Source organism: Staphylococcus sp. SB1-57, assembly GCF_017086425.1.
In the GTDB taxonomy this organism is placed as follows: domain Bacteria; phylum Bacillota; class Bacilli; order Staphylococcales; family Staphylococcaceae; genus Staphylococcus; species Staphylococcus warneri_A.
Genome location: NZ_CP070964.1, coordinates 1,153,427 through 1,268,769, shown reverse-complemented (window position 1 = coordinate 1,268,769; position 115,343 = coordinate 1,153,427). Strand labels below are relative to the sequence as shown.

Genomic DNA, 115,343 nt, shown 5'->3' with positions numbered 1-115,343 from the left:
AATCATCATCCTCTCTGTTTAATTTTATAATGATACATAAACTATACCCATAAATTAAATGATTATGTATAGTAATCAAGAATTTTTAGGTATTAAGATTTTTGTTCATAAGTTAATTATAGCTTGAATAAAGAGTTAAGCAAAATAAAATCTATAGTTCAAATAAATTTTGAAGTTTTTCACTATATGATAGCTTACGTTTAACTTTCTTACGATTAATGACTTTCATACTTGGTAATTCAGTATCATTGTCACAACAGACATCTGGCAGTTTAGGATGTTCATTGAAAAATTCCAACAAATATTTACGGCGACATTGGTCAAGTTGTGTGTAGCCTAACATACGACTATAACCTAACTTTTTGCGTCGAAATGATTGATCAAATATACGTTGCATTTGATTAATTGTATATTGATTATAAAGTATTGTTAAAATGGATTCTTTTTCAGGAGGAATAAATTGTCCTAATTCAAATGAATGAATATCTTCAGATGTAATTCTATCGGCAAATAATATGGTTTCTAAAATATAAGCGTCGTCGGGTTGGAATAAACTAATAGCTTGGCTAGCTTCTCCGTCTCTCCCCGCTCTACCAATCTCTTGTAGATAATTAGAAGGACTTGATGACAAATGAAAATGAATCACTGTGCGTATGTCTTTTTTATTTATGCCCATACCAAATGCACTTGTTGCAACTATGATTGGAATATCATTGTTTAAAAATTGTTGTTGTACTGTCTGTCTTTCTTGATAACTCAAATCACCATGATATATCCCTGTTAAAAAACCTGAGTCATAAATAAGTTGCGCTAATGTTAAACATAATTTTTTTGAAGATACATATATAATAGTGGGCCCAGTTTCATTAAGTTGTGGTAACAACCAATCTATTTTTTCTTCGTCAGAGCCAAAGTTAAGATGTTTCAATGAAATATTTATACGATTCATACTTGTTTTAATGGTATTGAAAGTAACATTAAGCATTTCATTTAAATCGCTTTCTAAATGTGGTGGTGCCGTAGCTGTTAATGCTAGAATTGTAGCTGATTTAAAGGATGTAGTTATTTTTCCAATTAAAGCATAATGTGGTCTGAAATCATAGCCCCATTCAGACAAACAATGTGCTTCATCAAGAACTATTAAACCAAAATCTATATTGGCAATAAGTTTAAAGTTTTGAGGTTGTAATATAAATTCCGGACTTAAATAGATAAATTTACTCTGACGAATGTTACTTAGGTTTTGTCGTTTTTCCGTATTGTCCATACCTGAATGAATACAACAAACTGCGTGTTCACCATTTAATTTCATTTGCATGACCTGATCGTCCATGAGAGAAATTAATGGTGAAATAACAAGTGTTGGCTTTTCTAATATATAAGTAGGTAATTGATAACAAAGGCTTTTGCCACTACCCGTTGGTAAAATACCTAGCGTATGCTTTTGGTCTAATACACTGGAAATGATGTCCTCTTGGCCAGGTTTGAAGGAATCAAATCCAAACCAATCTTTAAGTTTCTGTTGAAGCAACTAAGTCTCCCCTTTCAATACCAACAATCATCAATTTAATTTGAAAATAAGTTAATGTATCAAATTGCTGCTTATACTCACGTAATTTTATTCCAATATGACCTTTATAATAATCGATAAAGGGTTGAATGCTTTTGATGTCTAAATATGTATCATAATCATTGATATAACCTTTGATAAATAACTCTAAAAGATGATCTTCAATCGTATTTAATTTAACATTTTGAATTGTTGAGATATCGTGTATCGAGTGTCCTTGTTCTAATTGATGTAAGGTTAATTTCGTTTTATTGAGCAATGTTGGTCGTATAATCGTTTGATTTAATATAGGGTGCTTTTGTATATCTTCAATTTCAAACATGACATCGACCAATTGGTTCATTTCTATTTCAAATAATTCTTGTTGAGACTTCGATTCTATTAAACTGACTTGTTGTCTAGTATACATCGCCTCATCATAACCTTGTAAATAATAGTGTAAATACACATGTTCATGTTTGCTAGCGATGTCTTCAAATAATTGTTCTATTTCTGTGATGAATTTTGATTCTAAATCATTAACTTTAATGTGTTGATAAATATGTTTAACACGTTGTTGAATATATGTTTGTTGCGTTATAGGAACGAATCTAAAATCGTTGTGTATGCTTTGTGATACCGTTTGAATGAGCAATTGGATACAGTTGAATGTATTAATAAGACTATCATATGTACATCTTGGATGCGTTTTGATATTTACTTTTGGTTCCTCATCATTCAATTCATTTAAATATCGCTCAAAAGACGGATATTTTAATCTCGGTAAACTATGATATAATGACAAAAGTTGTTGACTACTTGCGTCAAAAAAAGTTTGATGGGATTTTTTTCCTGTTAAAATATTATAAATACTTTTATTTGTTTTGTAGTTGAATGCGTGTTGATACGCATGATTGATAATTTGATACAAGATAAACCCTCACTCTATAAAACGAATATATTGAAAATGATACTATCAATGTCTACAATAGTAGTATTGTTATTACTAGTGTAGCATTTTTTTCAAAGGAGGCGAATGAAATTGGCTAAATATACAATCGTTGATATGGATACTTGTATAGCATGCGGTGCATGTGGTGCAGCAGCTCCAGATATCTATGATTATGACGACGAAGGTATTGCTTTCGTAATCCTTGATGATAACCAAGGTACTGCAGAGGTGCCAGAAGAGTTATATGAAGATATGGAAGATGCACTAGAAGGTTGTCCAACAGATTCAATCAAAATTGAAGACGAACCATTTGATGGTGACGCACTTAAATTTGAATAATATATTATATTAAAAGCGCCCTTGCACATCATGTGTAAGGGCGCTAGTTATTTATATGTGAATGTTATTTTTAATTCTATTGAATATAAAGTAAAAGATGATTGAAATGATAATACCTTTAATAATATTAAAAGGTATGATACCTGAAACAATAATTACTTTAAGATTATGAACAATGTCACCTAAGTTAAATATCATACCGTAGAGTGGTAACAGTACAAAATAATTTAAAATACTTAATACGACGGTCATGACAACTGTACCTAAAACAAGACCGGTTAATAATGACTTTTTATTGCGTTTGTTTCTATAAATATAATATGCAGTTAATAAGAAACTGGCAATTGCTAAAAAGTTCGCTAATGGTCCTACAGGATCACCCATATTGAAAAAGAAATTGAGTAAATTCTTAATAAAAGCTACTATTAGCCCTGCAATTGGTCCTAATAAAAATGTGGCAAGTAATGTAGGTACATCACTAAAGTCCAACGTTAAGTATGGTGGTAAAAATGGCAATGGGAATTTAATAAAGGTAAGTACGAAAGCCACTGCACTTAGCATACTTATAAAGATTAGACGTCTATTTTGATTGTGTTGCATATATTATTTTCTCCTTCCATTCATCTTGCTAGAAAAGGAGGAAATTTGCACAACAAAAAAACCTCCATCTTCTCCCATCCAGACTATACTGTCGGCTTCAGAGTTTCACTGAATCAGGTAAAATGAGACATTTTACGTCGCAGGCTTAATTTACTGCCGGTTGGGAATTACACCCGACCCCGAAGATGAATTAACTATATTTTTAATTTAAATATATCATACATGATAACTCTGTTATGTACAATGAGTTTGCTCCGATATATTTATATAGATATAAGTTGTCATAAAAATAATCAAATTGTTTAACAATCTATAGATTTCATAATAAATAAAAAACCTGTTAGAGACATTATTTGACTCTAACAGGTTTTAAATGTTTATTTTGGTAATTTAATAATAAAGGTTGTTCCTTTACCCACTTGACTTTCTACTTCAATCGTACCGCCATGTTCTTCTATAATCATTTTACAGATGAATAAGCCTAATCCAGTACCTTGTTTACCCCTTTTTCTTGACGCATCTACTTTATAGAAACGATCGAAGACTTGTTGTAAATGTTCAGGAGCAATTCCAGTACCAGTATCAGCGATGCTTAAAATATGAGATCTATCATCTTCATCAGTTTTTACCGAAATGGTATCTCCAGGTTGTGTATATCTTGATGCGTTATCGATTAAATTGGTTAATACTTGATCCATTCTATCCATATCGTAGTCCCATAGTTGTTGATTGCTTACTTCAAACTGCATATTAAGTTCTAAATCAGTCGCTTGTTGACGATATTTTATTCGCATTTTGTTGAGCAGATCAGCGATTGGTTGTGACTCTTTCTCAACAGATAATCCTTCAGCATCCATACGTGCTACGTTTAATAATTCATTAACTAAGCGGTTCAGACGTTTAGATTCATCTAAGACAATTGCTAGTGATTCATGTATCTCATCTGGTTCAGTTACAACACCATCTACAATAGATTCTGTATAGCCTTGTAATAATGCAATCGGTGTTCGTAATTCATGAGATACATTTGCGATGAAGTCTTTTTTCATTTGATCAAGGTTATGTTCATTTGTCATATCACGTATAATAGCAACAATACCGCTTCTGCCATCGTTTTGAATACGGTCAATATAACTCATGATAATCACATAATACCTTGTGTTTGCTTCAATTTCTTGGAATTGCGTTTCTTTAGTATTGAAAGTTTGTTCAATTTGTTTTTCTATTAATTCAACAGCATTGTCATCTAATGTATGGAATACTTGGTCTGCCATTTTATTTGATAAAATAATATCCTTTTGTTCATTAATACCAATAACACCTTCAACCATCGAATTAATTAAGCTATCACGTATATTTTTGGATGTGGATAGTGCTTCTACATGTTCTTGAATTTCAAAGCTCATATTATTAAATGCACGTGATAATTCTCCAATTTCATCTTTTGTTGATACTGACGTGATATGTGAATAATCACCTTGTGATACCTTTTGTGCTTGATTTCTTAACTCTCTTAAAGGTTTAGTAATTCTAGATGATAAGAAAAATGCAAAGATGGTACTCACTGCTAAAAATATAATTGCGGTAATTAAGATAATAATTGTTATCGCATTATTGGTATCTTCAATAGATTTTAAATCTTTAAAAATAAAGACGCCGCTATATTCTGTATGACTTCCTGGCTCGGCTTTCATTGGATAACCCACTAATATATACGGATGTGAATTCCCCTGTTCTTTAATCATGACATTACGTGTCATTGACTCACCATGTTTGAAAACACGGTTAAAATCTTTATTATTTTTAATTTCTTTGAGCATAGCTTGTTTATCTGTTGAAATGGTTTGTTGATATGCGGTAGATGTATTTTTCATGATAATTAATCCACCGGGATTATCAATCAATGTTTGGCTATTTTTGATGGCTAAGTTTTGATTTGTAGAGTTTTCTACCAATTTACTTATGCGTTTGGCGTCTTCTTTAATGGAATCTTCCGCTTCTTGTGTATAGTAATATTGAATAAAGGTAATTAAGGCAGCACTTAATAAAATTAAAACTGTCGTTACTATAAAAATTATAGTTAACCACAGTTTTATTACTACACTATTTAGCCGGTTCATCGTTTGTATTAACCTCAAATTTATAACCGACGCCCCAAACAGTTTGTATCATGTGAGCTGCATCACTCGATACTTTGTTGAGTTTCTCTCTTAATCTTTTTACGTGCGTATCCACCGTACGTAAATCGCCATAAAATTCATAATGCCAAACTTCTTTTAATAATTGTTCACGATCAAATACTTTATTAGGAGTTTTAGCTAAATAAATTAATAGTTCATATTCTTTTGGTGTTAAATTAACCTGTTCATTATCAGCTAATACTCTATGCGCATCATTATCTATCACTAAGTGATTGAACTCAATTACGTCTCTTGCATGAGGTTCACTTTGTTCAGGTGTTGTTGTTTGCGTTCTTCTTAATAATGCTTTGACTCTTAAAACGACTTCTCTTGGAGAGAATGGTTTAACGATATAGTCATCGGCACCTGATTCAAACCCTTCGACACGATTCGTCTCTTCGCCTTTTGCAGTGAGCATAATAATAGGTGTATCTTTATGCTCTCTTAATTGAGTGGCTACTTCGATACCGTCCATTTCTGGCAACATTAAGTCTAAAAGAATGCACGCATAGTCATTTTCCATAGCAAGTTGATAAGCTTCTTTACCATCTCTTGCTTCATGTGTTTCAAAAGATTCTCTTTCTAGGTATAGTTTAAGTAATCTTCTGATTCTGTCTTCGTCATCAACGATAAGTATTTCATTCGTCATAATACTAAATTACCTCCTACACATGCTGTTCATTTCATTAGTTATTATAGCATATGAAATAGTCATTAAGTTAGTGTTAAAGAAATCTTTGTGAAAAAAATCTCAAAGATTAAAAATATGAGTGTTTTATTTTAATCATTACCATTTTCTGCTAAATGGCGAATCGTTTTTACTTCATGAGGTGTGAGTACACGACCTTCACCTGCATTCAAGCCTTTTAAATCAAGTGGACCAAATTGGATACGCGTTAATTTACTAACTTGGTGACCAAAATGTTCGAACATACGACGTACTTGTCTATTTCTACCTTCACTAATCGTAATTTCAACGAGCGTCGTATTTTTATCTTTGTCTTGGTTTTTCACTTTTACTTGAGCAGGTTGCGTGAAACCATCTTCTAGTTCGATTCCTTTTTCTAAAGCTTTAACTTCTTCTCTCATTAAATATCCTTTAAGCTTAGCAACATATTTCTTTTTAATATGGTATCTAGGGTGCGTCATTAAATTAGTGAATTCACCATCATTCGTTAATAATAATAATCCAGATGTATCGTAATCTAATCGACCTACAGGATAAATACGTGTTTCGATATCTTTAAAGTAATCAGTCACAACTTTACGGCCACGATCATCCGATACACTTGTAATTACTTGTGCAGGTTTATTAAATAAAATATAAATTTTATCTTCTTGCTCTAATTTGATACCTTCAACTTCTACAGTATCTGAATTTGAAACTTTTGTACCCAGTTCAGTGACGACATGTCCGTTAACTTTTACTTTGCCATCAGTAATTAATGTTTCTGCTTTACGACGTGATGTATAACCACTACTTGCAATTCTTTTTTGTAATCTTTCTAATTCTTTACTCATTTGTATCTCCCTTTTGATTTACCAAGTTACTAAAGAATGCGTCCATTTCTTCTTCATCTTCTTGAGTGGTTGGTAAATCTTCTAATTTTTCTATACCAAATACATTTAAAAATAAGTCTGTCGTGATTAATTGTTGACTACGTGAATGATGGACTTCTTTAGCTTCTACCAAGCCTCTTGCAATGAGGGTTTTAACTGCACCATCAGAATTAATGCCTCTAATAAGTTCGATATCACTTCGAGTTAAGGGTTGATTATACGCAATAATAGATAATGTTTCCATTGCAGCCTGTGATAATTTCATTTTAGATTTTTGTTCGATTAATGCCTCGATGTATTGTGAGGCATCTTTTTTTGTTGTAAGAACACATGTCGTTCCGAATCGTTGAATCATAAGACCATTTGATTCATAAGTGTCAATTAACTCTGCTAATTCATCTTCATTTACTTCTAATATTTCGATTAATTGTTTGACTTCGAGACCTTCGTCTCCTGATGTGTAGAGCAATGCTTCTAATATGCCGTGCTTATTCAACGCCGTAGTTCACTCCTCTTAATATATTAATGTCATCAAAGTTTTGATGTTGTTCAATATTAATAATCCCTGATTTGGACATTTCTAAAATAGCTAGAAAGTGTGTCACCACTTGTTCTATAGGTTCTGTAAATGTAAACAGACTAAAGAAATTAAAGGATGCTTTTGTTTTTAATCTGTCCGTAACTTGTGCCGTAGCTTGTTGTATGGTAAATGTTTCTTTCTTAATTTCTACGGAATGAGGTTTATTGATTTCTACTCGGTTTTTAACACGTTGATAAGCAACTATTAATTCGGTTAAATCGATCGTGTTCGATGGATCCCACGATTCATGTGTTTCCATATGTGATAAATCAGTTGGATGTTTAGTGTAATAGTGATCACGTTCTACTTTCATTTCATTTAAGATTTCAGTGTACTCTTTGTAGTTTTGATATTCTATTAATCTACCGACTAAATCTTCACGTGGATCTTCTTCTAAATCGACATCTTCCTCTGATTGTGGTAACAATAATTTACTTTTAATCATCAGTAATTCTGAAGCCATAACCAAGTATTCACTAGCTACGTTGATTTCTAATTGGTTCATTGCGTGAACATATTGCATATACTGTTCTGTTAATGACTTCATAGGAATATCATAAATGTCTATTTCAAATTTTTGAATTAAATGTAATAACAAATCGAGTGGACCGTTAAATGCATCCAGTTTTACTTCATACATAGTATCTACCTCATGTTGCAACTTATGTGCATATTTCACTAAAATATTATAGCATGAATTTATATAACTTTTAAAATTAAGGTGAAATTCAGATGGAACAAGCATTAATTCAATTTTATTACTACTTTCATACTAGGCAACACTATTTTTTATGTCATGACATACTAGAAGAAGCTTGGAAGGAAAATGACAACTTTAGTAAACAAGATGCTATCGTGAGTTTGATTTTATGTGCGACAGCTTGCTATCACTTTCGTCGTAGCAATTTTAAAGGAGCTTATAAATCTTTCTCCAAAGCAAAACAAGTGATTAAAAATGCTAATAAACAAGATCAATCGCAATTACATTTGAATATTCAACGATATTTAGAGATACTTGACGAACAAATGACATGCGTAGCACAACAACAACCCTTTGAACCTATTCAATTGCCTATTAATGCTGACATGTTGAATCGAATTCAATTACATTATTCAGATTATCATTTTGTTTCATCACCTATTTTAAATGATGATATTGTTCATCACCATTTATTAAGAGACCAAAGTGATGTTGTTTTAGCACGCCAAATGGCATTAAAGGATAAACGGTATCAAAGAATTCAATTAGATAATAATAAAAACCAATGATACGATATGCATTAAAGGTATCATTGGTTTTTAACTGTTTATTAAGCTCTAGGGTGGTATTGATTATACATTTTTCTAATTTGTGATTTTGAAACGTGTGTATATAATTGTGTAGTTGAAATATCAGAGTGTCCTAACATTTCTTGTACTGCACGTAAATCGGCACCATTTTCAAGTAAATGTGTTGCAAATGAATGTCTCAATGTATGTGGCGTGAGGGTTTTATTAATATTAGCTTTCAGACCATTTTGTTTAATCATCTTCCATATACCTTGTCTAGATAAAGGTTTACCATGCATATTTAAGAATAAGACATTGGTCACAGTTTGCTTAAGTAATTGTGGCCTTACGGTTTCGATATAGGTAGTTAAATAGTCTATAACCGTATCTCCTAATGGCACAATACGTTCTTTGTCCCCTTTACCAAATACGCGAACAAATCCCATCATTAAATTGACGTCTTCAACTTCAATTTGTATCACTTCTGATACACGCATACCTGTAGCATATAATAACTCAAGCATTGTACGATCTCGATACCCGTTGTTTTTATTTAAATCCGGTGCATTGAGTAAGTCAATGACTTCGTCGACTTCTAAAACATCTGGGAGTTTCTTTTCATATTTTGGCGTTTCTATCAATACTGTTGGATCTTTAGCAGCGTATTTTTCACGTAACGCAAATTGATGAAAACTACGTATTGTTGAAATAAATCTAGCGATAGATTTAGATGATTGACCTTGATCGATTAAATAACCTAAACATTCTTGAATCGTTTGACGATCTACAAAATCGATATTAGAAATCTTTTGTAAAGCTAAGTATTCTTTATATTTATTCAAATCTCGACGATAAGCACCAATTGTATTAACACTTAACCCCTTCTCAATTTGAATGAATTTTAAATATTCTTCTATTATTGTTTCCATTATAAAGCACCTCTTTTGAAGCGGTGGCTTCTTAATATCATATGTGTGTGGCGTACCTACTATGTCCAAACTTTTATAGATTTAATTAGATAAAGCAAAATTATTTTGTCACTTCACTTTTTTTTAGCTTGGCAATTTGAACATACACCATGGAACGTTAATCGATGGTCTAAAATTTTAAAGTTAAATTCTTTTTCAACTCGATTTTCTACTTCTGGTAATAAGTCTTCTTCGATTTCTTCGACTTTACCGCATTCCATACATACTAAATGGTGATGGAAATGTTTAGCGCCTTCTTTTCTTAAATCGAAACGAGCAACACCATCACCAAAATTAATTTTATCTAATACTTTTAATTCTGCTAATAATTCTAAGGTACGATAAACGGTAGCAAGTCCAATCTCTGGTGATTTGTCTTTAACTTTTAAATATACATCCTCTGCACTTAAATGGTCTTTTTCGTTTTCTATTAGAACTCTTACAGTAGCCTCACGTTGTGGAGTTAATTTATATGAAGACTGTTGTAATTGTTGCTTCACGCGATTTAATCGTTCTTCCACGGAAGCCTCACTCCTCTACTAAGAATTATAATCATTTTAATCTAAAGTATGATTCAATATATAAATTACCAGTTTTCTCAATGAAACGCAAGGATATTCGTTCATTATTTAGAATGATTATAATTTAATAATAGATGCTGAAGCGCAATAATTGTCTTCGCGTCTTCAATTTCTGCATTTTGAAGTGCTTGTTTGATTTCCTCAATTGAGAATTTATGGACTTCTACAAATTCATCGTCATCAAGATTCATTTGCCCTACTTCTAATTGATCAGCAAAATAAATTGTCAGTTTCTCATTTGAAAAGCCTGGAGAACCGTACATATGTGTCACAAATTGTAAGTTTTTCGCAATATATCCAGTTTCTTCTTCTAATTCTCTTTTAGCAGCTTCTTCTCGTTCCTCATTTTTCTCTAATTTACCAGCAGGAATTTCTAATAATGGTTTTTCAGCGGGCTTTCTAAATTGCTTAACTAAAAGGACTTCATTCTCAGGTGTTACGGCACATACTGCCACTGCGCCATTGTGATATATAAGTTCACGTTTAGATGTGCGTCCATCGGGTAGTTCTACATCATGGATTTCTAAATCAACTATTTTTCCATTATAAATTACTGTTCTATCTATCGTTTTTTCGTTAAATTCCATTTATAATCACGTTCCTTTTAAATGTTTTAATAAATTGATAAACTGAATGCGTTAGTTAAAGTGTATCGAAAGGAGAAAATACATGCAAAAAAATATCTTAAAAAGTGGTATAGAAATTTCTGAGTTAGGTTTAGGTTGTATGAGTTTAGGTACTGATTATAAAACTGCACAACCAATCATAGAAAGTGCTATTGAAAATGGTATTACTTATTTTGATACAGCTGATATGTATGATCAAGGTATTAATGAAGAAATCGTTGGTAAAGCATTAAAACAATATCAAAATCGTGATGACATTGTTATAGGTACTAAAGTTGGTAATCGTTTGACTGAAGATGGCAATATTACTTGGGACCCTTCAAAGAAACACATTAAAGAAGGTGTGAAAGGATCATTACAACGTTTAGGGTTAGATTATATTGATTTATATCAATTACATGGTGGTACAATTGATGATCCTTTAGATGAAACAATTAGTGCGTTTGATGAATTAAAACAAGAAGGACTTATTCGTGCATATGGTATTTCATCTATTCGCCCCAACGTGATTGATTATTATTTAAAACATAGTCAAATTGAAACATTAATGTCTCAATTTAACTTAATTGATAATCGACCTGAAAGCTTATTGGACGACATTCATGAAAAACAAATTAAAGTATTAGCACGTGGTCCAGTATTTAAAGGTTTATTAACGTCTAATAGTAACGAAGCATTAGATAAAAAGTTCGCTGATGGTATATTCGACTATACACAAGATGAATTAGGTGAAACCATTGCTTCTGTTAAAGAAATCGAAAGTAATCTAACTGCCCTTTCATTTAATTATCTCAAATCACATGACGCGTTAGGTTCTATCATCGTAGGTGCAAGTAGCGTAGAACAACTAGAAGAAAATGTTAAAAATTATTATAAAGATGTAAGCTTAGATCAAATTAAAGCCTCTAGAGAACGCGTTAAAGATTTACAATATACGCAACATTTAAAATAATAGATATAGTAAAAGCCATTAAATGACTGATCATTCATTTAGTGGCTTTTTTTAATATTTTATTTTCTTATTCAAATATACATAAGTAAAAGTTTAATGATTGCTTTTGTTATTAAACAAGTGAGAGAAGTGTTTTTCTAAAAATCTAGGTGCTAACTGATATAACTTTAACATTTGGTGCATCCATGTTGGGGCATTGATTTCTTGCTTTTCTTTAATAATACCTTCTACGATACGTTGTGCGAGTTGGTTGGATTGAATCATTATCGAACGATACTGGTTAAAATATGATAAGGAAGGATCTGCTTTCTGGTGAAATGGTGTATCAATTGGGCCTGTATTCACTGACATAACGTGTAAATTGGGTTCTTCTAATCGAAGTGCGTTGAGAACTTGATTAAAAGCAGCTTTAGATGCACCATAGTGAGCAGCGTGAGACTGTGTTACAAATGCAGCTTGACTTGATATGCCCACAATATGCGCATGTTTTATTAAATATGGCTTTATCGTATTGTATAGTAAATTGAAACTAATTAAGTTAACATCGTATGTTTCGATCATTTCTTCTGCTGTATGCGATGCAATAGATTTAAAATAACCTAATCCAGAACTATATATCAATCCGTGTATAGGTGTTTTAATTTGAGATGAAATATTGACTATGTCTTGTCTATTTTGCAAATCGCATTCTATGACATCGACTAAATATGATTGGTTACCGAAATGAATTTGTCGAAATTTCTGCATGTCACGTGCAAGTATGGTTACATGAGTCCCTCTTTTAATCAGTTCATGTACAATATCTAATCCTAAGCCACTTGTACCACCTGTAATAATATAGTGTTGCCCTATCATGGTATTCACTCTCTTTCTTATATAGAGATATCTTATTTTAATATAAAAATGAAGATAAATTGTATACTTAATATTGAATATAACTAATATATGTTACTATGTAGTTATATTCGTAAGATATCATTATTTTATAACTAAAATGAAGGTGATGTGAAGTATATGAAACTTGTATTTTATGGTGCAGGCAATATGGCACAAGCAATCTTTACAGGCATTATTAATTCTAATAATTTAGATCCTAATGATATTTATTTAACAAACAAATCGAATGAAGCGGCACTCAAAGATTTTGCGGAACAATTAGGTGTGAATTATAGCTATGATGATGAAGCATTACTTAAGGATGCTGACTACGTATTCTTAGGTACGAAACCACATGATTTCGAAGCATTAGCTGATAGAATTAAAGATTCAATCACTGATAGTAATCGTTTCATTTCAATTATGGCTGGTTTATCCATTGATTATATAAGAGAGCAATTAAATACCAATAATCCATTAGCTCGCATTATGCCTAATACTAATGCGCAAGTCGGTCATTCTGTAACAGGCATTAGCTTTTCAAATAATTTTGGTCCTAAAGCTAAAGATGAAGTAAATGAATTGATTAATGCGTTTGGTTCAGTTATAGAGGTCTCAGAAGATCACTTACATCAAGTAACGGCGATAACAGGAAGCGGACCTGCATTTTTATATCATGTATTTGAACAATATGTTAAAGCTGGTACACAATTAGGTCTAGAAAAAGATCAAGTTGAAGAATCTATTCGTAATTTAATTATTGGTACAAGTAAAATGATTGAACGCTCTGATTTAAGCATGGAACAATTAAGGAAAAATATTACATCTAAAGGCGGTACAACACAAGCTGGTTTAGATGCCCTATCTCAATATGATTTAGTTGCTGTATTTGAAGATTGTTTAAGTGCTGCAGTTAACCGTAGTGTTGAATTATCCAATACAGATGATTAAATAGTTAAAAAACGCCACTGATTTTGGTCAGTGGCGTTTTTTAAATTTTAAAAGAATCAAAGTCATTAACGAAAGTAAAATCTGGTGTATCTGGTAATGCTTTAAGTTCTTGGTATATATTTTCGATTTCTTCTTTAGTATATCGATTACTCATATGCGTGATTAAGCTATGTTTGACATTTGATTGACGAATTAAATCGAACACATCATCGATATGACTATGATGATAACTATTGGCTAGCGTTTTTTCACCTTCTATATAAGTGGCTTCATGAACCATAATATCGGCATCATTTGCTATAATATGTTCATTAGGACATGGCTTTGTGTCACCAAATATAGCAACAACTGGGCCGGACTTCGCTTCTCCTTTGAATTCATCAGACTGATAAATTTTCCCATTAAATTCAAAGGTATTATTTGTTTTTACTTCCTGATATTTAGGTCCAGGTTCAAGTCCAATTGCTTTTAGTGCATCTACATCAATAGTACCTGGTGTTGTTGGTGTCTCTATACGATAACCATAAGATATAATACCATGATTTAACATTTCAGCTTGTACTGTAAAGCCATCATGATGATAATTTAAGGATTCGTCTATCTCTATGTATGTAATTGGATAATTGAGATGTGATTCTGATAAAGTTAATGTGGTTTCAATATATTTTTGAATACCCTTAGGTCCGATGAGTGTGAGAGGTTTGTTTTCTCCACCTTGAAAGGATCTGCTAGTTAGTAATCCTGGAAGTCCAAAAATATGATCACCATGCATATGTGTAATAAATATATGATCGACTTTACCTAATTTAATCGAATGATGAAGAATTTGATGTTGTGTTCCTTCACCTACATCAAAAAGCCATATTGAATTAGAATAAGGTTCAAGATTTAATGCAATTGCTTGTGTGTTTCTCTCTTTAGTTGGTAGTCCAGCGCTAGTACCGAAAAATGTGACTTCCATGCTCACACCTCCTTCTCTTCGATTTATTTTATCATATATAATGACAATTTTTATAATAAGAAATAAAATGTATATATAACATGAATGATTATGAGAAAGAATAAAAACGCATATGAGTCATTCTTGATGTAAATACAATGTTTAGTATTACTATACGTAAGTCGAATAATTTGGTAATTATAGTCATTATCGATTATCATTTAAATAAATCATAGATACGTTATGACTTTTTACAAAGCATATTATATGACCATAAGTTTTCTTTATCATATAATATAACAATCATATATCTTTTTATAGAATTGAGGTTTTAATCTTGAGTACAAAACAAAAACATATACCTTGTTTAATTACAATTTTCGGAGCAACTGGTGATTTAAGTCATCGAAAATTGTTCCCGTCCATTTTCCACCTTTTTCAACAAGATAACTTAGATGAACATATTGCTATTATTGGAATTGGTCGCCGTGATATTAGTAACGATATGTTCCGTGAGCAAGTTAAAGCGTCAATCCAATCACATGTTAATGAAACACATAAAATTGATGAATTCATGGAACATGTGTTTTATCACAAGCATGATGTAAGTGACGAAGAAAGTTATCAATTATTATTAGAGTTTAGTAATCAGTTAGATACTCAATTCGGTTTAAAAGGTAATCGTCTGTTCTATCTTGCTATGGCACCACAATTCTTTGGTGTTATCTCAGATTATTTAAAATCTTCTGGCTTAACTAATACCTCAGGCTTTAAACGCCTAGTTATAGAAAAACCATTTGGCAGTGACTTGAAATCAGCTGAATCATTAAATAATCAAATAAGACGTTCATTTAAAGAAGAAGAAATTTATCGTATCGATCATTATTTAGGAAAAGATATGGTTCAAAATATTGAAGTGCTACGTTTTGCTAATGCCATGTTCGAACCGCTATGGAATAATAAATACATTTCTAATATCCAAGTTACATCCTCTGAAGTTTTAGGTGTGGAAGATCGTGGTGGTTATTATGAATCTAGCGGTGCATTAAAAGATATGGTTCAAAACCATATGTTACAAATGGTTGCTTTATTAGCAATGGAAGCCCCTATTAGCTTAAATAGTGAAGATATTAGAGCTGAAAAGGTTAAAGTATTAAAATCTTTACGTCAATTACGTCCGCAAGATGTGAGAAAGAACTTTGTTCGTGGACAATATGATCGAGGTGTCATTGAAGGACAAGAAGTGAAATCATATCGTGAAGAAGATCGAGTTGCTGAAGATTCAATAACACCTACGTTTGTGTCTGGTAAATTAACAATTGATAATTTTAGATGGGCAGGTGTACCATTCTATATTCGAACTGGTAAACGAATGAAGTCTAAAACGATTCAAGTGGTAGTTGAATTTAAAGAAGTACCTATGAACTTATATTATCAAACAGATAAATTACTAGATTCTAATTTATTAGTCATTAATATTCAACCAAATGAAGGTGTATCACTTCACTTAAATGCTAAGAAAAATATTCAAGGTATTGATACTGAACCAGTACAATTATCATATGCAATGGGAGCACAAGATAAAATGAATACTGTCGACGCATATGAAAATCTATTATTTGATTGTCTTAAAGGTGATGCTACTAACTTTACACATTGGGAAGAATTAAAATCAACTTGGAAATTTGTTGATGCGATTCAAGAACAATGGAATATGGTAGAACCAGACTTCCCTAACTATACATCTGGCACAAACGGTCCGTTAGAAAGCGACTTGTTATTAAGTAGAGATGGTAATCACTGGTGGGACGATATTCAATAATATGTTGTAACTCAATGGATGATTAAATAAATCAAATAGTGAATGATTATATGGTATTTGAAATGATAATGATATTGAAACGCATAGGTGTGTTCAATATCATTACATTTAGTACCTGTAGTCGTTCACTTTTTTTAATTAATTCATTTATTGCTATGCTTTCAGGTGTATATTTAGACAAAATAATGTAGAATAAAAGTTAATGATTGAAAATAATTGGAGTGAATATTTTGGACGTTATCAAGCAAATACAACAGGCAATTGTTTATATCGAAGACCGTCTACTTGAGCCGTTTAATTTGCAAGAATTAAGTGATTACGTTGGTCTCTCTCCCTTTCACCTTGAACAATCATTTAAAATGATTGTAGGTCTTTCACCAGAGGCGTATGCAAGAGCTAGAAAGCTGACACTAGCTGCTATAGACGTCAAACATAGTGCGAGTCGTTTGGTAGACGTTGCTAAGAAGTATAGATATGCAAATTCGAATGATTTTGCAAATGATTTTAGTGACTTTCATGGCGTTTCACCAATACAAGCATCAACTAAAAAAGATGAACTTAAAATGCAAGAACGCATTTATATAAAATTGACAACAACAGAGAGAGCGCCTTATCCCTATCGACTAGAAGAAACGGATGACATCTCTTTAGTTGGTTATGCAAGATATATCGATGCAAAGGATTTGTCAAACCCTTTTAATGTGCCTGACTTTTTAGAAGATTTGCTATTAGATGGTCATTTAAAAGAGTTACGACGTTATAATGATATAAGTCCATTTGAATTATTTGTTATAAGTTGTCCTTTAGATTCTGGGTTAGAAATTTTCGTAGGTGTACCGAGTGAGCGTTATCCAGCTCATTTAGAAAGTAGATTTCTACCTGGTAGACACTATGCTAAGTTTAATTTACAAGGGGAAATTGATTATACGGTAAATGAGGCTTGGTATTATATCGAAACAAGTTTACAGTTGACGTTACCTTATGAAAGAAATAGTTTATATGTAGAAGTATATCCTTTAGAAATTTCATTTGATGATCCTTTTACAAAAATTCAATTATGGTTACCTGTTGAGCAAGAGCATTATAATAATGAAAATTAGACATAAAAAAATCATGCCTACAAAAATGACATTTAGTCATATTTGTAGGCATGATTTTTTTTGAATTATAACTTTAGTACAAAAGCTTCATAAGGCTCGATTTGTTTTATATTAATTTCTTTCTTATAGTTGTGAAGTAATGTTTCTAAACGATCTACATCAAGATCTATATTTAATTGGCTCACTTTATCAGTTAAATTACCCACGATTAATACCTTCTCATTGTTAAGCGTTCTTGAATAAGCAAAGATATTAGGGTTATCAGCATCCACTAAATCAAATTGACCATAAGTATAAATATCAGCAGATTTTTTTAATTGAATTAGAGATTTGTAAAAATTTAGTACAGAATTCGCATCCTCTTGTTGGTCAGCCACGTTAATCTCTTTATAGTTAGTATTTACTGGGAACCATGGTTGACCATCTGTAAAGCCTGCGTTTTTTTCGTTATTCCATTGCATAGGCGTACGAGCATTGTCTCTGTTTTCCATTTTATATTTATCCAATAATTGATTGACGTCACCACCTTGTTCTTTAACGATTTGATATTCATTTTTAACTGCCACATCGTTAAATGTTTCAATACTATCAAATGGATAATTTGTCATACCAATTTCTTGTCCTTGATATATAAATGGTGTACCTTGTTGTAAGAAATACACGACTGCGTGACTTGTAGCTGATTCATACCAATAATCTGTGTCATTCCCCCATGTTGACACACGTCTTGGTTGGTCATGATTTTCAATAAATAGTGCGTTCCAGCCTACGCCTTCTAGGCGTTTTTGCCATCGATTTAGTACATTTTTATATGCGCTGACATCAAATTGAGAATCTCCAGTACTCCAAAGTCCTAAATGTTCAAATTGGAAAATCATATTAAATTTACCATTTTTTTCTCCGACCCATTCATCAGCATCGTCAGGTGTCACACCATTAGCTTCACCAACAGTCATAATATCATAGTTAGACAATGATTGATCTTTCATTTCTTGTAACCAATCTTGGATACCGGGTTGATTCATATCGACGTCAAATGCAGGTGCGTATGTTTTACCATTTGGTACAGGTAAATCACCTGCTTCAAACGTTTTCTTAATATGTGTAATTGCATCCACTCTGAACCCATCAATACCCTTATCAAACCACCAATTCATCATATCGAATACAGCTTTTCTAACGTCTTTATTATTCCAATTTAAATCTGGTTGTTTTTTACTAAACAAATGGAAATAATATTGACCTGTTTTGGCATCATATTCCCATGTTGAACCATTAAAAATACTTTCCCAGTTATTAGGTTCCGAGCCATCAGGTTTTGGATCTTCCCAAATATACCAGTCACGTTTAGGATTATCTTTACTTGATCTTGATTCGATAAACCATGGATGTTCATCAGAAGTATGATTTACAACTAAATCTAGTATTAATTTCATTCCACGTTGATGAACACCTTCTAACAATTGATCAAAGTCATTCATTGTACCAAATTCGGCCATAATCGCTTGATAGTCACTTATATCATAGCCATTGTCATCATTTGGAGATTTGTACATTGGACTCAACCAAATTACATCTATACCTAAATCTTTTAAGTAATCTAATTTTTCAATCACACCGGGTAAATCCCCTATACCATCGTTGTTACTATCATTAAAACTTCTCGGATAAACTTGATATGCAACGGCTTCTTTCCACCAATTTTTAGTCATCTTAAGTACACCTCTAATATATATTGTTAATTAACGAAACCGGTTTCTTTATCAATTATTTTATCGATAAAATGAGCAAGGGTCAAAATTTTTGATGTGAAAATAAAATAAAATAACTTAAAAAAACGCCTTACACTTTCGTGTAAGACGTTTTAAATCAAATATGAGTATTACTCTTCAACCCATTGTGTATGGAACACACCTTCACGGTCTTTACGTTCATAAGTATGTGCACCGAAATAGTCACGTTGAGCTTGAATAAGATTTGCTGGTAAATCTTCAGAACGATAACTATCATAATAGTTCACACTGGCAGAGAATCCTGGTGTTGGTACACCGTTTTTAACGCCTGTTGCTACAACATCTCTTAACGCATCTTGGTAATCTGTAACAATATTTTTGAAATATGGATCTAATAATAAGTTTTCAAGTTCAGGATTATTATCATAAGCATCTTTAATTTTTTGTAAGAATTGTGCACGAATGATACAACCTTCACGCCATATCATTGCAAGCTCACCTAATTTTAAGTTCCATTCGTGGTCTTCGCTTGCTTTTCTCATTTGAGCAAAGCCTTGAGCGTATGAACAAATCTTACTCATATATAATGCTTTTCTGATTTTTTCTAAGAATTCTTCTTTATTACCATCAAATGATGCTTGCGGTCCATTTAATGATTTAGAGGCATTAACACGTTCTGCTTTAATTGATGAAATGAAACGTGCAAATACTGATTCAGTGATAATTGTTAATGGAATTCCTAATTCTAAAGCATTAATAGAAGTCCATTTACCTGTACCTTTTTGACCAGCAGTATCTAATATTTTTTCTACTAATGGTTCGTTGTTTTCATCTAGTTTAGTGAAAATATCGCCAGTAATTTCTATTAAGTAACTTTCAAGTTCTCCAGCATTCCAGTCTTTGAAAGTTTGAGAAATTTCAGTATGACTCATACCTAATAAGTCTTTCATCATTGCATAACTTTCTGCAATTAATTGCATATCTGCGTATTCAATACCGTTATGAACCATTTTTACATAATGGCCTGCACCATTTGGTCCAATGTAAGTTACGCAAGATGCACCATCTTGAGATTTTGCTGCAATGGCATCTAAGATATCACTGACTTTATTATAAGCAGCTTCTTGACCACCAGGCATTAAAGAAGGACCAGTTAAAGCACCTACTTCACCACCTGAAACGCCCATACCGATGAAATTAACGCCACTTTCAGCTAATGCTTTATTTCGACGAATTGTATCTTGATAGTTTGTATTACCACCATCAATTAAAATATCATCATCATCTAATAAAGGTAATAAACCATCTATTGTTGCATCAGTAGCAGGACCAGCTTTAACCATTAATAAAATTTTACGGGGTTTTTCTAATGAATTAACAAATTCTTCTAAAGAATATGTTGGGTGGATACTTTTACCTTTTGATTCTTCCACCATTTCATCCGTTTTTTGTCTAGAACGATTATAAACAGATACACTATAACCACGTGATTCAATATTCCATGCAAGGTTTTTACCCATTACGGCTAAACCTACTACACCTATTTGTTGTGTCATATTACTTACCTCTCTTATTCGAATATTTCATTCATATTGTATCACAAAATGTGTACGTACTTCACTAAATTGGCCATGCTATTCTGCAACGAGCTCAATAATTTTTAAGACTTGACTAGTTAACATATTAAGATCTTTGACGGCAATTCTTTCACTTGTTGTATGGATATTTTCATAACCAACGCCTAAAATAACAGAAGGAATGCCATACGTATTAATGATACTACCATCTGAACCACCACCAGAGATTACTGTATCTCCTTTAAGACCTAGAGCAACTGCACTTTCTTTAGCTATTTTAGTCACTAATGCATCGTCCTCAATCTTAAATCCAGGATAGCTTTTTTCTATATCTACACGCGCTTGACCACCTAAATCTTTAGCGGTTTGTTCAAAGGTTTCTTTCATGTGTTGAACTTGTTTTTCAATACTTTGATCATTATGTGAGCGTGCCTCTGCTTCAATAACTACTTCGTCAGCTACAATGTTTGTTGCTGAGCCACCATGAAATTTCCCTATATTCGCAGTAGTTAATTCATCAATTTGACCTAGATGCATTTTGCTAATTGCTTTAGCAGCTATATTGATTGCACTAATACCTTCATTTGGTGTACTAGCATGTGCAGTTTTCCCATTAATTGTAGTATTAATCTTCATCTGAGTTGGTGCTCCGACAACAGTCGTACCAACCTCAACACTTGCATCAATAGCATATCCAAAGTCAGCATCTAATAAAGAGGTATCCAGAACTTGAGCGCCTAATAGACCTGATTCCTCCCCTACAGTAATCACAAATTGAATTTGTCCATGAGTTAAGTGTTGTTCATTAATAGTAGTAATTGCTTCAATAATAGCTGCTAGACCTGCTTTATCATCAGAACCCAAAATGGTCGAACCATCTGAATATATGTAACCATCTTCTGCCACATGAGGTTTGATATCAAGGCCTGGAACTACAGTATCCATATGACTTGTAAAATATAATTTAGGTACATCTTTATTTGAAATATTACTTGGCATCGTACAAATGAGATTGTTTGCCCCCAGACCATCTGTTTGACTTGCTTGGTCTTCTTCAACTTTTAAACCCAGTGATTCAAATTTTTCTTTTAAAATTGGTTGAATTTTCTCTTCATTACCTGTTTCTGAATTTATTTTTACTAAATCTAAAAATGTATTTAAGAGACGTTCTTTATTCATCGTCGTCATTCCCCCTTATTCATATAACTCCAGTTTAACTGAATTCTGAATATATCAAAAATAAATTGATTGCAATTCGGAATTAAATCATATAATGTTAATCTATACCTAGATTTTGTATTATGAATGACGTCTTAAATACGTTTTTATGTAATTGGAGGAACATCATATGACGAATAAAGTATTACGTGTAATTATAGTAGTGATGTTAGTAGCGGTAGTATTAGCCCTACTACTTACAAGTTTAGTCCCAATGTTGAACTAATCTTTGATATACTTAAAAAGCCAGAGGCATCTCTAATCGATGTCTCTGGCTTTTTTTACTTAAATTTTTTAAGCATAATTTTTAATTTCACTATGCAATTTTAAAGATCCAAATTGAGATTTAATATTTAAATACTCTTCTAATTCATTTAATAATTGAATAATATTTGCGCGCGAATTTAAAGCTTGGTGTGAAGTAGGCAACGGTAATTCATCTAAAGATAATCTTATTTCATACAGTGAATGTAATCGTAAAGCAGTATAATCATTACTATTAACATTACTACCTATTTCAGAAAGTAATTGTGAAATACGATCTAATATTGGATCTTTAGTTTGTATATTTTCTATTAAAAATTTCATTCTTTTTAATAAATCTACTTGCTCTTCGCGCATATCAAAATAATGATAATATGAATTTTCATTTCTTACAAAGTGATTCTTAACATCTCTAAATGCTAGTGATTTAGCTTTTCTAAGGTTTAATGCAAGAGGCTCAAAAGTGATATTGAGTTTATGGTTATCCTGTTTACATGCATTTTCAAAAGCTATAAAAACGTCAGTAATTTGATGTTCTATATCATTTTTAAAGTGTTTTAAAGTTTTGTCTAAACTTGGCATAATCAAATTCATTATAAAGGCAATGCCGAGTCCAACAATTAACAACATCATTTCATTAAGAATCAGATGTCCATTGATTGCTTTAGCATTAAAAACGTGGAGTAATATTACACAACTTGTAATTACACCTTCTTGAGCATTTAATACAACTGTTAATGGAATAAATAATAATACAATTAATCCTAGCACGACGGCATGTTGTCCTAGTATAGAAAATATTGCTGATCCTAAAAATAGGATTAACAAACATGATACTAAGCGAGAGACAATCGCCGTTAGTGAATGCATTTTAGTATGTTTGATACAAAGTACAACAAGTATTGCACTTGAAGCATAGTTATCAAGGCCCAAAAGCTTACAAATTATAACACCTAATGTCATTCCTACTGCTGTCTTGAGTGTTCTAAATCCAATCTTATAAGGATTTAACTTGAGCATCTGACTATGACCTCTTATCTTTCTTCACAATATTGATCGAATAGGTTTTGTAATTGATTAATCACATTCATTACATCATGACCTTCAATTTGATGACGTTCAATCATCTCAGTAATCTTACCATCTTTAATCAGTGCGAATGAAGGACTTGATGGTGCATAACCTTCAAAATAATCTCTAGCTTGTTGCGTTGCTTCTTTGTCTTGTCCTGCAAATACAGTTACTAATCGATCTGGTAATTTATCATAATGTAGAGCATGTGCAGCTGCTGGACGTGCAATGCCACCTGCACAACCACAAACAGAGTTAACCATAACAAGTGTTGTACCATCTTGTTTTAATACTTTATCAACGTCTTCAGCTGACGTTAGTTGTTCATAACCAGCATCTTCAATTTCGTTTCTTGCTTGGTCTACGACACCGTTCATATATAAATCAAAATTTAAATCCATAAGTTAGAATCACCTTTCGTTATTAATTTAACTGTCTTTATTTTACTAATTAAACGTTGATACTTCAACATGCATGATTATTGAAAATAAAATAGACATAAATACTTTCATCAATATAAAAGTATTTATGTCTATGAATAAAAAGTGTAATTAATATATATTAGTGTTCTCTACTGTGTATTGTTCTACGCGTTGTTTTATATGATTCATGAATTGGCCAGTTTGTAACCCATCTAAGATACGGTGGTCGATGGATATACAGAGATTAACCATACTTCGTATCGCTATCATATCATCGATAACTACAGGTTTTTTAACAACTGATTCAACTTGTAAAATAGCTGCTTGTGGATGGTTAATGATACCCATTGAAGATACAGAACCAAATGAACCTGTATTATTTACAGTAAATGTGCCACCTTGCATATCCTCTTGAGTTAATTGATTGTTTCTTGCTTTTTGAGCAAGTTCATTAATCTCACGAGCGATACCTTTAATTGATTTTTCATCAGCATGCTTAATGACTGGCACATACAATTTATTTTCATGTGCAACTGCAATGGAAATATTGATATCTTTATGAATGATAATTTCACTGCCATTCCAACTACTATTTAACATTGGGTAAGCTTTTAAAGCTTCTGCGACTGTTTTAACAAAGAAAGCAAAGAATGTAAGGTTATAGCCTTCATTATTTTTAAAGCTATTTTTATGATAGTTTCTAGTTTTAACTAAATTAGTAGCGTCAGCTTCAATCATCATCCAACCGTGTGGTATTTCAGTAGCGCTTGTTACCATGTTATTTGCAATCGCTTTTCGCACACCATTAACAGGTATCGTACTTTGGTCACCGGTCCATTGATGTTGTGCATCGTTTGACTCAGTTGTTACTTGTGGTTGAGCATTAGCAGATGATTGTGACGTGTTAGTCTGTGTTGGATGTGAATCTGCTGCATTGATAAATGCTAAGATATCTTTTTTAGTTACCCTGCCTTCGAATCCAGTTCCTGGAACTTGTGATAAATCAATTTGATTTTCAGAAGCTAATTTAAATACTACAGGTGAAAAACGACCATTATTTTTAGGTTGAGTCTCATTTTGAAGTTGAGTAGTATGATGATCTTTTTTTGATGTCTCTTCTTTTACATTCTGCTTTTGAGCGTTTGACGCATTTTGTTTATCGTCATTTGAATTTATTTCTGAAGAGTTTTCTTCAGGTGAATCAATTTTACAAATAACTGTATCGATTTCTACAGTTTCGCCTTCACTTACAGTTAATTCTGTAATCGTACCTGAAACGGTAGATGGTACTTCAGCCGTTACTTTATCTGTAATTACTTCACATAGTGGATCATATTCATCGACATGGTCACCTACAGATACTAGCCATTGCTCAATTGTACCTTCATGAACACTCTCGCCTAATTTTGGCATTTTAATATCCAATGTAAAGCCTCCTTAAAATTCTGCGAGTTCACGCATTTTTGCCTGTATTTTCTCAGGGTTCATCATTAATTCATTTTCTAAAACTGGTGAGAATGGCATTGAAGGAACATCAGCACCAGCTAAGCGCATAATCGGTGCATCTAATTCGAATAAGCAGTTTTCAGCGATAATAGCGGATACTTCTGACATAATGCTACCTTCTAAATTATCTTCAGTAACTAATAATACTTTTCCTGTCTTTTTAGCACGTTCGATAATAGTATCTTTATCTAACGGATAAACAGTTCTTAAGTCAACTACTTCAACGTTGATACCATCTTCTGCAAGAATATCAGCAACTTGTAGACAATAATTAACCATCAATCCATAACAAAATACTGTTATGTCATCGCCTTGACGCTTCACATCAGCTTTACCTAATGGAACTGTGTAGTAATCTTCTGGTACTTCTTCTTTTAAGAAGCGATATGCTTTTTTATGTTCAAAGTAAAGCACTGGATCGTTAGATTCTATTGAAGATAAAAGTAATCCTTTAGCGTCATATGGTGATGATGGAATAACAATCGTTAATCCCGGTGTTGAAGCAAAGATACTTTCAATACTTTGTGAATGATATAAGCCACCATGCACGCCACCACCAAATGGTGCTCTAATTGTAATTGGACATTGCCAATCGTTATTAGAACGATAACGCATTTTGGCTGCTTCACTAATAATCTGATTTGTCGCTGGTAAAATAAAATCTGCGAATTGTATTTCGGCAATAGGACGTTTGCCTAACATAGCTGCACCTATTGCAGTACCGACTATATTTGATTCAGCTAACGGTGTATCAATGACGCGTTCTTTACCATATTTACTTTGTAAACCTAAAGTAGCACCAAATACGCCACCTTTTTTACCAACGTCTTCACCAAGAATAAAAGTATTTTGGTCTTTTTCCATTGCTAAGTCTTGTGCTTGGCGAATGGCATCTAAGTAAGATAGCTTAGTCATGATTGATACTCCCTTCTTCTTCATAAACATAGGCATAAGCTTCTTCGACTGAAGGATATGGTGCTTCTTCTGCAGCTTTTGTAGCATGATTAATGATATCTTTATGTTCTTGTTCTATTTCAGTTAACCAAGCATCGTCAATGATACCTAAATCCAACAAATGATTTTTAAAGCGGATATTACAATCAGCTTCTTTTAAGCCGTCACGTTCTTCTTGCGTTCTATATTTATCATCATCGTCTGATGAATGTGCTGTCATACGAGTTGTGATTGCTTCAATTAACGTAGCACCTTCTCCATTAAGTGCTCTCTTTCTTGATTCTTTCATAGCTTTATACATTGCGATTGGATCATTACCATCAACTTGTACACCTTCCATGCCATAACCAATGGCACGATCTGATAAATTTTTAGCTGCATATTGTAATGAATCTGGTACTGAAATCGCATATTTATTATTAATAATGACACACACAAAAGGTAATTGATGTACGCCAGCAAAGTTCAAACCTTCATGAAAGTCTCCTTGGTTAGAACTACCTTCACCAACTGTTGCAGTAGCGATATTGGGCTTTTTATCCATTTTTAATGCTAATGCTGCACCAACTGAATGTGGAATTTGAGTTGCTACTGGAGAACTTTGGGATAAAATACCCTTTTCTCTATGACTATAATGAGATGGCATTTGTTTACCACCTGAGTTAATATCGTCCCTTTTACCAAAAGAAGCTAACATAGTATCGAGAGGCGTCATACCCATGTATGTTACAAAAGCTAAATCTCTATAATATGGAGATGAAATATCACCTTGTTCCATAGCATAGGCCATACCTATTTGAGTTGCTTCTTGACCTTGACCACTGACAACAAAAGGAATTTTACCGGCTCTATTGAGCAACCAAAGTCTTTCGTCTAATTTACGTCCAAGATCCATCCATTTATACATATTTTTTAGGTCTTCTTCTGTAAGGCCTGCTGACTTATAGTCAATCATGTTATTTCCTCCTATTTAAACGTGAATTGCTCGATTTTCAATTTTTAGGCCAAGTTCCATCAATACTTCAGAAAGAGATGGATGAGCATGAGTAGTTAAACCTAATTCTAATGATGAGCCATTCATAAATTGTAATAATGATACTTCATTGATTAATTCAGTTACGTGTGGGCCAATCATATTGATTCCAATGATTTCATCTTGATCTTGATCAACAATCACTTCACAAAAGCCATTTTGAGGGCCAGTAGATTCTATCATTGCTTTACCAATTGCTTTAAATGAAACTTTATAATTTTTAGCATTGATATTGTCCTGCTTAGCTTGTTCTAAGTTTTTACCTATTGAAGCTATTTCAGGATAAGTATAAATACATTTGGGCATTAAATTATAATTGATAGGTATTGGTGATTCGTCAAACATATGTTCAACTGCTGTGATACCTTCTTTTGAACCTACATGTGCTAACTGCAATTTACCAATACAATCACCTGCGGCATATATATGCTTATCTTCTGTTTGTTGGTATTGATTAGTGATAATATGACCTGATTGAGTCGTTTTCACTTTTGTATTTTGTAATCCTATATCAGACGTATTTGGTTTACGGCCGACTGATAACAAAATTTTATCTACAACGATTTGTTGATCATTGATATGAAGCGTTGCACCATTATTATCTTTGTTAACCTTTACACTTTGATCATCTAAGACAACATTTTCGAAGAATTTTGTTCCGCGATTTTCTAATTCTCGTTTAATTGTTTTGGCAATTTGAGTACTTTCATTTGGTAGAATGCGTTCATTAGCTTCAATAACAGTCACAGCAACACCTAAATCCGTTAAATATGAAGCGAATTCTAAACCAATGACACCACCGCCAATAATTGCGATACTATCTGGTAATATATCCATATTTAAAATATCATCACTAGATAAAATGACGTTATGATCAAATTTTAAGAATGGTAAAGATTGTGGCACAGAACCAGTAGCTATAAGTACGAATTGATTTGGAATCATTTCGTTTTCTCCATCTTCAAATTCTACCGATATCGTACCACTTTGTGGAGAAAATATAGATTCTCCTAGTATGCGCCCAGTACCGTTAAATACATCAATGTGATTCTGTTTCATTAAATGCTGAACACCTTGATACATTTGATTAACGATTTCATCTTTTCTTTCTAAAATGCGCTCATAATTCAAATTATACTCTGGAACATCAATACCAAATTGTTTCGCATTCTTTATAGTATGGACTACTTCTGCAGATTTTAATAATGATTTGGTAGGAATACATCCTTTATGTAAACACGTACCTCCTAATAGCGATCTTTCGACAATAGCAACTGTTTTGCCTAATTGTGAAGCACGTATTGCCGCTACATATCCTGCAGTACCTCCACCTAATACAACTAAATCATATTGCTTTTCAGACATATGCTTACTCCTAACTATATGTATAGAGAACATTAATAAAACTATGTTTATTAAAAATTCTCTGATAATTAAAGGTTATCTTTCTTTTCATCTTCAAAATTAATCAATACTATAATATTTTACATCAGTTAAAACATTTTCGAAATTCTAAATACTTCATTTTTTTGTATAAAAAGTGACTATTCAATACAACTGGAAAATTTACAGACTAACGAAACATCATTACTTAAGTATTAATTATTAATGATGTTTTACTTAATTTAAATTAATACATTATTTCCTTTGATTCTGAGCTATCATTTCTTTTGCATTCTCTCTCGTTAAATCTGTAACACTAGCGCCAGAAATCATACGAGCTACTTCATCAATTCGATCATCATTTTCAAGTTCTTTAACTTGTGTTGTTGTTCGGTCTTCTGTTGTATGTTTAGAAATAAGTAAATGATGATCACTCATTGTAGCAACTTGAGGTAAATGTGAGATACATATTACTTGAATATATTCAGCTATATCACGCATTTTCTCAGCCATTTTTTGAGCTGCTTGACCTGAAACGCCTGAATCAACTTCATCGAATAATATAGCTGTTTGTCCTCTAGATTGAACAAATATACTTTTTAATGCGAGCATGATTCTAGATAGTTCCCCGCCTGAAGCTATTTTATTTAAGCTTTTTAGAGGTTCACCTTTATTTGGGCTAATTAAAAATTCTACAAATTCAATACCTTCAATATTCGGTTCATCAAGTGGTTTAAATGAAATTTCTAAATTGGCATCTTTCATTTGTAAATTTTGTATTTCTGATACAATATGGTCTCTTAATTCTCTAGCAACTTTCCGTCTTTTTTCTGATAATGATTTACCTACTTTAATTACTTGTTGGTATAAATCGTTAATCTCTTCACGTAGTTGTGATGTACTTTGTTCATAGTTTTCAATTTTATTGATTTCATTTTCAAGTTTGCCTTGATATGCAATCAACTCGGAAACATCCTTACCATATTTACGTTTTAAGTTATTAAGCAAGTTCATACGTGATTCAAGTTCATTAAGGACTTGTTCATCAAATTCAGTATTAGTCATTTCATCATAAAGTTCGTGTTTGGCATCTTCTAACGTATAGTAAAACTGATCTACTTCTTCTTTTAATGTTACATATTTATCAGGAACAATATCATTAATTTCATTTAAGAAATTGCTTAGTTCATAGAGTCGATCAGTAATTGCATTTTCATCTGTTAAAGTCAAATGTGCATTATTTAAAGCTAAACTTAGTTTTTCTGAGTTTTGAATTCTTTTAATATCTGATTCTAGTTGGTCGACTTCTCCCTCTTTTAAAGATGCTTCTGTCAATTCTTCTAATTGAAACTTCATTAAATCTAGTCTTTGTAGCAATGCTTGGTCAGCAGATTCTAATTCTTCGAGTTCTTTGCGTTTAGATTTATATTGATTAAAGACCTCGTGATATTGTGATAAAAGATCACTATATTGCTCACCAGCGTAATCATCGAGTAATTGTAAATGATATTTTTGTTTAAGTAATGATTGTGTTTCATGTTGCCCGTGGATATCTAAAAGTTCCTGCATTACTTTTCTTAAATCTTGTAATGTAATAGTTTGATTATTAATTCGACAGATACTTTTGCCAGAACTAAAAATTTCTCTTTTAACTAATAAAAAGTCTTCATCGATATCAATATTTAAATCTTGCAACACATGTATTGCATCTTTGCTATTATCAATATCGAATATACCTTCAATAATTGCTTTTTTCTCACCATGTCTAACATAATCTGATGACGCTCGCATACCGATAAGTTGTCCAATAGCATCGATAATGATTGATTTACCTGAACCTGTTTCACCACTTAAAACAGTTAAACCATCTGAAAATTGAATTTCTAATTCATCGATGATTGCAAATTGTTTTATTGATAAGGTTTGTAACATAAATTCATCGCATCCTTATAATAAATTGAAAATTCTTGTTTTGATTTCTTCACTCGCTTCATCATTTCGACAAATAATAAGGCAAGTATCATCACCACAAATTGTTCCTAACACTTCTTCCCAATCAATTTGGTCTAATATTGCACCTATGGATTGTGCATTACCTGGTAATGTTTTTAATACTAGTAGATTACCTGTACCTTCAATATTTACAAATGAATCCATCAAATATCTACCGAGTTTTTCAAGAGGATGATATTTACGATCATTAGGTAAACTATAAACATATTGGCCTGATGCGGCTGGTACTTTTATTAGTTGTAATTCTTTAATATCACGAGAGACAGTCGCCTGTGTCACATTTAATTCATATTCATTCAAACGTTTAACTAATTCATCTTGTGTTTCAATTTGTTCATTCGATATAATTTCTCTAATTTTTATATGTCTTACCGATTTTTTTGGCAAAATTAACACCTCTAGTTACGAATATTTATACAGTTATTTTAACATATGCATTTAGTTACTACTACTCATCACCCTTTTGAATAAGGATATAAAGTACGTTGAATAACTGCTAATATAGTTTTCTATGAATAATATATTACAAATAAATTAATCGTACTTTATATGCATTTTAATGATATTGATGAATATTTATTGTATAACAGCTTAGAATTTAATTTTGAACATAAAACGAGGTTAACAAAAATTGAATGTAATTTCTGTTAACCTCTATCATATGAGTAATATTGTAAAATAAATAAAATTAATGATCACGATGATAGAATAAATCTACAATGTCTCTTAAATTTGTAGTTTCATATTGATCACCTATGTTATCTAAACATTTGAGTGCTTCATTACGATGATAATTTAATTTATTCTCCGCACCGTCTTTATTCAATATAGAGACATAAGTACTTTTATCATTCTCTAAATCACTACCCACTTTTTTACCAAGCTTTTGTTCGTCGCCATATATATCTAATAAATCGTCTTTGATTTGGAACATTAATCCAAGATGGTCACTAAATTCATTTAACATTGCAGATGTATGTTCATCAGTGTCGGCAATGTCAACTGCACTCATAATTGCAAAAGTAAGTAATGCACCTGTTTTTGTTCTATGAATAGATTCTAACGTTGAAATATCTATCTTTTTATCTTCACTCTGCATATCTAGTGTTTGTCCACCAACCATACCCAGATGTCCGCTAGCATATGCTAATCTTTGTAAGACTTTAACCTTTTTAGCATCACATAAAGCTGAATCGTAAGACACGAGTTCAAAGGCTTTAGTTAAAAGCGCATCACCAGCTAAAATGGCTTTCCATTCACCATATACTTTGTGGTTAGTTAGCTTGCCTCTGCGATAATCATCGTTATCCATGGCTGGAAGATCATCATGTATAAGTGAATATGTATGAATCATTTCTAAGGCCAAGGCGCTTTGCATGCCTTGACGATAATCTTCATTTAACATATCTAAAGTAAGTAGCAATAATACAGGTCTAATTCTTTTTCCACCTGCATTAAGAGAATAAAGCATACTTTCTTCTAAATTTGTATTTAGCGTAGACTCTGGTATTGATTTCTTAAGAGCGTCATTAATTTCATTAATTAAATCATTCATTTGTAGTTTCATCATTATCCTGTTCCTCAGCTTCTTCTTGCATTAATTTATTTACCTTTTTCTCGGCATCTTTTAATGTTGAATCGCATGCTGTAGATAATTTCATTCCTCGTTGATATAAATCTAGAGATTCTTCTAATGATACGGTTTCATTATCTAATTTTTGTACAATGCTCTCAAGCTCTTGCATCATTTCTTCAAAGCTTTGTTTTTCTTTACTCATCATTACACCTTACTTTCTTAACAATGGCATCGATTTGACCATCTTTCATAGTTAAAACAATTTCATCATTTTCCGACATGTCTTTTGTACTTGTGACAACGTTATCTTCTTTGTTTACAATTGCGTATCCACGTAACATTGTATTGGTTGGGCTTAATTGATTCAGTTGTTCAATTTTTGATTTTAGTGCATTTTTGTATTGTGATAAATCGTTATTTATCTTTTGAGTTAGGCGTGATTTAAGTTGGCCATTCTGTTGTTGATTTCTAATAATAGAAGATTCGAGATGCTTTGGATTAAATCTTTGTTTCAAAATACTTATTTGATGTTGTTGCTGTTCTAACTTACTAGTCAACTTTTGATTTAATTGCTTTTCAAGATCATCTCTTTTTTGAATTTGCTGATCATATAATAGAGATGGTTGCTTAAATTTGTAATACGAAGATAGATGTTCAAGATGCTTTTTATGTTGTTCCACATATTGCTTGATATGTCTAGTTAATGTGAATTGATATTGCTTAATTTGCTGTAATAATTCATACTGATCTGGCGTTGCCATCACTGCTGCTTGCGTTGGTGTAGCTGCTCTTACGTCAGCCACAAAATCACTTAATGTAAAATCGGTTTCGTGACCAACTGCTGATATAATTGGCGTTTGACATTCGAAAATGGCTTTAACAACTTCTTCTTCATTAAAATTCCATAAATCTTCAATTGATCCTCCACCGCGTCCAACAATAATGGTATCTACATCTAATTGATCTGCATATTTAATCTTTTCTATAATGTCAGCTTTGGCTTGTTGTCCTTGCACCAATGTACTAATTTGTATTTGTTCAACAAGGGGATAGCGACTATTAATTGTTGAATGTATATCTCTGATTGCTGCACCTGTACTAGCAGTAAGGACTGCAATTTTTTTTGGAAAACGAGGTATAGTTTTTTTATTACTATTATCAAAATAACCTTCTTTTGAAAGCTTTTTCTTTAATTCTTCCAATTTTTGATAGAGATTACCTATACCATCGAGTTGCATCTTATTTACATATATTTGATAGTTTCCTCTGCGCTCATATACAGATACACGTGCCTCTAATAGTACTTCATCCCCCTCTTTAGGTTCGAAGTTGAGTTTAGAAGCACTACCTTTAAACATCATTGCACTAATTACACTTTCTTTATCTTTTACATTAAAGTATAAATGACCACTTGAATGTTTTTTAAAGTTAGATAATTCTCCTTTTATAAGAACGGACTGTAAATGTGGATCTTGATCAAATTTATATTTAATATATTTAGTTAATGTGGAAACTGTTAAGTAATCAGTCATATATATCACTCAATTTTATTAGTTTATGTTACTCAGTACGCCATTGATGAATTTATAATGATCATCATCGCTAAATTGTTTAGCTAACTCAACGGCTTCGTTTATGACTACTTTAGATGGTGTATCACTGTGCAATATTTCAAAAGTTGCCATGCGTAAGATGATACGGTCTGTTTTTAATAATCTTTCGAGTGACCAATCTTTGAGATATGGTTTGATTTTTTCATCTAATACAGGTTCGTGATCTTTAACACCAGTCACTAACCAATTAATGAAATCAAAGTCTAAATCTGGATAGTCATCTTTAATAAAGTTAATTGCTTCTTTGATAGTTAAATCAGTGTCTTTAATTTCTAATTGAAATAAAGTTTGAAAAGCTTGGACTCTTGATTCTTTACGACTCATAAATAACTCCTTCAAACGTTTTTATAAAAGATTAGGTACTATTGAGATGTGTTTTTAATGATGATATCTCTAAACTAGTACCTAACTTAATTTATTATTTATTTTTCTACTACAATTTGGGTAATGTGAACATTAATTTGCTTTGGTTCAATTGCTGCCATTGTAGAAATTTGATTGAAAATAGCAGATTGAATTTGATTCGCTGTTTTAGAAATATTAATGCCGTGTTTTAAAGCACAATAAACATCGATATAAATACCATCTTCTCGAGCTTCAATTTTTAAATCTCTATTTAAATTTTTACGACTAATTTTTTCTAAGTTAGTATTTTTTAATTCTGCAAAATGTCCTGTAATGCCATCTACTTCTGAGGTAGCAATACTAGCAATAACAGATAAAACTTCTGGAGCAATTTCGATTTTGCCTAAATTTGTGTGAGAATAATCCGCAACATTGACCATTGTTTTAACCTCCTATTGGTTGTCATCAGCCATAATATTATATTTTTCTAAGAATTTAGTATTAAATTCACCACTTCTGAAGATATCATTTGTTAATAATTTTAAATGGAATGGAATCGTAGTATCTATTCCTAAAACTAAATATTCACTTAACGCTCTGATACCTGTCATGATTGCTTCATCTCTTGTCGACTCATGCACGATAAGTTTAGCAACCATCGAATCATAATATGGTGGAATTGTATAATTAGTATAACATGCAGATTCAATTCTGACTCCGAATCCACCTGGTGCTAAATATTGAGTGATTTTACCAGGAGATGGCATGAAATCTTTGTATGGATTCTCGGCGTTAATTCTAAATTCAATCGCATGTCCGTTAATTTTGATATCTTTTTGTTTAAATGGTAATGCCTCACCCATTGCGACTTTTAATTGTAATTTGACTAAGTCTACACCTGTAACCATTTCAGTAACAGGATGCTCAACTTGAATGCGGGTATTCATTTCCATGAAGTAGAACTGATCATCATTTAAATCATAAATAAATTCTATTGTTCCAGCATTTTCATAGTTTACAGCTTTAGCAGCTCTAATTGCTGCATTACCCATTTCTTGACGTGTTTCTTCAGATAAAATTGGTGAAGGTGCTTCTTCTACTAATTTTTGCATACGTCTTTGAATTGTACAGTCACGTTCACCTAAATGAATCACATTGCCATAACTGTCACCGATGATTTGAATTTCGATATGACGGAAATTTTCAATGAATTTTTCTAAATATAATCCACCATTACCAAATGCAGTTTCCGCTTCTTGTTGTGTCATTCGGTACCCCGTTTCAAGTTCTTTCTCATCTCGAGCTACACGTATACCCTTACCCCCACCACCAGCAGTGGCTTTAATAATGACAGGGTAACCAATTTTTTTAGCGACCTTTTTCGCATCGTCAATATTATGAACTAAACCTTCACTACCTGGAACAACAGGAACATTGGCTTTGATCATTTCCGCTTTAGCGACATCTTTAATACCCATTTTTTGAATAGATTCATGGCTAGGTCCGATAAATTTTAATTGGCATGCTTCACATAATTCAGCAAAGTCACCATTTTCAGCTAAGAAACCGTAACCTGGGTGGACACCATCGCATCCTGTTGATGTAGCAATTGATAAGATATTAGGGATATTTAAATATGAATCTTTAGACAGAGTTGGACCAACGCAATATGCTTCATCAGCAATTTGAGTATGTAAGGCGTCTTTGTCTCCTTCTGAATAAATAGCAACTGTTTGAATACCTAGCTCGTGGCAAGCTCTTATGATTCTAACTGCGATTTCACCACGATTTGCGATAAGTACTTTTTTCATTATTTCACCTTAAATAACGGTTGGCCATACTCTACCATTTGTCCGTCTTCTACTAATATTTCAACAATTTCACCTGAGATTTCTGCTTGGATTTCATTAAATAGTTTCATTGCTTCTAAAATACAAACAGTTGTGTCATTTGAGACTTTATCTCCAACTTGTACGTAAGCACCTTCTTCTGGTGATGGTGATTTGTAAAATGTACCAACCATTGGTGCATTAATTGTTTCATAATTGTCTGCCACTTCTTCTTGTGCTTGCGCATTATCACTGACTTGTGGTGTAGATTGAGCAACTTGAGGTTGAGCAATAGATGGTGCCGGTTGTTGTGCCACTTGTGGTGTAATAATTTCAGTTTCTTTTTCTTTTTTTAAGTTAACAACGCTACCTTTATTATCTTCAATGTTAATTTCTGTTAAGTTTGATTGATCAAGAATCTCTATTAATTCTTTTATTTCTTTAAAGTTCATAATTATTACTGACTCCTTCAGTTTGTTTTCATCTACCCGTCTATTTTACTTGAGACAACCTTTCAATTCAAGCATGATAAGATATCCTATATTTTGAAATGGACTTGTTGGCTTAAAATCATAGTATCAGGAGATAAACTAAGTCATGGCGTAATAGTCTAAATAACTAATTTAAAATAATAAACGTGATGACATGATAGTACATCATATCATCACGTTAGAGTTAAATTATGATTCGTTAAATATGTCTCTCAATACCCTTACAGCACGATTAATTTCTTGTGAACTAATGGTTAGTGGTGGCAATAATCGGATGACATTTTGACCGGCAGTTAAAATAATTAAACCACGTTCACGTGCTTTGACTACAAGTTGCGATAAGTCTAAATCAGTTTCAATACCGATCATTAATCCTTTACCACGTATGTCAATGATATGAGGATTGTCTACTAATGCATTATTTAATTTGAAGAATAATTCTTCTGATTTTTTTGAAACATGATTTAAAAAATGAGCTTTATTGATAATTTCTAATGTGGCTTTTGCAGCTGTCATTGCAAGTTTGTTTCCGCCAAATGTAGACCCATGACTACCATAATCAAAGACATGCGATAGACGTCTCTTACCTAACATAGCGCCTACAGGAACGCCATTAGCAAGACCTTTTGCAGAAGTGACAATATCCGGCTCAATATCATAATGTTCGAAAGCGAAACATTTACCTGTTCGTCCAATGCCAGTTTGAACTTCATCAACGATTAATAAAATGTCATGTGCATGACACAGTTGACTTAATTGTTTGATAAAGGATGATTTAGCGACGTGAATGCCAGATTCTCCTTGAATAAGTTCAAGCATGATAGCTGCTGTATCTTTAGTAATTAGTGATTTCACACTATTGATGTCATTAAATTTTGCATAACTAAAGTGAGGAACTACATCTCCAAAGCCTGCTTTTATTTTTCCTTGACCTGTAGCAGACATTGCACCATATGTTCTGCCATGAAATGATTGATCAAAACATATAATTGATTGTTTGCCTGTATATTTACGTGCTAATTTAATAGCCGCCTCATTTGCTTCAGCACCGCTATTACAGAAATATACACAATAGTCATATTGACGTACTAATAATTGGGCCACATTTTCTGTAGCGTATTTAAATATAAATTGGGAGTATGCCAAATTTGAGCAACCTGTTTCTCTAATTGTTCTTTAACGTATGGATGAAAACCTAAATTTGTTACACCGATGCCCGAAGAAAAATCGAGATATTTATTACCGTTTGTATCCAATAACTCATTTAATTCTGCTTTAACGAATTCGACATTTGCTCTTTTGTAATTTTGAAATAAGTAACTCATTTGATGTTCCCTTCTATGATTGTTCCTGTTAATAAATTATCTCCAATAATAACTTCTTGAACGCCGGACTTAACTGTTGATACGGCACTATTAATTTTAGGTATCATACCACCAGTAATAATATGGTTGTCGATTTTAGATTGCACGTGGTTAATATTTAATCTTTTTATCAAAGTTCCATGTTCTATCACACCTTTAACATCAGTCATTAATATTAATTTACGTGCTTTCATTGCGATAGCAATTGCTGTTGCTAAATGGTCGGCATTGATATTAATTAATTCACCATCTTGATGTGTACCGATAGAACTTATAACAGGAATCATATTTTGAATTAAATAATTTTGAATTGCATTTACGTTTACTTGTATATTTTTACCTACAGAGCCATAGTGTTGATAGTTCAAATAATCCGCTTGAATGATTGATAATTGATCTTCTCTTAATTGCTTCACATTTAAATTCGCTGCTTTTAAATCACTTGTTAATTTTTGACCGACATGATTAAACAAGGCATCTTTAATAATTGGTAAATCTTCCTTAGCAGTTACTCTCAATCCATCTTTTTTAACTGTAGGGTGATTTGCTTTCATCAATAGTGATTCAATAACATTACCGCCACCATGAACGATAATAATTTGATCATTTTGTTTAATCCAATTCTTTATCTGCATTATAGTGTTTTTACTTAAATGCTTTATGGCTATACCGCCCATTTTAATTACAATAATTTGATTCATTTTGTTACCTCTATGTTGTATATAATGCATTAATTTTTACGTAAACATAAGTTAAATCACAACCCCATGCAGTACCTGATTTATTACCTTGATGCATATTAATGTTGATATGAATGTCTTTATTTTTTAATTTATTGCGCATAGTTTCAGCATCAAAAGTGATTGGTGTTGAGCCAATCATGACGGGGACGTCTTCTATTAAGATATCAACGTTATTAATATCAAAGTTAGATTGGGTATAACCAATAGCTGCGAATATACGTCCCCAATTAGGATCTTCTCCATATATGGCTGATTTTACTAAATTTGAACCAACAACTGTCTTGGCTATCATTCTTGCAGATTTTTCATTTGGCATTTTATCTACTGTCACTTCAATTAATTTTGTAGCGCCTTCTCCATCTTTGGCAATTTGTATCGCTAGTGAACGCATAACATGTTCTAACATATTGCAAAATGTTTTGAATTCTTTAGTGTTTGGTAAAATTTCTTTATTATTAGCTACACCATTTGATAAAACTAGTACTAAATCATTAGTAGATGTATCCCCATCGATAGTAATTTGATTAAATGTTTTATCAATGTTAGTTTTTAGTGCTTCTTGTAAAGTTTCCGTAGAAATATTAGCATCACATGTAATAAAAGCTAGCATTGTAGCCGTATTAGGATGTATCATACCTGAACCTTTGGCAACACCTGCCATGGTTACAGTTGTCTGGCCAAATTTTTCAGTTACGACACATGTTTTTGTATTTAAATCAGTAGTTAAGATTGCTTTTGCAAAATAATTCGCATTACCATCTTTGTTTAACTGTTGAATACCTTTTTTAATTTTAGACATTGGTAAACGTTGACCAATAATTCCTGTAGAAGCAACACAAATGAAATCTTGATTGATACCTAGCGTTTCTGATACTTGTTGTTGCATTGAAATGGCATCTTCCATACCCTTCTGTCCTGTACAAGCATTGGCTATGCCTGAGTTGGCAATCACGGCTTGAATTTTTCCAGTAGTTTGTATTGTTCTTTTATTTAAAATTAAAGGTGCTGCTTTGACTTTATTAGTAGTTTGAACATAAGCAACGCTTGATGGGCATTCTGACACAATCCATCCTAGATCTAATTTTTTTTTTAATTCCTACATGTATTCCATCTGCAGTGAAACCTTTTGGGCTTGCAATATTTCCTGTAATTTCTTTCATTTTATACTCCTCACTACACTAATGGAGGTACACTGCAAAGTCCTTCGGTTTCATCAAAACCAAACATAAGATTGATATTTTGTAGTGCTTGTCCAGAAGCGCCCTTGATTAAATTATCTAGTACTACCATAACCGTTAAAATATTTGTTTTATCATTATATTTAAATCCAATATTCACATAATTTGTTCCAACAACTTCATTTAATTGTGGCATGGTTCTTAGTATACGTATAAAAGGTTTATTCTTATAAATCAACTCATATGTTTCGGTAATCTGTTGAGCAAAAGTTGAACTTTTCAGTTTACAGTAAATTGTTGCTACAATGCCTCTATTTACAGGTATTAAAGAAGTAGAAAATTGAATATTCTGTAAATTGTGATCGTAGTGTTTTAACATTTGTATAATTTCAGGAATATGTTGATGTTCGTTTAATTTATAAGTTAAATAATTGTTATTTATATTTACAAAGTGACTAGCTGTTGTAGGATTTTTTCCAGCACCTGACAAGCCACTTTTAGCATCAATGATAATTGAGTCTAGTTGGATTAATTTGTTTTGTAACAAAGGAATAAGTGCCAGTTCAACTGCAGTTGCATAACATCCTGGGTTTGAAATAAATCGATGGTTCGAAGATGTAGTAAATTCTGGCAAACAATAGGTGAACTGTTTTTGAATATCGTTATTAACAGGTTCTTTTTTGTACCATAATTTATATTCATCTGAAGGTAATCTATGATCACCTGAAATATCGACAACTGGAAAATTTGAATTAACAAATTTTGATGATAATTGACTAGCAATGCCGCTTGGCGTTGCGAATACAACTAGGTCGCTATGTTTCATAATTTCATCTGCATCAAATGGTTGTACAATCAAATCGCATATACCTTTTAAATGTGGATATAATTCTGAAATTGATTTACCAATTGATTGAGTGGCATGTATAGATGATACCTCAATATGAGGATGATGATGTATAAGGCGTAGTAGCTCTAGCCCGGAATATCCAGTGATTCCTACAATACTTATGCGCATACTTAAACCTATTTTCGTATTTTTATACAATTTTATGTTATAAAATACGAAAAATCAAGTGCACAATATAATGATTGACTAGATACTCCTCAAATTCTTTGCATAAAAAAATACATAACTTACGTTGTCGTAAGTTATGTATTTATTGTTAAATTATTTTTTCTAAATTAACCTCTAGAAATGTAACTTCCATCACTAGTGTTGATAACAAGAATGTCACCTTCGTTTACAAATAAAGGTACATTAAGTGTGTAACCTGTTTCAACAGTAGCTGATTTAGTAGCGCCTGTTGCAGTATCACCTTTGATACCTGGCTCAGTTTCAGTTACTTGTAATTCTACTGTTTTTGGTAATTCTAATCCAATTACTTCTCCATCATATGATTGAATTTGTACTTCCATGTTGGCTTTTAAGTAATTTAATTCATCTTTTAAGTAGTCGCCTGGTAATTCTGTTTGGTCAAATGTTTCATTATCCATGAATACATGATTATCACCATCAGCGTATAAGTATTGCATGCGACGATTTTCAATCATTGCTTGTTCTACTTTTTCACCAGCTCTAAATGTTTTTTCTTGGATAGCACCCGTTCTTAAGTTACGTAGTTTTGAACGTACGAAAGCAGATCCTTTACCTGGTTTTACATGTTGGAAATCAATTACTTTCCAAATGCCATTATCTACAGAAATTGTTAAACCTGTTTTAAAATCATTTACTGAAATCATTCAGTTTCCTCCTCAATATACACGCTTATTTTAAAATAATAAGGTCTTTTGTGCATTTAGTAAAGACTTCACAACCATTTTCTGTCATCAAGATATCATCTTCAATTCGAACGCCACCTAAACCATCAACATATATACCTGGTTCAATAGTGACGCAATTATTTACTCGAAGTTGACCAGATGCATTTTTAGATAGTAATGGACCTTCGTGTATGTCTAAACCAATACCATGACCTAATGAATGGCCAAATTCCTCACCATATCCATGTGCTTCAATAAAATCTCGGGAAAGTGCATCAGCTTCTTTTACTGTCATACCCGGTTTGATTTCATTGAGCGCTTTTTGTTGTGCTTTTAATACTATATCATAAATTTCTTTCATTTTAGGATTTGGTTCACCTATTGCAAAAGTTCTTGTGATATCTGAACAATAACCTTTATAGTATGCACCAAAATCTAATGTAACCATATCACCTTGCTCAATAATTTTATCACTTGCAACACCGTGTGGTAAAGCGCCTCGATGACCAGATGCTACTATTGTATCAAAAGATGGTCCATCTGCACCTAAATGTAACATTTTACTTTCTAGTTCGGCTTTTACTTCGCGTTCAGTCATACCTGCTTTCACAATTGATAAAATATAATCATAGGTTTCATCAACAATTTGAGCTGCTTTTTTGATTATTTCAATTTCTGTATTTGATTTTACTTCTCTGATTTTTTCAATAGCATCAGAAATACTGATTAATGTGATCATGCCTTTACTTAATTCTATATAAGTATCATAACTTACTTTATGACCTTCAAATCCTACGTTACTTAAGCCCTCTTCTTTTAATATTGATTTTATTTCAGATATTAAATCAGATTTTCTATTTATAATCTCAAACTCTGAAGCTTGTTCTTTTGCTTGTTCGATGTATCTAAAGTCTGTGATTAAATATTGATGGTTTGGAGTAATAATTAAAGCACCACTTGTACCTGTGAATTCAGATAAATATCTTCTATTAAAATCTGAAAGAATAACAACTGCGTCTAGCTTTTTTTGTTGTAAAAGTTGGTGTACTTGTTCTAATTTGTTCATAGAATCCCCTCCGAATCTTGTTTAACGTTTGTACATTTTATATGAATACATTAAAATGATAGCATAATCAATAAATAATATAATAGTTTTTAGTTTAGGGAGATAATCATGAAGAGATATATAATCGTGATTGGCGCATCTTGTTTATTAGCTGGTTGTGGTAGTCAAAATCTTGCACCACTCGAAGATAAAACTACAAAACTAAGAGATGACAATCATCAATTAAAATTAGACATTCAACAATTAAATCAAGACATTAGTAATCAAAAGTCGACGATTGCAGGATTACAAAAAGATAAAGAGAATGGCAAACAAACAGCAGATAATAAGAAAAAAGAGAAAAATTTAAAGGCGAGTTCTACGTATTATGACAAAGTAGCAAGTGCAGTTGATAAGTATAATGACATTAAACCTGATGTAACTAAAAATAAAGGTAGTCAATCTATCCAAAAGAAATTATCGACGATAACTTCTGATTTAGATGATGCATATAATACGTATAATTCTGATATCGATGAAGATTCGATGACTAGTGAAGATAAACAAACTAAAAAAAATATTAGCAGTTTAAATAAAGATATTACTGCTGCCTTTAATAAGATTGAGACAGGATATCAAGAAAAAGATAAAAAGAAAATTGATAAAGGACAGCAAAAATTATCTACTATACAAACAGATGCAAATTAGAATTAGGTGAATTTCAATGAAAAATATTTGGTTTTATATTGTGTTAGCTATTGCAGCATTTGGTTTAATTATGAATTTAGATGTGTTTCTATTTTCAATCGTTAGAATGTTGATTAGCTTTGCAATTTTAGTATTAATCATATATCTTATATATTATTTCTTCTTCCTAACAGAAGAACAGCGTAAATATAAAAGAGCACAACGTAAGTATCGTAAACGTAAATAATAATCAAATTAAAATAAAGCAGTAGTCATCTTTATCAAATTGATATGAATGACTACTGCTTTTTGTTTTAATTAAATATCATTTTCTATAAGTCCAGTCATCTGAACGGAATTTTTCTTCCAATGCTTTGACTTCTTCTAACTGTGCATCAGTTAAAGTTAATGGTTTAAATTCAATCTGTAATCCCTTTTTGAATCCATCTTCGAAAGCTTTTTCCATCTCATTCAAAGTAATATGTTGTTCTGAAATGTCATTGATAGCTACTGCTTTGTCTACAAATGCTTCTTTCATTTTAGCTTTTAAGCGATCATGCTTGAAAATGAACAAATCAAATAGTTCATCGATATCTATATCTTGTAAAATAGAACCATGTTGAAGAATGACCCCTTTTTGACGTGTTTGAGCACTACCTGCTATTTTACGGCCTTCGACAACAAGTTCATACCAACTTGGTGCATCAAAACATACAGAACTACGTGGTTGCTTTAACTTCTCTCTTTCTTCTTTCGAACGAGGAACAGCAAAATAAGTATCGAAACCTAAGTTTTTGAATCCTTCCAATAACCCTTGTGAAATAACTCTATAAGCTTCTGTAATCGTCGATGGCATTTTAGGATGTGATTCAGGTACTATAACACTATAAGTCAACTCTTTATCATGTAATACGCCTCTACCACCAGTTTGACGTCTTACTAGTCCATAGCCCTTTTCCTTCACTTTTTCGATATCAATTTCTTTAGTTAATCGTTGAAAGTAGCCAATTGATAATGTCGCTGGGTCCCAAGTGTAGAAACGAATGACAGGATCAATTTCACCTCTAGATACGAAATTAAGTAATGCTTCATCCATTGCCATATTATAATATGGATCGTGACTACCAGTATTAATAAAGTTCCATGTTTCTGTCATGATTAAAATCCCCCATTAATGTATGCTTAGTAACAAAATTTGCTATTTTGCTTATTAATTTTGAATAAATTATTAAAACATCTGTGATATCATAAAAATATTTTGATAATTTGTTCTAACAGTCTTATAATTATAATATCGGTAAATTAGGGAGGATGCAACATGAGTATCTCTTTGTATATTGCAATTATTATATTAGTTATAATAATTGGTTATATGGTCGTTCAACAAATTCTTAATAAACGAGCTGTCACAGAATTAGACCAAAATGATTTTCACAAAGGCTTACGTAAAGCACAAGTGGTTGATGTTAGAGAAAAAGTTGACTATGATTATGGTCACATCAATGGCGCACGAAATATTCCAATTACTATGTTTAAACAAAGATTCCAAGGTCTAAGAAAAGACCAACCCATTTATCTTTGTGATGCAAATGGTATTGCAAGTTATCGTGCTGCTCGTATGTTAAGAAAAAATGGCTATACAGATCTTTATATGCTTAAAGGCGGCTATAAAAAATGGACTGGTAAAATCAAGTCCAAAAAATAGTTAGGTTAGCCTAGATTAATGTTTATGTATTATGAGTGAAATGTTTAAGACAAATAAATGTCTTATTCTTTTCACTCATTTTTTATGAAAAAAACATTCCTCTACAGTTAAATGAGTAGAGGAATGTTTAGATTGTGTATTATTTTTCAGCATGTAAGTTTTCAAATTTAAGAATTGGTTTTCTTGCTGCTGTCGTTTCATCTAATCTGTCGATAATAGTAGTATGAGGTGCTTCGAGTACTTTATCTGGATCATCTTTCGCCTCATTAGCAATTTGAATTAACGTATCAGCAAAATGATCTAAAGTTTCTTTAGATTCTGTTTCAGTAGGTTCAATCATCATACCTTCTTCAACATTTAATGGGAAGTAAATTGTAGGTGGATGTACACCAAAATCTAATAAACGTTTAGCCATATCTAAAGTTCTTACCCCATATTGCTTTTGTTTAATTCCACTTAAGACAAATTCATGTTTACAGTATTGTTTATATGGAATTTCAAAATGATCTGTTAATCGTGCTTTAAGATAATTAGCATTTAATACTGCCGCTTCAGAAACTTCTTTTAATCCTTGAGCACCCATTGTTCTAATATAAGTATATGCTCTTAGATAGATGCCAAAGTTACCGTAAAATGGTTTTACTCGTCCAATTGAGTTTTTAATATCATTATCATATTTAAAATAATCATTTTCTTTTATAACCATTGGTTTAGGTAAGTAACTAGCTAATTCTTTAACAACACCGACAGGACCTGAACCTGGGCCGCCTCCACCATGTGGGCCAGTAAATGTTTTATGAAGATTTAAATGGACAGCATCGAAGCCCATATCACCAGGACGAACTTTATCCATGATAGCATTTAGGTTTGCACCATCGTAGTATAATAGTCCTCCTGCTTCATGAACAATTTCTCTGATTTCCATAATATTCTTTTCAAAAATACCTAAAGTATTTGGGTTTGTTAACATGATAGCAGCAGTATTTTCATTAACAACACGTTTTAAGTCATCAATATCTACTTCGCCACGTTCATTTGATTTAACGGTTACAGATTTAAAGCCAGCAAATGATGCTGAAGCAGGGTTTGTACCATGTGCTGAGTCAGGAACAATAACTTCATCACGATGTCCCTCTCCATTATTTTGATGATACGCTTTGAAAATCATTAATGCAGTCCATTCACCGTGTGCACCAGCAGCTGGTTGAAGCGTCACTTCATCCATACCTGTAATTTCTTTAAGTTCTTCTTGTAAATTATATATAATTTCAAGAGAACCTTGGATTTGATTTTCATCTTGTAATGGGTGTGCTTCACTAAAGCCAGGAATTCTTGCAACTTTTTCATTAATTTTAGGATTGTATTTCATAGTACATGATCCTAATGGATAGAATCCTGAGTCTACACCAAAGTTTTTATTAGATAATTCTGTATAGTGACGAACTAAATCTAATTCTGCTACTTCAGGAAATTCAGCTTTTTCTTTTCTAATAAATTTATCATCTAAAATTGATTCAAATGATTTATTGTTAATATCGCTTTGCGGTAAAGAATAGGCATATCTTCCTTCTTTAGATCTTTCAAAAATAAGTGGGCTTGATTTACTTACCATTAATTTCACCAGCTTTCTTAACAAATGTATCAATCTCATCTTTTGTTCTTAATTCAGTAACAGCTATTAGCATATGATTTTCAAACTCATTAGAAACAGCACTTAAATCGAAGCCACCAATAATATCTTCTTGAGCTAATGCTTTATTAACTTCACTGATTGATTGATTAAATTCAACAACGAATTCATTAAATGATGTACCTTCTAAGACATTGAATCCAGCTTCTTTAAATGCTTGTTTAGCATAATTTGCATGTTCAAAGTTTTGCACAGCAATATCATAAACACCTTGTTTACCTAAAGCAGACATTGCGATTGATGAAGCTAATGCATTTAGAGCTTGGTTAGAGCAAATATTTGAAGTCGCTTTATCGCGGCGAATATGTTGTTCACGTGCTTGTAACGTGAGAACGAATCCTCTGTTTCCTTCATTATCTTGTGTTTGACCAACTAGTCTGCCTGGTACTTTACGCATTAATTTTTTAGTCGTTGCAAAATAACCGCAGTGCGGTCCACCGAATTGTGCTGGGATACCGAATGGTTGTGTGTCACCTACTACAATATCAGCTCCAAATGAACCAGGAGGTGTTAATAAACCTAATGCTAATGGATTTGCATACACGATAAATAATGCTTTTTTACCTTCAATAAAGCTTTGAATTTTTTCTAGGTCTTCAATTGAACCAAAGAAGTTAGGATATTGCACGGCAACTGCTGCAGTATCATCATCTACAGCTTGTTCTAATTTTTCTAAATCAGTAATCGTACCGTCTAAATCAATTTCTACAACTTCGAATTCTTCACGCGTTTTAGCGTATGTGTTTAATACTTGTAATGCTTGATAATGTAATCCTTTTGATACAACAATTTTATTTTTCTTAGTATGACTGTATGCTAAAATACAAGCTTCTGCAAAACTAGTCATACCATCATACATTGATGAATTTGCTACATCCATATTAGTTAGTTCGCAAATTAATGTTTGGAACTCAAAAATGGCTTGCAATTCCCCTTGAGAAATCTCAGGTTGATATGGTGTATAAGCAGTGTAAAATTCAGATCTAGAGATCATTGCATCTACAACTGATGGTGCATAATGATCATAAACACCTGCACCTAGGAAAGAAGTATGTGTTTCTTTAGTAATATTTTTACTTGCTACTTTGTTTAGTCGTTTTAGTAAAGTAGTTTCTGCTTCTCCACTAGCTATTCCTAAATCTCTATTTAATAAAATATCAGAAGGTACATCTCCAAATAATTCATTAATGGATTTAGCACCAATAGTGTCTAACATGTCTTGCTTATCTTGATCAGTTAACGGAATATAACGATGACTCAACTTGTCCACCCCTTTGTTCTATTTTTCGATTTGATTTTTCTTAACGATTTTAGCTTTTACCTGTCTTTTACGAACTTGTACTAATAACTCTCTACCCATTTCAAATGCGTCTCTATTGATAATAGCTAATGCAATTGATTTATCAGATGAAGGAGATTTTGTTCCTGAAGTTACTTCTCCAATTTGATTACCATCTAAGTCTAGTACTTCATAGCCAGTTCTAGCGATACCTTTATCTAAAAGTTCTAAACCAACCGTTCTTCTAGATGATCCATTTTCCTTTTGGTCTTTTAAAACAGATTTACCAATAAAGTCTTCTTCAATTAATGGTTTTGCAGCAAATGCGATACCACCTTCATATGGTGTAATTGATTCTGTTAAATCTTGACCATGTAAAGGAAGACCTGCTTCTAATCTTAGAGTATCTCTAGCTCCTAGACCACATGGTGTTACGTCATATTCTAGTAATCCTTCCCAGATAGCTACTGTATCATTGGCATCACAATAAATTTCAAAGCCATCTTCGCCAGTGTAACCAGATTGAGAAAGAATAACATTTTTATTGAATAATTGAACATCTTTTTTAAATTCAAACATTCCCATTTCAGAAATATCAATATCTACTAATTTTTGCATTAAGTCTCTAGCTTTAGGACCTTGAAGTGCTAATTGGCCATATTGTTCAGATACATTTTTAACTTCAACATCAAAAGATTTAGCATGTTTTTCAATCCATTTAAAGTCTTTATCAGTATTGGCAGCATTAACCACTAATAAATAGTTATCATCTGCTAGTTTATATGTAACCAAGTCGTCAATAATGCCACCTTCTTCATTACATAATGCAGTATATAGTGCTTTAGAATCTGTTAAATTATTAGTGTCATTGGATAAAATATATTGTACGAAAGATTTCGCATCATTACCTTGAATTTGAATTTCTCCCATATGACTTACATCGAACAATCCAATTTCATATCTAACTGCGTTGTGTTCTTCCTTGATACTTGAGAATTGAACAGGCATTGCCCATCCACCAAATTCTACAATTTTAGCACCACTGTCTACGTAATTTTGATATAATGGCGTCTTTTTTAACTCACTTGTCATTTGAAAACCCCCTATATTTATTTAAAAACAGGATAGCAAAAGCTTGCTACCCTGTTTAAATATTTTTTCCAGGAACGCGTTACAGTATTATCCTTTTGCCTGAGAGTTTCGTAATAAAATTACTTGCACCTTCGGCGATAAAAAGTTATCTTTTTATGCTCTCTAATACTGATCAATCGCTACTTAATAAAGTTGTTATTTCTTGATAAATTTCAGATACATTTTGGTTACTATTCACTTTCATGAATGCGATTTCATTATATCTTGAAATCCTTGATAAATACAAGTTTTTTAGTTGTTCTAGGGACTTATTATTCGCATTAGGGCGATGAGGATCATTCACTATTCTATTAAAGACAATCTCTATATCACAATCTAACCATATGACTTGTTTCTGATTTTTTAATAGATCCAATGAAGCAGAATTTTCAATTATTCCACCGCCAGTAGATATGATATCAAATTGATTGATACATTCACTTAAATATTTAAATTCTAATTTTCTAAAGTAAGATTCTCCTCTTTCCTTAAATATTTGAGGAATAGTTATATTTTCTCTTTTTTCAATATAGTCATCTAAATCTACATAGCTTAGATGTAATTGATTCATCAAATATTGACCTACTGTTGTTTTACCGGTTCCCATGAACCCTATTAGAATGATTGGTATTTCTAGATTTTTCAACAACATCAACCTCTATAAGCTTATTAACGATAACTTCTTTATATATTTTTTCTAAGTTATGTGTTGTCTTTAATTTTAAACTATATTGAGTTATATAAAAAGATATAATTGTTAAATATATAGAAAAAATAATCATCAAGAATGGACTGATAAATGCTTTTTGTTTATAAATATAATGTTTTGAATTGAGAATAATTCGTATTTCCTACCTTCAGAATGATTTTGGTGATATTATTGTTCGTCTTTATAATTTTAACCATACTTACTTGGTTCAGCAATGTAATGTTGCCTTTACCATTTATTTGTTTATATATTTTATTGTTTTTGAAAATATATTCTATATTCTTCTCTTTATTGATTAAGTGTAAGGTATGTCTTTCTTTAATGATGGGGTTAATTGCACCTTCTTTTTGTTCTTTTAAAAAGTCACTATGAAAAAATTCATATTCTATTGAACTATTTTCTAAAGCTATTTGTTTATATTGACCAATCATTTTGATAGTTAATGGTACGGAAGTTAGTAGAATTGTAGTTATCATTAATGAAAAAATCATTTCAATAAATGTAAAACTTGGTAGTTTATTTTTTAATACAATAGCGCTTTTTATTTTGGTTGTTTGTGGTACAAATTTCCTCATTAGATAATTTAATTGTAAAATCATCTATATTAACCCCTTGCTTCAAATGATTTAAATCAAATTTATTTAAGCTTACAATGATTATTTTTTGCATCTCGATATTATCTATCTGATTTTGATAATTAATCAGTAAATGATTAATCATTTCAATAAATGTTAAGGTGATTAAGCTCATGATAAAAAATGCAAATAAGCTATCCTGCATTAAACTGCCCTTTAATTTATAATTTGGTATACCTTATTCGTCCTTTCTCAATATGAAATATAACTTTATATATTGAATGTTTCATTTTAATGTCTAGCGAACCAAAATGATTAATATTACCATTTTTATCAAAGGTAATTAGGTTTATTTTTGTTATTTTTACGATCTTTCCATCTCTTATTTTTATGTGATATTTATTACCGTGTTCTTCTATAACTTTAATGTTAGAAGACTGATTATAAAATATTAAAGTGATTGATTGTTTTTCGCCAATTGCTTTTGATTTTAAATAATTTATTTGAGTGATGAGTTGATTGATATTCATGTCATCATTGCTCTTTGATATCGTTAATAGATTTTTACTACTTATAGTACATACCAATAAAATCGACAAAATAAATAACACCATTAACATTTCTATAAAATTGTATGCTTTAATTTGCAATTGCTTCGCCATTACTTATTGAAATTGTTTCACCTGTTTTACAACTTCTTTGATTCTCTTTAATATATCCTTCTGTAATTAAATCCTGTATAGTATTAGGATTTCTATTATGTTTTAGTGTATAAGCTTCAATTTGGCTATTTATCATTTTAACTTGTGCATCGCAACCGGTTGATTGTATATGAGCCGTTTGTTTGGCAATGTTAGGAATAATTAAAATAAGTAATAAACTTATTATTAATAATACTAATAGCATCTCGATTAAGGTGAAAGCTTTAGTTTTAAGTGAGTAGTCGTTTTTTTTCATTATTTCACACCTCTAATTTATTGATTGCAACATATCGAACATTGGTAGCATGATAGATAAATATAAAGAAACAATAAATATACCTAACATTAGAAATATTATGGGTTGGATGAATTTGATATGTCGCTTTGCCAATATTTCAAATTGATGTACTAGTATTTGACTATACAGTGTTAATTCAATATCAAGTTTTCCACTCTTTTCACCTTGTTCTATGAACTTGATCAAATCATTTTCGTAGCATCTTAATTGCTTTAAAATATTAGGAAGTTTTTCACCTTGATTGGACTGCTTTAAAATTATTTCGCCTAAATATTTGTGGAATTGATTACTATTCGGTTGTTGAAAGATTTCTACGATGAGCTGTAGATTAATTCCATTACGATAAAAATGAGCAAGTTCAGTAGATAATTGATATGTCTTTAAAATTTTATAGTAGCTTTTTATTATAGGTAGATTGCTCATTAAATGAATTTGTTTTATTATTGGCATTTTTCTATAACTAATATGAAAGATGATAAAAATAACTAAAATAAAACAACTGAGAAATAAAATGAAATAAGGAAGTCCTGAAATAAATGAGGAAAGTACTAATTGGAGTGATGATAATTCAATATTCATTGTTTGATAAAGATCTTTGAATTGAGGTATTACTGTAATATTTAAGATTAGTAAGATAAGAAAAAATATAAATATTAATACGACGGGGTACTGAATTGTTTTAATGACACTTTGTTTAACTTGAATTTGCTTTTTTAAAAAAAGGATTGATTCATTTAGTGTTGCCTCTAAATTTCCAAATTTTTCAGCAAGATATATTTGAGTAATGATATCATTAGCATAATCTAAATATTGAAATATTTCATAGCAGTGCGCACCATTTTCTATTTTAGCCATAAGTTCCATTTGAGTTTTAGTGCCTTTATATTTAAAATGCAAGTTCAAAAATTTAAAAGATTCGTATAATGTGAATCCATTTGTTAATAATTGATATAATCGTTGCATTAAATCTAACTGTTCGCCTTTAGTTAAACATTTACGCCTTGATTGATTAAATATATTTATCAGCAATTGTTTCACATATAATACCCTCTTTAGTCATATCATCGAGTTTTGAAGATAAACGTTTAAATGATCTAGGCATTGTTTGATTATGTTCAAAAAAGTAATTGATTTGATTTTTAAACATAAGTTCACATACTAATTGGCGTTGTTGACTAGATGTGGTTATTAATCGTTGGTTAGATATTAAATTGATAGCTTGTGATAGTTCTTGAATCGTAATACCCATTTCTAATAATCTCAATAACGCCCCCTTACAATCATTAGCATGTAATGTACTTAATACTAAATGGCCACTCAAGCTAGCTTGAAATACATACTTTGCTATTTCTGCATCTCTGATTTCTCCAATTAAAATGACATCTGGGTCACATCGAAGTATTGCTTTAAATGAACTTGCATAAGTGATACCAGCCTTAGTATTTACTGAGATTTGAGTAATGCCTTTTAAAATTTGTTCTACAGGATCTTCTATAGATATCACATTAAGATTCAGTTCTTTTTGAGCATACATAACCATTTGATACATGAGTGTGCTTTTACCAGAACCAGTAGGTCCTGTAAAAAGTAGTAATCCTTGTTTCTTATTCATTAAATGTTTAAAATCATTAAATTCATATGTTTCCTTTTTATTTTGAAAATATTGAGGAACGATTCTAATTACACAACTTTCACTGCCGATTGATAATGGGAGAGTTGAAATACGTAAGTAATAAACTGACCTTAATTTATAGGTGTAACGCCCACTTTGAGCAATTTGCTGTGTCGACACATCCAATCCTGCTTGAAATTTCATAAAAACGAGTAGTTTACGGTAACCCCCTATATCAAGTGTTTCGTAGGGTGTTAAAGTATCATTCACTCTGAATTTTATATGAACATAATGTTCCATTGGAATAAAATGTACGTCACTTGCTTTATATACTATGGCTTTATTAATTATCTCTTGAAATAATATTTTCAAAAAAACACCTCCTACATTTATTAACGTAAGAGGTGTTAAATTTACTTTAGCCATTTAAAAATGGATTCAATTGTTCATCGTCGACTGTAGTATAAGGTCCATGACCTGGGAATAATGGTAAATCACCTTCTAATTCAAATAATTTATCTTTGATAGAATCAACAAGTGTTTCATAATCACCTTTATATAAATCAGTTCTACCAATACCATTATTAAATAAAGTATCACCTACAACTGCAAATTCATCAAATACAAATGATAAACTTCCTGGTGAATGTCCCGGAGTATGCAATACATTAAATGTAAAATCCCCAATTTGTGCTGGGCCTTCATTAAGGGCTTCAGGTTTAGCTTGACTAATTACTTGTGGCATACCATATTGTTTAAATTTTGATGCACCATTTTTTTCAGGATCATTTAAGAAGTCAAACTCTTCTTTATGCATATATACTGGTACGTTGTATTTGTTTATAATATCGTCTAAAGCACCAATATGATCATAATGTGCATGAGTAAGTATGATTGCTTCTAAAGGTTTATTGATTTGATTTAATTTTTTAACAATTTTATCTGTTTCACTAGATGGATCCACAAGTAATACCTTTTTGTCATTTTCTATAAAGTACGTATTAGTATCTACTAACCCCAAAGTTAAACTAGAGATTCTCATAATTTACTCCCCACCATTATCTAAATGTTTTTGTACAGATTTTAACTTATCATTCATTTTTCTTGATTTATCTCTGCGATCGTCAATTCTGATATTCGTACAAACTCTATCTAAACCTTTATCAAATGGTAATTCATGAATCGCTTGTACTACTTCAAATAAATCTTTTAAATCGCCTTCGATAAGTGTGTTCATAGGTGTTAATTGGTAATCTATTTTGCCTTGTTCTTTATATTCTTTTAATTTTGTTTGAATCTCAGCAATGTACTTACTAACACTTGGTCCCTCAGTACCTACTGGAATGACTACAACGTCAACAATTGCCATTATTTCACATCCTCTTTATCTAAAATGTATGTTTTAATTAAGCCAGCTGCGCCAGTGATACCTGCATTATTTCCTAACTCTGCTTGAACAATTTCAGTATCTTGTTGTGCAGGTGTAAATGTTAAGTTTCTATATTCAGTTTTGATATTTTCTACTAAGATTAAGCCTGCTGTAGACATGCCGCCACCTAAAACAATGTATTTCGGATTACTAGTAACACTTAAAATACTACATAAGTATGCAATATAATTAGCTACTTTTTCAGTAATGAAAATACAGAATTGGTCTCCTTCTTTAGCTGCGTCAAATACTGCTTTAGCTGTTACTTTATTATCCTTAATGAGTTGTAGGATTGATGATTTAAAAGTTAATTTTGGATAATAGAAATTAACTAGATTAACAACGCCTGTAGCTGAGGCAACTGTTTCTATACAACCGGATTTACCACAATTACATTTGAATCGTTGATCAAAGTCAGCTCTGAAGTGTCCTATTTCAGCACCAGAACCATTATGACCATGTACCAACTCTCCATTAGAAATAATTCCTCCACCAAGGCCTGTACCTAATGTGATTGTAACAACATCATCAGCACCTTTACCTGCACCTTTATGCTTTTCACCTAATGCTGCAACGTTAGCGTCGTTATCTACGTAAACTGGACAATCTATGAAACTTTGATAAATTTCAGTTACGTTTACGCTATCTTCCCAGTGTAAATTTACCGCACCATTGACAACACCAGTTTCAAAGTCAACTGGGCCAGGGACACCGATTCCCACACCAATCACATTTGACATTTCATAACCTAGTTCAGCTACCTTTTCTTTAAAAGATTCATGTATATTTTTTAAAAGTAATTTTCCTGTATGATCAGTTGTATCTGTATGGATTGACCATTTTTCAATACGGTCGAGATTAGTATTAAATATACCTAATTTACAAGTAGTCCCACCAATATCTGCAGCTAAAATAATTTTCGTCATTTATGTTCATTCCTTCTTTGGTTTATTATCATTATACATTTAAGATATTCATCTTTTGTTAATAACTCAAAATGGTATAAAGATTTGATTTCTTGTAACATCATTTCATACATATCTTGTGGATCTTTGAAATAGATGATATATCCATATTTTTTTAATAACTGTAAAACATCATAGAAATTATTAAGTTTACGAGTCACTTTTTTTACTCAACTCTTTTTCTAAATTTTTATATTGAGAATTATTAGGATTAGCTTTTACTGCTTTCTTAATATATTTTATAGCCTTATCATTATCTTTTAATGAACGATTGGCAATTGCCATTTCATAATTTAATATACCGGAATTAGGAAAGTATCTTAATCCGCGTTCCCAGTCTGCCATAGCCTCAGCTTTAGAACTTTTAGTAGCAGTGATTAATCCACTTAAGTAATATGTTTGATCATCTGCATAATCTTTTTTAATAGATTGGTTAACAATTTTTTTGGCTTCATCATAATGCCCCGATAACATTTGATCACGTATTAATTTGTCATAGATATTATCTTCTTTAATACTAAATATTCTAATTTGCATTGCCACAAAAAGAACTAGTAAAGTAATCAATAATATCCAAAATATATTACGGTTTACGTTGAAATAATAGCCAATTAAAGTGATTAGTAGTCCACCAACAAATCCACCTAAGTGAGCCATGACATTAATATTTGACATGAATAATGATAGACCAATCAAAATGACTAAAGCAATTAATAATTGACCAATTACTTTTTTATCAAATGTTTTACTTAAATATAAAATGGCAAAAATCGAACCTATTAGTCCGAAAATTGCGCCACTAGCACCAACAGAAATCATTGTTGTATTAAAAGACAATGATACGAAATTACCGAAAATGCCAGCAAATAAATAAATAGCTAACATCTTCCAGGATCCTAACACTGATTCTACTATTTTACCAAAAATGTAAAGTGATAACATATTCATCAAAATATGTTCAAAATTATAGTGTAGAAACATTGATGTGACTAATCGATACCATTCACCATGAACTACATTAAAATGTACTAAGCCACCTACATCTAGTAATTTTATATCAGAAAAGCGGTTGAAATAAAGTATCATACATAACCATAAGGCAACATTCGATATAATTAATATATATGTAATGGGTGAAAAACGTTGCATATGTTTATCTAAAATATTGTTTGAGAGTACTTTATTTCTATATGAGACTGACGTTTTTTTAGAATCATTACGCTTAAATAATTTAGTTAAAATAACATTTGGCAATACACGTTCTAAATCTCTATCCTCTTTAATAATCTTAAATTTTAACTTTAAAGGATATGTTTCGTCTAATGAATCTGTTGTTAACGTTTTGTCTGTAAAATAATAAAATTGAAATGATGTAGGTTTATATCCAACAAGCACCTCAATCTGTTCTTGATTTTCAATAATTTTACTTTTATCAAAACGTATTTCTTGTGTTGAGGTAACATAATTTGAAAATATGACTATACTCTTCTTTTTTTTATTACTTAACCATATTTCTTGATCATCTTTTTCTCTACTTATAACATCATAATTTAAATATCTAATCCAGTAATAAATGGTTTTCCAAAATTGCTTTTTTATGTTCATTTTTGCCTCCACTTGTGGCCATTATAAATAATTAACTCATCTACAGGTTGATCGTGTTCATCTGGTTTAAAATCAATTAATTGAAAATCATATAATAAGCTAATTGTATTCGGTTTAAATTTAGAAAGAAAACGATCATAGAAACCGCCCCCGTATCCTATTCTGTATCCATCGCTTTTAAATCCGACACCAGGGACGACAACTAAATCTAATTGATTTGATGTATTAGTATTTGATATAGAATGATAGATACCTTTTTCATCACGTTCTATTTCATTCAAATCTAGTAGTTGTTTAAAAGTCATGATTTTGGATTTGTAGTCTACTTCAGGAACAAATATTTTTTTATGATCTTTCAGTGATTGTTGAATGATTTTATATGTATTCACTTCATGTGGTAAGGATAGTACTATACCAATCGATGTTGCCTCTTGATATGATTGAGATTTAAAAAACTGATTAGCTAACCAATCATCAGCAATATCTTTTTCAGTATTAGAATGTTTTTTCATTGTGGTTAAAATAGACGATCTTATCTCTTTTTTATTCATTTTTTCACCTACTTTTACTATCCCATATTATAACGTTTATGTAATTTTATGTCATTAAGTTGAATCGTATAATAGTAATTACAATTATTATATTGAAACTATTGTTCAAAATTCTGTAGAATGATTGTCAAAATTAAAATCATGTTTAAGAATCGATTTAAAAAATAAAAGACGGAATCTAAATTTAGATTTCCGTCTTTTTGTATTGAATATTTGTTTAGTTAAATAATTTAATTATTTAGTTTCACGGTGTAAAGTTTGTTTATTATCACGTGCACAGTATTTTTTCATTTCAATACGTTCTGGGTTTGTTCTTTTGTTTTTTGTAGAGATGTAGTTTCTTTCACCACATTCTGTACAAGCTAATGTAACGTTAACGCGCATGATTATTCCTCCTTACCTTTTCTAAATACGACCTTTACATTATACCAATTAGTTGATTAAATGCAAAGTAAATTTTAAGAATCAATAGTAATACTTTTGAAATTATTACTAAATAGAATTAAATGTAACGACTATTTTTCTGTACTATCACCATTTTTATCTTTATCTTTAAAGTAATAATTAATGACATCTCTTCCTAAATCTCCACCATTTAACCAAGGTGGCGGTACAGGTTGATTCGTATATACGATTGAGAAAGCCAGTTTTGGATCTTTAATTGGTGCATAACCAACATACGTTGAATTTACTCTTGGTTCTCCATCTTGGAAGACCTCTGCCGTTCCTGTCTTACCTGCTGATGGTACTACGGTATCTTTGAAACTAGCATATCCTGTTCCATCTTTTTCATTAAAGGCCATTTTAAAGCCATCTTGAACTTCATCAATTTCTTTTTGAGAATTATTGACTTTATTTAATACATTTCCTTTAACTTTTCGTTTTACTGGACCTAATTCATCTTTATTTGTTGCATCATGTATAGATAGTCCAATATGAGGCTGAATTCTATAGCCATTATTAGCAATAGTTGAAACATATTGTGATAGTTGTAAAGGTGTATACGTATCATATTGACCAATTGATAGGTCTAGGTAATTCCCTGGATTATTTGTTAATGGTTCAATTTGACCATTTGTTTCATTTGGTAAATCGATACCTGTTTTAACACCTAGTCCAACTTGATTTAACCCTTTACGAAGTTTTTGACCTGCCATTGAGATATCACTTGGTAATGGCATACCTGAATAATATGGATCTCCTGCTAATTTCAACGCTGTTTTAAACATATAAACGTTAGATGAATGCATTAACGCTTCTTTATCGTTAATAGTTACACGTCCGTCTTTGTTAAAGTAAGAACGTTTTGTTAATCCACCTTGGAATTTTAATGGTTCATCGACCATTTGTGCTCCAACTTTAATAGCATTATTTTGATAACCAGCAAGTAACGTTCCGCCTTTAACAGAGGAACCTACAGCAAATTGTGCTGTGAAGTTTCCGATATCATAATCCGTTAATTTACCATTTTTACTAATTTGTTTGCCTGCCATAGCTAATATATCCCCATTTTTAGGGTCTTGAACAACAATCATTGCATTGTCCATGTCTTTAGCACCTTGACTACGCAATTTTGCAATTTGTTTATCTAAAAGAGACTCAACTTTTTTCTGTAAGTCAATATCAATTGTTAATTGTAAATCATGACCTCTTGAACCTGGATTAATGACTTCAGAATTGATGACTTTACCAGATTTATCTGTTGTATACTTCATTTGTTTCTTTTTACCACGAAGTACATCTTCATATTGATATTCTAGGTATGATTTACCTACTCGGTCATTTCGTGAATAACCTTTAGATAAATATTGCTCAGTTAGTTCTTTTGGTAAACCTTCTGTTGACGTAGAAACATCACCAAATATACCTCTAAGTGTGTCTTTATAAGGATATTTTCTATCCCAATCCATAGATGTATTAACACCTGGTAGTTTAGATAATTGTTGTGACACTGCTGCATATTCTTTTTCTGTAACATCTTCATTTTTAATTATTTGAGGGTCTAATGTACTACCCGCATTCATTTCACGGTAAATAGCTAATATTTGTAAATCTTTTTTTGATAATTCACTTAATTGCTTTTTACCAATTTTTTTTCGTTGTTGTTCATCATATTGTTCCTGAGAAATGCTGCCATCTTCTAACATAGACTGCTCTTTTTTCATTAAGTCTTTCGCTTTTTGGGGATGTAAAGTAACCCAAAAATCTTTTTTATCTCTATCAGTAATTTTGTCTGTATCCATATTAATTAATGAAGATAACTTTTTAGCGGTTTCGAGCATCTCTTTTTGTGATGTTTTACGCCCTCTTGTATATGTAATAGCCATCTTAGATGCATTGTCTACTAAGACCTTACCATTACGGTCTACAATGCGTCCTCTAGGTACAGATTCATTCACGGTAATATTTTCATCATTTTTAATTAATTGTTTATAATGTGAACCTTGTGCAATCTGTAGATAACCAAGTCTTAATACCATAATTGCAAAAATAAACACAACTAATCCAAAGATAAAATTAATTCTTCGATTCATGGTGTTTCTTACTTTTTCATCATTTGATTTTTCCTTTAATCTTTTAAGCAAAACAACCTACCTCTATTCAAAGTATCTCTTTAAAATGATATATGAAAATCAAAAATTTTTCTATCATTTTGATAAAAAAAGAGTCTGGAAAACTATTAAAGTTCCAGACTCGATAAAATACTGTTAAATTATTTAGCAGCGTTGTATAATTCGTCAACTTTTTCCCAGTTAACAACATTCCAGAAAGCACTGATATAATCTGGACGTTTGTTTTGATATTTAAGGTAATAAGCATGTTCCCAAACATCTAAGCCAAGGATAGGTGTTTTACCTTCAGTTAATGGGTTATCTTGGTTTGGAGTTGTAACGATTTCTAATTGACCATTATTAACAACTAACCAAGCCCAACCTGAGCCAAAGCGAGCTGCAGCTTTGTCAGCGAATTCTTTTTTGAATTCATCTAAAGAACCCCATTGTTCTTTAATTTTATCTACTACTTCACCTTTTTCTTCTGAATTAGGTGTTAATAATTCCCAGAATAATGAGTGGTTTAAGTGACCGCCACCGTTATTTCTAACTGCAGTTTGAATATCTGAAGGTACACTATCTAAGTTAGCTACAATTTCTTCAATTGATTTAGCTTCTAAGTCAGTACCTTCTACTGCTGCGTTTAATTTTGTTACATAAGTGTTGTGGTGTTTATCATGGTGAATCTCCATAGTTTCTTTATCGATGTGTGGTTCTAATGCGTCAAATGCATATGGTAATTTTGGTAATTCAAATGCCATAAATAATCATCCTCCTAAAATGTCTGTAATTTCATCATAACAAGCAGTCACATTTTCGACAATAAATGTGCTTACTTATGTGCTACTAATTATCTTTACAATTATTATATATCTCAAAATAGCTTTATTTAAACATTAAACCGGAATAAAACAGACATATTAATCTATTTCATACTAATGGAGTATACTTTTTGAGAAAATTTGTGTACTTTCACATTAAATAAAAAGGTGGAATCACTTAGACTTAACTCTTAAGCCCATTTGTCATTCCATCTTAAAATTAAGATATCATTTATTTAGCTATCTTTTGACATTTTTCACAAATACCATAAACTTCAAGTTTATGTGTATGAATATCGACATTCGGTAAATATTGTTTTACTTGATCAATTGGACAAAAGTCGATGACTTTTGTATCACCACATTTTTCACAGATAAAGTGATGATGGTGATGATTAGTACAAGCAATTCTAAACTTCATTTCGCCATCTAATTCAGTACTTTCAATAATGGCTAAATCTTTAAATAAATGAAGATTTCGATAAATAGTATCAAATGAAATACCTGGATAATCTTTATCCATTACTTGTTGTATATATTTAGCGTTAATGTATTTATCTTCTTTAACAAAAATATTGAGCATATCGTTACGTTTATCTGTATATTTCAAACCGTTTTCTTTTAAAATTTTAATTGCATCACTAGTATTCATATTTACGATCTCCCTTTTGTGACTTTGATTTTAATTTTTGATAAGTCATCGTTATCATTAGCATAATGACTAATAGTACTACAATCACGCCACCAGGCGAAATATTGATATAAAAAGCTACAACAAGTCCTAATATGACTGAAAGTTCACCAATAATAATACTTAGTACAATTAATTGTTTAAATCCTTTAGTCCAACGCATTGCAATTGCTACAGGTAATGTGATTAAAGCACTGACTAATAATATTCCAACTACTCTCATAGACGCAGAAATAACCATTGCAACTACGACAATAAATAAAAACTGGATCCATTTTGGAATACCTATCACTTTACTATATTCTTCATCGAAAGATAAAATAAATAATTCTTTGTAAAATAATGAAATAAATAATAATACTAAAATAGTAATGAAAATGATAGTTGTTAAATCACTTAAGTTTACTGCACTGATAGAGCCAAATAATAAGCCTACAATTTCTTGGTTAAATCCATCAGCCAATGAGATAAAAATAGCACTTAATGCGATACCTGCACTCATAATAATTGGAATTGCGATTTCCTGATAATTTGTATAAGATGTGCGCAATTTTTCAATTAATAATGCACCTATAATAGCAAATAATATACCAAACCACATTGGGTTAATTAAAGTTAATGCAGGTATTACTGTAATCACAAACATGCCAAATGATATTCCACCTAATGTAACATGGCTCAAAGCATCAGCAATTAGTGAAAGCCTTCGTACTACTATAAAAGCACCAATTAAAGGTGCAATAAAACCTATTAAGATACCACTAATTAAGGAGTATCTCATAAAATCAAAATTTAATAATGCATCTATCATGAGTTACACTCCTCAAAATTATTTCTGATTAGATATATAGATAGTAAAACTAATATTAATTACAACATTCTCTATTGTGTTGATGATCAACAAATTGAATAGGATGACCATATATTTTAGAAATTTCAACTTCGTCCAGAGATTTAAAATCTTCTGTTGTACCATGAAAATGCAAATGTTTATTTAAACATGCCACTTCAGTAGCTGTATCAGCAACTACACCAATATCATGAGTGACTAAAATTATAGTGATGCCTTCTTTTTTTAAGCGATCTAGTGTTTCATAAAACTCATTTACGTGTTTAGCATCAATTCCATTAGTAGGTTCATCCAAAACCAACACACTCGGATTAGAAATTAAAGCACGTGCAATGAGAACACGCTGTTGTTGACCACCTGATAGCTCTGCAATATTTTTATGAAGTAAATGTGAAATATTCAATCGTTCTAATACATGTTCAACTTGTTTTACATCATTTTGGTTAAAACGTTGGAAGAGTTTTTTTGTTTTAGTTAGCCCACTAAGAACCACTTCTTTAACGCTTGCTGGAAAACCGGCAGTAAATGAAGAAGCCTTTTGTGAAACATAACTAATTTTCAACGAAGATTTATTATTTTTTATTGGATGTCCATCAATAAAGATTTCTCCAGATTGTAAAGGTAATAAACCTAAAATGATTTTTAAAAGAGTGGATTTTCCGGCACCATTTGGGCCTACTATTGCTAAAAACTCGCCTTTATTAATTTTAATATTTATATTTTCAAGTACTTGTTTATGATCAAAATAATAATCAATGTTTTTGAGTTCAAATACTGGTGTTGTCATTTTTTCACCTCATTTTATACTATACATCTTGATATACCTAATGTAAATAGTAATGTTTACGACTAAACTGGCGCTACAGAATAATCTGTAACGCCAGTTTAGATATTTATTGATTTAAAATTTTATCTTTTAAATTTGGATCAAATGTTTGTGATTTTAACATTTCAATTTCATGTTTATATGGAGGCTTTTTATTTTTTTTATCTTCACCAACATATGGTGTTTCTAAAATTTTAGGTATATCTTTAAATGTATCATGATGTACTACATAATTGAGTGCATCAAAGCCGATGTGACCAAATCCGATATTCTCATGTCTATCTTTATGAGCACCCTGTTCGTTTTTACTATCATTGACGTGAACAACTTTTATTCTATCTACACCAATAATTTTGTCAAATTCATTTAATACCCCATCAAAATCTTCTTTAATGTTATAGCCAGCGTCATGAGTATGACAAGTATCAAAGCAAATTGATAAACGTTCATTATGTGTTACGCCATCAATAATTTGTGCAATTTCTTCGAATGTACGACCTACTTCTGACCCTTTCCCAGCCATTGTTTCTAATGCAATTCTCACATTATTGTCATTTGTTAATACTTCATTTAATCCATCTATAATTTTTTTAATACCTACATCTGCACCAGCACCCACGTGTGACCCTGGGTGTAAGACGATATCTTTAGCTCCTATAGCTTGGGTACGTTCGATTTCATTTTGTAAAAAGTTAACGCCTAATTCGAAAACTTCTGGTTTAGTGGTATTTGCAATGTTAATAATATAAGGCGCATGAACAACGATATTAGATAATCCATATTTTTCCATTGCTTCATGACCTTTAGTGATATTTAAATCTTCAATGCTTTTTCGTCGTGTATTTTGAGGTGCACCTGTGTAAATCATAAATGTAGATTCACCGAATTTGTGTGCTTCTTCTGCAGATCCTTCTAACATTTTTTTACCACTCATTGATACATGTGATCCAAGTAACATTTACTTCACCTATCCTTTTCTACTCTTTCTATTTTGACGGTTTTGACGTTTACTAAATTGTTTACGTTCTTGTCGCTTCATTCTTTCAACTTCTTGTTTAAATTTCTTTTTATAACCTGGTTTAACTTTGCGTTTTGTTTTACTACGTACTTTATTTTTAACCTCATTTGTTAGATGGTCGTCTTTATGTTGTCTAGTACGTCTAGTATTGTGTGCTTTGATAGGCGTAAGCTCATCGTTCTTAATATCCACATTTTCAAAGACATAACCTCTATCTTCAATTGCAGAAATATTATCCTCTTCATCTGGACTATATAATGTGATTGCAACACCACGATAGTTTCCTCGACCAGTTCGACCTACTCTATGAGTAAAGAAATCGATATCATTTGGTACATCGAAATTGATGACATGACTTACACCCTCAATATCGATACCTCTTGATGCTAAATCACTTGCAATCACAAATTGGAAGTCAAGATTTCTAATACGTTTCATTTGTTGCTTACGTTCACGAGGTGTTAATCCACCATGAATCATACCTACTTTGATACCGGCCTCATTGAGTGTACGTGCTAATTCATCGGCGCTATCTCTACTATTACAGAAAATGATACATAAATAAGGGTTTAATATATCAATTAATTTAAGTGTTTTTTCAACTTTTGCAGTTCCTTTAGTAGGAATTAAATAAAATTCGATATTCTTTTTATTTTGTGATTGGTTATCTACTTCTACAAAATCAGGTTGTTCTAAATATTTATTTAAAAATGGCTGTAAAGATTTAGGAATTGTTGCACTGAATACAGCTATATTTGAATGTTCTTCTAATCGTGATGCGATATAGTCTACATCTTCTATTAATCCTAAATCTATCATTAAATCAGCTTCATCTATGATTAAATATGAGGCTAAATGTGTGTGTAAATGCCCACTTTTAGATAAATCATTGATTCTTGTTGGTGTACCAATGACTAATTGTGGTTGATGATTGCAACGTTGTCTGTCTTTTTCAATATCTGTACCACCGATAAATAATTTGGCATTGACACCTTCTTTAAAACTACTTAAATGGTTAGCTGCTTGATAAAGTTGTTGCGCTAGTTCTCTTGTAGGTGCAACAACGATTGCTTGAGGTTCATGAATTTCAGTATCAATTTCATTAACTAATGGTAATAAAAATGAATGGGATTTACCTGTACCTGTTTGTGATTGTCCAATGATGTTAGTTCCTTTTAATATTCTAGGAATAATTCTATTTTGAATTTCAGTTGGTTTCTCAAATCTTAAATCTTTTACAGCTTCGATCATACTAGAGTTTAAACCGAAGTGTTCAAATGGATGTTTTGCCATTGTATGGCCTCCTTATAAGTTCATCTTTACTATTATAAAGTAATTGATAGTGTTTTTAAATATAATTCACCTTTGATATCGGATATATTCGTTTAAATTAATGTTTATCAAAAATATAACGATATATTAAATATATGTGAATGGATCTGTGTTAATATCTGACGCTAGTATTTTGATATTACTTTCATTTTCTTCTACTAACCACTCTTCTAGTAATTGTTTTAATCCTTCCTTCATCACATATTCACTATAATGATTGATATCTAATAAGTTGACGCCCGCAATTTTGGCATCAAGTGCATCATGATGTTTAATATCGCCAGTAATAAATATGTCTGCACCTAATTGTGAAGCTTCATATTCAAATCCAATACCAGAACCACCAATCATTGCTACTTTATTAATCGTAGTATTTGAACAACCAACGTATCGGACACTAGGAATTTGTAATTGAGATTTAACATAAGAAACAAAATCATCTATATTCATTGGTTCGTTTAATTCTCCAATAATACCCAAACCAAATGAACCTTCTTTTGATAGTTCAATAAAATCATAAACTGGGGTTTCATAAGGATGATATTGGTGAATCGCTTTCTCAGTTAATTGTCGTTGTGAATATGAAATCATAAACTCTAATTTCACTTCATCTACGTATTCAACTTCACCGATTTCACCTAAATAAGGATTGGCATCATCTACAGGTTTAAATTGTCCTTGACCTTTACTTTCAAAGAAGCAGTATTCATAATTACCTTCTTTAGCTAATCCAATATCATTAAGTTGTTGTTTAAATGTTTCGACATGGCTTTCGGGGATAAAGGTTTGAACTTTGAAATATTTTTCAGGTTCTTTATTAATCAAGTTAGTATTTTTTAGGCCAATTTTAGTGGCTAACATAGCATTGACACCTCTAGGATTAACGTCTAGATTCGTATGCATTGCTATTAAATTGATATTATTTTGAATTAGTAATCTGATTATTTCACCATAGCCTTGATTAGTAATTGATTGAACACCTTTAAAAATTAATGGGTGGTGACTAATAATAGTATTGATATTTTTATCTATTGCTTGTTCTACGATTTCTAACGTACAATCCAAGGCTGTTAAAATCCCAGTAACTTCTTGTGATTCATCACCTATAAGTAGCCCAACGTTATCCCATGATTCTGCAGTGTTAAAAGGCACATGTTCATCTAACATTGCCATTAATTCGTTAATTTTCATTTTTTAAGCACCTCTTTAATCATTACTATTTCTGCTTCAATCTCTTGATATCGATGTTGATGAATGTCTGGATTAAGTTGTTGTTTTATCTTTTCTAACGCATGTAATTCTCTTTCCCATTTATTATAAAAACATTCATTTTTGTTTTCTAGTAATACTGGGCCAAATTTAAGTTCAAATTCAGTATAATGGCAGCTCTTTGATTGATATTCAGCTACAACTATTTCATAAATATGTCCTTTTTCTTCCATAATGCGTTCATCAATAATTTGATAGTTGATGTCTTGTAATAATGTTCTTAAACTTTGTGTTTGTATATTACTTTGGAGGATAAGTCTAGGTTTTGATTGAAGTTTTTGTTGTCCTTCTTTTAATATTTTAGCTATCAAAGGACCTCCCATGCCACAAATAGTAATATTGTCTAAATGTTCATGGCGATTTATTACCTCTAAACCATCTCCAAGTCGCACATCAATTTGGTTACTTAGTTCATATTCTTGGACATTATTTCTTGCAGCTTCATAAGGACCTTTAATAACTTCACCAGCGATTGCTTGCGATATTAAATTGGTTTGAATAGCGTAGATAGGTAAATAAGCATGATCTGAACCAATATCAGCAAGTGTCCCAGGTTTAATAAATTCTGATACAGTTCGTAATCTATGATTTATCGTAATCATTAAAATGGTCTCCCTTTTTTACAAGTATTTAAAATAATTGATTGTATGTATGATATCACTTATAAATGAAATAAAGGCTGGGACAACCATTATGCCCCAGCCTAAATATATTAATCCATAAAGTCTTTTAGACGTTTACTTCTACTTGGATGTCTTAATTTTCTTAATGCTTTTGCTTCGATTTGACGAATACGTTCTCTAGTTACACCAAATACTTTACCAACTTCTTCTAATGTTCTAGTTCTTCCATCATCAAGTCCAAATCTTAAACGAAGAACGTTTTCTTCACGGTCAGTTAAAGTATCTAAAACATCTTCAAGTTGTTCTTTTAGCAGTTCATAGGCAGCATGATCTGAAGGACTTTGTGCTTCTTGGTCTTCAATGAAGTCACCTAAGTGACTGTCATCTTCTTCGCCTATTGGCGTTTCTAATGAAACAGGTTCTTGTGCAATTTTAAGAATTTCTCTTACCTTTTCAGGAGGTAAATCCATTTCTTCACCAATCTCTTCAGGTGCTGGATCACGTCCTAAATCCTGTAATAACTGACGTTGAACACGGATTAATTTGTTGATTGTTTCAACCATGTGAACTGGTATACGAATTGTACGTGCTTGGTCAGCGATTGCACGTGTGATTGCTTGACGTATCCACCATGTTGCATAAGTAGAAAATTTAAATCCTTTATTGAAATCGAATTTTTCTACGGCTTTAATAAGACCCATGTTACCTTCTTGAATTAAATCAAGGAATAACATTCCTCTTCCGACATATCTTTTAGCGATACTTACAACCAAACGTAAATTGGCCTCTGCTAGTCTTGATTTGGCGATCTCATCACCTTGCTCAATTCTTTTAGCAAGTTCAATTTCTTCTTGGGCACTTAATAAATCCACACGACCAATTTCTTTTAGATACATACGCACAGGGTCGTTAATTTTAACGCCTGGAGGTGCACTTAAATCATTAGGATTTAATTTAGCATCTGTATCTGAATGGTCTTTTTCATTTACTAATGTGATATCATTATCATTTAATTGATCGAAGAAATCATCCATCATGTCAGAATCCATTTCGAAATTCTGTAATTTTTCAGCTATTTCTTCGTGACTTAAGTGACCTTCCTTTTTACCTTTTTCAATTAATTGTTTTTTAACATCTTCCAATGTTAAAGTCGGATCAATTGTTTGCTTTTTAATTTTAACTTTATCAGACATGAAAAGGCCTCCTGGTATTAATATAAACTTTCAATTTATTCATTTTTATTATGTGTGATTATTTCGTTTCAATTGATGACACGTATTATGATTAAAAATTCAATATATCATTTGTTATAAAAATAACGCGTTCATCATAACTTATTGTATAAGATGTGGCCTAATTATTTTTAATTTGAAACCAATCAAATAAGTTTGTATTCTAAACTCCCTGATATTTTAATGGTTAAGTCATATTATGACAATATTCGATATTACATATTTACCCATTGTATGAGTGTAATAACCATTATTGAATGCCTAAAGTATAACAATACCATAAATTTTTATAATATTACATTCTACTTTTGTTTTTATTTACTATTAATTGCAAGTAATACTTTTGAAGTTCAATATCCCCTATTCTCGTTGCTTCACGCAGTTTATGGTTTAGGGCTTCTAGTGAATCTTCATTTTTATTCTCATTCAATATGTTGATGTAATCTTCTAATTCATGTTCAAATGGTTCTTCATTTAAAACATATGAGTCTAAAGATATTAACGCTTCTCTCAAATCATCAGAATCAATGTATTGAATCATAGAACTGAGCTGATACATATCGTTATTCGAATAATAATCATGCAAAATATTAAATATACGCTTGAAATAGGCATTTGTAAAGTCATCTACTTCTATCTGTTGATGATAGTTTAGGAATGTATCTTTATCTTGCATGAAATGTTTTAAGAGTGCTCGTTCAGCTTTTTCGTGACGAGTCAACTGGTTAAATTGAATGACTTGTTGAGGTTGTCTTTCATATGCGTATGCATCATCTGGATACGAAGGGATATTGCCTAGAGATTGCTGACGTAATCCCACTTCATAGTCTAAAGTCTCAAAACTTACTTTAAACAATTCTGCAACGTCTTGCAATACTTTTTTCTGAAGTATGGGCGAAGTCATTGCAGCAATATCTTGAGTCACTTCTTTGAGATATTTTTCATATGCTAGATCATTATTTTGAATTTCATCTTTATGTGTATTGACTTTAAACATTACAAATGATTTTTTGTCTTTTTGTACAAAGTCTAGAAACGCATCATTACCATACTTTCTAACATATTCATCAGGGTCCATATCTGAAGGTAATTGCACAACGAATACATTTAACCCTTGTTCTAATAGCGTTTGACCAGTTTTTAAGGTTGCTTCTCTACCAGCAAAGTCGCCATCAAACATTAGTGTAATATTAGACGTTAATTTTTTAATAAAAGTAATATGTTCGCTTGAAAGTTGAGTACCCATACTAGCAACTACTGTTTTTAAACCAGCATGATCTGATTTTATAACATCCATAAAACCTTCAAGTAATATGATTTCGTCATTTTTTCTAATGCTTTTACGTGCTTTGTCGAGATTATATAACAATTTTCTTTTTTGGAATATAGGTGTTTCCGGGCTATTTAAATACTTAGGTTCTTGGTTGGTATACGTCCTTGCAGAATATCCAACAATTCGCCCTTGAGCATTTTTTAATGGGAACATAATTCTATCTCTAAAGCGATCATAATAACTAAAATTCTCTTCATTTCTAGATAAAAGTCCAGCTTCATATGCTAATTCAATATCATATCCTTTTTTCTCTAAGAAATCATGACAGAAATGTGATGAATTAGGTGCGTAACCTATCCCTCTTTCTTTGATCAGCTGTTCTGGGAAATCTCTTTCTTTTAAATAAGTAAGTGCCTTCTCACCTTCTACTGTTTTCATAAGTGCATAGTGATAATATTCTTGCATTAGCTCATGCATTTCAATCATTTGCAAATCTTCTGAAGCAATTTGAGTATTCGTATTCTGATATTGGCTATTTCCAACATCAACCGTAATATTAACACGTTCCCCTAGTTCTTTAACTGCTTCTGTAAATGAAACGTCCTTTATTTCTTGAGTAAATTGAAATACATTACCACCCTTTTTACATCCGAAGCAATGACATATTTGTTTATCTTCAGAAACTGTGAACGAAGGTGTTTTTTCATCATGAAAAGGACACAAACCTATATAATTGCGTCCTCTCTTTTCTAGCTTTACATATTCACTTACCAAGTCGAGTATATCTGTCTTATCTTTTATTTCATTTATAACTGATTGTTCTATACGCAAATTAGATCACCTATGACATATTAGTCTTAATATTATACCTTTTTTATGCATTAATTGAAATTATTTTGTTTGATTATTTTCGATAAAATAAATGATATCATTTGCTGTTTCTTCTATTGCTTTATCAGTTACATCTATAACTGGACAACCTACTTTTTCTACTAATGATTCAAAGTATTCTAATTCCTCTTTAATTCTAGTTTCTGTAGCATATCTCGCAGAGTCGCCTAATCCTAATTGTTTAAGTCTTTCCTTACGAATACGATTTAATTTTTCTTCGCTAATTTTTAAAGCGATACATTTTGAAGGATCAATATCAAACAATGCATCTGGTGGCGTCACTTCTGGAACAATCGGTATATTCATCACTTTATAACTTTTATGTGCTAAGTACTGTGATAAAGGTGTTTTAGATGTTCTTGAAATACCTAATAAAACAATATCGGCTTTTGGTAAACCTTTTGGGTCCTTACCATCATCATATTTAACAGCAAACTCTATAGCGTCTATTTTCTTAAAATAAGCATCATCTAGTCTATGTACAATACCTGGTTCATAGTATGGTGTTTCTTCTATTGAACCTGATAATAAGTCCATAAGCGGCCCCATAATATCAACTGACTTAAGTTGATGTTCTTTAACTTTAGCCACCATGTATTTTTTGATTTCTGGTTTAACTAAAGTATATACAATTATTGCGTCTGTATCTTCAGCAACTTGAATCACTTCATCCACATTTTCAAAGGATTCTATGTATGGGTAACGTAAAAATTCATGTTTACATTGCTTAGGATTAAATTGAGAAACACCGGCTCTAGCTACTAATTCTGCTGTTTCTCCGATTGAATCAGAAGCAACAATAATATTTATATTATCCATCTATTAACCACCTATTCTTTAAATAATGATACAAATAATTTTGTGATTGTCGTTTTAGATATTCTACCAACCACTTCGAATTTTTGATTATCTTTCAATCTAACTATGGGTATTGCATCTATTTCTTTATCTATCATTTGATTCGCAGCATAGATTATTAGTTCACTTTCTTCAAGATAAGTTAAATTTGGCATTCGAGTCATATTGACGCTTATGGGCATCGTATGAATATCATTTCCAATCATTGATGCTCTTAATAGGTCTTTACGAGAACAAACACCGATAAAGTCATTATCTTTATTTGTAATAAATAATGTTCCAGCGTCTTCTAAAAATATAGTACAAATTGCGTCGTAGACTGACATATCTTCTTTAACCACAACAGGTTGAGACATATAATCTTTAACAACATATTGTCTTAATTGTTCATGTATAATTTTATTTTTTGATTTACCTGAATAATAATATCCAACTCGTGGACGCGCTTCTAAAAAGCCAGACATTGTTAAAATAGCTAAGTCAGGTCGTAATGTAGCCCGTGTTAAATTTAATTGATCAGCAATATGCTCACCAGTTATAGGTCCATGTTGCTTAACGATTTCTATAATTTGTTCTTGTCTTTGATTTAATTCTATAGGTCCTCACCCCTCTTATATACATTACATATTATAACTGTTATTTTTATTTGCCACAAACACATATAAACGCTTGCTATTAAATATTTAATCAATTAGAATAATTATAAAGCGAGCTAAGGACGGTGTGAGCTTAGCAGACAAATTTTGGCATAAAAATTTAATTAATTTAAAAGTGAGTGGCTACACTAATTTGGGTGGAACCGCGGGTTAAATGATATTTTAATGTATATGATTTATACTAAATAAAAATGACTAACTCGTCCCAAGATAATAAAGTATATTTATGATGCTTTGTTGTCTTGGGGCGTTTTTATGTGTAAGGAGAGAAAAATTATGGCAAATGATATGGAACAAATTGTACAATTAGCAAAACACAGAGGTTTTGTATTCCCAGGTAGTGACATTTATGGTGGATTATCTAATACATGGGATTATGGTCCGCTTGGTGTTGAATTAAAAAATAATGTAAAAAAAGCATGGTGGCAAAAATTTATTACTCAATCACCTTATAACGTAGGTCTAGATGCTGCGATTTTAATGAACCCAAAAACTTGGGAAGCATCAGGACACTTAGGTAACTTTAATGATCCAATGATTGATAACAAAGACAGTAAAATTCGTTATCGTGCTGATAAATTAATTGAAGATTACATGCAGCAAGAAAAAGGCGATGAAAACTTTATTGCTGATGGTTTAAGCTTCGATGAAATGAAAAAAATTATTGATGATGAAGGCATTGTTTGTCCAGTAAGTGGTACTGCAAATTGGACTGATATTCGTCAATTTAATTTAATGTTCAAAACATTCCAAGGTGTAACTGAAGATTCAACAAATGAACTTTTCTTACGTCCAGAAACAGCGCAAGGTATTTTCGTTAACTACAAAAACGTTCAAAGATCAATGCGTAAAAAATTACCATTCGGTATTGGTCAGGTTGGTAAATCTTTCCGTAACGAGATTACGCCTGGTAACTTCATTTTTAGAACACGTGAATTCGAACAAATGGAACTTGAATTCTTCTGTAAACCTGGTGAAGAAATTGAATGGCAAAACTACTGGAAGACATTTGCTAGCCAATGGTTAAAAGACTTAAATATTAGCGAAGAAAACATGCGTTTACGTGACCATGATGCAGATGAATTATCTCACTATTCAAATGCTACAACTGATATCGAATATAAATTCCCATTTGGTTGGGGTGAACTATGGGGAATCGCAAGTCGTACTGACTTTGACTTGAAAAAACATAGTGAACATTCTGGTGAAGACTTTAAATATCATGACCCAGAAACAAATGAAAAGTATATTCCATATTGTATCGAACCGTCATTAGGTGCTGACCGTGTAACACTAGCGTTCTTATGTGATGCATATTCACAAGAAGGTGTTGAAGGAAGTAAGGACGAACGTACTGTACTTAAATTCCACCCTGCTTTAGCACCATACAAAGCGGCTATCTTACCATTAAGTAAGAAATTATCAAGTGAAGCAATTAAAATCTTTGAACAATTAAGTCAAAGTTTCTCAATAGATTTTGATGAATCACAATCTATTGGTAAACGTTACCGTCGACAAGATGAAATTGGTACGCCTTATTGTATTACATTCGACTTTGATTCTTTAGAGGATAATCAAGTTACTGTACGTGACAGAGATTCTATGGAACAAGTTCGTATGCCAATCTCAGAATTAGAAGCATTCTTAGCCGAAAAAGTTAAATTCTAATTCATCTATTATAAATAATCTATAAAAATACCGAATCACATAATAATGTGGTTCGGTATTTTGTGTTTGTTAAAGACTAGTCTTTCATTTCTAACCTCTTTAACTGGTTGATTAACTTTTGACTTTTAAAGAACATACCTGCATATTCTCTATATAGCATGATCATCAATTCTGACATTTCGTCTAAAATATCTTGATGGATATTTAATTCATTCATTTTTTCAATGGGGAGTTTGTACAAGACATCTAATAAATATAATGTTTTATTGGATAATTGTAATGCATGTGGATCTTGGTATGCTACAGCTTGAGAAATAGCACCATCAAATTTGAAACTATATCCAACTAATTTTGATTGATCGGTATTACCGCTTATTGCGCATTGATTAAATAAAGCAGAAAAACCAAACTTATTCATACACTTAAGTAGTACAATGATTGACATTAATTGAGCTGACTGACCAGATGATATCTTGGTTAGAACAAAGTTTAGTAAATCATAATTATATTTTGAAATTTCATCTTCTTCCATTGAACGATCAATGGTTTCGGCACATAAAGTTGCGAAACTACTTTCATACAAATCGAGTTGTAATTCATAATGTTGGTTAATGACATCTACAGAATTAAGCGTACCCATACCTCGCCATTTATTATAAATAAATAAGCCATACACAAACATTTGTGTATGCGCTTGTAAACCTGATTTAATTTTCTTGGCCCTTCTAGCCATCAATGGAACTTTGCTACCATATTCATTTAAAATTGTAATTATTTTATCTGATTCGCCGTACTCCACTGATTTAATTATGATGCCTTTTTGTTTCATTAGCATACTAACTCACCATCTCTCTGAGTTAATCTTGATCTTCAATATAACCAATTTGACGAATAAAGTTAACTTTATTTCTCCAATCTTTTTGCACCTTAACCCACAGTTCAAGATATACTTTAGAACCTAGAAGCATTTCTATATCGTGTCTTGCCCTCTTTCCGACTTCTTTTAGTTTCTTGCCGCCTTTACCAATGACGATTCCTTTTTGAGAATCACGTTCAACATATATCGTAGCTTCGATTCGAACTCTATCTTCATCTTCTTTAATCATACGATCAACATTAACGCCAATAGCATGTGGAATTTCTTCACTTGTTAAGTGTAATATTTTTTCACGAATAATTTCACCGACCACAAACTGTTCAGGATGGTCCGAAATTTGATCATCTGGATAATATTTTGGTCCTTCAGGTAAGTATGACTTTAATACATCTATAAAATGATCGACATTCAAACCTTCTAGTGCAGAAATAGGTACGATTTCAGTGAAGTCCATATATTCTTGATACTTTTCTATTTTAGGCATTAATGCATCAGGATGTACTAAATCTATTTTATTTAATACTAAAAATACGGGTGTTTTTAAATCCTTTAGCATATCCATAATATATTCATCGCCACGACCAATGTCTTCGTTTACATTAACCATAAACATAATCGCATCTATTTCAGAAAGTGTATTTGTGGCAACTTTCATCATGTAATCTCCAAGCTTATGTTTAGGTTTATGGATACCAGGTGTGTCAATAAATATAATTTGGGCATCGTCTCTTGTCATAACACCTTGAATTTTGTTACGTGTTGTTTGTGCTTTATCAGACATAATCGCAATTTTATGTCCGATAACTCTATTTACAAATGTAGATTTACCTACATTGGGTCTTCCTATAATTGAAACAAATCCTGATTTATGTTCTGTCATTTATTTAAATCCTTTCCAGAAAATCCGTATGGTAGTAATTCTTTAACTGTTGATTCGATCATATCGCCTTTATGATTAGTCATATAAACTGGCATATCATCGTCACATAACTCTTTTAATACTTGTCGACATTCACCACAAGGTGATGATGGTACTTCAGCATCTACAGTGACAGTGATAGATTCAAAATCTCCAGGCTGATATCCAGCAGATATCGCAGCAACTAAACTTGCGCGTTCTGCACAAATACACATTGAATATGATGCGTTTTCTACATTAGTTCCATAAAATGTTCGTCCATCTTTAGCTTTCAAATAGGCACCAACTTTAAAGTTACTATATGGTGAATAAGATCTTCGTTGTGCTTCTCTAACTTCTTTAAAATAATGAGATTGATAACTCATTGATTCCGCCTCCTATATTAAATTAATTAAATGTGGAATAAAGACAATGAGGCCAATGATTAATGCTAAGACGGAAACAATCATCACACTAAAAGCAGCAATATCTTTCGCATATTTAGCGTAATCATGATACTCAGTAGTAACTAAGTCAACCACATATTCAACGGCTGTATTAATAGCTTCAAATGCTAAAACTAAACTAATTGCTAATAATATAAATATCCACTCAGAACGATTAATATGAAGTAAAAATCCAAAAACAATTGCTATGATACTCGCATATATATGAAGTGAGAATTTTTGATCTTTGATTAAAAGTGTTATCAAACCATTTAGTGCATATTTAAAACGACTCATTATTAGTCTCTCGTCAATCCATAGGCGTTTAAAATAGCATCTTGATGACCAAACATTTCTTTCTCATCTTCTTCATTCATATGATCATAGCCTAGTAAGTGAAGAAAGCCATGTAATGCTAAAAAGCCTAATTCTCTTTCAAAGGAATGTCCGTAAGATTCTGATTGTTCTTGAGCAACATCTGTACAAATAATGATGTCACCTAATACTCTAGGTATATCAAATTCACTCATATCAATGTCGGGTTCATCTTCTTCAAGTGCAAATGATATGACATCCGTAACTTTGTCTTTGTCTCTATACATCTTATTAATCTCTTGAATTTCAGATTTATCTACGAAGGTAATAGATAATTCAGCATCTTCACTAATTTCTTCTTGCTGCTTAGCAAAATTAAGTAGCTTTTCAATTTGTTCATACCATTCATCTTTAACTAACTCAGTATGATCACTAAAATCTATTGTAAACATTTAGTCCTCTCCCTCGTATCTATCTATAATTTTACTTACAAGTGGATGTCTCACTACATCACTTTGATCAAGTTTCATAATATTAATCCCTTTAACACCATGTAACTTTTTAACCGCTTCTTTCAACCCGCTTTTAACACCTTTTGGTAAGTCGACTTGTGTTTGGTCACCTGTGACTACCATTTTAGAACCAAATCCTAAACGAGTTAAAAACATTTTCATTTGAGCATGAGTTGTATTTTGTGCTTCATCTAAAATCACAAATGCATCGTCTAATGTTCGACCACGCATGTATGCTAATGGAGCAATTTCTATAATACCACGTTCTATAAATCGTGCAGTTTGTTCTCTACCTAGCACGGTATTTAATCCATCATATAATGGTCTCAAATACGGATCAACTTTCTCTTTTAAATCACCAGGTAAAAATCCTAATGATTCACCCGCTTCAACTGCCGGACGTGTTAATACGATTCGTTTAACGTTTCCTTTACGTAATTGTTTAGCAGCATAGACAACTGCTAAAAATGTTTTACCAGTTCCTGCAGGACCTATACCAAAGACTAAGTCATTTCGATACATAGCATTTATATACATTCGCTGACCCATAGTTTTAGCGCGGATGGTTTTGCCAAAAGCATCTTTAGTAATTTCTTCATCATATAAGTCTAAAAGTTGTTGGATTGTGCCATTTTCTGCCATTTTAATAGCAGCTTCAACATCTTTTAACGTTATATTATTTCCCAATTCAATCACTTTTAATAAATTGGTTAACACTAATTCGGCTTTTTCTACATGCTCAATTTTTTCACCTTTAACCGCAATTTCTTGACCACGAGCATGTATTACGACATCAAAACTATCTTCTATAGCTTTTAAATGTTCATCATTGTTACCTATTAAAGCTTGGGATTGATTAATGTCGTCGATTTGAATTATACCAGGCATAAACGCGCTCCTTTTCAAAATACATTTTTATAATTCACTATACCCATATTTGGGTTAATATACTTATATTATACCATTGTTATGGCTATATTGATTCTATTTCGTTTTAATTTAAATAATTCAATCAAGTCTTTTATATGTTGATTTTGAACGTATAATCATTCTTATCTAAATATTACTAAATTCTGTAAAGTGACTCAAATCATCCTTTAATTATCTTTGACTTCAATCATTCGCAATAAAAAAACCTATTGGAAATAATCCAATAGGCTGAATATTATAATTGTTTAGGTTTGGCCAAAATTTCAGACGAGATGATACCATTAACGACTTCATCATTGTCAAATTGAAATGCTGATTTAGACATATTACGTTCTATATTTTGAGAATTAAGTAATTGCTTTAATCTTAATTGTTTAGTACGTTCAGATAAATATTTGTCATTAATAATATCCTGCGCTTTCTTCTCAATAAGAGCAAGTTGCTTTTCTTTCTCCCTATCGATTTCACTTCTAACATTTTTAAGATCTTGTTGAAGTTTTTTCTCTAATGCTTTACGTAAATTCTCAGAATTTTCATCCCTTGATGAAGTTGGTTTAACTGGTTCGCGTATATCTTTTTCATTATGATAAGGCGTCAGGTCTGGTTTAGGTATTGAATCATCATAATCTGTTGGTCTTCTATGCATTTCTTCTGTTGTCTGTTCAGTTTTCTCTAAATTTTGATTAATGGGTGGTAATGTATCTTCATATTTCTTTTTCTTGTCAGTTGTTGTTTCTCCATTAATCTCATCATTAATTTCTCTAAATGTTTTTTCAATTTCTTCTAAGAAACCACCTGTTTTAGGTTGTTGATTATCTTTAGGTGATTGAGTTGGCTTTTGATTCTGTCTTTCTTTATGACTATTATCACGTATGGTACTAATGATTGTCGCTATCACAGATATGACAAAAATAATTACCCCAATACTCATTTAATCACCCCACAGTTATTGTTCTGGTGATTCGTCATCATTTTGATCAGTACGTTTATTAATAGCATTTCTCATACCAGTATCGGCTTCTATATTTTTAAGATTGTAGTAATCTTTGACGCCAATATTTCCTGATCGTAAAGCTTCTGCCATTGCTAAAGGTACCTCTGACTCAGCTTCTACAACTTTAGCACGCATTTCTTGTACTCGAGCTTTCATTTCTTGTTCAGAAGCTACAGCCATTGCACGACGTTCCTCAGCTTTAGCTTGTGCAATATTTTTATCAGCAAGTGCTTGTTCAGTTTGTAAATCTGCACCAATATTCTTACTAATATCAACATCGGCTATATCAATAGAAAGTATTTCAAAAGCTGTTCCTGAGTCTAATCCTTTACTTAATACTGTTTTAGAAATGCTGTCAGGATTTTCAAGAACTTCTGTATGATGTTTACTTGAACCTATTGTTGAAACAATACCTTCACCTACACGGGCAATAATTGTTTCTTCACCAGCACCACCGACTAAACGAGCAATATTGGCACGAACAGTAATACGGGCTTTCGCTTTAACTTCTATACCGTTCATAGCTACACCGGCAATAAATGGTGTTTCAATAACTTTAGGGTTAACTGACATTTGAACTGCTTCTAAAACATCTCTACCTGCTAAATCGATTGCTGCACCTCGTTCAAATGGTAAATCAATATCTGCACGTTGCGCAGCGATATTAGCATCAACAACTCTATCTACATTACCTCCAGCAAGATAATGTGATTCAAGTTGATTTGTTTTTAGATTTAAACCTGCTTTGTGCGCTTTAATTAATGGGCCAATCACTTTTCTCGGTGAAACCCTTCTTAATCGCATACCTACTAAGGTACCAATACCAACATGTACACCAGCAGCTAATGCAGAAATCCAAAGACCTACTGGTACAAATGAAAATAGTATTAATAAGGCTACAATAATTACTACTGCAATTATAATAAATCCTATACTAAACATCGTATCTCTCCTTTTTTATTATTCTATTTCTCTTACAACAACTCGTGTACCTTCAACCTCAAGTATTTTAACTTGTCTATTTCTTAATATGAATGTACCGTCAGAAACTGCATCGATACGATCATCCTCACAAGAAATAATACCTGCTGGTCTTAAATCGGTGATGGTGCGAGCTGTTTTACCAACTAAATGAGAGCGATCATCATGTGATGTATATCCTGATTCAGCATTTGTTGAATCTTTTAAAATGACCTTATCCAAAAATGGAATTTTTCGTTTGAATAATTTAACTAAAATCACCCATTCAATGATTGATAATATTAAGGCTACGATGACATTACCTAGCATAAGTAACAAGTTATTTCCTAACATGACTATGCTTATTGTTATTAAAATCATACCAATAATACCAATGACTGCTCCAACAACGAACAATTCAATAATGACGAAAATAACACCCACGGTAAATAAGATGACTGATAATATATTGACATCACCTTGCATTAGAAAGCCTAAAAACATAATTAATAAGGCTAATGAAGCGATAATACCAACAAAATTGATTCTTTTAGAATACAATTGATATAAAAAGCCTAAAAATATAATACAGGTAAGAATAAGTGATACCAATGGATGAACAATGATATTAGCAATGTCATTGACCCAATTATTCTCTGATGAAAATTGTGTTAAAACTAACCTATGTATTTCATTTAAATATCCCATTGTTTCACCTCGCTCTCATAATAATTATACATGAAAACGCAGTCATATTATAGTGATTCACTAATATATAAAAAAATAATTTATCAAAAACAATAGTAATTACAGACTAATTTGTTATAAACAATGAATTTAATTTTCCATAAAAAGTACACAAAAACACCTCAGTTTATAAACTGAGGTGTTTTATATTTATAATTAACATTCTTGTTGAGGGAGTCAACAGAGTTATTAATTATTTGAATTTACGTTTACGTGCAGCTTCAGATTTCTTTTTACGTTTAACACTAGGTTTTTCGTAAAATTCACGTTTACGTACTTCTTGGATAGTACCACTTTTTGAAACTGAACGCTTAAATCGACGTAAAGCATCTTCAAGTGATTCATTTTTACGTACTACTGTTTTAGACATCTGTATTTCCCTCCCTCCAAATATCAACGGAAATTTATATATTCAACTGCATAGTAAAACTATGCTTTAATTAGTATAATATATCTCCAATATCCGGTCAATTACTAATATTTATATTTTTAAAATAATTAAACTAGCACTTCATGTTCTGATTTATTTGTGGCATGTTCTACAATACGGATTGCTTTCCCGTAGTTTAAAGGATAATCAGCTTTTTGAATTTTCACTTTAATAATTTGGCCAATTAAATCCTCAGTACCTTCAAATTCTACTTTCATATAGTTATCTGCATATCCCACTAAAGTATTTGGTTTTTCACCTTTTTCTTCAGGGATAACTTCTAGCACTTCATTTTCGAATTTTGAAGCATACTCTTTTGCTAATTGATCACTTAATGCAATTAATTTGTGAACACGTTCGTTTTTGATATCTTCATCAATTTGATTGTCCATTCTTGCTGCAGGTGTACCAATTCTAGATGAATATGGGAATACGTGTAATTCAGAGAATTGATGTTTGACGATAAAGTCATACGTTTCTTGGAATTCTTCTTCAGTTTCACCCGGGAAGCCTACGATAACATCACTAGTTATTGCAACGTCTGGTAATGCTTCATGTAGTTTGGTAATTCGTTCAGAGAAATGTTCCATAGTGTATTTACGTCTCATACGTTTAAGAACTGTATCAGAACCAGACTGTAATGGTACATGTAAATGTCTTACGATTTTGTTTGAACGTTCTAATACGTCAATAACTTCATCGGTTAATTGACTTGCTTCGATAGAAGAAATACGAATACGTTCTAAACCATCCACTTGATCTAAATCTCTTAATAATTGCGCTAAGTTATAGTTCTTAAGATCTTGACCATAACCACCTGTATGGATACCAGTTAAAACAATTTCTTTATAACCAGCATTAACTAATGTTGTAGCTTGTTCTACAACTTTTTCAGGGTCTCTTGATCTCATTAAACCACGTGCCCATGGAATAATGCAGAAAGTACAAAAGTTGTTACAACCTTCTTGTATTTTTAACGATGCTCTTGTTCTATCTGTAAAGTAAGGAACATCTAATTCTTCGTATTTACGGTTTTTCATGATGTTACCTACACCATTAATTGGTTGACGTTCCTTTTGGAACTCATCTATATAATCAAGTAATTTATGTCTATCTTGTGTTCCTACTACGACATCTACGCCAGGAATTTCCATAATTTCTGCTGAAGACGTTTGTGCATAACAACCTGTTACACAAACAACTGCGTCTGGATTTTTTCTAATCGCTCTTCTAATTATTTGTCGACTTTTTTTATCGCCTGTATTCGTTACTGTGCAGGTATTGATAACAAATACATCTGCATTTGTTTCAAAATCGACTCGCTCGTAATCTGCTTCCTTAAATAATTGCCAAATTGCTTCTGTTTCATAGTGGTTAACTTTACAACCTAAAGTGTGAAACGCAACTGTGGACATATTGTTCACCCCATTAATTCTTTTTCGTAACTTAATGCGCCTAATGTATATAGTGGCGCTGTTTCGGCCCGTAATATTCTAGGTCCTAAACCAACTAACTGTGAATGAGGTTTTAACATTGACACTTCCTCATCAGATAGTCCACCTTCAGGGCCAAATATAAGTAATACACGATCTTGTGGCTTAAATTGCTTTAACATATGTTTAAAATGACTAATTTCACCATGTTTAGCTTCTTCTTCATAAGCAACAAGGACATAATCATACTGATTTATAATATCACAAATTAACTTTGAATTCGATAGATAACTGATGTGTGGAATGGTTAATCGATAACTTTGTTCAGCGGCTTCTTTGATAATTTTTTGCCATCTTTCAAGCTTTTTTGACGCCTTTGTAGAATTTAATTTAACAATAGAACGTTGCATTTCAACAGCAATAAATTCACTAGCACCTAGTTCAGTTGCCTTTTGAATCATCCATTCATACTTATCTGCTTTGATTAACCCACTACATATCGTAATATGATGGGGCAACTCTGTATCAATATCTTGTTTTTCGATTAATTCAATTTCTATTTCTTGATCTCCTATATGGATGATCTCACATGTATAGACATTTTGATCATTAAATGTGGTTACTATTTGTTGACCTTCACTCTGTCTCATCACATTCTTAATATGATGTATATCATCTTTATTTGTAATAAAAAAACGCTGACTTTCATCAGCGTTTTGATTGATAAAATATCTTTGCAAATTAATCACTCACTTTCTGACCAACGATACAAACCCAAACGTTGTCATGTTGAACTGAAATAATTTTAAAACCTACACGCTTCATATGTGATTCAATATCTTCGTATTTTTCTTCAATAATACCAGATGTTATAAAATAACCGTCTTCATTGACTGTATTATAAGCGTCTTCTATCATTTCATCAATAATATGAGCTAAAATATTTGCAATAACAATATCAAAATGTTCTTTTTCATCTTTTAATAAATTGCCAGGAACTGCTTCAATCGCGTTTAAACAATGATTCTTTTCGAAATTTTCTTTGGCTACATTGACAGCCATTTCATCAATATCTAAAGCTTTAATTCGTTTAACACCAATCAAGTGACTTGCAATACTTAAAATACCAGACCCTGTACCTACATCAATCACAGAATGTTGAGGCTTCACAAAGTTCTCAATTGCCTTTAAACACATACTTGTTGTAGGATGATCACCTGTACCAAAAGCCATTCCAGGGTCTAATTCTATACAAAGTTCATTTGCCGATTCTTTAGTATAGGTTTCCCAACTGGGAACAATCGTAAATGTTTCAGATGCTCTGAAAGGATGGAAATAATTTTTCCATTCATTTTCCCAATCTGCTTCAGCAATTGTTTGATGTGAAATATTTAAAATATCTAGGTCGATATCTTGTAGTGATAAAATTGCTTGTTCTATGTTAGATAGCAATGTATTATCATAAGTCATTTCATTAAAGTAAGCTTTTAATCTAACGCCTTCTGAAGGATAATCATCGCTATTTAACTCATAAATCTCACCAAATTTATCTTCTGGTGGATTCACTAGGTCGTTGGAATCTTCTATAACTACGCCATTTGATCCATAATTTTCTAGTATATCTGTAACCAAATATTCAACATCATGGTTTACTACGATTGATAGTTCCGTCCAATTCATTATTTTTTATTCTCCTTTAAAGAATCTTTTTGCTTTATCTTTAAAATTAGATGGTTGCTCAGTTAAATCTTCACCATTTATGTCAGCAAATTCTTTCATTAATTCTTTTTGACGTTCAGTCATTTTAGTTGGTGTTAGAACCTTAATATTAACAAATAAGTCACCATGTCCATATCCGTGAACATTTTTAATACCTTTGTCTTTTAGACGGAACTGTTTTCCAGTTTGAGTACCTGCAGGAATTGTCAATACGACATTACTGTTTAATGTAGGGATTTTCACTTCATCACCTAATGCGGCTTGAGGGAAACTAATATTTAAATCATAATAAATGTCATCGCCATCTCGTTTAAATACTTCAGAAGGTTTAACTCTGAAAACAACATATAGGTCGCCACTTGGACCACCGTTAACACCTGGAGAACCCTCGCCTGCAAGTCGAATTTGTTGTTCATTATCAACACCTTCAGGAATAGTCACTTCTAGCTTAACTGTTTTATTTTCAGTTCCTTTACCATGACATGTTGGACATGGTTCTTCAAACTCTTGACCGCTACCTTCACATTTAGGACAAACTTGTTCTGTTCTAACTCTACCTAGAATTGTATTTTGTTCTACTGAAACTGATCCTGCTCCATTACAATAGCTACATGTTTTCTTATTAGTTCCTGGTTTAGCACCTTCACCATTACATGTATGACATGTTACATCTTTTCTAATAGAAATTTCTTTTTTACCGCCAAATACCGCTTCATCAAATGTGATAGTCATTGTATATTGTAGGTCATCACCTTTTCGTGGTGCATTAGGATCACGTTGTCTTGAGGCACCACCGAAGAATGAACTGAAAATATCTTCGAAGCCACCTCCGCTAAATCCGCCAAAGTCGCCACCGCCAAAGCCTTGGCTACCGAAACCACCTTGAGCACCAGCGTGTCCGAATTGATCATAGTTTGCTCTTTTATTATCATCACTTAATACTTCATATGCTTCAGATATTTCTTTGAATTTTTCATCTGCGCCTTCTTCTTTGTTGATATCAGGATGATATTTTTTTGATAATTTTCTGTAAGCTTTTTTAATTTCATCTTTAGAAGCACCTTTACTTACTCCTAAGACCTCATAATAATCTCTTTTGGCCACAGTAACCTCTCCTTTTTATACTAACAAGATTAGTTTAACTAATTCATATTAACTATCCAAATAAAAAGCCAAAGCCAATGTACAATTGACTTTGACTTTTTTAATAGCTGTGCAAGAAGTTAATTCAATTGGATTAGATATTATTTTTTATCTTCGTCATCTTTAACTTCTTTAAATTCTGCATCTTCTACAGTGCTATCTTGGTTTTGTTCACCAGTTGCACCTTGAGCTTGTTGAGCTTGTTGAGCTTGTTGATATACTTTAGCTGATAAATCTTGAACAACTTTTTCAAGCTCTTCTTTTTTAGCTTTAATATCGTCGATGTCTTCACCTTCAAGTGCTGATTTTAATGCATCTTTTTTATCTTCAGCATTTTTCTTATCATCTTCACCGATATTTTCGCCTAAATCATTGATTGTTTTTTCTACTTGGAATACTAAACTATCTGCTTCATTTCTTAAGTCTACTTCTTCACGACGTTTTTTATCTGCTTCAGCGTTTTCTTCTGCGTCTTTAACCATACGATCGATTTCATCGTCTGATAATGAAGAACTAGATTGGATTGTAATATTTTGCTCTTTATTAGTACCTAAGTCTTTAGCTGTTACATTCACAATACCGTTTTTATCGATATCGAAAGTTACTTCGATTTGAGGTACACCACGTGGTGCTGGTGGAATATCAGTTAATTGGAATCTACCAAGTGTTTTATTGTCTGACGCCATTGGACGTTCACCTTGTAATACATGGATATCTACCGCTGGTTGATTATCAGCTGCTGTAGAATATACTTGTGATTTTGAAGTTGGGATTGTTGTATTACGTTCAATTAACGTATTCATACGACCACCCATGATTTCAATACCTAATGATAATGGCGTAATGTCTAATAATACTACGTCTTTAACATCGCCAGTGATTACGCCACCTTGAATTGCTGCACCCATTGCAACAACTTCATCAGGGTTAACACCTTTGTGTGGATCTTTGCCAATTTCTTTTTTAACTGCATCTTGAACTGCAGGAATACGAGTTGAACCACCAACTAAGATTACTTCGTCGATATCTGAATTTGATAATCCAGCATCTTTCATAGCTTGACGAGTTGGTTCCATTGTACGTTTAATTAATGAATCTGCTAATTCTTCAAATTTTGAACGAGTTAAGTTGATTTCTAAGTGTAGTGGACCACTTTCTCCTGCTGAAATGAATGGTAATGAAATTTGTGTTTGAGATACACCTGATAAGTCTTTTTTAGCTTTTTCTGCTGCATCTTTAAGACGTTGTAATGCCATTTTATCTTGTGATAAATCAACGCCGTTTTCTTTTTTGAATTCAGAAACTAAATAGTCGATGATCACTTGGTCAAAGTCATCCCCACCTAGTTTGTTGTCACCTGCAGTTGAAAGTACTTCGAATACACCGTCACCTAATTCTAAGATAGATACGTCGAAAGTACCGCCACCTAAGTCGAATACAAGTACTTTTTGATCTTGTTCAGTTTTATCTAAACCATATGCTAGTGCAGCTGCAGTAGGTTCGTTAATGATACGTTCTACTTCTAATCCAGCAATTTTACCAGCATCTTTAGTTGCTTGACGTTCAGCGTCATTGAAGTAAGCAGGAACTGTAATTACAGCTTTTTCTACTTTATCACCTAAATAACTTTCAGCAGTATTTTTTAAGTTTTGTAAAATCATTGCTGAAATTTCTTGAGGTGTATATGATTTACCTTCAATATCTACTTTATATTCTGTACCCATATGACGTTTGATTGATTGTACAGTATTTGGGTTAGTGATTGCTTGTCTTTTAGCTACTTCACCAACTTGAGTTTCACCATTTTTAAATGCAACAACTGATGGTGTAGTACGTGCACCTTCAGGGTTTTGAATTACTTTTGGTTCGTCTCCTTCTAATACTGATACACAAGAGTTTGTTGTTCCTAAGTCAATACCGATTACTTTACTCATAATAAAATTCCTCCATTTTGATTAATAATTTTGTTCAATGTTTTTTCGCCAATTTTTATTGGTTTACTTTAACCATTGATGGTCTTAATACTCTATCTTTTAATTTGTACCCTTTTTGTAATTCTTGTGTGATAACACCTGATTCATATTCAGGATTATCATCTTGAACTACAGCTTGATGTACATTTGGGTCAAAAACTTGACCTTCAGATTCAATTTCTTCAAGACCATTATCTTTCAGAGCTCTTAATAGACTTTCATGTACCATTTGAACACCTTTTTGAAGTGATTTAAATGAATCATCATCTCCTTCAATTTGAAGTGCGCGTTCAATGTTATCAATAGTTGGTAAAATGTCAGTTAAGACGCCTTGAGCTTGATATGTTTTATTAATTTTGTTTTCATTTTGAATTCGACGTTTGTAATTTTCGAATTCTGCATATAATCTTAAATATTTTTCTTCATTGTCATTTGCTAATTGTTGCAAACGTTCAATTTCTTGATCTTTTGGATCTACATTTTCATCTTCTTCATTTGAAGCATCCTTATTAGCTGCTTCTTCATTAGTTTCAACATCTTGCGAATTATTAGATTCAGTGTTTTCTACTGAATTAGATGTTTCTTCAGAATTATTTTCTGTTGTTTCTTCTGTTTGTGATTCAGCATTTTGTTTCACTGATTCGTCTTTTTCTGTCATTTTGTGCCCTCCAATACAATTCTAATTACATTACCAAATTTGGTTAAGTAATTGAATTACATTTTGATAATGCATCGCAGTTGGTCCAATAACCGCAATTTGACCTTTGAGTTTCTCATCAAAGTGATACTGAGTTGTTACGATTGATATATCGCTTAAATTTTCATCTATCTCTTTACCAATTTTTACATTGATATGAGATGTAGATATATCATCTAATAGCTCTACAATTCGATTTGATTCAATATATTGTAGGATTGGTTGAATTGAAGATACATTAGATTCATTCAATGCATCAATCAGTTTAACCTTTCCACCCATGTAAATGCTATTACTTTGATTGGAAATGTGTAAATTCATCATTTTAATTAATTGCTTGATAAAATGAGCTTCATTTTGGTCTTGTGCAAATCTATCTATTTCGTCAATTTGTCCTTTAACTATCTCATCGTATTGTTGTGATAAGAAGTTTGATATTTTATTTAATTCATCATTAGTTAAAGGTAGTTCAGAAGTTAGATGCACATTTTCAACATGACCTGATGAAAATACAATAACCATAATTACTAAATGTGTATTAGCACGAATCAAATGAATATTATTTATAATATCTTGATTATGATTAGGACGAACAACCAACGTTGCATATTGAGACATCATTGATAATTCATTTGCGAAATAAGACAATGCAGATGAAGTATCATAATGATTCTCAACCATTAACTGATTTAAACGTTGGATTTTGTTTGAATTTTGATGAGATGTTTGTTCTAATAATTGATTAACATAATATCTAAAACCTAATTCTGATGGTGAACGCCCTGAGGATGTATGAACTTTCTCAATAAAATTCATATCCTCCAGTTGTTTCATTTCATTTCGTATCGTCGCAGGACTTACATTTAAGTTGTGACGATCAATTAGTGTTTTAGAACCAATGGGTTGTCCATAATCAACATAATCTTCAACAATTGCATTTAAAATGCTTAATTGTCTATCTGTTATCATGTTTTCACCTCATTAGCACTCTTTTATCTCAAGTGCTAATTATAATTTATCAAATTGGTCAAAGTAAGTCAATGTTAAAGCACTAGAATTTTAAATTTATTTTAACTATTTAATAAAAATGCTTCAAAAACCTCATTACCAATGACTTTTCCTCTTTCTGTTAGATAAATATAATCTTGACTTTCTTCAATTAACTTTCTATTTTTTAAATCAATAATTGTTTGACCAAATATATGTTCAATTGATACATTGAATTTTTTGTTAAATTTATTTTTGTTTACGCCATTATTTAACCTTAATCCTAAAAACATTTCCTCTTCCATTTGCTCGGTGGCAGTTGGACGTGTTTGTGTTAAAATGGGTTCTTCCTGATTAGCAATAGCTTTTATGTAATGATTGACAGGATTCACATTTGTATAACGTACGCCATTTGTATAGCCACTAGCACCTGCCCCGAAACCATAGTATTCTTCATTTAACCAGTAAACCCTATTATGCTCTGATTCGTGACCTTCTATAGAGAAATTTGAAATTTCATATTGATGGAATCTTGAGTCCTCGATTTTGTGCATCAATGTTTGATACATTTCTGCGCCTAAATCTTCATTAGGCAATTTTAAATGACCTTTTCTATACATATTATAAAATTGAGTTTTTGGCTCTAGAATTAATCCATAACTTGAAATATGATCAATATCCATTTGCATAGCTAAATTCAGACTATCTTCAAAATCCTCTAAAGTTTGCTTAGGAAGGTGATACATTAAGTCTAAACTAATAGATTCAATACCAGCCTTTCTAGCATTGTTAACAGATTGATATATATCTTCTGTTTTGTGTGTTCTACCAAGAATTTCTAATAATTCTGGTTTAAATGTTTGTACACCCATAGAAATTCGGTTCACACCATATGATTTAAGTAATTTTACTTTTTCGAATGTTAATTCATCAGGGTTTGCTTCAAAACTAAATTCACCTTCAATAGTGAAAATTCTATTAATTGCTGATAATAGTTTATTGAGTTGTTCTATATTTAAAGCTGTAGGTGTACCACCACCTACATACATTGTGTTTAATGTCGTATTATCATTTAGAGTACGGCGTTCCATTTCTAATATTAATGAATCTAAATATTCATCAACTGGTTGTTTATCAATAAAATACTTGTTGAAGTCACAGTAAGTACATATGCGAACGCAAAAAGGTATATGAATATATGCGCTTTGTATTGACACATTAACTCCTCCATAATTATGGCTTAAAATCATAAAAAATTAGAGGCGGGATAGAATTAGTTTCAAAAACATCATTCTTTTCCCACCTCAGTTCAACTGTTTAGCTTTTATATCCAACACACATTTAATTAAGTGTATTACTATTTCAAAATTATTCTTCGTCCATTTTTAGTACTGCAAGGAATGCATCTTGTGGAATTTCTACGTTACCTACAGCTTTCATTTTTGCTTTACCAGCTTTTTGTTTTTCTAATAATTTACGTTTACGGCTAATATCTCCACCATAACATTTAGAAAGTACATTTTTACCCATAGATTTAATATTTGTTCGTGCAACAATTTTTTGACCAATAGCTGCTTGTACTGGAACTTCAAATTGCTGTCTTGGGATTAATGTTTTAAGTTTTTCAACTAATGCTTTTCCTCGATCGTAAGCAAAATCTTTATGCACGATGAAGCTTAATGCATCTACTTTTTCACCATTAAGCAATATGTCCATTTTAACTAGGTCACTTTCTTTATTTTCAATGAATTCATAGTCAAATGAAGCATACCCTTTTGTATTGGATTTAAGTTGATCAAAGAAATCAAATACTACTTCAGATAGTGGAATTTCATAGACAATGTTAACTCGAATGTCATCTAAATAGTCCATATTAACGAATTGTCCACGCTTACGTTGACATAGCTCCATAACGGCACCAACATAATCGTTCGGCACCATCATAGTTGCACGAACGTACGGTTCGTATATTTTTTCGATTCTATCACGTTCAGGCATTTGCGCTGGGTTATCTACTGTAACTTCTGATCCATCTTTTAAGATACATTGGTAAATTACTGATGGTGCTGTCGCAATCAATTCAATTCCAAATTCTCTTTCGATTCTTTCTTGAATTATTTCCATGTGTAACATACCTAAAAATCCAGTTCTATAACCAAATCCAAGTGCTTGAGATGACTCAGGTTCGAATTCTAATGAAGCATCATTTAATTGTAGTTTTTCAAGTGCTTCACGTAAATCATTATAATTTTTATTATCGATTGGGAAGAGTCCACAATAAACCATTGGGTTCATTTTTTTATACCCTTGTAATGGTTGTTCTGCAGGTCGATTCGCAAGTGTAATTGTATCACCGACACGTGAATCATCTACGTTTTTAATACTAGCAATAATATAACCAACATCGCCAACAGTTAATTCATCAACAGGTAATTGCTTAGGAGTATTAATTCCGACCTCAGTAACATCAAACTCTTTACCGGTAGCCATCATTTTAATCTTATCGCCAGCTTTTACTACCCCATCTATTATTCGGATAGATGAAATAACGCCTCTATAAGGATCATATTCAGAGTCGAAAATTAAAGCTTTCAGTGGTGCATCTGGATCACCATCTGGTGCTGGTACAACCTCAACAATCTTTTCAAGAATTTCTTCAATACCGATATTAGATTTGGCACTAGCAAGTACAACATCGTCTTGATCTAAACCAATAACATCTTCTAATTCTTGTTTAACTCTGTCAGGTTCAGCAGCTGGCAAGTCAATTTTATTAACTACAGGTAATAGCTCTAAATTATTATCTAAAGCTAAATAAACATTAGCTAAAGTTTGTGCTTCTATACCTTGTGCGGCATCTACAACTAAAATAGCTCCTTCACATGCTGCTAATGAACGAGATACTTCATATGTAAAATCGACGTGTCCTGGTGTATCAATTAAGTGGAATGTATATGTTTCTCCATCTTTAGCTTCGTATTTTAAACGTACAGCATTTAATTTGATTGTAATACCACGTTCTCTTTCTAAATCCATTGAGTCTAACAATTGATCTTGCATATCTCTTGTTTCAACTGATTTGGTATTTTCAAGGATTCTATCTGCTAGAGTAGATTTACCGTGGTCTATATGAGCAATAATGGAGAAATTTCTAATTTTCTCTCTTCTATTAAAACGTTCTTGCTTATCCATTGTATCCTTCTCACTTTCATATTAGTAACCCGTATTTGTATATCTTTGATATGATAACGTTTTTAAATTGCAAATGCAAACTTCCAATTAAACGTTTAAATAAATCAATTACTTTGATAAACTAATACTTATATTGGTTTAAGTATTATTAATGCATACTTTATTATAAAGTGTTACGAACTTAATTCCAATACTATAATGTGATATTCATTCATTAATATACGTATTAAATAAATGATTGCACAAAGGTAGTACATTTGATAAAATATTTCTTGTTGTAATCAAATAAAATTAATTTGATAAGTTAGTTCACTTTTAGGAGGTGACAGTAATGCCAAACATTAAATCTGCAGTTAAACGTGTTAAAACAACTCAAACAGCTGAAGAGCGTAATATTTCTAAAAAAAATACTATGCGTACAGCAGTTAAACGTGCGAAATCAGCTATTGAGACAAATGCCGATAACAAAAATGAATTAGTAAGCTTTGCAATTAAGCAATTAGATAAAGCTGCTCAAAGCAACTTAATCCACTCAAACAAAGCTGATCGCGTAAAATCACAATTGATGAGCGCTAACAAATAATAATAAATAAAAGCTAGTTCGCCTGTTTGGTCGAACTAGCTTTTATTTTTGTATCTAAGTACTAATACATCTATTTATAACGATAAAATAAATAATTCTAATATAAGTTGTTTATCCATATACGAAGATTTCAGTTTATAATCTGTTTCAGCACAAGAATCAATGATATTCAAAAGATCTTCCAATTGATAGTGACGAACCTGACCTAATGCTAACTTAACCCTATATGGATGAACATTTACTGTTTTTGCGATTTGTTGTCCGCTATAGCCTTTTTGACTTAAAAGTTTGCATTGATAATACAATCTATAGTTACTTGTAATAAGAGCTAGTAATTTAATTGGTTCTTCTTTCATGTTTATTAAATCTTTAACTAATTGAATAGCTTTGTTTTTTTGGCGCTTTTGAATATATTCAGTTAATAGAAATACATTTTGTTCTAAACTACGATTAATAATTTGGTTAACATCATCTTTATTAATTGTAGGTCTATCACCTAAAAATAACATTAGCTTATCTAATTCTTGAGAGACGATATTAAAATTAACACCAGTTAATTCAATAAACATATTAAGTGCATCTTGCTTAATATCTTTAAAATTCTCGTTAAGTTTAGATTGTATCCATTTTTTTATTTCCTCTTCAGACATCTGCTCAACTTTTTTAAGTTGACCATTTTTTTTAAGTGTTTTAGTCAGTTTCTTTCGTTCATCTAATTTATTTTGGTAAACTTCAAATATGATAAGATTATCACCATCATATTTCTCGAGAAACTCCATTAATTGGTCAGTATTTTGATTTAATTCTTTAGTTACTTTTTCTCCAGTAAATACGTAAGCGTTCTTAACTAAAATTGCCTTTTTGTCTGAAAAAAACGGCATAGTCAAAGTTTCTTCAATGATTGGTGTAATTTCTGTTTCGTATAAATTAAACTTTATGAAATTAAAGTCATCTTTTTCTGTCTGTAAGTATATATTGATTATTTCCGAACTTTTTTTCTCAACTAGGTCTGCCACTTCTCCGTATACCGTAACGATATTATCAGACATATATTACACCCTTTCAAATTAGTTCACATTAAGAAATTATATCATGATATATTAATGAACCTCTAGTCATTTAGTTAGGTTGATTCGTAGTAATCGTTAAATTCGAATTCAATTTAACTGTTATTTCTCCATTCACTTGTGTATCCAATACTTTACTCCCAAATCCTTGTAATCGTTGAATCACTTCTTGATTAGGTAGTTTATATTTATTACCTTTTCCACTCGATATGAGACTGATTTTTGGTTTTATTAATTTAATTAAATTATGTGAACTACTAGTTTTACTTCCATGGTGTGCCACTTTTAAAATATCTATCCTAGGTAATTGATAACGTTGTAAAAGCAATTCTTCATTTTTAATACTCATGTCACCGGTTAGCAATATTTTTTATGTTTATATGATATAAGGATAACAATAGATTGTTCATTTTTATCATCACTATCTTTTATATACGTATCCATAAAACGAAGGGTTGCTTTTTTTAAAGTAAGTGTATGTAAATTATTAACATCTATTAAATTAATACGATTGGATTTACAAATTTTTTCTATATTATACAATTCTGCTTTAGAAAAACTGTCTTTTAATAACACAATGTTCTTTATATTAATGTGAGATGCTAAATAAGGCAATTCACCCATGTGATCGAGATGAGGATGAGATATTATAAGATAATCGACTTTAGAAACACCTTTTGATTTTAAACTTGGTATCGTTTTGTATTTCGAAATATTAAAGTTAGGTTGCTTATGTTTTTCTGTTCGTTTACCTCCAGTATCAATCATAATATTTTGTTTACTATCAGTTTGGAATAATACGCTGTCACCTTGACCAACATCAAACATTGTTAACTGCCCTTCGTTATCACTAGTATAATGAATGATAATGAGAATACCCATACTGATAACAAATGTCGCTTTAAAAAAATGCTTTTTAACAAATAAATACAAAGACAGAAATGTGAATATCAAAATCAATAACAAGCTATTTGAACTAAGTTCTGGCACAAAAATTCTTAGATACTTTAACTTTAAAAATATAGATACTAAATCATCATGGAAATTAAAAATAGCAGCAATAACAGAATTTAAGATATCTAAATGAATTGTAAAATGTGATAAGACAAAGAAAAGAATAGCTAAAGGAAATATTAAAAAACTATAAAATGGTACAAAAACTAAATTAGAAATTAAGCCAATCCATTGGATTTGATTAAAATGATAAATACTTATGAGTAAGGCACCTAGTTGTGCAATAAATGTAACTGCAACGATAAGCTTTAATCCAGTTAAATGTTTTAATAACGGCGATGAAATAATTAGAAATAATGAAATGAGAAATGAAAATTGAAATCCAATATCGTAGATTATTTGAGGATTAATAAAAAACATTAAAATAAAAACAATAGACAATAATTCAAGTGGATTTATTTTTAATGATCTGGGGAGTAAAAGTAAAATAATAGCAGCCAAAATAGCTCTAACTGCACTTGGAGCAAAATCGGTATATAAAGCATAAAGCGGTAAAAGTATAAGAAGTACTAATTTAATGATAATAGTGGGTGTATTGAATCTAACAAAAATTTGATATACCAAGTAAAACAATGCTGCTACGTGTGAACCACTTACTGCAAGTAAATGATAGATACCAATTTCCTTTACATCTTCTATAAACATTGGATTTAAAGAACTAGTATATCCAGATATCAAGGCTAACATTCTATCAAAATAAATATTATGAGAGTTTTGCATTTGCTCACGAATATAACTTTGATAATTCGTCATAAAAGAAAAACGTTTGTTGGATTGACAACTACTCAAATCGATTTGTCTAATAAATATGTATGGTTGAGAAGTATTGTTTAATGAGAATTCACCTTTGATTAAACATGTTTGATTTTCAATACTCATGGGTTTATTAATATCTTTAACTTTGTATAAAAACTTATATTCGTTTCCTTTCCAGTTAAGAATACCCTTAAATGATTCCAATCCTTTATTTAACTTAATTATAGATACCATATCAATGATGTATCTATTTTTATTTAAATGTCGTTCTTCTTTGTCTTTTTTATCATTTGATGTGTTTAATATAACCATACTTAGTATAAAGAATATTAATACACTCAACACGTATCGTTTCAATAAATTTTTACGCATGAGTATAAACAGTAGACAACATAATATAAAAGTAGAGAGTATACGGTTAGATAACCATAGAATCCCTACTAAACAAGATAGTGCAATATAAAACAATGATTTAGCCTTGTGTTAAATACTGAGCTACATATTCAGGTGAAAATGGTATTTTTTTATACTCTATGCCCGATTGATCTAATAACTTCATAGCATATTCATGATTATGGTAATCTTCAGCATAGTAGATAGTTTTAATACCAGCCTGAATAATTGATTTAGTGCAATTTAAACACGGAAAATGTGTAACATAAATTGTTGCACCTTCTGTTGAAACACCTTGCTTTGCACATTGTAGTAATGCATTCATTTCAGCATGTATTGTACGAATACAATGTCCATCTTCAATTAAACAACCTTCATCTATACAATGAACTTCACCAGCAACTGAACCATTGTAGCCTCCCGCGATAATACGATTATCTTTCACAATAGTTGCGCCAACTGATAATCTTTGACAAGTTGATCTTAAGGCTAACAAGTGGCTTTGTGCCATAAAGTATTCTTCCCATTTAATTCTCTCCATGATGTTCTTTGCCTCCATCGTACATAATTAAAATAGTAATTATAGCTTAATCATTTTAAAATGATATTGCAAATGCATTTATCATTATATGGTAAAATATTCTTTAAGTTTTTCAAATGTTTTTGAACCAAAACCTTTGATATTTTTCAAATCATCAATGCTATTAAATGAACCTTTTTGATTTTTATAATCGATGATTTCTTTTGCTTTAGATGGCCCAATGCCAGGTACTTTCATTAATTGTTCTTCTGTGGCTAAATTTAAATTTATAGGTGCTTTATTTACATTACCAGTACCATTAAATTGATTAGATTGACTTTGTACTTGCTGAACACTGTTTTCCCCTTTTTCAGGTACGTATATTAGCTTTTGGTCTATGAGTTTTTCTGAAAAATTGAGTTGCTTTGTGTCGGCGGTTTTTAATAATTGCGCTTTATTCAGTATATCGATCATCCTATCTGAACTATTCATTTTATATACATTAGGATGTTTCACTGCACCTTTGATATCTACATATATAATTTGGTTATCTTTTTTTCCTACTTCTTGACTAGTCGGAGTTGTTTTATTTCCATTTTTCTCATTTTGATTGTCTTTATCAGCATAATTGTGTGTTGTAGATTCTATATAAGCTGATTTATCTTCCGATTGATTTGAATTCATAACATAAAATATCATCAAAAATATGAAGAGTGCACCCATGATAAAATACATTTTGTGATCACTCAAATATGATTTAACTTGATTGAATTTAGACAGCAAAAAAATCACCCTTTCATACTAATTAACGTATGCTAGAGTGATTTTACTTTATTTAAAATTGTTTTTGAGCTACAAAAAATAAGCGATCTGCTTGTTCACTTTCATTATTCATATCAAAATCAGTAAACGTTTTAATTACGTTGAAACCACATTGTTCCAATAAATTTAAATATACATCTTTTTCAAATGTTCTTTGGTAATGTTCTTCATCAAATCGTTGATATAATCCATCCTCATGTTCAATAAAGAAGGACATTTGATGATATACGCTTAAAGGTTCATCACCTTTAATTGCATCCCAACCTAAATATACATGTTCAGTTTCGTCGATATAACTTTGATTATTAAATAGCGTGTTCATTTTTTCTACAGTATGAACATCAAAGATTAATAATCCTCCCTTGTTCAAATGAGAATGAACATGTATGAAAGTATTTTCAACATCTTCAATAGTAGGTAAATAGTTTAAAGAGTCACAAAATATAGTTATGATATCAAATTGGTAGTCTAATTTAAAGCGAGTCATATCGCCCTCTATCCAAGTTATTTGATTAGACTTTTGAGAAGCGATTGCCAACATATCAGCACTAATATCCATACCATTGATATGACCTAATTCATTTAACATGCATGTAAGTGTGCCTGTTCCACAACCTATATCTAGTATATTGGGATGATTGTGTGCATAATATTGAACTATATCGAACCATAAATGATAAGGTTGATCTTGAGTTAGTTGATCATACACTAGGCTCATTTCTTCATATTGAGACATAATTAGTGAACAACCTGACCGTATGATTCAATTGGTGCATCTTGATATAATTTCTCAATATTATAATAAGGACGCTCGTCTTTATGGAAAATATGTACAACTACATTAGCTAAGTCGAGAAGAATCCATCTTGCGTCTTGATAGCCTTCCATACGTTTCACATCAATATCTTGTTCATGAACTGCTTCTTTTACAGCCTTTGCAATCGATTGAACTTGGCGTTCATTGTTTCCATGACAAACCACAAAGTAATCTGTCATATCACTAATACCTTGCATATTAAGAGAAATAATATCTTCTGCTTTTTTGTTTTCCGCTGCATCTACAGCAATATTTAACAATTTGTCTGAGTTCATTTAATCATCCTTTATTCTTTCATCACTATAATTATAATAATTTAAACAAGCAATCGTAGCGCCATAAACCGTAATATCTTTTTGAATTAAAAATAACACTGTTCGCTTAGAAATTTCGTAAATTGTTTTATCTAAGCTACCTTGATTGTATGCCATATCTCTTATTTCTTCAACTCCTGGGGTTTTACGCCCTGGTTCAATATAATCAGCAATAAATACTAATTTCTCTGTTTTAGTCATTTGTTGACGACCAGTAGTGTGATATTTGATTGCTAACAGCACTTCCTCATCTTTAACATCAAAATCGTTTTCCATTATTGCAGAACAAACAGGACCATGGAGAATTTCGCCACCATAGCTTAATAAATCAGTTTCTAATTCATATTGTCTAACCACTTGATACATTGTACTCAAATCATCATATTTACAGTAGTCATGTAAGACACCGGCTAACTCTGCTTTATCTTTATCTCCATCATATATTTCTGCTAGTTTTACAGCTGTTTCGGCTACTCTAAGTGAATGTTTATATCGTTTTTCAGGTAATTTTTCTTTAACTAATTCCTTAGCATTTTCAATGTTCATATAACCCTTCCTCTCGAATATAATGCTCAACACTTTGAGGAACTAATATTTGAATAGATTGTTTTGATTTAATACGTTCTCGTATCATTGATGAACTAATATCCATACGTGGAATTGTAATAGATATCATATCATCCTCAACATGTTGTACTTCTTTTTCTCTGTTAACAACAATAAACGTAATCAATTGTTTTAATTCATCAATGTTATACCAACGATCCAATTGATTATATTGGTCTGTACCTATTATGAAATAAAATTCTGAATCGGGTTGTGAATGTGTTAGAGATAAAAGTGTATCATACGTATAACTTTGTCCTTTTCTTTCTAACTCTTCATAACTAATTTTACCAAAACCCAGTGTATCAATGGCTAGTTCAATCATATTAAGACGTTGTGGAGCTTCCAAGAAATCTTTGTGGTCTTTCAAAGGCGCCATATAACTAGGTAAAAAATAAAACTCATCAGGTTTAATTTTATGAAAGACTTCACTTGCTACCATCATGTGAGCAGTATGAATCGGGTTGAATTGTCCACCATACAAAACTATTTTTTTTGACATTATGGTAGCGTGATTTCTTTATTTTCCTGTGATTCTCTATATAAAACAATCATAGACCCGATTACTTGAACAACTTCACTGTTTGTAGCTTCTCCTAATGTAGTCGCAAGTTCATTTTTATCATCAAAATTATTTTGTAAAACATGTATTTTAATTAGCTCACGTTTTTCAAGTGTTTCATCAATTTGATTTACCATATTTTCATTAATACCACCTTTACCAATTTGGAAAGTGGGATCAGTATTGTGTGCTAAACTACGTAAATATCTCTTTTGTTTTCCTGTTAACATTATTTAACTCCTTTTAGTTCGTTTAAAACTGAATTTTTCATTGTCTTGATATCAGCTTGTAATCCAGTCCATATTTTAAAACTTTCTGCCCCTTGATATACAAACATATCTAATCCATTATATATTGGATTACCTTTTTTCTCTGCTGCTATTAAAATAGGCGTTTTATAAGGTATATATACAATATCACTCACTAAAGTTTCTGGGTTTAAGTATTTTAAATCAATGGGTATATCTTGATTATTATCCATTCCTGCAGGAGTAGTATTGATAATAATATCAAACTCATCCAAATGTGATTCCGCTTGGTCGAGTGAAATTTGATTGACATCTAGATCCCATGACTCAAAACGTTTCATCGTACGATTGGCTACAGTTAGTTTAGGTTGAACAAACTTATTGAGTTCGTTTGCTATACCTTTACTAGCACCACCAGCACCTAATATTAAAATATAAGCATTTTCTAAATCATTGTATACTTGTCTTAAGCCCGTAACATAGCCTATCCCATCTGTATTATAACCTATCCATTTACCGTCACGAATTAATACAGTATTTACTGCACCAACAGATGATGACTGATGATCAATTTCATCTAAATAAGGTATAATACGTTCTTTATGTGGAATAGTGATATTAAAACCATCTAAACTTTTACATTCAATTATCTCTTTGATATGATTAAAATTTTCAATTGGAATGTTAACTGCTTCATAAGTGTATTTTAAATCTAACGACTCAAAATTTTTATTATGCATTAGCGGTGATAAAGAATGTGAAATTGGATCTCCAATTACTGCAAATTTCACGTTTATCCCTCCTATAATATTGAATTTCTTAAGATGACATCTACATTTTTAGGGACTCTAACAATCACTTTTGCACCAGAATCAATCGTTATAAAACCTAAACCAGAAATCATTACATCTCTTTTCTCTTTACCAGTTTCTAAACGAACAGCTTTCATTTCACTCATATTAAATTGGCTAGGATCATGCGGTGGTGTTAATAAATCGCCTATATGATTCTTCCATAATTCATTTGCTTTTTCTGTTTTAGTTCGATGTATATTTAGTTCATTAGAGAAGAAACATACTAAAGGTCTTTTACCACCTGAGACATAATCGATTCGTGCTAAACCACCAAAGAACAGAGTTTGGCCTTCATTTAATTGATATACACGTTGTTTAATTTCTTTTTTAGGCATAACTAATTTTAATTCTTTTTCAGTTACAAAATGAGTCATTTGATGAGACTGTATTATTCCTGGCGTATCAAACATAAAGGATTTTTCATCTAAAGGTATATCAATCATATCTAATGTAGTACCTGGGAATCTTGATGTTGTAACAACATCTTTTTCACCCACACTTAGTTCTATAAGTTTATTTATTAATGTGGATTTACCTACATTAGTTGTACCGACAATATATACATCTTCTTGATCACGATACTTATTGATTGAATCTAATAAGTCTTCGATGCCTTGCCCTTTTTCTGCAGAAATAAGTACTACATCTTCCGCTTCAAGTCCATATTTTTTAGCGGCGCGTTTCAACCACTCTTTTACGCGACGGTGATTAATCTGTTTAGGTAGTAAATCCATTTTGTTAGCAACTAAGATGATTTTTTTATTACCTACAATTCGTTTAATGGCATTGATAAATGAACCCTCAAAATCAAAAACATCAACTACATTTACTACTATGCCACTTTTGTCTGACAAACCTGTTAGTAAATTTAAGAAGTCTTCACTATCCATGCCCACATCTTGAACATCATTATAATTTTTCAGACGAAAACATCGTTTACAGATAACATCTTCTCTAAATAAATTGTGTTCTGGAACATAACCAGGTGCATTCTTATCCTCAGATTGCAAAGGCGCTCCACAACCAATACATTTTAATTCTTCACTCAATCAATTTTCCTCCCACTTGATATAACCTTTTTTTCTAAAGTGATTTAACAATCTTCTTTCAATAAGTCGATTAAATTTAGTGATAAATCCATCTGTTCTTTTAACAGGTACTACCATAATTGTATATAAACCATTACGATTACCACCGAAAACGTCAGTTAACATTTGATCACCAATGACAACAGTTTCATTCGGCTTTATATTCATTTGTTTAATTGCTTTTTTAAATGCTTTACCCATTGGTTTTCTTGCTTTACAAATAAAATCTACATTTAAATCTTTTGAAAATTCACCAACACGTTGTTCATTATTATTTGAAACGATCGTAATTTGAATCCCTTTTTCTCTCGCTTCTTTGAACCACTGTTTTATTTGTTCGGTAGGCGCAACAACATCCCAACCTACTAGTGTGTTATCTAAATCTGTAATAATACCTTTTACACCTGTATCTGCTAATTTATCGATATTAATTTCGAAAACTGATTTAACATATGCATTAGGCATAAAGTAATGTTTAATAATACCCATTAGTCTGTCACCTTTACTCATTTATTATAATTTTTTTACTAATAATTCTACCATTTCACTTGAAGAAACTGCAGCCTTACCTAAAAATTCCTCAAAAGTCATATCCGCTTCACCATTTGCTAAATCAGATACCGCTCTTGTGATTATAAAAGGAACTTTAAATTGATAACATACTTGTGCAATTGCTGTTGCTTCCATTTCAACAGCCATTGCGTCTGCAAAACGAGATTTTATTAATTTACGTTGTTCTGCACTACCTATAAAGTTATCGCCACTCACTATCAAGCCTGTTTTAGCATTTAAATGTTGTTGTTGTACCACTTCAACAGTTTCTTTTAATAATTGTTGATTAGCTTCATATTTTTCAGGCATTTGTGGAATTTGTCCTAATGCATATCCAAATGCAGTCGCATCAGCATCGTGATAAGTCACATCATTACTGATCAATACATCTCCAATTTCTAGGCTTTCATCTAATGCACCAGCAGAACCTGTATTGATAATAAATTTAGGATTAAATTTTTCGATGAGTAATGTAGTTGATATTGCTGCATTGACTTTACCTATACCGCTTTGAGTAATGACAACCTCTTTATGATTAAGTTGCCCTGTATAAAATTTAACATGTGCAACTGTAATTTCACTTAAATTCACTAATTTATCTTTTAAAATGGCAACTTCTTCTTCCATTGCACCAATAATACCAATCATTATTGTCCCACCTTACTTATATTATACTAGCATTAGTTATTCTATCACATTTTCATAATTTCAACGACACTACGAGTATTAAAATCACTATGTACTATTAAAAATAAAGCGCTAATACAATGAGGAAATATGAAAAAGTAATTAACCACTTGAACTGAATCAAAACAGTTCTTCGAAACTAGAATTATATAATAACTTTACAAAGTTAATCTCTTAACATTGGATTGTAAATTATCTATAATCCTATTTACTTTTATCAGGACCTCAATGTATTAACGCCCTTTAATTATTATTATTTTATTAAATTAAAACTATGATTTAACCTTTCCATAAACTTGCTAAATCTTGTAGTGAAAAGATACCAGTTAAAATTGTAACGATTACAGCTACAATACCGAATATTAGCATCCATGTTGGGTGTTTATAATCACCAACAATCGATTTTTTTCTACTTGCAATTAAAATGACAGAAAGTGTAATTGGCAAGATCCAACCATTAATCACACCTGCGATAATAAGTAAACTTACAGGTTTACCGATGAATAAGAAAATAATTGTTGAAATAACAATAAATGTGATAACAATTAAATTATTCTTATTAAAGAGTGATTTGTGCATCGTTTTTAAGAAAGTCGCACTAGTATAGGCTGAACCAATTACTGAAGACATTGCTGCTGCAAAAATCACCACACCAAATATATTTTTACCAATAGGTCCTATAGCATGTTCGAACACTGATGCTGGTGGATTTTCAGAACTAAGCGTTACTCCTGTTACAACAACACCTAATACTGCTAGGAATAGCAATGTACGCATAACACCCGTAGTTAAAATACCTGCAATGGCTGAATGGTTAACAAATGGTAAAAATTCTTTACCTTTGATACCAGAATCCAAAATTCTGTGAGCTCCAGCAAATGTTATATATCCGCCAACTGTTCCACCCACTAATGTAATAATAGGTAAAATTAATTTGATTGGATGTTCAGGTGCAAAGGTATGTACCAAAGCATCTCCATATGGTGGATTAGATACAACCATGACATATGCGACGATCAATATCATAATGACACCTAAAATCATAGATACTACATCCATAATTTTTTGACCACTTTTACTAACAAAAATCAAAATTGAAAAGATAGCAGTAATCGCTGCACCCCATTTTACATCTATACCAAACATAGCGTTTAACCCAAGACCTGCACCGGCAATATTACCAATATTAAATGCTAATCCACCAAATGCAATTAAAACAGAGATAACTGTTCCAAGCCCAGGAACAATTTTATTGGATACCTCTTGTCCTCTTAAGCCAGTAACTACAAGAACTCTCCAGATATTAATTTGTGCACCTATATCTATTAATATAGAAATTAAAATCGCAAACGCGAAACTAGCATAAAATTGTGCAGTAAATACTGCTGTTTGAGTTAAAAAGGCAGGTCCGATTGCTGACGTTGCCATTAAAAAGACTGATCCTAGCAATAATCTTTTATGATTTCTAGTGAATGTTGCTTTCCCATTATTGTTTGATGTTAATTTTTCTCCCATGTTAGAACCCCCTATAAGGATTGAATATCAATGCCTTCTTTCGTTAATTTTTCCCTAATTTTAGTTACAAATTCTAATGCATGTGCGCCGTCACCGTGTACACATATCGTATCTGCTTGAAGTGTGATTTCTTTATTGTTTTTAGATACAACTTTATTTTCTGTTACCATTTTAATAACTTGATTTAATGCTTCCTCAGAGTCGGATATTACAGCATCAGGTTCTTTACGACTAACGAGTTGTCCGTCATCTTCATATCGACGATCAGCAAAAACCTCAGATGCAGTTTTTAAACCTATTTTTTCAGCTTCTGAAATGAGTAATGTATTAGCTAAACCAACAAATACCAATGTTTTATCAAAGTCATATACTGCTTGTGCAATTGCACTTGCAATCGTCTTATCTTTGGCACCCATTTGATACAGTGCCCCATGTGGTTTTACATGATTCATCTTCACATCATGAATTTGACAAAAGCCATTTAGCGCCCCAAGTTGGTAAACTACGATGTTATATATTTCTTCAGGTGACATATCTAATTTACGGCGACCAAAACCTTGTAGATCAGGTAATCCAGGATGTGCACCAATGCCTATGTTGTGTTTTTTTGCTAATTGTATTGTTTCGTTCATCACATTGGCATCTCCAGCATGAAATCCACACGCGATATTGGCTGATGTGATTAATGGTAGTATGTCTTTATCTCCACCAAAAGAATAGTTACCAAATGCTTCACCTAAGTCACAATTTAAATCGACTTGCATTATAAAGTCACCCCTTTAATAATTTGATGTTTTTCAAGGAATTTTATATCAACATTTCTGGCATCTCCATCGGCATAAGCAGGATAATTGAGTACTGCATATAGGAAATCCGCTGTCGTTGTAAAGCCATCAATAACCATTTCATCTAACGTCACTTTTAATTTTTGGATTGCACTACTTCTATCTGACCCTTTAACAATTACTTTGGCTACTAATGAGTCATAGTAAGGTGAAACCTTATAGCCTGGATAAAGAAGTGAATCTACTCTTACATTAAAACCTTGTGGTAGATGCAAACCGTTAACTTTACCTGGTGTAGGTTGGAATTGTTTTTCCGGATTTTCAGCATTTATTCTAGCTTCAATGACGTGACCATTAAATTGGATATCTTCTTGTTTAAACGGTAACTCATCATGTTGTAGTAAATATAGTTGTGCGACTAATAAATCTCTATCCGCACGCATTTCGGTTACTGTATGTTCGACTTGAATTCTAGCATTCATTTCAATAAAATAATGTGCATCTTCAGTAACTAAAAATTCAATTGTTCCTGCACTTCTGTACTGTGATGCTTTTGCTACTTTAACTGCATCTTCACAAATTCGTGCTCGTCTTTCTTCCGTAAGTGCGGCACATGGAGATTCTTCAATTAATTTTTGATTCTTTCTTTGTACTGAGCAGTCACGTTCACCTAAATGCACAAAGTTATCTTTACCATCGCCAATAATTTGTACTTCAACATGTTTGGCTACTGGTATAAATGCTTCAACATATACACGATCATCGTTGAAATATTTTTGACCTTCACTTTTTGCTTCTTTAAATGCCTTAGCTAATTGTTCTGGTTCTTTAACAATTCGTATACCTTTTCCACCGCCACCACTAGCGGCTTTTAATACGACAGGAAAACCGATATCTTTAGCAAGTTCTTCAATTTCCTCTACTGATTTTACTTCGTCGGTAGATCCAGGTATCACTGGTACACCAGCGCCATCTACTGTTTGTCTAGCTGTTATTTTATCTCCCATCATTTCCATAGTAGTTTTATTAGGTCCTATAAAATGAATATTATTATCTTCAACAGCTTCAGCAAATGAAGTTGATTCTGATAAAAAACCATACCCTGGGTGTATAGCGTTTGCACCACTTACCTCAGCGGCTCCAATTATTCTTGGAATATTTAAATAGCTATCAAGAGGGTTTGCTTCACCAATACATATAGCTTGATCTGCTAACCCTACATGGAGACTATCTTCATCTCCTTTAGCATAAATTGCTACGGTTTCGATACCCATTTCTCTACAGGCACGAATAATCCTTACAGCAATTTCCCCTCTGTTTGCAATTAAACATCGATACATTATGTAAGCCTCCTTACTTCAAAGTCACTAATACTTGGTCATATTCAACATTTGTACCATGTTCTACAGCAATATTAGCCACTTCTCCAGCAATATCACTCGTCACTTCATTCATTACTTTCATTGCCTCAATAAAACCTATAACGTCACCTTTTTCAATTTTGTCTCCAACTTTAATTTGTGGTTCAGTTAATTCTTTACTATCTTGTAAAAAGAACGTGCCAACCATAGGTGATTTAATAGCATTCTCTTCATTTTGAGTATCAGTACTTTGAGAATCTTGTTGAGCATTATTATTTGAAGTACTGCTTGGACCTTGTGAAACGGAAGGCGCTTGTGAAATAACTTGACCTTCTGTGAAATCTAACTCTATTTCATTCTCAAAATCTTTATATTTAAATTTTTTAACATCATTTGCTTTTACTAATTTAATAATCTCTTCTATTTTTTTGGTATTCATTTGTTAAAATTCTCCTTTCATCAGATTCGCTAATTTTCTAGATGTTCTTCTCATACTTTTCATGTCATATAGCGGCTGACTTTTTATTTTTTTTAATTCTTCTTGGAATTGTTTATTAAATTGCTTTGATTCATTTATAGCATCTTCTACAGATATCCACTTAAATCGAATAGATTCTCCTGGTTGAAATTGGACTAATTGACTTAATCCTAATTGTGTAACCGTAGCAATTTTTGTATAACCACCAACAGTCTGTTTATCATTTAGTAAAATGATAGGGTTACCATCATTCGGTACTTGAATACTACCTAATGCTACAGGCTCTGAAATGATATCTGCACTTTCTTCAGGTGCAATATTTTCTCCTTTAAGACGGAAACCCATACGATCAGACATCTCTGAAATAACATATTCATTATCTGTTAACTTTGCTTTAGCATCTTGAGAGAATGATTCAATCTGTGGTCCTTCAATGATGTGTATCACATTATCTTTATTGGCAAGATTAATTTGTGATGCACGCCCAATGTTATTCTTATACGAAGGGTCATCATTTGTTTGAATAATATCATCTTTCTTCAATGATCGACCTTTATAACCACCCATATTACTTCTTGTGTGTGTTGAATAACTGTCTGCAATGATTGGTATATCTAAAGGTTGTCCAAAGGTAATATACCCTCTAGCACCTTTTATGGCATTACCAATCTCTAATATATCACCTGGCTTCACACCGTATATAATTTGAGATTCAATAGCTTCACCATTGAGTAACGCATTGAAACGACCACCTGCAATGGTAAATGAATTCTCTTTTAGAAACTGAATCGATGGGCCAATAATTGTAAATTCCAGTGCTGGGCCATCATTACCAATGAGATGAGATGCAATTTGATAATGATTTAGATCAAGTGCACCTGCCTCTGAAAACCCAACGTTCATATAACCTTTACGACCAATATCTTGAACCGTAGTAAATAAACCTGGTTTCAAAATTTTAATACTCATTTTCGTAAGTCACCCACTTATCTATGTCAAAATGTTCATTATTAATATCTGATACAATTTGGTCATATTCATCTTGTGTTATTGCCTTAAATTGCATGTAATCACCAGCCTCATAAATCGTCATTGGATCTCTGTTTAAATCAAAAACTTTTAATGGTGTTCGTCCAATGATTTGCCAACCTCCAGGCGAATCTAATGGATATAAGCCTGTTTGATTATTAGCAATACCTACTGAGCCAGCGTCAATCTTAACTCTTGGTTCAGAACGACGTGGTGTATGAATGCGCTTATCTAATCCACCTAAATATGGGAAACCTGGCATAAAGCCTAGCATATAAATCAAATAAGCTTGTTGTGTGTGTATATCTATCACTTCGTCTTTTGACAAATTATTGTAAGACGCAACTTCATCTAAATCTGGACCAAAATCTCCACCATATACAACTGGTATGGTAATTATCTTACGTTGATTTTGATTATTAAGTTTTGTGTCTGAAATTTGACTGAGTTCTAAATTTTCAATTAATTCAGTGCCATCGATATTCATATTATCGAATGTGATTAGAATGGCTCTGTAAGACGGGACAATATCAATAATATCCTTGTGCTTTTGATTCTGAATATATTGTACTGTCTTATTAACTTTTTCATATGTATTTTCACTAATTTCATTTTCAAAATAAATCATTAGTGATTGTTCATTAATCAATCTTGTTTCCAACTTACCAATTCCTCCCCTTTTTATAGGACTTAGTTGTTGTACCATTCTATTGTATCATTTTCATTGTATATATGTTTAATAAGTAATTCGAATTATTGTTAATAACCAATTTGTCATGATACACAAAAATTTGCTCGTTTCAACAATAAAACAATTTATACAAAATTTTCTATATTCTATTTAATCATAATCAATTTCATTTGTCGCTATTTATTGTGTCATTTTCTATTGCTCATACTAAAATCGAAATATAGCTTAGGAATTCTTTCTATTAAAAAAACAGGCATTGTAAGATAACAATGCCTGCAATACTTATAATTATTTAATATCAACAATTTTAACGTTCATTTCGCCACCATTTGGTAATGGTACACGAACTTCATCATCTAATGATTTACCAATTAATGCTGATGCCATTGGAGATTCATTTGAAATTTTACCTTTGAAAGCGTCTGCTTCAGCAGAACCTACAATCTGATAACTTTCTTCTTCATCACCTGGTAACTCTACAAAAGTTACAGTTTTACCAATTTGAACTGTATTATTGTCGCCAGTATCTTCGATGATTAAAGCGTTTCTAATCATATGTTCAATACGTTGTATATCTTGCTCAATAAAACCTTGCTCATCTTTAGCTGCATCATATTCGGAGTTCTCAGATAAGTCACCAAATGAACGTGCAACCTTAATTTTTTCTACCACTTCTGGTCTTTTAACTGTTTTTAATTCTTCTAATTCTTGTTCTAACTTTTCGAATCCTTCTTGTGTCATTGGATACTGTTTTTGATTTTCCATTATGTCATCTTCCTTTACTTTTAATACTATTGTTTACTAACTAAAGATTGAATCTTTGTAGTCATGATATCAATGGCTACCTTGTTACTGCCACCTTCTGGAATAATGATGTCAGCATGTTTCTTAGTTGGTTCAATAAATTGTTCGTGCATAGGGCGCACCACATTTAAGTATTGATTGATAACTGAGTCCATAGATCGTCCACGTTCATGAGTGTCTCTTTTCAATCGACGTAATATTCTTAAATCTGCATCCGTATCGACATATATTTTAACATCCATCATATCACGTAACGTCTTGTTTTCTAAAGCGAAGATACCTTCTACGATGATAACATCTTTAGGTTCAAATGCAATTGTTCGTTCACTTCTAGTATGACTTGCATAATCATAAGTTGGTACTTCAACGGCTTTACCATTTCGTAAATCTTTTAGATTTTGAATTAACAAATCGTTATCAAATGCAAATGGATGATCATAATTTGTCTCCAAACGCTCTTCAAAAGTTAAATGTGATTGGTCTTTATAATAATAGTCTTGTGCTAATAATGCAATACTATGACCTTCAAGATTTTTCATAATTTCATTTGTGACAGTTGTTTTACCAGAACCAGAGCCTCCAGCAATACCTATAATCGTCGTTTGTGTCATTACCCGATTTCCTTTCTCATCATGTTGTTCGCAAAGATTGGACGATCGACTTTAATTTGTACAATTTGCAATGGATGACGTGCGGCATCAAGTTGATTACCTTCTTCATCATAAATTGTATCTACAATTTGTTTAAAGCTTTCTATTTCAGGTCCAAAGAATTCAATTTCTTGACCTGGCTTAAAATTATTTCTTTGTTGTATCGTAGCAATTTGTGTTTCTTCATCATAATCTAATACTAGACCACAAAAATCATATGGTGATTTTTTAGATTGTTGTTCTCCAAACATTTGCTCTTCATAACCTGGTGTACCTTCAAAAAAGGCAGGTGCTGTATCTCTATTTGCACATTTATCTAGTTCGATTAACCATTCTGGATTAATAGTGAAATGTTCTGGGTCTTCAGCATAAGCATCAATGACTTTACGATATACAGAAACAACTGTTGCAATATAATGAATTGATTTCATTCGACCTTCTATTTTTAATGAATCGATACCTAAGTCCATCATTTGTGGAATTGATTCGATTAATTTTAAATCTTTAGGACTCATGGCAAACGGAACTACTTCACCATCTTCATAAAATAAATCTAATTCACCATCTTCGTCTACTTGTAATAAATCATAATCCCAACGACAACTTTGGCAACATCCACCTCTATTAGAATCACGTGCAGTCATATGATTACTCAATGTACATCTTCCTGAGTACGCAATACACATAGCACCATGAATAAACGCTTCTATTTCAATATCTACTTTTTCTTTCATCTCTTTCATTTCCATTGCACCTGTTTCACGTGCTAAAACAACACGGTCAAGGCCTTCTTCTTTCCAAAACTCTACTGCTTTGTAGTTAGATAATGACTGTTGTGTAGATAAGTGAATTTCTAACTTAGGCGCTACTTTTTTACATGTTTCAATAATAAGTGGGTCGGCAACTATAATCCCTGTAGCACCTGTAGCTTCAAGGTTAATTAAATATTCATCTAAACCATCCATATTATCATCATGTGCGATAATATTGGTTGTAACATAGATCTTTGCACCATATCGATTTGAAAATTCTACACCTTCAGCTATTTCTTCCATAGTAAAATTATCAGCATTTGATCTTAAACCATATTCTTGGCCGCCTAAAAATACTGCATCTGCGCCATAATGTACTGCAATTTTTAATTTTTCTAAGTTACCAGCTGGAGCAAGTAATTCTGGCTTCTTCATTTTAGTTTTTGAAGCACCTTTTATGTCTTCTATTGTTTTCATGATTCAGCCTCCTAATATACCGTATGCTTAAATAAGAAACCTTCATCAAATGGACGATGTTCTGGTTGAATCTCTTCGATTGGGTCTACTAGCATAAATTTTTCATCTTCGTATGTTTCAGGGTCTTCATTATAAAGATCAATGGCTTCACGATATTGTTGTGTGACAATATTAATATATTCTTCTGTTTGTAAAATGCCATCTATTTTAAATGCATCAATGCCTGCTTCAAAAAATGGTTCTAATTCCTCAATTAGGCATATGTCATTTGGAGACATAATATGCGTACCATTGTAATCTTCAAATACTGGATATTTATTTTCACGTTCTTCATCATATAGTAATAAATCATTTTGATTATCACTACGTTGAATTTTCATTTGTCTATCTTGGAATGTGTAATAATTACCTAGTAACATTCTTTTAGATTGAAACATGCAAGACATACCGTGCACTTGAACTTCTATCTCAACGTCGGCATGCGATTTGATATTGATAATTTCTTCTAGACTTAATTCTCTTGCTAAAACTGCTCTAGATGCACCCTTTTTCCCCCAATAATTACATTGGAAATAGTTAGTCACTAATGTTTCAGCATCCCAATGTAATGGTATTGGATTTGTCTGTTGCTTAACATACATCACAACAGCTGGATCACCAAATATAATTCTATCTACCTGTATTTCATGTAAAAATTGAATATAATCTTCTAATGCTGCTAAATGATAATTATGGAATAAACCATTCACTGCAGCGTAGACTTTTTTGTGATTATTATGTGCTAACGTAACAGCTTTTGTCATATCTTCACGATTAAATTCTCCTGGAAGTCGTAAACCAAATTTTTGTTCACCAATAACAAATGCATCCGCACCTATGTCTATTAGTGTTTCCATATGTGTTAGTGACTTAGGAGTAACTAGTAATTCTGGCATAGTCATTCTCCTTTTATTGAAATTGCTAATCCATCATCCATATTTAAAAAGTTTGTCGTATATCCTTCTTGTTGCATTAACCATTCATTGAATTGTTGAACTTTTTTTACCATTTGGCGTACGTTTCTTGATCTAACAATATCTATATCTGAAACAAATCCATGATAAAGGACATTATCAGTAATAACAATGCCACCTTCTCTAAGTAGTGGTGTGTATAACTCAAAAAATTTCTTTGATTTTGCTTTTGCTGCATCAATGAATAGCATATCAAATGTTTGATCTTTAATTTTATCGAATTGCTCTAAAGCATCTCCCTCAAGTAGACGTATCTGATCAGAATAATGGTTATCTGAAATATTAGATTTAGCTTGACTAATCATTTCTGAGTTTCTTTCGATTGTAGTTACAAGAATATCATCAGATACCGAAGCGAATTGCATGGCACTATATCCAATTGCTGTACCAATTTCAAGAATACGAGTTGTATGGTTTATACGAATAATTTGTTTAATCATTTCTAGCGTATTACGATCGACGATAGGCACTTGATGATTAACAGCATATTCTCTTAAGGCTTCTATATGATTGTCATTAGTTTTATGTAAATTGAGAATATATGAATGATTTGTATCCATTATAAAACGACTTCCTTTGTGTAAAATAACTATAAGTTTATTAGACAATAAAAATAAATCAGCCTATGTATTGATTTAATGTACAAATCAATGAATTTGACTGATTATAACAACGCACAAATATATAATCGCTGTATATTAAAACGATGGCTATAATATTTAACTCTAAATATTTTACCATAATTTCATTGGGATTATAAGTATAAATCTTAATGATACAACGCAAAGTTAAAATTTTACAATATAGCTATTCATGTTAAAAACGCCTTATGCTTTGACATATTGATGTCTTCACATAAGGCGTATGTTTTAATTTATTATTCTAATACTTATTCATCAATTTCAGTATTAACTACTTCTTCAATCATATCCCATTCTTCGTCTGTTTCGATAGGAACTAATTTACCACCGTCTCCTGATTCGTCAGGTTCATTAATCATTGGAACTAGTTCAATCATATCATCTTCATCAGTTTGTGCACCTTCTTCAGCTAACACAACATATTCTTTTTTAAATTCAGGGTGATAAAATTCAAGCATTTTACGATAAAGTACTTCATTACCTTCTTCATCATATAATGTTAAAAGTTCCTCTTCATTATTAATATTTAATTCTGTATCGTGATTATGTTCAGTCATTTTATTTCTCCTTTATGAAATAGAATCCAAATAGCCTTGTAATATAAATACTGCAGCCATCTTATCTATTACTTTTTTTCTTTTTTGTCTTGAAACATCTGCTTCAAGTAATGACTTTTCAGCAGCCATTGTGCTTAATCGCTCGTCCCACATAATAATTTCAATAGATGGTAACGCTTCTTGTAGTTTCTCTTTGTATTGTAACGAAGCTTCTCCACGAAATCCAATAGAATTGTTCATGTTTTTAGGTAATCCAATAACTACTGTACCAACACCATGTTGCTTAATGATTTCTGCGAGTTGCTCGATACCTAATTCATTATTATTTTCATCGATACGGAGTGTGTCTAAACCTTGAGCAGTCCAACCCATTAAATCACTAATCGCTATACCTACAGTTTTACTACCAACGTCTAATCCGAGTATTTTATGTTTTAACATATATGGTTATTCTTTAGACTCAGATAAATAATTTGAAACAAGTTCTTCCATAATCACATCTCTGTCAATGTGACGTATTTGATTTCTAGCTTCATTTTGACGTGGAATATAGGCCGGATCACCAGATAGTAGATATCCTACGATTTGATTAACGGCATTATAGCCTCTTTCTTCTAAAGTTCGGTGGACATTTTCTAATACTGATTTGACATCTTCTTCTGGAATATCTTCATATTTGAATTTCATTGTTTTATCAAAGTTTTCCATCTCGTCACTCCTTCAATTCATAAATTGATTCTATTTTATTCTACACGAAGTTCTGATTAAATTATATATTTTTAATGTAATCTTTAATTAAGCGTAATGATTCTGTGATGTTCTCTGGTTGTGTACCGCCACCTTGTGCCATATCTGGACGGCCACCACCTTTACCACCTACAATTGGTGCCATATTTTTAATGATGTCACCAGCTTTGATTTTGTCTGTCTGATCTTTAGGTACTGTCGCGATGATAGATACTTTGTCATCTACATTACTTGCAAGAATAA

General features: G+C 31.7%; 124 protein-coding genes, 2 pseudogenes and 2 riboswitches (1 of these 128 cut by a window edge). Of the genes and pseudogenes, 11 read left to right on the top strand and 115 right to left on the bottom strand.

Going from position 1 to position 115,343, the window contains the following annotated elements:
* Positions 1–151: 151 nt before the first annotated feature.
* Positions 152–1,531, bottom strand: coding sequence for a RecQ family ATP-dependent DNA helicase (locus tag JX000_RS06320; RefSeq protein ID WP_049424548.1), 1,380 nt, complete (start codon positions 1,529–1,531; stop codon positions 152–154).
* Positions 1,512–2,480 (bottom strand): YpbB family protein, encoded by a 969-nt coding sequence (locus tag JX000_RS06315; RefSeq protein WP_075777844.1) that lies wholly within the window; start codon positions 2,478–2,480, stop codon positions 1,512–1,514. Before JX000_RS06315 ends, JX000_RS06320 begins: the two co-directional genes overlap by 20 nt.
* Positions 2,481–2,591: 111 nt before the next feature.
* Between JX000_RS06315 and JX000_RS06310 the strand changes: the two genes are divergently transcribed.
* The gene (locus JX000_RS06310; protein ID WP_002433578.1) at positions 2,592–2,840 is read left to right on the top strand and encodes a ferredoxin; all 249 of its coding nucleotides are present in this window, start codon (positions 2,592–2,594) and stop codon (positions 2,838–2,840) included.
* A gap of 51 nt (positions 2,841–2,891) precedes the next feature.
* Here JX000_RS06310 and JX000_RS06305 read toward each other — a convergent pair whose 3' ends face one another.
* The 6 genes from JX000_RS06305 to JX000_RS06280 all read right to left on the bottom strand — a co-directional run bounded on the left by JX000_RS06305 (position 2,892) and on the right by JX000_RS06280 (position 8,400).
* Positions 2,892–3,440, bottom strand: coding sequence for an ECF transporter S component (locus JX000_RS06305; RefSeq protein WP_075777843.1), 549 nt, complete (start codon positions 3,438–3,440; stop codon positions 2,892–2,894).
* A 62-nt stretch (positions 3,441–3,502) separates the two neighbouring features.
* A riboswitch (FMN riboswitch) is annotated at positions 3,503–3,631 on the bottom strand.
* A 186-nt stretch (positions 3,632–3,817) separates the two neighbouring features.
* Positions 3,818–5,560: an ATP-binding protein gene (locus JX000_RS06300; RefSeq protein WP_124228285.1), complete on the bottom strand. Its 1,743-nt coding sequence runs from the start codon at positions 5,558–5,560 to the stop codon at positions 3,818–3,820.
* Positions 5,544–6,269 carry a response regulator transcription factor gene (locus tag JX000_RS06295; protein ID WP_002451121.1) on the bottom strand — a complete coding sequence of 242 codons (726 nt, stop codon included), beginning with the start codon at positions 6,267–6,269 and terminating at the stop codon, positions 5,544–5,546. Before JX000_RS06295 ends, JX000_RS06300 begins: the two co-directional genes overlap by 17 nt.
* A gap of 131 nt (positions 6,270–6,400) precedes the next feature.
* Positions 6,401–7,141 carry a pseudouridine synthase gene (locus JX000_RS06290; RefSeq protein WP_002451120.1) on the bottom strand — a complete coding sequence of 247 codons (741 nt, stop codon included), beginning with the start codon at positions 7,139–7,141 and terminating at the stop codon, positions 6,401–6,403.
* Positions 7,134–7,676 carry an SMC-Scp complex subunit ScpB gene (gene scpB, locus JX000_RS06285; RefSeq protein WP_002451119.1) on the bottom strand — a complete coding sequence of 181 codons (543 nt, stop codon included), beginning with the start codon at positions 7,674–7,676 and terminating at the stop codon, positions 7,134–7,136. The genes JX000_RS06290 and scpB overlap by 8 nt, the downstream gene beginning before the upstream one ends.
* On the bottom strand, positions 7,669–8,400 hold the full coding sequence (locus JX000_RS06280; protein ID WP_049425188.1) for a segregation and condensation protein A: 732 nt from the start codon (positions 8,398–8,400) through the stop codon (positions 7,669–7,671). The genes scpB and JX000_RS06280 overlap by 8 nt, the downstream gene beginning before the upstream one ends.
* Positions 8,401–8,492: 92 nt before the next feature.
* Here JX000_RS06280 and JX000_RS06275 point away from each other — a divergent pair, with 92 nt between their 5' ends.
* Complete coding sequence (locus JX000_RS06275) at positions 8,493–9,029, top strand: DUF309 domain-containing protein (protein ID WP_206140519.1); 537 nt, start codon at positions 8,493–8,495, stop codon at positions 9,027–9,029.
* A 41-nt stretch (positions 9,030–9,070) separates the two neighbouring features.
* On the opposite strand, the gene xerD is transcribed toward JX000_RS06275, so the two are convergent.
* From xerD to JX000_RS06260, 3 genes are all read right to left on the bottom strand, one after another.
* The gene (gene xerD / locus JX000_RS06270; RefSeq protein ID WP_049425190.1) at positions 9,071–9,958 is read right to left on the bottom strand and encodes a site-specific tyrosine recombinase XerD; all 888 of its coding nucleotides are present in this window, start codon (positions 9,956–9,958) and stop codon (positions 9,071–9,073) included.
* Between the two features lie 113 nt (positions 9,959–10,071).
* Positions 10,072–10,518 (bottom strand): ferric iron uptake transcriptional regulator, encoded by a 447-nt coding sequence (fur, locus tag JX000_RS06265; RefSeq protein ID WP_049425191.1) that lies wholly within the window; start codon positions 10,516–10,518, stop codon positions 10,072–10,074.
* 104 nt (positions 10,519–10,622) lie between these two features.
* Positions 10,623–11,165 carry an NUDIX domain-containing protein gene (locus tag JX000_RS06260; RefSeq protein ID WP_049425192.1) on the bottom strand — a complete coding sequence of 181 codons (543 nt, stop codon included), beginning with the start codon at positions 11,163–11,165 and terminating at the stop codon, positions 10,623–10,625.
* An 82-nt stretch (positions 11,166–11,247) separates the two neighbouring features.
* Between JX000_RS06260 and JX000_RS06255 the strand changes: the two genes are divergently transcribed.
* Positions 11,248–12,156, top strand: coding sequence for an aldo/keto reductase (locus JX000_RS06255; RefSeq protein ID WP_124228283.1), 909 nt, complete (start codon positions 11,248–11,250; stop codon positions 12,154–12,156).
* A 93-nt stretch (positions 12,157–12,249) separates the two neighbouring features.
* Here the strand turns inward: JX000_RS06255 and JX000_RS06250 are convergent, their stop codons facing one another.
* Positions 12,250–13,011, bottom strand: coding sequence for an SDR family NAD(P)-dependent oxidoreductase (locus JX000_RS06250; RefSeq protein WP_049425194.1), 762 nt, complete (start codon positions 13,009–13,011; stop codon positions 12,250–12,252).
* A 159-nt stretch (positions 13,012–13,170) separates the two neighbouring features.
* On the opposite strand from JX000_RS06250, the gene proC reads away from it, so the two are divergent.
* Positions 13,171–13,983, top strand: coding sequence for a pyrroline-5-carboxylate reductase (gene proC / locus JX000_RS06245; protein WP_002451111.1), 813 nt, complete (start codon positions 13,171–13,173; stop codon positions 13,981–13,983).
* Between the two features lie 40 nt (positions 13,984–14,023).
* Here the strand turns inward: proC and rnz are convergent, their stop codons facing one another.
* Positions 14,024–14,944 carry a ribonuclease Z gene (rnz, locus tag JX000_RS06240; protein WP_049425195.1) on the bottom strand — a complete coding sequence of 307 codons (921 nt, stop codon included), beginning with the start codon at positions 14,942–14,944 and terminating at the stop codon, positions 14,024–14,026.
* Positions 14,945–15,260: 316 nt separating this feature from the next.
* On the opposite strand from rnz, the gene zwf reads away from it, so the two are divergent.
* Both zwf and JX000_RS06230 read left to right on the top strand, forming a co-directional pair.
* Positions 15,261–16,745 carry a glucose-6-phosphate dehydrogenase gene (gene zwf / locus JX000_RS06235; RefSeq protein ID WP_206140518.1) on the top strand — a complete coding sequence of 495 codons (1,485 nt, stop codon included), beginning with the start codon at positions 15,261–15,263 and terminating at the stop codon, positions 16,743–16,745.
* 230 nt (positions 16,746–16,975) lie between these two features.
* Positions 16,976–17,845 (top strand): AraC family transcriptional regulator, encoded by an 870-nt coding sequence (locus JX000_RS06230; RefSeq protein WP_049425196.1) that lies wholly within the window; start codon positions 16,976–16,978, stop codon positions 17,843–17,845.
* Between the two features lie 65 nt (positions 17,846–17,910).
* Here JX000_RS06230 and JX000_RS06225 read toward each other — a convergent pair whose 3' ends face one another.
* From JX000_RS06225 to JX000_RS06110, 24 genes and pseudogenes are all read right to left on the bottom strand, one after another.
* On the bottom strand, positions 17,911–19,557 hold the full coding sequence (locus tag JX000_RS06225; RefSeq protein WP_049425197.1) for a glycoside hydrolase family 13 protein: 1,647 nt from the start codon (positions 19,555–19,557) through the stop codon (positions 17,911–17,913).
* Between the two features lie 170 nt (positions 19,558–19,727).
* Complete coding sequence (gndA, locus tag JX000_RS06220) at positions 19,728–21,134, bottom strand: NADP-dependent phosphogluconate dehydrogenase (RefSeq protein WP_206140517.1); 1,407 nt, start codon at positions 21,132–21,134, stop codon at positions 19,728–19,730.
* 78 nt (positions 21,135–21,212) lie between these two features.
* A complete protein-coding gene (locus tag JX000_RS06215; protein ID WP_002451923.1) occupies positions 21,213–22,334 on the bottom strand; it encodes a M20/M25/M40 family metallo-hydrolase in 1,122 nt (373 codons plus the stop codon).
* A gap of 333 nt (positions 22,335–22,667) precedes the next feature.
* On the bottom strand, positions 22,668–23,657 hold the full coding sequence (locus JX000_RS06210; RefSeq protein WP_002451922.1) for an aromatic acid exporter family protein: 990 nt from the start codon (positions 23,655–23,657) through the stop codon (positions 22,668–22,670).
* 14 nt (positions 23,658–23,671) lie between these two features.
* Positions 23,672–24,109, bottom strand: a complete 438-nt coding sequence (gene brxB, locus JX000_RS06205; RefSeq protein WP_002451921.1) for a bacilliredoxin BrxB — start codon at positions 24,107–24,109, stop codon at positions 23,672–23,674.
* A 150-nt stretch (positions 24,110–24,259) separates the two neighbouring features.
* A complete protein-coding gene (locus JX000_RS06200) occupies positions 24,260–25,555 on the bottom strand; it encodes a dihydrolipoamide acetyltransferase family protein (protein ID WP_049425199.1) in 1,296 nt (431 codons plus the stop codon).
* A 12-nt stretch (positions 25,556–25,567) separates the two neighbouring features.
* A complete protein-coding gene (locus JX000_RS06195; protein ID WP_002451919.1) occupies positions 25,568–26,551 on the bottom strand; it encodes an alpha-ketoacid dehydrogenase subunit beta in 984 nt (327 codons plus the stop codon).
* On the bottom strand, positions 26,544–27,545 hold the full coding sequence (locus tag JX000_RS06190; protein WP_075777830.1) for a thiamine pyrophosphate-dependent dehydrogenase E1 component subunit alpha: 1,002 nt from the start codon (positions 27,543–27,545) through the stop codon (positions 26,544–26,546). Before JX000_RS06190 ends, JX000_RS06195 begins: the two co-directional genes overlap by 8 nt.
* A gap of 15 nt (positions 27,546–27,560) precedes the next feature.
* Positions 27,561–28,988: a dihydrolipoyl dehydrogenase gene (gene lpdA / locus JX000_RS06185; protein WP_124224718.1), complete on the bottom strand. Its 1,428-nt coding sequence runs from the start codon at positions 28,986–28,988 to the stop codon at positions 27,561–27,563.
* Positions 28,989–29,261: 273 nt separating this feature from the next.
* Complete coding sequence (gene recN / locus JX000_RS06180; RefSeq protein ID WP_002451916.1) at positions 29,262–30,938, bottom strand: DNA repair protein RecN; 1,677 nt, start codon at positions 30,936–30,938, stop codon at positions 29,262–29,264.
* A gap of 15 nt (positions 30,939–30,953) precedes the next feature.
* Complete coding sequence (ahrC, locus tag JX000_RS06175; RefSeq protein ID WP_002451915.1) at positions 30,954–31,406, bottom strand: transcriptional regulator AhrC/ArgR; 453 nt, start codon at positions 31,404–31,406, stop codon at positions 30,954–30,956.
* 301 nt (positions 31,407–31,707) lie between these two features.
* Complete coding sequence (locus JX000_RS06170) at positions 31,708–32,589, bottom strand: polyprenyl synthetase family protein (RefSeq protein ID WP_049425203.1); 882 nt, start codon at positions 32,587–32,589, stop codon at positions 31,708–31,710.
* Complete coding sequence (locus tag JX000_RS06165) at positions 32,567–32,797, bottom strand: exodeoxyribonuclease VII small subunit (protein WP_002451913.1); 231 nt, start codon at positions 32,795–32,797, stop codon at positions 32,567–32,569. The genes JX000_RS06170 and JX000_RS06165 overlap by 23 nt, the downstream gene beginning before the upstream one ends.
* Positions 32,790–34,127, bottom strand: a complete 1,338-nt coding sequence (xseA, locus tag JX000_RS06160; RefSeq protein WP_049425204.1) for an exodeoxyribonuclease VII large subunit — start codon at positions 34,125–34,127, stop codon at positions 32,790–32,792. Before xseA ends, JX000_RS06165 begins: the two co-directional genes overlap by 8 nt.
* 18 nt (positions 34,128–34,145) lie before the next feature.
* A complete protein-coding gene (nusB, locus tag JX000_RS06155) occupies positions 34,146–34,532 on the bottom strand; it encodes a transcription antitermination factor NusB (RefSeq protein WP_002451911.1) in 387 nt (128 codons plus the stop codon).
* Between the two features lie 98 nt (positions 34,533–34,630).
* Positions 34,631–34,993, bottom strand: coding sequence for an Asp23/Gls24 family envelope stress response protein (locus JX000_RS06150; RefSeq protein WP_002451910.1), 363 nt, complete (start codon positions 34,991–34,993; stop codon positions 34,631–34,633).
* A gap of 12 nt (positions 34,994–35,005) precedes the next feature.
* Positions 35,006–36,364 carry an acetyl-CoA carboxylase biotin carboxylase subunit gene (gene accC / locus JX000_RS06145; RefSeq protein WP_002451909.1) on the bottom strand — a complete coding sequence of 453 codons (1,359 nt, stop codon included), beginning with the start codon at positions 36,362–36,364 and terminating at the stop codon, positions 35,006–35,008.
* On the bottom strand, positions 36,364–36,834 hold the full coding sequence (accB, locus tag JX000_RS06140; RefSeq protein WP_049425205.1) for an acetyl-CoA carboxylase biotin carboxyl carrier protein: 471 nt from the start codon (positions 36,832–36,834) through the stop codon (positions 36,364–36,366). Before accB ends, accC begins: the two co-directional genes overlap by 1 nt.
* Positions 36,835–37,062: 228 nt before the next feature.
* A pseudogene (locus JX000_RS06135) lies at positions 37,063–38,198 on the bottom strand (acetylornithine transaminase).
* On the bottom strand, positions 38,195–38,938 hold the full coding sequence (argB, locus tag JX000_RS06130) for an acetylglutamate kinase (RefSeq protein ID WP_002451906.1): 744 nt from the start codon (positions 38,936–38,938) through the stop codon (positions 38,195–38,197). Before argB ends, JX000_RS06135 begins: the two are co-directional and overlap by 4 nt.
* A gap of 10 nt (positions 38,939–38,948) precedes the next feature.
* Positions 38,949–40,140: pseudogene (argJ, locus tag JX000_RS06125) on the bottom strand (bifunctional glutamate N-acetyltransferase/amino-acid acetyltransferase ArgJ).
* 13 nt (positions 40,141–40,153) lie between these two features.
* Positions 40,154–41,176 carry an N-acetyl-gamma-glutamyl-phosphate reductase gene (gene argC / locus JX000_RS06120; protein WP_107532438.1) on the bottom strand — a complete coding sequence of 341 codons (1,023 nt, stop codon included), beginning with the start codon at positions 41,174–41,176 and terminating at the stop codon, positions 40,154–40,156.
* A gap of 167 nt (positions 41,177–41,343) precedes the next feature.
* Entirely contained in the window at positions 41,344–41,901 is a 558-nt protein-coding gene (gene efp, locus JX000_RS06115) for an elongation factor P (RefSeq protein ID WP_002451903.1), read from the bottom strand.
* Positions 41,902–41,926: 25 nt separating this feature from the next.
* The gene (locus tag JX000_RS06110; RefSeq protein ID WP_049425444.1) at positions 41,927–42,988 is read right to left on the bottom strand and encodes a M24 family metallopeptidase; all 1,062 of its coding nucleotides are present in this window, start codon (positions 42,986–42,988) and stop codon (positions 41,927–41,929) included.
* A gap of 108 nt (positions 42,989–43,096) precedes the next feature.
* Here JX000_RS06110 and JX000_RS06105 point away from each other — a divergent pair, with 108 nt between their 5' ends.
* Together JX000_RS06105 and JX000_RS06100 are read left to right on the top strand one after the other, a co-directional pair.
* Entirely contained in the window at positions 43,097–43,675 is a 579-nt protein-coding gene (locus JX000_RS06105) for a hypothetical protein (protein WP_049425445.1), read from the top strand.
* A gap of 16 nt (positions 43,676–43,691) precedes the next feature.
* Complete coding sequence (locus JX000_RS06100; protein ID WP_002451900.1) at positions 43,692–43,901, top strand: SA1362 family protein; 210 nt, start codon at positions 43,692–43,694, stop codon at positions 43,899–43,901.
* A 78-nt stretch (positions 43,902–43,979) separates the two neighbouring features.
* Here JX000_RS06100 and JX000_RS06095 read toward each other — a convergent pair whose 3' ends face one another.
* Positions 43,980–44,810, bottom strand: coding sequence for a lipoate--protein ligase family protein (locus JX000_RS06095; protein WP_002451899.1), 831 nt, complete (start codon positions 44,808–44,810; stop codon positions 43,980–43,982).
* Between the two features lie 162 nt (positions 44,811–44,972).
* Here JX000_RS06095 and JX000_RS06090 point away from each other — a divergent pair, with 162 nt between their 5' ends.
* On the top strand, positions 44,973–45,359 hold the full coding sequence (locus JX000_RS06090; RefSeq protein ID WP_002451898.1) for a rhodanese-like domain-containing protein: 387 nt from the start codon (positions 44,973–44,975) through the stop codon (positions 45,357–45,359).
* A 139-nt stretch (positions 45,360–45,498) separates the two neighbouring features.
* On the opposite strand, the gene gcvPB is transcribed toward JX000_RS06090, so the two are convergent.
* The 29 genes from gcvPB to ccpN all read right to left on the bottom strand — a co-directional run bounded on the left by gcvPB (position 45,499) and on the right by ccpN (position 72,736).
* Positions 45,499–46,971 carry an aminomethyl-transferring glycine dehydrogenase subunit GcvPB gene (gene gcvPB, locus JX000_RS06085; RefSeq protein WP_002451897.1) on the bottom strand — a complete coding sequence of 491 codons (1,473 nt, stop codon included), beginning with the start codon at positions 46,969–46,971 and terminating at the stop codon, positions 45,499–45,501.
* The gene (gene gcvPA, locus JX000_RS06080) at positions 46,961–48,310 is read right to left on the bottom strand and encodes an aminomethyl-transferring glycine dehydrogenase subunit GcvPA (protein WP_049425448.1); all 1,350 of its coding nucleotides are present in this window, start codon (positions 48,308–48,310) and stop codon (positions 46,961–46,963) included. The genes gcvPB and gcvPA overlap by 11 nt, the downstream gene beginning before the upstream one ends.
* 18 nt (positions 48,311–48,328) lie before the next feature.
* Positions 48,329–49,420 carry a glycine cleavage system aminomethyltransferase GcvT gene (gcvT, locus tag JX000_RS06075; protein WP_002451895.1) on the bottom strand — a complete coding sequence of 364 codons (1,092 nt, stop codon included), beginning with the start codon at positions 49,418–49,420 and terminating at the stop codon, positions 48,329–48,331.
* A 77-nt stretch (positions 49,421–49,497) separates the two neighbouring features.
* Positions 49,498–49,596, bottom strand: a riboswitch (glycine riboswitch).
* Positions 49,593–50,111, bottom strand: a complete 519-nt coding sequence (locus tag JX000_RS06070) for a shikimate kinase (RefSeq protein ID WP_037552472.1) — start codon at positions 50,109–50,111, stop codon at positions 49,593–49,595. Its footprint overlaps the riboswitch before it by 4 nt.
* Before the next feature lie 158 nt (positions 50,112–50,269).
* Entirely contained in the window at positions 50,270–50,767 is a 498-nt protein-coding gene (locus JX000_RS06065) for a competence type IV pilus minor pilin ComGF (protein WP_049425449.1), read from the bottom strand.
* 197 nt (positions 50,768–50,964) lie between these two features.
* Positions 50,965–51,405, bottom strand: coding sequence for a competence type IV pilus minor pilin ComGD (gene comGD / locus JX000_RS06060; protein ID WP_049425186.1), 441 nt, complete (start codon positions 51,403–51,405; stop codon positions 50,965–50,967).
* Complete coding sequence (comGC, locus tag JX000_RS06055) at positions 51,383–51,700, bottom strand: competence type IV pilus major pilin ComGC (RefSeq protein WP_107533249.1); 318 nt, start codon at positions 51,698–51,700, stop codon at positions 51,383–51,385. The genes comGD and comGC overlap by 23 nt, the downstream gene beginning before the upstream one ends.
* Before the next feature lie 12 nt (positions 51,701–51,712).
* Positions 51,713–52,780: a competence type IV pilus assembly protein ComGB gene (gene comGB / locus JX000_RS06050; protein WP_124224714.1), complete on the bottom strand. Its 1,068-nt coding sequence runs from the start codon at positions 52,778–52,780 to the stop codon at positions 51,713–51,715.
* Entirely contained in the window at positions 52,752–53,726 is a 975-nt protein-coding gene (gene comGA / locus JX000_RS06045) for a competence type IV pilus ATPase ComGA (protein ID WP_206140516.1), read from the bottom strand. Before comGA ends, comGB begins: the two co-directional genes overlap by 29 nt.
* 46 nt (positions 53,727–53,772) lie before the next feature.
* The gene (locus tag JX000_RS06040; protein WP_049425182.1) at positions 53,773–54,396 is read right to left on the bottom strand and encodes an MBL fold metallo-hydrolase; all 624 of its coding nucleotides are present in this window, start codon (positions 54,394–54,396) and stop codon (positions 53,773–53,775) included.
* Between the two features lie 3 nt (positions 54,397–54,399).
* Positions 54,400–54,723, bottom strand: coding sequence for an MTH1187 family thiamine-binding protein (locus tag JX000_RS06035; protein ID WP_002451887.1), 324 nt, complete (start codon positions 54,721–54,723; stop codon positions 54,400–54,402).
* On the bottom strand, positions 54,723–55,709 hold the full coding sequence (locus tag JX000_RS06030; protein ID WP_049425179.1) for an ROK family glucokinase: 987 nt from the start codon (positions 55,707–55,709) through the stop codon (positions 54,723–54,725). Before JX000_RS06030 ends, JX000_RS06035 begins: the two co-directional genes overlap by 1 nt.
* Positions 55,706–55,909 carry a YqgQ family protein gene (locus JX000_RS06025; RefSeq protein ID WP_002451885.1) on the bottom strand — a complete coding sequence of 68 codons (204 nt, stop codon included), beginning with the start codon at positions 55,907–55,909 and terminating at the stop codon, positions 55,706–55,708. Before JX000_RS06025 ends, JX000_RS06030 begins: the two co-directional genes overlap by 4 nt.
* Positions 55,899–57,353, bottom strand: coding sequence for a rhomboid family protein (locus tag JX000_RS06020; RefSeq protein ID WP_049425177.1), 1,455 nt, complete (start codon positions 57,351–57,353; stop codon positions 55,899–55,901). Before JX000_RS06020 ends, JX000_RS06025 begins: the two co-directional genes overlap by 11 nt.
* Complete coding sequence (locus tag JX000_RS06015) at positions 57,350–57,904, bottom strand: 5-formyltetrahydrofolate cyclo-ligase (RefSeq protein WP_049425175.1); 555 nt, start codon at positions 57,902–57,904, stop codon at positions 57,350–57,352. The genes JX000_RS06020 and JX000_RS06015 overlap by 4 nt, the downstream gene beginning before the upstream one ends.
* A gap of 234 nt (positions 57,905–58,138) precedes the next feature.
* On the bottom strand, positions 58,139–58,288 hold the full coding sequence (rpmG, locus tag JX000_RS06010) for a 50S ribosomal protein L33 (protein WP_002451882.1): 150 nt from the start codon (positions 58,286–58,288) through the stop codon (positions 58,139–58,141).
* 131 nt (positions 58,289–58,419) lie between these two features.
* Entirely contained in the window at positions 58,420–60,489 is a 2,070-nt protein-coding gene (locus JX000_RS06005; protein WP_124228274.1) for a peptidoglycan D,D-transpeptidase FtsI family protein, read from the bottom strand.
* A gap of 128 nt (positions 60,490–60,617) precedes the next feature.
* Positions 60,618–61,217 carry a superoxide dismutase gene (locus tag JX000_RS06000; protein ID WP_002451880.1) on the bottom strand — a complete coding sequence of 200 codons (600 nt, stop codon included), beginning with the start codon at positions 61,215–61,217 and terminating at the stop codon, positions 60,618–60,620.
* Positions 61,218–61,509: 292 nt separating this feature from the next.
* A complete protein-coding gene (locus JX000_RS05995) occupies positions 61,510–61,929 on the bottom strand; it encodes a Fur family transcriptional regulator (RefSeq protein WP_002451879.1) in 420 nt (139 codons plus the stop codon).
* Positions 61,919–62,779 (bottom strand): metal ABC transporter permease, encoded by an 861-nt coding sequence (locus JX000_RS05990; RefSeq protein WP_049424366.1) that lies wholly within the window; start codon positions 62,777–62,779, stop codon positions 61,919–61,921. Before JX000_RS05990 ends, JX000_RS05995 begins: the two co-directional genes overlap by 11 nt.
* Before the next feature lie 55 nt (positions 62,780–62,834).
* Positions 62,835–63,605: a metal ABC transporter ATP-binding protein gene (locus tag JX000_RS05985; RefSeq protein WP_049424362.1), complete on the bottom strand. Its 771-nt coding sequence runs from the start codon at positions 63,603–63,605 to the stop codon at positions 62,835–62,837.
* Between the two features lie 106 nt (positions 63,606–63,711).
* Positions 63,712–64,602, bottom strand: coding sequence for a deoxyribonuclease IV (locus JX000_RS05980; RefSeq protein WP_049424360.1), 891 nt, complete (start codon positions 64,600–64,602; stop codon positions 63,712–63,714).
* 9 nt (positions 64,603–64,611) lie between these two features.
* Complete coding sequence (locus JX000_RS05975; protein WP_124228272.1) at positions 64,612–65,955, bottom strand: DEAD/DEAH box helicase; 1,344 nt, start codon at positions 65,953–65,955, stop codon at positions 64,612–64,614.
* Positions 65,956–66,081: 126 nt separating this feature from the next.
* Positions 66,082–67,185 (bottom strand): Nif3-like dinuclear metal center hexameric protein, encoded by a 1,104-nt coding sequence (locus tag JX000_RS05970; protein ID WP_049424355.1) that lies wholly within the window; start codon positions 67,183–67,185, stop codon positions 66,082–66,084.
* Positions 67,182–67,865, bottom strand: coding sequence for a tRNA (adenine(22)-N(1))-methyltransferase (locus tag JX000_RS05965; protein WP_049424352.1), 684 nt, complete (start codon positions 67,863–67,865; stop codon positions 67,182–67,184). Before JX000_RS05965 ends, JX000_RS05970 begins: the two co-directional genes overlap by 4 nt.
* A gap of 110 nt (positions 67,866–67,975) precedes the next feature.
* Positions 67,976–69,079, bottom strand: coding sequence for an RNA polymerase sigma factor RpoD (gene rpoD / locus JX000_RS05960; RefSeq protein WP_002451872.1), 1,104 nt, complete (start codon positions 69,077–69,079; stop codon positions 67,976–67,978).
* Between the two features lie 334 nt (positions 69,080–69,413).
* Positions 69,414–71,222: a DNA primase gene (gene dnaG / locus JX000_RS05955; protein ID WP_049424350.1), complete on the bottom strand. Its 1,809-nt coding sequence runs from the start codon at positions 71,220–71,222 to the stop codon at positions 69,414–69,416.
* A gap of 60 nt (positions 71,223–71,282) precedes the next feature.
* The gene (locus tag JX000_RS05950) at positions 71,283–72,101 is read right to left on the bottom strand and encodes a pyruvate, water dikinase regulatory protein (RefSeq protein WP_002451870.1); all 819 of its coding nucleotides are present in this window, start codon (positions 72,099–72,101) and stop codon (positions 71,283–71,285) included.
* A gap of 11 nt (positions 72,102–72,112) precedes the next feature.
* Positions 72,113–72,736, bottom strand: coding sequence for a transcriptional regulator CcpN (gene ccpN / locus JX000_RS05945; RefSeq protein ID WP_075778365.1), 624 nt, complete (start codon positions 72,734–72,736; stop codon positions 72,113–72,115).
* Between the two features lie 336 nt (positions 72,737–73,072).
* Between ccpN and JX000_RS05940 the strand changes: the two genes are divergently transcribed.
* A complete protein-coding gene (locus JX000_RS05940; RefSeq protein WP_049424344.1) occupies positions 73,073–74,464 on the top strand; it encodes a glycine--tRNA ligase in 1,392 nt (463 codons plus the stop codon).
* A gap of 76 nt (positions 74,465–74,540) precedes the next feature.
* On the opposite strand, the gene recO is transcribed toward JX000_RS05940, so the two are convergent.
* The 19 genes from recO to lepA form a co-directional block, all read right to left on the bottom strand.
* On the bottom strand, positions 74,541–75,293 hold the full coding sequence (gene recO, locus JX000_RS05935) for a DNA repair protein RecO (protein WP_185285773.1): 753 nt from the start codon (positions 75,291–75,293) through the stop codon (positions 74,541–74,543).
* Positions 75,294–75,321: 28 nt separating this feature from the next.
* Positions 75,322–76,221, bottom strand: a complete 900-nt coding sequence (era, locus tag JX000_RS05930) for a GTPase Era (RefSeq protein ID WP_002451866.1) — start codon at positions 76,219–76,221, stop codon at positions 75,322–75,324.
* The gene (cdd, locus tag JX000_RS05925; protein ID WP_049424340.1) at positions 76,218–76,625 is read right to left on the bottom strand and encodes a cytidine deaminase; all 408 of its coding nucleotides are present in this window, start codon (positions 76,623–76,625) and stop codon (positions 76,218–76,220) included. The genes era and cdd overlap by 4 nt, the downstream gene beginning before the upstream one ends.
* A 12-nt stretch (positions 76,626–76,637) precedes the next feature.
* A complete protein-coding gene (locus JX000_RS05920; RefSeq protein WP_049424338.1) occupies positions 76,638–76,982 on the bottom strand; it encodes a diacylglycerol kinase family protein in 345 nt (114 codons plus the stop codon).
* Between the two features lie 2 nt (positions 76,983–76,984).
* Positions 76,985–77,452: an rRNA maturation RNase YbeY gene (gene ybeY, locus JX000_RS05915; protein WP_124224710.1), complete on the bottom strand. Its 468-nt coding sequence runs from the start codon at positions 77,450–77,452 to the stop codon at positions 76,985–76,987.
* Positions 77,453–78,400, bottom strand: a complete 948-nt coding sequence (locus JX000_RS05910; protein ID WP_002451862.1) for a PhoH family protein — start codon at positions 78,398–78,400, stop codon at positions 77,453–77,455.
* Between the two features lie 277 nt (positions 78,401–78,677).
* Positions 78,678–79,373 (bottom strand): iron transporter, encoded by a 696-nt coding sequence (locus tag JX000_RS05905; RefSeq protein WP_206140995.1) that lies wholly within the window; start codon positions 79,371–79,373, stop codon positions 78,678–78,680.
* 15 nt (positions 79,374–79,388) lie between these two features.
* A complete protein-coding gene (gene floA, locus JX000_RS05900) occupies positions 79,389–80,378 on the bottom strand; it encodes a flotillin-like protein FloA (RefSeq protein ID WP_002451860.1) in 990 nt (329 codons plus the stop codon).
* Positions 80,379–80,396: 18 nt separating this feature from the next.
* Positions 80,397–81,104 carry an NfeD family protein gene (locus tag JX000_RS05895; protein WP_002451859.1) on the bottom strand — a complete coding sequence of 236 codons (708 nt, stop codon included), beginning with the start codon at positions 81,102–81,104 and terminating at the stop codon, positions 80,397–80,399.
* 232 nt (positions 81,105–81,336) lie between these two features.
* Positions 81,337–81,513, bottom strand: a complete 177-nt coding sequence (gene rpsU / locus JX000_RS05890) for a 30S ribosomal protein S21 (RefSeq protein WP_000048060.1) — start codon at positions 81,511–81,513, stop codon at positions 81,337–81,339.
* A gap of 128 nt (positions 81,514–81,641) precedes the next feature.
* A complete protein-coding gene (mtaB, locus tag JX000_RS05885) occupies positions 81,642–82,988 on the bottom strand; it encodes a tRNA (N(6)-L-threonylcarbamoyladenosine(37)-C(2))-methylthiotransferase MtaB (protein ID WP_002451858.1) in 1,347 nt (448 codons plus the stop codon).
* A gap of 5 nt (positions 82,989–82,993) precedes the next feature.
* The gene (locus JX000_RS05880; protein WP_049424330.1) at positions 82,994–83,746 is read right to left on the bottom strand and encodes a 16S rRNA (uracil(1498)-N(3))-methyltransferase; all 753 of its coding nucleotides are present in this window, start codon (positions 83,744–83,746) and stop codon (positions 82,994–82,996) included.
* Between the two features lies 1 nt (position 83,747).
* On the bottom strand, positions 83,748–84,686 hold the full coding sequence (gene prmA / locus JX000_RS05875; RefSeq protein ID WP_145505315.1) for a 50S ribosomal protein L11 methyltransferase: 939 nt from the start codon (positions 84,684–84,686) through the stop codon (positions 83,748–83,750).
* Between the two features lie 6 nt (positions 84,687–84,692).
* Entirely contained in the window at positions 84,693–85,829 is a 1,137-nt protein-coding gene (gene dnaJ, locus JX000_RS05870) for a molecular chaperone DnaJ (RefSeq protein WP_002451855.1), read from the bottom strand.
* Positions 85,830–85,969: 140 nt separating this feature from the next.
* On the bottom strand, positions 85,970–87,802 hold the full coding sequence (dnaK, locus tag JX000_RS05865; RefSeq protein WP_206140994.1) for a molecular chaperone DnaK: 1,833 nt from the start codon (positions 87,800–87,802) through the stop codon (positions 85,970–85,972).
* A gap of 55 nt (positions 87,803–87,857) precedes the next feature.
* Positions 87,858–88,499: a nucleotide exchange factor GrpE gene (gene grpE / locus JX000_RS05860; protein ID WP_049424324.1), complete on the bottom strand. Its 642-nt coding sequence runs from the start codon at positions 88,497–88,499 to the stop codon at positions 87,858–87,860.
* Between the two features lie 30 nt (positions 88,500–88,529).
* Complete coding sequence (gene hrcA, locus JX000_RS05855; RefSeq protein WP_002451852.1) at positions 88,530–89,507, bottom strand: heat-inducible transcriptional repressor HrcA; 978 nt, start codon at positions 89,505–89,507, stop codon at positions 88,530–88,532.
* 101 nt (positions 89,508–89,608) lie between these two features.
* Positions 89,609–90,742, bottom strand: a complete 1,134-nt coding sequence (hemW, locus tag JX000_RS05850) for a radical SAM family heme chaperone HemW (protein WP_206140993.1) — start codon at positions 90,740–90,742, stop codon at positions 89,609–89,611.
* Between the two features lie 151 nt (positions 90,743–90,893).
* Positions 90,894–92,717 (bottom strand): translation elongation factor 4, encoded by a 1,824-nt coding sequence (gene lepA, locus JX000_RS05845; protein WP_049424319.1) that lies wholly within the window; start codon positions 92,715–92,717, stop codon positions 90,894–90,896.
* A gap of 331 nt (positions 92,718–93,048) precedes the next feature.
* Here lepA and rpsT point away from each other — a divergent pair, with 331 nt between their 5' ends.
* Entirely contained in the window at positions 93,049–93,300 is a 252-nt protein-coding gene (gene rpsT / locus JX000_RS05840) for a 30S ribosomal protein S20 (RefSeq protein ID WP_002451849.1), read from the top strand.
* Between the two features lie 74 nt (positions 93,301–93,374).
* Here the strand turns inward: rpsT and holA are convergent, their stop codons facing one another.
* From holA to alaS, 29 genes are all read right to left on the bottom strand, one after another.
* Positions 93,375–94,349 (bottom strand): DNA polymerase III subunit delta, encoded by a 975-nt coding sequence (holA, locus tag JX000_RS05835; protein ID WP_124227790.1) that lies wholly within the window; start codon positions 94,347–94,349, stop codon positions 93,375–93,377.
* A gap of 70 nt (positions 94,350–94,419) precedes the next feature.
* Positions 94,420–94,716, bottom strand: coding sequence for a ComEC/Rec2 family competence protein (locus JX000_RS12120; protein ID WP_232133479.1), 297 nt, complete (start codon positions 94,714–94,716; stop codon positions 94,420–94,422).
* 8 nt (positions 94,717–94,724) lie between these two features.
* Positions 94,725–96,479, bottom strand: a complete 1,755-nt coding sequence (locus JX000_RS05830) for a ComEC/Rec2 family competence protein (protein ID WP_241005000.1) — start codon at positions 96,477–96,479, stop codon at positions 94,725–94,727.
* A gap of 130 nt (positions 96,480–96,609) precedes the next feature.
* A complete protein-coding gene (locus tag JX000_RS05825) occupies positions 96,610–97,071 on the bottom strand; it encodes a ComE operon protein 2 (RefSeq protein ID WP_002451846.1) in 462 nt (153 codons plus the stop codon).
* 84 nt (positions 97,072–97,155) lie between these two features.
* Positions 97,156–97,785 carry a helix-hairpin-helix domain-containing protein gene (locus tag JX000_RS05820; protein WP_481906495.1) on the bottom strand — a complete coding sequence of 210 codons (630 nt, stop codon included), beginning with the start codon at positions 97,783–97,785 and terminating at the stop codon, positions 97,156–97,158.
* A gap of 100 nt (positions 97,786–97,885) precedes the next feature.
* Positions 97,886–98,608 (bottom strand): class I SAM-dependent DNA methyltransferase, encoded by a 723-nt coding sequence (locus JX000_RS05815; RefSeq protein ID WP_107532552.1) that lies wholly within the window; start codon positions 98,606–98,608, stop codon positions 97,886–97,888.
* 2 nt (positions 98,609–98,610) lie between these two features.
* Positions 98,611–98,964: a ribosome silencing factor gene (gene rsfS, locus JX000_RS05810; RefSeq protein WP_002451843.1), complete on the bottom strand. Its 354-nt coding sequence runs from the start codon at positions 98,962–98,964 to the stop codon at positions 98,611–98,613.
* Positions 98,965–99,549 (bottom strand): bis(5'-nucleosyl)-tetraphosphatase (symmetrical) YqeK, encoded by a 585-nt coding sequence (gene yqeK, locus JX000_RS05805; protein ID WP_075778379.1) that lies wholly within the window; start codon positions 99,547–99,549, stop codon positions 98,965–98,967.
* Positions 99,539–100,114, bottom strand: a complete 576-nt coding sequence (locus JX000_RS05800; RefSeq protein ID WP_171970123.1) for a nicotinate-nucleotide adenylyltransferase — start codon at positions 100,112–100,114, stop codon at positions 99,539–99,541. The genes yqeK and JX000_RS05800 overlap by 11 nt, the downstream gene beginning before the upstream one ends.
* Complete coding sequence (yhbY, locus tag JX000_RS05795) at positions 100,111–100,401, bottom strand: ribosome assembly RNA-binding protein YhbY (protein ID WP_002451840.1); 291 nt, start codon at positions 100,399–100,401, stop codon at positions 100,111–100,113. The genes JX000_RS05800 and yhbY overlap by 4 nt, the downstream gene beginning before the upstream one ends.
* Positions 100,401–101,210, bottom strand: a complete 810-nt coding sequence (gene aroE, locus JX000_RS05790; RefSeq protein WP_049424306.1) for a shikimate dehydrogenase — start codon at positions 101,208–101,210, stop codon at positions 100,401–100,403. The genes yhbY and aroE overlap by 1 nt, the downstream gene beginning before the upstream one ends.
* 11 nt (positions 101,211–101,221) lie before the next feature.
* Positions 101,222–102,322: a ribosome biogenesis GTPase YqeH gene (yqeH, locus tag JX000_RS05785; RefSeq protein WP_049424304.1), complete on the bottom strand. Its 1,101-nt coding sequence runs from the start codon at positions 102,320–102,322 to the stop codon at positions 101,222–101,224.
* Positions 102,323–102,850 (bottom strand): YqeG family HAD IIIA-type phosphatase, encoded by a 528-nt coding sequence (locus JX000_RS05780; RefSeq protein ID WP_049424302.1) that lies wholly within the window; start codon positions 102,848–102,850, stop codon positions 102,323–102,325.
* Positions 102,851–102,874: 24 nt separating this feature from the next.
* The gene (gene mtnN / locus JX000_RS05775; RefSeq protein ID WP_049424299.1) at positions 102,875–103,561 is read right to left on the bottom strand and encodes a 5'-methylthioadenosine/S-adenosylhomocysteine nucleosidase; all 687 of its coding nucleotides are present in this window, start codon (positions 103,559–103,561) and stop codon (positions 102,875–102,877) included.
* Between the two features lie 318 nt (positions 103,562–103,879).
* The gene (locus JX000_RS05770; protein WP_002451835.1) at positions 103,880–105,115 is read right to left on the bottom strand and encodes an NRAMP family divalent metal transporter; all 1,236 of its coding nucleotides are present in this window, start codon (positions 105,113–105,115) and stop codon (positions 103,880–103,882) included.
* Positions 105,116–105,126: 11 nt separating this feature from the next.
* Positions 105,127–105,879 carry a 5-oxoprolinase subunit PxpA gene (gene pxpA, locus JX000_RS05765; RefSeq protein WP_002451834.1) on the bottom strand — a complete coding sequence of 251 codons (753 nt, stop codon included), beginning with the start codon at positions 105,877–105,879 and terminating at the stop codon, positions 105,127–105,129.
* Complete coding sequence (locus JX000_RS05760; RefSeq protein ID WP_206140991.1) at positions 105,879–107,240, bottom strand: acetyl-CoA carboxylase biotin carboxylase subunit; 1,362 nt, start codon at positions 107,238–107,240, stop codon at positions 105,879–105,881. The genes pxpA and JX000_RS05760 overlap by 1 nt, the downstream gene beginning before the upstream one ends.
* Positions 107,241–107,253: 13 nt before the next feature.
* Complete coding sequence (locus JX000_RS05755) at positions 107,254–107,700, bottom strand: acetyl-CoA carboxylase biotin carboxyl carrier protein (RefSeq protein ID WP_002451832.1); 447 nt, start codon at positions 107,698–107,700, stop codon at positions 107,254–107,256.
* 3 nt (positions 107,701–107,703) lie between these two features.
* Entirely contained in the window at positions 107,704–108,708 is a 1,005-nt protein-coding gene (locus JX000_RS05750; protein WP_049424295.1) for a 5-oxoprolinase subunit C family protein, read from the bottom strand.
* Entirely contained in the window at positions 108,698–109,429 is a 732-nt protein-coding gene (pxpB, locus tag JX000_RS05745) for a 5-oxoprolinase subunit PxpB (RefSeq protein ID WP_124224706.1), read from the bottom strand. The genes JX000_RS05750 and pxpB overlap by 11 nt, the downstream gene beginning before the upstream one ends.
* 318 nt (positions 109,430–109,747) lie before the next feature.
* Positions 109,748–110,224 carry a transcription elongation factor GreA gene (gene greA / locus JX000_RS05740; protein ID WP_002451829.1) on the bottom strand — a complete coding sequence of 159 codons (477 nt, stop codon included), beginning with the start codon at positions 110,222–110,224 and terminating at the stop codon, positions 109,748–109,750.
* A 26-nt stretch (positions 110,225–110,250) separates the two neighbouring features.
* Entirely contained in the window at positions 110,251–110,874 is a 624-nt protein-coding gene (gene udk, locus JX000_RS05735) for a uridine kinase (protein ID WP_002451828.1), read from the bottom strand.
* Entirely contained in the window at positions 110,874–112,142 is a 1,269-nt protein-coding gene (locus JX000_RS05730; protein WP_049424289.1) for a peptidase U32 family protein, read from the bottom strand. Before JX000_RS05730 ends, udk begins: the two co-directional genes overlap by 1 nt.
* Positions 112,143–112,153: 11 nt before the next feature.
* On the bottom strand, positions 112,154–113,077 hold the full coding sequence (locus tag JX000_RS05725) for a peptidase U32 family protein (RefSeq protein ID WP_065428320.1): 924 nt from the start codon (positions 113,075–113,077) through the stop codon (positions 112,154–112,156).
* A gap of 2 nt (positions 113,078–113,079) precedes the next feature.
* Positions 113,080–113,718, bottom strand: coding sequence for an O-methyltransferase (locus JX000_RS05720; RefSeq protein WP_481906496.1), 639 nt, complete (start codon positions 113,716–113,718; stop codon positions 113,080–113,082).
* A 326-nt stretch (positions 113,719–114,044) separates the two neighbouring features.
* On the bottom strand, positions 114,045–114,353 hold the full coding sequence (locus tag JX000_RS05715) for a DUF1292 domain-containing protein (RefSeq protein ID WP_002466733.1): 309 nt from the start codon (positions 114,351–114,353) through the stop codon (positions 114,045–114,047).
* 12 nt (positions 114,354–114,365) lie between these two features.
* Positions 114,366–114,794, bottom strand: coding sequence for a Holliday junction resolvase RuvX (gene ruvX / locus JX000_RS05710; RefSeq protein WP_075778391.1), 429 nt, complete (start codon positions 114,792–114,794; stop codon positions 114,366–114,368).
* Positions 114,795–114,800: 6 nt separating this feature from the next.
* The gene (locus JX000_RS05705) at positions 114,801–115,061 is read right to left on the bottom strand and encodes an IreB family regulatory phosphoprotein (protein WP_002451822.1); all 261 of its coding nucleotides are present in this window, start codon (positions 115,059–115,061) and stop codon (positions 114,801–114,803) included.
* A gap of 61 nt (positions 115,062–115,122) precedes the next feature.
* Positions 115,123–115,343, bottom strand: partial view of an alanine--tRNA ligase gene (gene alaS, locus JX000_RS05700; RefSeq protein WP_206140989.1) — the 3' portion only. 2,410 nt of this gene lie beyond the right edge of the window; the window shows 221 of its 2,631 coding nt (coding positions 2,411–2,631); the start codon falls outside the window, past its right edge; the stop codon is at positions 115,123–115,125.

Bases quoted from the DNA above. Each gene is read 5' to 3' on its own strand.
- rpoD (WP_002451872.1), bottom strand. From the start codon at position 69,079: ATGTCTGATAAAGTTAAAATTAAAAAGCAAACAATTGATCCGACTTTA.
- pxpA (WP_002451834.1), bottom strand. From the start codon at position 105,879: ATGCAAGTCGATTTAAATTGTGACTTAGGTGAAGCATTTGGTAACTAT.
- xerD (WP_049425190.1), bottom strand. From the start codon at position 9,958: ATGGAAACAATAATAGAAGAATATTTAAAATTCATTCAAATTGAGAAG.
- accB (WP_049425205.1), bottom strand. From the start codon at position 36,834: ATGAACTTTAAAGAAATAAAAGAATTAATAGAGATTCTTGATCAATCA.
- rnz (WP_049425195.1), bottom strand. From the start codon at position 14,944: ATGGAAGTCACATTTTTCGGTACTAGCGCTGGACTACCAACTAAAGAG.
- ybeY (WP_124224710.1), bottom strand. From the start codon at position 77,452: ATGTTTACAATAGATTTTAGTGATCATACTGAGTTAGTTAAAGATGAA.
- JX000_RS06305 (WP_075777843.1), bottom strand. From the start codon at position 3,440: ATGCAACACAATCAAAATAGACGTCTAATCTTTATAAGTATGCTAAGT.
- proC (WP_002451111.1), top strand. From the start codon at position 13,171: ATGAAACTTGTATTTTATGGTGCAGGCAATATGGCACAAGCAATCTTT.
- JX000_RS05760 (WP_206140991.1), bottom strand. From the start codon at position 107,240: ATGTATCGATGTTTAATTGCAAACAGAGGGGAAATTGCTGTAAGGATT.
- JX000_RS06070 (WP_037552472.1), bottom strand. From the start codon at position 50,111: ATGTTGTTGAAAAATCTAGAAATACCAATCATTCTAATAGGGTTCATG.
- JX000_RS06290 (WP_002451120.1), bottom strand. From the start codon at position 7,141: ATGAGTAAAGAATTAGAAAGATTACAAAAAAGAATTGCAAGTAGTGGT.
- grpE (WP_049424324.1), bottom strand. From the start codon at position 88,499: ATGACAGAAAAAGACGAATCAGTGAAACAAAATGCTGAATCACAAACA.
- JX000_RS06260 (WP_049425192.1), bottom strand. From the start codon at position 11,165: ATGGAATTTAACGAAAAAACGATAGATAGAACAGTAATTTATAATGGA.
- JX000_RS05995 (WP_002451879.1), bottom strand. From the start codon at position 61,929: ATGAATACTAGTGATGCAATTAAAATTTTAAAAGAAAACGGTTTGAAA.
- JX000_RS06225 (WP_049425197.1), bottom strand. From the start codon at position 19,557: ATGACTAAAAATTGGTGGAAAGAAGCCGTTGCATATCAAGTTTATCCG.
- JX000_RS06100 (WP_002451900.1), top strand. From the start codon at position 43,692: ATGAAAAATATTTGGTTTTATATTGTGTTAGCTATTGCAGCATTTGGT.
- comGD (WP_049425186.1), bottom strand. From the start codon at position 51,405: ATGGCGAAGCAATTGCAAATTAAAGCATACAATTTTATAGAAATGTTA.
- JX000_RS05950 (WP_002451870.1), bottom strand. From the start codon at position 72,101: ATGGATAATATAAATATTATTGTTGCTTCTGATTCAATCGGAGAAACA.
- gndA (WP_206140517.1), bottom strand. From the start codon at position 21,134: ATGACACAACAAATAGGTGTAGTAGGTTTAGCCGTAATGGGTAAAAAC.
- argC (WP_107532438.1), bottom strand. From the start codon at position 41,176: ATGCGCATAAGTATTGTAGGAATCACTGGATATTCCGGGCTAGAGCTA.
- lepA (WP_049424319.1), bottom strand. From the start codon at position 92,717: ATGGATAAGCAAGAACGTTTTAATAGAAGAGAGAAAATTAGAAATTTC.
- mtaB (WP_002451858.1), bottom strand. From the start codon at position 82,988: ATGTCCACAGTTGCGTTTCACACTTTAGGTTGTAAAGTTAACCACTAT.
- JX000_RS05825 (WP_002451846.1), bottom strand. From the start codon at position 97,071: ATGGAGAGAATTAAATGGGAAGAATACTTTATGGCACAAAGCCACTTG.
- JX000_RS06105 (WP_049425445.1), top strand. From the start codon at position 43,097: ATGAAGAGATATATAATCGTGATTGGCGCATCTTGTTTATTAGCTGGT.
- lpdA (WP_124224718.1), bottom strand. From the start codon at position 28,988: ATGTCTGAAAAGCAATATGATTTAGTTGTATTAGGTGGAGGTACTGCA.
- JX000_RS06030 (WP_049425179.1), bottom strand. From the start codon at position 55,709: ATGACGAAAATTATTTTAGCTGCAGATATTGGTGGGACTACTTGTAAA.
- JX000_RS06040 (WP_049425182.1), bottom strand. From the start codon at position 54,396: ATGAGAATCTCTAGTTTAACTTTGGGGTTAGTAGATACTAATACGTAC.
- JX000_RS06295 (WP_002451121.1), bottom strand. From the start codon at position 6,269: ATGACGAATGAAATACTTATCGTTGATGACGAAGACAGAATCAGAAGA.
- JX000_RS05715 (WP_002466733.1), bottom strand. From the start codon at position 114,353: ATGACTGAACATAATCACGATACAGAATTAAATATTAATAATGAAGAG.
- JX000_RS05705 (WP_002451822.1), bottom strand. From the start codon at position 115,061: ATGGAAAACTTTGATAAAACAATGAAATTCAAATATGAAGATATTCCA.
- rpsT (WP_002451849.1), top strand. From the start codon at position 93,049: ATGCCAAACATTAAATCTGCAGTTAAACGTGTTAAAACAACTCAAACA.
- JX000_RS05750 (WP_049424295.1), bottom strand. From the start codon at position 108,708: ATGAGTATTAAAATTTTGAAACCAGGTTTATTTACTACGGTTCAAGAT.
- prmA (WP_145505315.1), bottom strand. From the start codon at position 84,686: ATGAATTGGACGGAACTATCAATCGTAGTAAACCATGATGTTGAATAT.
- JX000_RS06215 (WP_002451923.1), bottom strand. From the start codon at position 22,334: ATGAATAAAGAACGTCTCTTAAATACATTTTTAGATTTAGTAAAAATA.
- JX000_RS06035 (WP_002451887.1), bottom strand. From the start codon at position 54,723: ATGGCAATTGTTGACGTTGTAGTCATTCCAGTAGGTACTGAGGGACCA.
- yqeK (WP_075778379.1), bottom strand. From the start codon at position 99,549: ATGAACATTGAAAATGCTAAGGAATTAGTTAAAGAAAAATTACCTGAA.
- yhbY (WP_002451840.1), bottom strand. From the start codon at position 100,401: ATGTTAACAGGAAAACAAAAGAGATATTTACGTAGTTTAGCACACAAT.
- accC (WP_002451909.1), bottom strand. From the start codon at position 36,364: ATGAAAAAAGTACTTATCGCAAATCGTGGTGAAATCGCAGTTAGAATC.
- JX000_RS05815 (WP_107532552.1), bottom strand. From the start codon at position 98,608: ATGTCTCAATATGAAGAAATGAGCCTAGTGTATGATCAACTAACTCAA.
- udk (WP_002451828.1), bottom strand. From the start codon at position 110,874: ATGACACAAACGACGATTATAGGTATTGCTGGAGGCTCTGGTTCTGGT.
- rsfS (WP_002451843.1), bottom strand. From the start codon at position 98,964: ATGAACTCAGACAAATTGTTAAATATTGCTGTAGATGCAGCGGAAAAC.
- JX000_RS06195 (WP_002451919.1), bottom strand. From the start codon at position 26,551: ATGACTAAGCTATCTTACTTAGATGCCATTCGCCAAGCACAAGACTTA.
- JX000_RS06255 (WP_124228283.1), top strand. From the start codon at position 11,248: ATGCAAAAAAATATCTTAAAAAGTGGTATAGAAATTTCTGAGTTAGGT.
- JX000_RS06190 (WP_075777830.1), bottom strand. From the start codon at position 27,545: ATGATTGACTATAAGTCAGCAGGCCTTACAGAAGAAGACCTAAAAAAT.
- JX000_RS05910 (WP_002451862.1), bottom strand. From the start codon at position 78,400: ATGCCTGGTATAATTCAAATCGACGACATTAATCAATCCCAAGCTTTA.
- JX000_RS06165 (WP_002451913.1), bottom strand. From the start codon at position 32,797: ATGAGTAAAGAAAAACAAAGCTTTGAAGAAATGATGCAAGAGCTTGAG.
- JX000_RS05975 (WP_124228272.1), bottom strand. From the start codon at position 65,955: ATGGCAAAACATCCATTTGAACACTTCGGTTTAAACTCTAGTATGATC.
- floA (WP_002451860.1), bottom strand. From the start codon at position 80,378: ATGTTTAGTATAGGATTTATTATAATTGCAGTAGTAATTATTGTAGCC.
- JX000_RS06110 (WP_049425444.1), bottom strand. From the start codon at position 42,988: ATGAACAAATTAGAACAAGTACACCAACTTTTACAACAAAAAAAGCTA.
- JX000_RS06250 (WP_049425194.1), bottom strand. From the start codon at position 13,011: ATGATAGGGCAACACTATATTATTACAGGTGGTACAAGTGGCTTAGGA.
- JX000_RS05780 (WP_049424302.1), bottom strand. From the start codon at position 102,850: ATGGGTATTATTAAACATTACTTTATGCCTAATGCATATGTTAAATCA.
- comGC (WP_107533249.1), bottom strand. From the start codon at position 51,700: ATGAAAAAAAACGACTACTCACTTAAAACTAAAGCTTTCACCTTAATC.
- dnaK (WP_206140994.1), bottom strand. From the start codon at position 87,802: ATGAGTAAAGTAATCGGTATTGACTTAGGAACAACAAACTCTTGTGTA.
- JX000_RS05820 (WP_481906495.1), bottom strand. From the start codon at position 97,785: ATGTATTTTATCATGGGTGCACTCTTCATATTTTTGATGATATTTTAT.
- ruvX (WP_075778391.1), bottom strand. From the start codon at position 114,794: ATGTTAAAACATAAAATACTCGGATTAGACGTTGGTAGTAAAACTGTA.
- JX000_RS05940 (WP_049424344.1), top strand. From the start codon at position 73,073: ATGGCAAATGATATGGAACAAATTGTACAATTAGCAAAACACAGAGGT.
- gcvPB (WP_002451897.1), bottom strand. From the start codon at position 46,971: ATGGTAAGTAAATCAAGCCCACTTATTTTTGAAAGATCTAAAGAAGGA.
- JX000_RS05985 (WP_049424362.1), bottom strand. From the start codon at position 63,605: ATGACAACACCAGTATTTGAACTCAAAAACATTGATTATTATTTTGAT.
- holA (WP_124227790.1), bottom strand. From the start codon at position 94,349: ATGTCTGATAATATCGTTACGGTATACGGAGAAGTGGCAGACCTAGTT.
- xseA (WP_049425204.1), bottom strand. From the start codon at position 34,127: ATGACTGATTACTTAACAGTTTCCACATTAACTAAATATATTAAATAT.
- JX000_RS05895 (WP_002451859.1), bottom strand. From the start codon at position 81,104: ATGGGATATTTAAATGAAATACATAGGTTAGTTTTAACACAATTTTCA.
- rpsU (WP_000048060.1), bottom strand. From the start codon at position 81,513: ATGTCTAAAACAGTAGTACGTAAAAATGAATCACTTGAAGATGCTTTA.
- JX000_RS05980 (WP_049424360.1), bottom strand. From the start codon at position 64,602: ATGTTACTTGGATCACATGTATCAATGAGTGGTAAAAAAATGTTAGAA.
- JX000_RS06280 (WP_049425188.1), bottom strand. From the start codon at position 8,400: ATGTATGAAGTAAAACTGGATGCATTTAACGGTCCACTCGATTTGTTA.
- brxB (WP_002451921.1), bottom strand. From the start codon at position 24,109: ATGGATTTAAATTTTGATTTATATATGAACGGTGTCGTAGACCAAGCA.
- JX000_RS05725 (WP_065428320.1), bottom strand. From the start codon at position 113,077: ATGCCAGAATTACTAGTTACTCCTAAGTCACTAACACATATGGAAACA.
- JX000_RS06210 (WP_002451922.1), bottom strand. From the start codon at position 23,657: ATGCTCAAGTTAAATCCTTATAAGATTGGATTTAGAACACTCAAGACA.
- recN (WP_002451916.1), bottom strand. From the start codon at position 30,938: ATGTTACAAACCTTATCAATAAAACAATTTGCAATCATCGATGAATTA.
- recO (WP_185285773.1), bottom strand. From the start codon at position 75,293: ATGAAACAAAAAGGCATCATAATTAAATCAGTGGAGTACGGCGAATCA.
- JX000_RS05970 (WP_049424355.1), bottom strand. From the start codon at position 67,185: ATGAAAATTAACGAATTAATGGCAATGTTAGATGAACATGTGCCTTTT.
- JX000_RS05755 (WP_002451832.1), bottom strand. From the start codon at position 107,700: ATGAATACCAAAAAAATAGAAGAGATTATTAAATTAGTAAAAGCAAAT.
- JX000_RS06020 (WP_049425177.1), bottom strand. From the start codon at position 57,353: ATGAACATAAAAAAGCAATTTTGGAAAACCATTTATTACTGGATTAGA.
- JX000_RS06300 (WP_124228285.1), bottom strand. From the start codon at position 5,560: ATGAACCGGCTAAATAGTGTAGTAATAAAACTGTGGTTAACTATAATT.
- greA (WP_002451829.1), bottom strand. From the start codon at position 110,224: ATGGAAAATCAAAAACAGTATCCAATGACACAAGAAGGATTCGAAAAG.
- JX000_RS06095 (WP_002451899.1), bottom strand. From the start codon at position 44,810: ATGACAGAAACATGGAACTTTATTAATACTGGTAGTCACGATCCATAT.
- JX000_RS06275 (WP_206140519.1), top strand. From the start codon at position 8,493: ATGGAACAAGCATTAATTCAATTTTATTACTACTTTCATACTAGGCAA.
- JX000_RS05770 (WP_002451835.1), bottom strand. From the start codon at position 105,115: ATGGGAGAAAAATTAACATCAAACAATAATGGGAAAGCAACATTCACT.
- JX000_RS06015 (WP_049425175.1), bottom strand. From the start codon at position 57,904: ATGAATAAAAAAGAGATAAGATCGTCTATTTTAACCACAATGAAAAAA.
- JX000_RS05965 (WP_049424352.1), bottom strand. From the start codon at position 67,865: ATGATTACGATAAATCATAGATTACGAACTGTATCAGAATTTATTAAA.
- JX000_RS06065 (WP_049425449.1), bottom strand. From the start codon at position 50,767: ATGATTTTACAATTAAATTATCTAATGAGGAAATTTGTACCACAAACA.
- hrcA (WP_002451852.1), bottom strand. From the start codon at position 89,507: ATGATAACAGATAGACAATTAAGCATTTTAAATGCAATTGTTGAAGAT.
- gcvT (WP_002451895.1), bottom strand. From the start codon at position 49,420: ATGACAAGTGAGTTAAAAAAGACGCCATTATATCAAAATTACGTAGAC.
- nusB (WP_002451911.1), bottom strand. From the start codon at position 34,532: ATGAGTCGTAAAGAATCAAGAGTCCAAGCTTTTCAAACTTTATTTCAA.
- JX000_RS12120 (WP_232133479.1), bottom strand. From the start codon at position 94,716: ATGAGTATTAAAAATGAAGAATTGCTTTTACAACGTTATCAATTACCT.
- JX000_RS06170 (WP_049425203.1), bottom strand. From the start codon at position 32,589: ATGATGAAACTACAAATGAATGATTTAATTAATGAAATTAATGACGCT.
- rpmG (WP_002451882.1), bottom strand. From the start codon at position 58,288: ATGCGCGTTAACGTTACATTAGCTTGTACAGAATGTGGTGAAAGAAAC.
- cdd (WP_049424340.1), bottom strand. From the start codon at position 76,625: ATGAGTTATCAATCTCATTATTTTAAAGAAGTTAGAGAAGCACAACGA.
- efp (WP_002451903.1), bottom strand. From the start codon at position 41,901: ATGATTTCAGTAAATGATTTTAAAACAGGTTTAACAATTTCTGTAGAT.
- JX000_RS06090 (WP_002451898.1), top strand. From the start codon at position 44,973: ATGAGTATCTCTTTGTATATTGCAATTATTATATTAGTTATAATAATT.
- JX000_RS05905 (WP_206140995.1), bottom strand. From the start codon at position 79,373: ATGAGTATTGGGGTAATTATTTTTGTCATATCTGTGATAGCGACAATC.
- JX000_RS05990 (WP_049424366.1), bottom strand. From the start codon at position 62,779: ATGATAGATGCATTATTAAATTTTGATTTTATGAGATACTCCTTAATT.
- JX000_RS06150 (WP_002451910.1), bottom strand. From the start codon at position 34,993: ATGGTCAATGTTGCGGATTATTCTCACACAAATTTAGGCAAAATCGAA.
- era (WP_002451866.1), bottom strand. From the start codon at position 76,221: ATGACAGAACATAAATCAGGATTTGTTTCAATTATAGGAAGACCCAAT.
- JX000_RS05730 (WP_049424289.1), bottom strand. From the start codon at position 112,142: ATGAAAACAATAGAAGACATAAAAGGTGCTTCAAAAACTAAAATGAAG.
- JX000_RS05920 (WP_049424338.1), bottom strand. From the start codon at position 76,982: ATGAGTCGTTTTAAATATGCACTAAATGGTTTGATAACACTTTTAATC.
- JX000_RS06000 (WP_002451880.1), bottom strand. From the start codon at position 61,217: ATGGCATTTGAATTACCAAAATTACCATATGCATTTGACGCATTAGAA.
- argB (WP_002451906.1), bottom strand. From the start codon at position 38,938: ATGAATCAAATTATTGTAATTAAAATGGGCGGTATAGCCATAAAGCAT.
- mtnN (WP_049424299.1), bottom strand. From the start codon at position 103,561: ATGATTGGTATTATTGGTGCAATGGAAGAAGAAGTTGCCATTTTAAAA.